Raw genomic sequence first — 110,597 nt, forward strand, 5'->3', positions numbered from 1 at the left:
CCTCCGTCGGGAAGGGGCCGATGCCCAGCATGCCGTTCTCGCTCTGCAGCCAGACTTCCTTGGTCGAAGGCACATGGTTGGCCACCAGCGTCGGGATGCCGATGCCGAGGTTGACGTAGAAGCCGTCTTCCAGCTCCTGGGCCGCGCGGGCGGCCATCTGATCTTGGGTCCAGGCCATCTCAAGCCTCCTTCTTGGGGGACAGGGTCATCTTCTCAATCCGCTTTTCCGGATTGGCGTTGACAACGATGCGGTGCACATAGATGCCCGGCAGATGCACGTCATCCGGATCGATGTCGCCCGTCTCGACGAGATGCTCGACCTCGACGACCGTCAGCTTGCCCGCCATGGCCGCGGCCGGGTTGAAGTTGCGCGCGGTGCGGCGGAAGACGAGGTTGCCGCTCTTGTCGGCCTTGTAGGCCTTGACCAGGGACACGTCGGGCACCAGGGCCTTCTCGAGGATATAGGTCTGGCCATCGAACTCGCGCGCTTCCTTGCCCTCGGCGATCAGCGTGCCGACGCCGGTGCGCACGAAGAAGGCCGGGATGCCGGCGCCGCCCGCACGCAGCTTCTCGGCCAACGTGCCCTGGGGCGTGAATTCCAGCTCCAGCTCGCCCGCCAGGTACTGGCGCTCGAACTCCTTGTTCTCGCCCACGTAGCTGGAGATCATCTTCCTGATCTGCCGCGTGAGGAGCAGCTGGCCGAGGCCGAAGCCGTCCACGCCGGCGTTGTTGGAGATGACGGTCAGGTCCTTGACGCCGCTGTCGCGCAGGGCCGCGATCAGGGCCTCGGGGATGCCGCACAGGCCGAAGCCGCCAACCGCGAGCATCTGCCCGTCCTTCACCACGCCGCGCAACGCCTCTTCGGCGCTCGGGTACACCTTGTTCATGCCGTCTCCTGCTGGGATGAGGGGCGAAGCGTAGCGCCCCCCTCCCGCCGAGTCGATTACGCAAGATTGCCTAAGGACTTCCGCCGCCTCGACAGCGGCCAGGCCGCCACCAGGGCCGCCGACAGCAGGGCAAGACTGCCGGGTTCGGGCAGGGCTTGCGGTGCCTGGGCATCGCCGCGGACCAGCCAGTTGCCCATCTGGTCGTCGTAGATGCCATCCGGCCAGGGGTTGTTGTCGATCAGATAGCCGGTGCTGCCGTACTGCAGCATGCCGACCGCCATGTGCTTGCCCGCGCCGCCGGCATCGCCGGTCAGGCCCTGGGTGCGCGGGCAAGGGATGAAGACCTTGCCGACCTGGCAGCGCACGGCCGCGGTGATGCCGAAGACGGCAAAGAAGTCCTCGGCGATGGCATAGCCCGCCGCGTCGCCAGGTCGGACCGTGGTCGCCAGGCCGAAATTGGCGTCGATCATGTCGATCACCTCGTTGCGGGTCGCGTAGTGGAAGCCTTCACCGAGCAGGGCCTGCACCGTCGCGTCGTTGAAGACGTGGCCGCGCGTGGCCACCGGGCTCAGCCATTCGAGGTCGGTGCTGCTGTCCTGGACGAGGTAGCGGTCGCCAGCCGTCCAGAAATCGGTGGCGACCAGGTTGGCATGGGCGGCGCCAGTCAGCGCGAGGGCGGCCGCCAAGGCCAGGGCCAGGCGGGAAACGAATTTGAAACGCATGAAATTCTCCGGGTTGAAAGATGCGGATCGCACTTTGTTCAAACACCGGCCTGCCCGCATCGCCCGATGGAGCCATTGCCGTGGAGCCATGGGCCATGCCGGGTAGGATCGCGGCCGCCCTGCCCTACCCGCCCTACCGCGTGAGCCCTGAAGCCATCGACTACCGCAGCGCCTTCCTGCTCGCCCCGATCGGCCTGGTGCTGTCGGCCCAGCGCCAGATCGTCGACTGCAACGAACGCCTGCTGCAGATGTTCTCGGCCACGCGCGAGCAGCTCATCGGCCAAAGCTTTGCCGTCATGTACCCGAGCGCCATCGAGTTCGAGCGCACGGGTGCCCGCATCGTCGCCAGCCTGGACGCGCAAGGTCATTACGCCGACGACCGCGTCATGCGCCGCCTGGGCGGTGGCGAGCTGTTCTGGTGCCATGTGACGGGCAGTGCCCTCGACCCGACCGACCCGCATGCCCGCGGCATCTGGGGCTTCGAGGACCTGTCGGCCCGGCGCCAGATCACGGCCGAGCTGACGCCACGCGAGCGCGAGATCGCCGCCCTTCTCGTCGAGGGCCAGACCAGCAAGCTCATCGGCCGCCGCCTGGGCGTGAGCCCGCGCACCGTGGACGTCTACCGCGGCCGGCTGATGAAGAAATACCAGGTGAGCAGCACGCCCGAGCTGATCAACAAACTGCTTTCAGCATGAGCCACCCACACGGCAAGCCCGCACTGCCCTACTGCCGCAACTGCCACTTCACGCTGGCCACGCCGCGCCCGGTCTTCTGCGGCCACTGCGGCCAGGAGACCGACCTGCACCCGCCCTCGGTGCGCGAGATGTTCACCGAGTACCTGGGCCATTACGTCGCCTTCGACGGCCCGCTGTGGCGCACGCTGTGGGCGCTGATCTGCCTGCCAGGCTATTTGACGAATGCCTATTTCCACGGCCAGCGGCGCCGCTATGTGCTGCCGCTGCGCGTCTATCTGAGCGCGAGCTTCGTGTTTTTCGTCGGCTCACACCTGTTGCCGCACACCACCGCCGCCGACAGCAACGCCGAGGCGACCGAGGCAGCGCCTATCGTCGAGCCCGGCAAGCCGGTGCGGCTGCGCGTCAAGCCGGGTGCGACGCCCAACGAGACGGCCGCCGAGGCTGAGGCGCTGGCCAAGGCGCAGGCGGCGTCCGCCGCGGCATCGAGGCCGCCGCGCGGCAAGCAGACGGTCATCACCAAGCTCGGCGACTGCGACGAAGCACAACCGCAGAACTGCACGCGGCTGGAGCGTTGGGGAACCCGGTTGATCAAGAACGCCGGGTCGATGAACAACGAGCAGTGGACGGCCCGCATCGTTGCCCTGGCGCCCTACGGCATGCTGGCCATGCAGCCCGTGTTTGCGGCGCTGCTGCTGGCCATGTTCGCCGGCACGGGGCGACGCTATGCCGAGCACTTCGTGTTCTCCCTGCACAGCCACAGCCTGTGGTTCCTGGCCCTGCTGATGGCGTTCGCCACGGACTTGACGCCGCTGCTGATCCTTGCCGTCTTCGGCCATGGCGTGATGGCGTTGCGGCGCGTCTATGGCGTCAGCCGGGCCGGTGCGTTGTGGCGCGGCCTGCTGCTCAGCCTGGGCTACTTCCTGTTGTTGATGCTGGGCCTGATCGTGCTGGTGGCCGCCATCGCTGCGACCATTCAGGTGAAGACGCCCTGACGCAGCCATTTCGTCGCCACCCATTTCTCGCCGTCCAGCACCGGTGAGCCGCCGTGCAGGGTCTGCGTGGCCGGGTGGGGCCGGTCATAGCTGAAGAAGACGGCATTGCCCTTGACGGGCGCGACGTCCAGGCCGATGTCCGGGAAGATGGTCGAGCCGCCGGCGGTGGGCGTGTTCAGGTAGATGACCAGTGTGGCCACGCGCTGGCCGCCACGCTTCAGGATGCCCGGCGTGCTGACATGGCCGGGGTCGAAGTAGTCGTAATGCGGCTGGTACTCGGCGCCCGGGCGGTAGTGCAGCACCTGCAGGCCTTCGCCATGGTCCAGCGGCCAGCGCAGCAGGGTCGCGATGCGCGCCTCGAGGGTGCGGATCAGCTCGGTTTCGCAGCGCTCGAAGAACATGCCGTCGCTGGTGCGCGCCGAGTTCACCTCGCTGCCCTCGCTGCCGGTGGCGACGGTCTCGGAGCGCGCCAGGCGCTTCTTGGCCAGGGCCATGATGCCGTCGCACTCCTCCTCGGACAGCAGATCACCGAAGACGATGACGCGCGGCTGGCGCAGCGCCATCAGCACCTTGACCTGGCGGTCGCCGGCATTGAGGACGGGCGCGAAGCGGCTCAGGTCGGGCTCGGGCAGGCCCGCCGTCGCGCCGGGCGGCGGCGTCAGCGTGGCCACCTGGCCCAGCGTGCGGGCCAGCGCCTGGCGGGCGACGGTTTCGTCCCAGCCGCTGCCCAGCATCGCGGCCAGGATGCTTTCGGACGCATGGCCGGCACGGCTCTGCTCGGTGATCCATTCACACAGCTCGGGAGTGATGACTTGTTGGCTCATGACTTGCGGCGGAAGACGAGTCGGTCGGGGGAAGAGACATCAGGGGCGAGACGATAACCGTCCAGATCGAAGCCTTTGAGCCCTTCAGGCGTTTCAAGACGTTGCTGGATGGCGAAGCGTGCCATCAGCCCGCGGGCGCGCTTGGCGAAGAAGCTGATGATCTTGTACTCGCCGTTCTTCCAGTCCTCGAACTGGCAGTCGACAACCCGGGGCTTGAGAGCCTTGCGGTCGGCAGCGCGGAAGTATTCCTGCGAGGCCAGGTTGACGATGACCGGCGCCTTTTCGCCTCGCGCCAGCTTGTTCAGGTGCAAGGCCAGGCGGTCACCCCAGTAGTCGTAGAGGCTGGCGCCCGACGCCGTGGCCAGGCGCGTGCCCATCTCCAGGCGGTAGGGCTGCATGCGGTCCAGCGGCCGCAGGATGCCGTACAGGCCCGACAGCATGCGCACATGCGCCTGCGCCCAGGCGAGGTCGTCGACGCTCAGCGTGCCGGCGTCCAGGCCGTCGTAGACATCGCCGTTGAAGGCCAGCACGGCCGGCTTGCTGTTGTGTTCGGTGAAGCGCGGCCGCCAGGCTTTGTACCGGTCGACATTGAGCTGGGCCAGCGGCTCGGACAGGTCCATCAGGTCGCGAACGTCGTTCACGCTCTTGGTGCGCAGCACGTCGATGAGGGCGGCGGTGTCATCGAGGAACTGCGGGCGGGTCAAGGCCGGCGCCAGTTCGGCCGGCGTCGGCTTGTCGTAATCGAGGGACTTGGCGGGCGAGAGCAGAAACAGCATGGGCGCGGATTTTGTCTCAGGCCGTCCTTCGCTCCAGCAGCTCGAAGATCGCCATGCCGGCCAGCATCGCCGCGACGAAGCCGAGCGCCTTCCAGTCGCCCAGGCCAGCCACCACGAGCGCCGGCCCCGGGCACAGGCCCGCCAGGCCCCAGCCGATGCCGAACAACAGGCTGCCGCCGACGAGGCGGCGGTCGATGCGGGTCGAGTCCGGCAGCTTGACCTTGGCCCGACGCGCCCAGGCAAAGGCCGGCAGTCCGACCGCGATCGCACCCGCTATCACCAGGGCCAGCGAGGGGTCCCAGGCGCCGGCCAGGTCCAGGAAGCCCAGCACCTTGGCCGGCAACACCATGCCGGACACGATCAGTCCCAGCCCGAACACCAGGCCCACCAGTGCTGCGGTCAGTACGGTCCTCACAGCAGATGCCTCAGCACCCAGACCGTTGCGAAGCCGGCGGCCATGAACACGGCTGTCGCAACCGCCGAGCGCGGCGACAGCCGCGACAGCCCGCAGACGCCATGGCCGCTGGTGCAGCCAGCGCCATAACGCGTGCCGATGCCCACCAGCAAGCCGGCCAGCAGCAGCGTCGCCCAATCGGCGTCGATATGCGGCCGCAGCGGCCCGGCGAACAGCGCATACACCCAGGACGACGCCAGCAAGCCGGCCACGAAGGCCAGCCGCCAGGCGCGGTCGCCAGCCACCGGCCGCAGCAAGCCGCCGACGATGCCGCTGATGCCGGCAATGCGGCCGGAGAACACCACGAACACGGCCGCGGCGAGTCCGATCAACAGACCGCCGGCCAGCGCCGGCCCGGGTGTGAAAGCGTTCCAGTCCAGGTTCATGTAGAAATAATGACATCCCGGCAACGCCCGAACTCCAAATGTCCGTCGTCATCCAAGGCTTCCACGATCCCGTCACCGGCACGGTCAGCTATGTCGTGCACGACCCGGCAACACGCCAGGCGGCCGTCATCGACCCCGTGCTGGACCACGACCTCGCCAGCGGTCGGTCCAGCACCGCCAGCGCCGACTTGCTGCTGGCGTATCTGCGCGCGCAGGGCCTCGATCTGCAGTGGATCCTCGAAACCCATGTCCATGCCGACCATGTGTCCGCCGCGCGCTATCTGCGGCGCGAGGCTGGCGGGCTGATCGCCATCGGTGAGCACACCCGCGAGGTGCAGGCCACGCTCGGCCGACTGCGAGGCTGGCCTTCGCAGGACGACGGTTTCGACCGACTGCTGCGTGATGGCGAGTCATTCCACATCGGCAGCATCGAGGCGACCGCCCTGCTCACCCCCGGCCACACGCCGGCCGACCTGGCCTACCAGATCGAAGATGCCGTCTTCATCGGCGACACCCTCTTCATGCCCGACGGCGGCAGCGCCCGCGCCGACTTTCCCGGCGGTGATGCCGCCCTGCTCTACCGTTCGATCCGGCGCCTGCTGGAGCTGCCGCCCGAGACCCGTCTCTTCGTCTGCCACGACTACCCAGCGGGCCGCGAGGCGCGCTGGCAGACCACGGTGGCCGAGCAGTGCGCGGCCAACATCCATGCGCACGACGGCGTCAGCGAGGCCGAGTTCGTCGCCATGCGCCAGGCGCGCGACGCGACGCTGGCCGCGCCGCGGCTGATGAAGCCGGCCCTGCAGGCCAATATCCGCGGCGGTGGCTAACGCGCCTTCGCCCGCCCGACCAGCAGCAGCACGACGCCCAGCAGCACGATGCCCGCGGCCAGCCATTCATTGCCGCTGATCTGCTCGCCGGCCAGCGTGACCCCCAGCAGCATCGCGATGACCGGGTTGACGAAGGAATAACTCGACGCCAGCCCGGCCGAGGCCTCGGCCAGCAGCACCATGTAGGCGTTGAAGGCGATCAGCGAGCCGAACACGACCAGATAGGCCCAGGCCCACAGCGCCTGCGGCTCGATGTGCTCGGGCAGCGTCTCGCCGCTGACGAGGCTCAAGCCCATCAGCACCGCGCCGCCGGCCAGCATCTCGCTCGCAAAGCCCATCGCACCCGGTGCCAGCGGCCACACGCGCTGCGACAGCACGCTGCCCACGGCCCAACTGGCGCAGGCCACGCTGATCGCAACCAGACCGAGGGTCGAAGCACCAAAGCCCTGCCCTTGCGTCAACAGCAGCACGCCGACCAGGCCGAAGGCAATGCCCAGCGACTCCAGCCGCCCCGGCTTCTCGCCCCACAGCAGATTGAGGCCGGCGATCATCAAGGGCATCACGGCGATGAAGGCGACGACCAGGCCGGAACCCACGGTCTGCTCGGCCGTGGCCGTGCCGCCCATGCCGCCACCCAGCATCAGACCGCCGATGACGAGGGCGTGCAGCCACTGACGGCGACTCGGCCAGGGCGCGCCGCGCCAGCGCATCCACACCGCCAGCAAGGCGCCTGCGACGAGGAAGCGGCTGCCCATCTGGAAGAAAGGCGGCAGGCTGACCAAGGCGAGCTTGATCGCCAGATAGGTCGAACCCCAGACCAGCCAGGTGGCGGCCAGGCAGAGCATCAGCTTGGGCGAGAGGCCGGGGGTGGACTTCAGCGGCAGGGTCGTCGTGTTCATGGCCGGCATCGTAGAAATTTCAGTCGCCTTGCAACATGGACTCTTGAAGGTAAAGGACGAGTTGCGCCTTAATATTCAAGAACATTCTGCTGCTTTGAAGAGAAATTCATGGCCATCGAACTCGATCAGCATGACCACCGCATCCTGGCCGAATTGCAGGCCGACGCCCGCCTGACGATGGCGGAGCTGGGCCGGCGCGTGCACCTGAGCCAGCCCGCGGTGACCGAGCGCGTGCGCAAGCTGGAGGACGGCGGCGTCATCCGCGGCTACCGCGCCGTCGTCGACGCCAGCAAGCTGGGCTATGGCATCCGCTCCATCATCCGCATCGGCAACCTCGACGAAGGTGAACTGATGCGCGCGCTGGAGCGCAGCCCCGAGGTGGTGACGGCCTATGGCGTGACGGGAGAGGACAGCTGGATCCTGGAGATCGCCGTGCGCGATGTGGCGCACCTGCGGGCGACGCTGTCGCGCTTCTGCCAGCAGGTGCCCACGTCGACGGCCATCATCCTGAATGCGGTGCGCGAGCATGCGCCGATCCGGCCACTGCCAACGACCGCCGAGCCCGAGCCCACGCCCGTGCCGGCCGCAGTCGCCAAGAAAAAGCCCCGCCAGAGCGGGGCTTGATCGCAGCCGTGCAGCGACTTATTTCGCCAGCAGCGTGTTCGCGGCGTTGATGTCCTCGGCACGCAGCTGGCCGGAGGCCTGGCGCAGCTTGAGGCTGTTGACGACGACGTCGTAGCGCGCCTTGGCCAGGTCGCGCTGGGTCGTGTAGAGCTGGGTCTGGGCGTTCAGCACGTCCAGGTTGACGCGCACGCCGACCTTGTAGCCCAGCTGCGTGGCTTCCAGGGCCAGCTTGGTGGACGACTCGGCGGCCTCGTAGGCGGCGACCTGGGCCTTCAACGACTGCACGCCGAAGAAGGCGCGACGCGTGCCCTCGGCCACGCTGCGGCGGGCGAAGTCGAGATCGTTGCGGGCCTTGTCTTCCAGCACCAGGGTTTCCTTGATGCGGTTCTGCGTGGCGCCGCCCGTGTAGAGCGGGTAGCTCAAGGTCAGGGCGACGCTGGCGTTCTTGCCCGTGCCGGCAGCGCCCTGCTGCGCGGCAATGATGGCGGGGCTGGTGTGGGTGTTCTGGCCGCCCAGCGTGGCGCTGGCGTCCAGCGTCGGCTTCTCGCCGGCGCGGGCGATCTGCGTGTCGAGCTGGGCCATTTCCAGGGCCAGTCGGGCGCGGCGGACATTGGGATGCTGGTCGTCGGCCGTGGCCACCCAGGTGTCGATGTTGTCGCTCGGCAGGGCCGGCAGCGCGACCGGCACGGCCAGGCCCTTGGGCTCGACGCCGACGCGGCCGACAAACTGGTCCAGCGTCACGCGCTTGACGCGCAGGTCGTTGTCGGCGGCCAGTTCCTGGGCCACGGCGAGGTCATAGCGGGCCTGGGCTTCGCGCGTGTCGGTGATGGTGGCGGTGCCGACCTCGAAATTGCGCTTGGCCGAGGCCAGCTGCTCCGCGATGCCGGTCTTGTTGGCGCGCGAGGTCGTCAGCGCGTCCTTGGCGGCCAGCACATCGAAATAAGCCGTGGCAAGCCGCACCATCAGGTCCTGCTCGGACAGGTCCAGGTCGGACTGGGCCAGGGCGTAGGCGCGACGGGCCTTGTCGATGGTGGGGATGTTGCTGGCGTTGTAGACCGAGTACTTGCCCGACAGGCCGGCCTGCAGCGTGCGCGTGTTGTAGGCGCCCGTCGACGGCGGATCGGTGCGCGTCAGCGTGCCGGAACTGGACAGATACAGCGACGGACGGATCAGCGACTCGGCTGCAGCGGCGCGCGCGGCAGCGGCGTCGGCGCTGTTGCGGCTGGCCAGATAGGTCGCGTCATAGCCCCTGGCCGCGTCATAGAGCTCCTGCAGGCTTTGGGCCTGGGCCACGCCGGCGAGCAGGAGGCTGGCGGCAATGGCCAGCGGTTGCAGGGTCAGGCGATAGGCTGTGACGAAGGGCATGGGATTCCTTGACTGGAGCAATGTAGTGAGCGCGGCCGGGTTTATAGAGGCAAAGCCCGCCGATGACTGAAGCCATGTGACGACCTGCGCCCAAACGGGGGCAAGCGGCGTTTTATGGCGACGAACTGCATCCAAGTGGCGCACGGCCGCCCGAAGCCACTGACGCCCTCTCGGGGGGCAGCGGCCAATGGGCGCGTGGGGGCCGACATCACTTAGAAGCTGAACGCCGGCGCTTCGGAAAAACCGGGCAGGCGGCCGGCCACCGTGTCGAACATCTCCACGGTGCGGAAGTCGCTGGCACCGGTGCGAGTGATCAGCACGGCGCGCATGACCGGCTCGCCGCCGACGATGGCCGCCAGCCGGCCACCGACCTTGAGCTGGTTCAGCAGGACTTGCGGCACGGCGGCGACCGAGCCGGACAGCAGGATGACGTCGAAGGGTTCCTCGGCGGCCAGGCCGTTGGCGCCGTCCTGGTTCAGCACGGTGGCGTTGAGCACGCCGGCGCGCTTCAGGTTGGCGGTGGCGGCCGCGGCGAGGTCGGCATCTGCCTCCAGTGCGACGACGCGTTGCGCCTTGTGGCCCAGCAGCGCGGCCAGGTGACCCGTCGCGGCGCCGATCTCCAGCACCTTTTCGTGGCGCTGCACCTTGAGCTCCTGCAGCAGGCGGGCCTCGACCTTGGGCGCCAGCATGCGGCGCGTGGCCGTCAACGGCAGCTCGGTGTCGACGAAGGCCTGCAGGCGATGGGCCTCGGGCACGAAGTCCTCACGGTGCACGACGCGCAGCAGCTCCAGCACGCTGGTGTCGAGCACATCCCAGGGGCGGATCTGCTGCTCGATCATGTTGAAGCGGACTTGTTCGAGGTTCATCTTGTTCTCCGGGCGCGGTCGACTGCAAAAGCCAAAATTCTAGAGGTCAGCCGGGGGTGGCCAGCAAGCCGTGCAGAAGCAGCGACATCTGGGCGTCCAGCAACTCCTCGGCGCCCATGGTCTGGTGGCAGATGTCGTGCTCGCCGAAGGAGTGCTCGTGCAGCAGCATGTGCAGCATGGGTGCGATCAGCATGTGCACGGTGGCCTCGACCGGCACGGCGCGGAATTCGCCGGTGCGGATGCCCCGCTCGATGAGGCCGCCGATCAGCGCCTGGGACGGCCGGATGACCTCTTCCACGTAGAAGCGCGCCAGCTCGGGGAAGTTGCGAGCCTCCACCATCATGATCTTGCAGACGACGCCGGCATTGCCACGGCCGACCTTGGCCCACCAGGCCTGCATCATCTGGCTCAGCAGCTCGGCGATGGAGCCTTCGTATTGCGCCGCCTGGGCGGCCGATTCGGCGATGTGCACGGACAGGTTGTCGCGCACCATGGCCTTGAAGAGCTCGTCCTTGCTCGGGTAGTAGCGGTAGAGCGTGCCCTTGGCGACGCCGGCGCGCGCGGCGATCTCCTCGCTGCGGGTGGCGGCAAAGCCCTTTTCGACGAAAAGCGCCAGGGCGGCATCCAGCAGCTCCTGGGGGCGGGCGTCCTTGCGGCGTTGGCGGGGGGTGGCAGTGGCCAAGACGGCTGAGTTAATGACCGGAGAGTCAGTAATGTAGCCGCGGCGGCCAGCCGCCCGCAAGGACGTGACCTGGCTGCTCGCTACACTGCGCCGCCTTTTGAAATTCCCTGCCTTTCGGAGCCGTTTACGTGGATGTCATCCTGCTGATCAAAGCCGCCATCATGGGCATCGTCGAGGGGCTGACCGAGTTCCTGCCGGTGTCGTCCACGGGCCACCTGATCCTGACCGGCAGCCTGCTGGGCATGACGGACGCCAAGTCCAAGGTCTTCGACATCGCCATCCAGAGCGGCGCCATCCTGGCCGTGCTCATCGTCTATTGGGCGCGCATCCGGGAAGCCCTGGGCGGCATCACCAACAGTGCCAAGCAGCAACGCTTCATCGCCAACATTGCCATCGGCTTCCTGCCGGCCGGCATCGTCGGCCTCACCGTCTACAAGGCCATCAAGGCGCATCTCTTCAACGCGCCCGTCGTGGCCGGCGCCTTCATCGTCGGCGCGCTGATCATCCTGTGGGTGGAAAAGCGCGCTCAGCCGGTGGCGCGCGTGCAAAGTGTGGACGACATGACGCCGCTGGACGCCCTCAAGGTTGGCCTGGTGCAGTGCCTGGGCATGATCCCCGGCACCAGCCGCTCGGGCGCCACCATCATCGGCGGCATGCTGCTGGGCCTGTCGCGCAAGGCCGCGACCGACTTCTCCTTCTTCCTGGCCATCCCGACGCTGATCTCGGCCGGCGGTTACAGCCTGTGGAAGGAGCGCCATGCGCTGTCGATGGCCGACTTCCCGATGTTCGCCGTCGGCTTCATCGTCAGCTTCCTGGCCGCCTGGGCCTGCGTGCGCTGGCTGCTGCGCTATGTGTCCAGCCACACCTTCGTGCCGTTCGCCTGGTATCGCATTGCCTTCGGCATCGTCGTACTGGCAACCTGGTTGACCGGTACGGTCATCTGGGCGGACTGAGATAATTCAGGCATGGCCATCACGATCAAGACCGCTGCCGATGTCGAAGGCATGCGCATCGCCGGACGCCTGGCGTCCGAAGTCCTGGACATGCTCACGGCTCACGTCAAGCCCGGCATCACGACCAACGAGCTGGACAAGCTCGCGCACGACCACATCGTCAATGTGCAGCAGGGCATCCCCGCCCCGCTGAACTACTGCCCGCCCGGCTACATCCCCTACCCCAAGTCGATCTGCACCTCGGTCAACAGCCAGGTCTGCCACGGCATCCCGAACGACAAGGCGCTGAAGAACGGCGACATCGTCAACATCGATGTCACCGTCATCAAGGACGGCTGGCATGGCGACACCAGCCGCATGTTCGTCGTCGGCGAGGGCTCCATCGCGGCCAAGCGGCTGTGCGCCTTCACCTACGAGGCCATGTGGAAGGGCATCGCCAAGGTCAAGCCCGGCGCGCGCCTGGGCGACATCGGCCACGCCATCCAGACCTTTGCCGAGAACGCCGGCTTCTCCATCGTGCGCGAGTTCTGCGGCCATGGCATCGGCCAGGTCTTCCACGAGGAGCCGCAGGTGCTGCACTACGGCCGCCCCGGCACGCTGGACGAACTGGTGCCCGGCATGATGTTCACCATCGAGCCCATGATCAACGCCGGCCGCCGCGAGATCCGCGAGATGGGCGATGGCTGGACCATCGTCACCAAGGACCGGTCGCTGTCGGCCCAGTGGGAACACACCATCCTCGTCACCGACACCGGCTACGAGGTCATGACGCTCTCGGCCGGCAGCCCGCCTCCGCCCGCCTTCATCACGCAGGCCGCTGCGGCGACCGCGTAAGCCGTGGCCACGCTTGCCGAGCTCCGCCAGCAGTTCAAGGCGGGCAAGCAGACGCTGATCGACGGCTTTCTGGCCGCGCGGCCCACGCAGGCCGGCGCCCAGAGTCTGCTGCGCAGCCTGGCCCGGCATGTCGACGACACGCTGCGCACCCTTTGGGAAGGTGCGGGCATGCCCGAGGGCGCCTGCCTTGCGGCCGTCGGCGGCTATGGCCGTGGCGAGCTCTACCCGCATTCCGACGTCGACGTGCTCGTGCTGCTGCCCGATGGGGTCGAGGCCCATGTGCCGGGACCGGTCAAGTCGGCCATCGAGGGCTTCATCACGGCCTGCTGGGACCTGGGCCTGGAGATCGGCTCCTCGGTGCGCACGCTGGGTGAATGCCTGTCCGAGTCCCAGGGCGACGTGACCATCCAGACGGCCCTGCTCGAAGCCCGGGCGCTGGCCGGGGACGCCAAGCTGTTCAAGCTGATGGCCAAGCGCTTCACGCAGGCCATGGACGCCAAGGCCTTCTTTCGCGCCAAGACGCTGGAGAGCCTGCAGCGCCACACCAAGTTCGACGACACGCCCTACGCGCTGGAGCCCAACTGCAAGGAAAGCCCCGGCGGCCTGCGCGACCTGCAGATGCTGATCTGGATCGCCCGTGCGGCCGGCCTGGGCAAGACCTGGAAGGCCCTGGCCCAGCGCGGCCTCATCACGGCCTTCGAGAGCAAGCAGCTGCAGCGCAACGAGGGTCAGTTGAGGCTGATCCGCGCGCGGCTGCATGCCGTCGCCGGCCGGCGCGAGGACCGTCTCGTCTTCGACCTGCAGACCGCCGTCGCCCAGAGCTTCGGCTTCGAGGGCACGGGCGCCCAGCGCGCCTCCGAGGTGCTGATGCGGCGCTATTACTGGGCCGCCAAGGCGGTCACGCAACTGCACCAGATCCTGCTGCTGAACCTCGAAGAGCAGATCAACGGTTCCCAGCAGGACCTGCTGCGCGCCCTCGACGGCCAAACCGATTTCCTGGATCGCGGCCGCATGCTGGAGGTCGCCAGCGACGACCTCTACCAACGCGACCCGCACGCCATCCTGCGCACCTTCCTCGTCTACCAGCAGACGCCGGGCATCAAGGGCTTGTCGGCACGCACACTGCGGGCGCTGTACAACGCGCGCGGCCTGATGGACGCGGCGTGGCGGCGCGACCCGGTCAACCGTGCGACCTTCATGACCATGCTGCGCGAGCCCGAGGGCCAGACGCATGCCTTCCGGCTCATGAACCAGACCTCGGTGCTGGGCCGCTACCTGTGGGTCTTCCGCGCCATCGTCGGGCAGATGCAGCACGACCTCTTCCACGTCTACACCGTGGACCAGCACATCCTGATGGTGCTGCGCAATGTGCGGCGCTTCTTCGTGCCCGAGCATGCCCACGAGTACCCCTTCTGCTCGCAGCTCGCCGCCCAGTTCGACACCCCCGAGCTGCTCTACATCGCCGCCCTCTTCCACGACGTGGCCAAGGGCCGCGGCGGTGACCATTCCGAGCTGGGCGCGACCGAGGTGAAGCGCTTCTGCCGCCAGCATGGGCTGAACGCGGAGGACACGGCCATGTGCGTCTTCCTCGTCGAGCACCACCTGACGATGTCGCGCGTGGCGCAGAAGGAAGACCTGTCCAATCCCGAGGTGATCGCCGCCTTCGCCGCCAAGGTGGGCGACGCGCGCCGCCTGATGGCTCTGTACCTGCTGACCGTGGCCGACATCCGCGGCACCAGCCCCAAGGTCTGGAATGCCTGGAAGGGCAAGCTGCTCGAGGACCTCTACCGCATCACGCTGCGGGCCCTGGGCGGCGCCAAGATCAATCTCGACGCCGAGATCGAGGCGCGCAAGGCCGAGGCCCGGCAGGACCTGGCCCTGCACTCCCAGCTGCCCGGCACCGAGGAGCCGCTGTGGAAGACGCTGGCCATCAGCTATTTCGCGCGCCATGAAGGTGCCGAGCTGGCYTGGCATGCACGCTCGTTGTGGCGCCATGTCGAGACCCAGGTGCCCGTCGTGCGCGCCCGCCCCTCACCCATAGGCGAAGGCCTGCAGGTGCTGGTGTATTCGCCCGACCAGACCGATTTGTTCGCCCGCATCTGCGGCTATTTCGACACCGCCGGCTTCAGCATCCTCGACGCCAAGGTGCACACCACGCGCAAGGGCTATGCGCTGGATACCTTCCAGGTCATCCGACCCGAGGCCGACGTGCACCACCGCGACCTCGTGCCGCTGGTGGAGCAGAAGCTCAGCACGGCGCTGCAGGCCGACGGCCCCCTGCCCGAGCCCAGGCGCGGCCGGCTGTCGCGCCGCGTCAAGAGCTTCCCCTACACGCCGCGCATCTCGCTGCGCCCCGACGAGCGCGCCACGGCCTGGCTGCTGACGATCTCCACCAGTGACCGCGCCGGCCTGCTCTACGCCATTGCCCGCGTGCTGGCGCGGCATGGCATCAACCTGCAGTTGGCCAAGATCTCGACGCTCGGCGAGCGCGTGGAAGACACCTTCCTCGTCGACGGCCCGGCGCTGCAGCACAACAAGGCGCAGCTGCAGATCGAGAGCGAGCTGCTGGACGCGGTGTCGCTGCCGGCCTAGTTACTTCAGGTCGCCAGCAAGGCTGGCCAGCGTCTCCAGCGCGATCTGCACATGCGCCGGATAGTGGGTGTGGTCGCAGCCCAGCTTGACGGCCGCGCCCGCCTTCACCGCCTGGCGCATTGCCGCGCTCAGCTCGAAACGCACGAAATGCACCGCCGAGGTCTTCTCGTCGTTCTCGCGGTCGAGGTCCTCGTCGGCGATGGCGTAGACGCGAGCCTGGCCCTCGACCTCGATGAAGAGGCGGTCCTCGACGCCAATCAGCCTGGCCAGCTCGCGCTTGCGCTCATTGGGGTCGGGGTACTCGATGAGCAGCGTCCCCTTCCAGTTGCCGCCATCAGGCACCAGGGGCGCATAGGCATCGATCTCGCTCTGGATGCCCTCCTCCTCGAAGATCTTCTCGATGCGCAGCATCTCCTGGATCTGATAGCGGATGGTGCGCTCGTCCTCGAACTGCAGGTTCAGGTGCTCACCCAGCTGCACGCTGCGCAGGCGGCGGTGGGCGACGATGGCAGGCTTCTCGGTCTTGCGAAACCTGGCGTAGGCCTCCAGCGTCATCAGGCTGTCTTTGGTGATGGTCATGGCAAGCCGTAGGCGGTACGCATCAAGGTGAGTGGATGGGCCAGCGCCTTGGCCGGCGTGCCCGCCTGCGCCATGCCCTGGGCGATGTGATGGCCGGCCAGCGCGCAGTCGCTGGCGATGAAGTCGGGCTCGTCCTTGGCCATGGCCTTGAAGACGGGCTTGCCGATCTTTATCGCCACCGGGTGGGTCAGCGTCTTCACGCCATAGGTGCCCGCATGGCCCGAACAGCGCTCGACGGTATTGAGCTTGACCTCCACGCGCTGGCCGATGAGCTTGAACATCTCCTCGGTCTTGCGACCGATCTTTTGCACCCGGCCATGGCAGGGCACGTGATAGCTCACCTTGCCCAGGGCCTGCTTGAAGTCGGTCTTCAGTAGGCCGTCCTTGTGGCGGGCGACGAGGTACTCGAAGGGGTCCCACATCGCGTCCTGCACGAGCTTGACGTCGTCCTCGTCAGGGAACATCAGCGGCAGCTCCTGCTTGAACATCAGCGTGCAGCTCGGGATGGCCGACAGGATGGCGAAGCCGTCCTTGGCATAGGGCGCCAGCGTGGCGATGTTGGCCGTCTTGTGCTTCTCCACCGACGCCAGGTCACCCAGCTCCAGCTTGGGCATACCGCAGCAGGCCTCCTTCTCGACGATGACGTAGGGGATGGCGTTGTGCTCCAGCACCTTGAGCAGGTCGAAGCCGATGCCGGGCTCGTTGTAGTTGACGTAGCAGGTCGAGAAGATCGCGACCTTGCCCGGCGTGCGCTCGCCCTGGGTGACGACCTGCGCCAGCGCCTTGGGCGCGCTCCAGCGGAAGCGCTTGGACGCCAGCTCGGGCAGCCAGGCGTCCGGGTGCACGCCCAGCTGTTTGTCCATCAGCTTGCGCGCGATCTTCGTGCGGTTCACGGCATTGACGGCCTGCACGACGATGGGAATGCCGGCGAACTGGCCGTGCACATCGGTGGACGCCAGGAACTTCTCACCGCCGCCGACCTCGCCCTTGCGGAACTTGATCGCCTTGGCCCGCAGCATGGTGTGGGGGAAGTCCAGGTTCCATGGGTGCGGCGGCACATAGGGACACTTGGTCATGTAGCAGAGGTCGCAGAGATAGCACTGGTCGACGACCTTCCAGAAATCCTGCTTGTCCACGCCATCCACCTCGCCGGTCTTGCCCTCGTCGACAAGATCGAACAGCGTCGGGAAGCTCTGGCACAGGCCGACGCAGCGGCGGCAGCCGTGGCAGATGTCGAAGATGCGCTCCATCTCGTGGAGGCATGCGGCTTCGTCGTTGAACTCGGGGCTCTTCCAATCGAGCGCGTGTCGGGTGGGCGCTTCGAGGTTGCCTTCTCTGGTGCTCATCGCGTCTCCTGCGCAGTCGTCTGCACGCGGCGCGCGGGCAGACGACTGCGGCCGCTCGTGCAGCCGCTTCGAGCTATGCCCCTGGCCTGCTAGTCCACCAGCGCGTCCAGCGCCTTCTGGTAGCGGTTGGCATGCGAGCGCTCGGCCTTGGCCAGCGTCTCGAACCAGTCGGCGATCTCGTCGAAGCCCTCGTCGCGCGCCGTCCTGGCCATGCCGGGGTACATGTCGGTGTACTCGTGCGTTTCACCGGCGACGGCAGCCGCGAGGTTCTGGCGGCTGCTGCCAATGGGCAGCCCGGTGGCGGGGTCGCCCACGGCCTCCAGGAATTCGAGATGCCCGTGGGCGTGGCCCGTCTCACCCTCGGCGGTGGAACGGAACAACGCGGCCACGTCGTTCTGGCCCTCGATGTCGGCCTTGTTCGCGAAGTAGAGGTAGCGGCGGTTGGCCTGGGATTCGCCCGCGAAGGCGTCCTTCAGGTGCTGCTCGGTCTTGGAACCTTTCAAGCTCATCGCAGTCTCCGTTGGGGGTGGGGAGACGAGGACGCTACTCCTGTGCGGCCAGGCTCAGCCAATCGATAGCTTCAATGCACCTCATAGCAGGCCGCTATACCAACGCAGGCCCAGCAGTTGGCGCGCCAGTTGGTGGGAGCGGCCCTGGGGGTCCGCCAGGTCGTGCAGCACGGTGAAATGGTTGCAGCCCGGCAGCGCCTCGCAGACGGGCACGGCGCGCGCCCCCCAGGCGGACCGGATCAATTGGTTCTGGCGCTGGTATTCCTCGCTCTCCTGCTCGCCCACGAGGGCGATCAGCGTCTGCGGGGCGCGCGGTGGCGGGAAGTGCACGGGGCTCAGCCGCCGCACGCTGGCCGCATCCAGCTGGAGATCGGCCTGCAGGAAGGGCACGCGCAACAGCGGCGCGAGGTCATGCAGGCCCGAGACGGACATGGCGCCCTGCACCAGGCGTCGCGGCAGGTCGGTGCCCACGCGCTTCCAGTCGCAGCAGCTCAGCATCGCCGCCAGATGGCCACCCGCCGAATGCCCGACCAGGACGATGCGACTGGGGTCCCCGCCCAGCCGGGCCCCGTGCCGCCAGGCCCAGGCGACGGCCTCGGTGAGCTGCATGGCGATGCGCTCGATGCCGACGTCGGGGCAGAGGTCGTAGTTCGGCACGACGACCAGGGCGCCCTCGTCCGTGAAGCTCGCGGCCAGGAAGGAATAGTCCGACTTGTCCAGCGACCGCCAGTAGCCGCCGTGGATGACGATGAGGATGGGTGCGAAGCCGCCGCCAAAGGCCGGGTCGGGCGTGAAGACGTCCAGCGTCTGCTTGGGATCGGCCCCGTAGCGCAGGTCGAGGTGGCAGCTGGAGCGTTCCCGCGTCAGCGCGGAGGCCTGGGCCCAGCGCCCCAGGATGTCGGCGCTGTCGGTCACGCGTTGGCGATTGTTGTACTGGGCCTCGAACCAGGTCGTCGGCTTGCGGGGCGTCATGGGCCAAGACGATAGCAGCCACTTCCCGTGGCTATACTTTCCCGGTCGCGTGGGGGGGTAGCTCAGCTGGGAGAGCGCCGCGTTCGCAATGCGGAGGTCGGGAGTTCGATCCTCCTCCTCTCCACCAACCGATCATCCTGAGCGATCCCGCATCGCCATAGGAACCAAAAGGCCCTTGAGCATCAATGCTCCAGGGCTTTTTCTTTTTCTCGCGATCAAGTCATCCTGCGGCGCCGGAGATGCCCGCGTCCTTCCACGCAGCACATGACTTTTGATCGGGGCATGCCGTCCTGGCGGTGCTTCCTGTCGCCATCAATGTCATCAGATGTAAACCCAAATGACATCGATAACATTAGGCCGCACAGTGCGGACATCAGCAGCCGGCGAGGGTCGCGCCGACTCGAAAACCCACAACGACCACTGGAGACAACCCATGAACCGCTACCCAGCTGCGGCACGTACCGCAACGAAGCCGACCTGCCTCGCCCCGTCCAAGCCCTCTTTCATCCGAACGCTCGGGAGCCCGCTGCGGGCCTGACGCCGACAGCTTCGGTTGGAAACCAGCCGCACAAGCGATGGACGAGTTAGCAAAGACCTTCGTCGCCGATGGCGGATACGCCAAAGCTTAGCCTTCAGTCCAGCAGCGAGAAATGCCCAGGGACGAGCAAGAGACGGCGCGCTCATCGACGACACGCCGCTTGCATGTAAGCGATTTCAATGTCCCTGAAACGAGGCTGCTGCCAAAAAACGGCGCGTCGATCGCCGTTTGCAGACGTAGGCTGCGCACCCCGAGCAGTTTGAGCGAGGAGCAAGTTGCATCATGACGAGCGGACCCGTTGATGAGATGGCCTATGGCCCGGTGACGCAATTGCTTCGGAAATGGGCCGAGGGCGACGGCCAGGCATTCGAGCGCTTGATTCCGCTTGTCTATGACGATCTGCGTCATCTCGCGCGCCGCCATCTGCGCGGCGAGCGCTCAGGTCACACGCTCCAGGGCACCGGCCTGGTCCACGAAGCCTTCCTGCGGTTGTCGCAGGAACGCGCGGTGCAGTGGAAGTCGCGCTCCCAACTCTTTGCGCTGATCTCCAAGCTGATGCGCCACATCCTGGTCGACCATGCGCGCGCCCGCCAGACAGGCAAGCGCGGTGGCGGCCAGATCGCGGTGAGCCTCGAAGAGATCCATGAGGTGCCGACGGATTGGGACCAGTCCGTCCAGGCGGGCGAGTTGGCGCTCAACATCCTGGCGCTGGACCAGTGCTTGCAAAGGCTGGAACGCCTCGACCCGCAGCAGAACCAAGTCGTTGAACTGCGCTACTTCGGCGGGCTCAGCATCGACGAGACCGCCGAGACGCTGGGGATTTCTGCGGCGACGGTGAAGCGGGAATGGGTGACGGCGCGCGCCTGGCTGCTGCGCGAAATGGCGCGGCCCGCTGCAGCAGCGCCCCGCCACGACCAGTACTCCGCCGCGGCGCCGGCATGAGCGGGTATCGCTGTCCCGGGAGACCCCACCCTTGAGCGCATCGCTGGAAGCCGAGCTGTGGCAGCGTGCCAAGGCCGTCGTGGCCGACGCCATTGAGCGTCCTGCGCACGAGCGCAGGGCTTTCGCGCGGCAAGCCAGCGGCGGCGACGCCGTGCTGATGCGCGAGGTCGAAGAACTGCTAGTCGCCGCTGACATCGCGGCCAGCCCCCTGGACGAGTCCCCCGCCGAATTCATGCTCGAGGCGCTCGAGCAACGCGCGTCCGGGGCATGGCTGGGGCGGACACTGGGTACCTACCGGCTCGTGTCCCTGATTGCCCGCGGCGGCATGGGCGAGGTCTACCTCGGCGAACGCGCCGACGGCCAGTACGAGCAGCAGGTGGCCGTCAAGGTGATGAGGGCGGATGCCGACCAGGCCGTTGCGCTGGAACCGTTCTGGGCCGAGCGGCGCATCCTCGCCTCGCTCGACCATCCCAACCTCGCCAAGCTGATCGATGCCGGCGTCACGGATGACGGCGCACCGTGGTTTGTCATGGAGCTCGTTCAAGGCGACGCCATTGACGCCTACTGCGACGACCGAGCGCTCGGGGTGGACGAACGGCTGCGACTTTTCGTCACCGTCTGCCAGGTCGTGGGCTACGCACACCGACGCGGCGTGGTGCACCGCGACCTGAAGCCGAGCAACATCCATGTGCGCGACGACGGCACGGTGAAGCTGCTGGATTTCGGCATCGCCGAGCAACTGCGTCCGGCGCCGGCCGACCCCAGGCCCACGGGCGGGTCCTATCGCATCCTGACGCCCGAATACGCCAGTCCCGAGCAGATCCGCGGCGAGCCGGTCTCGCCGGCGAGCGATGTCTACTCGCTGGGCGTGCTGCTGTACCGGCTGCTCGCCCGAACCAGCCCCTACGGTCGCGACGTCGGCGACGGCTCGCTGAACCAGGCGATTTGCGAACGCGACCCTCCCTGGCCAAGCCAGGCAATCGACGCCGCCTTGACCGGCGCCCGCGCCTTGAGGCGGCAGCTGCGCGGCGGCCTGGATGCAGTGGTGATGAAGGCCCTCCACAAGTCGCCGGCGCAGCGCTATGCCAGCGCCGCGGAACTGGCGGACGACCTCTCCCGGCACCTGCAAGGCCTCGCAGTGGAGGCCCGGCCCCATGCGTGGCGCTACCGCATGGGCCGCTTCCTGCGACGCCACCGCGTGGTGCTCTCGGCGTCACTGCTGGTTCTGGTGGTCGCCTCCACGGTGGCAGCCTATGAGGCGTATGAGGCACGTCGGCAGAAAGCCCGTGCGGAGCAGCACTTCGCCGATGTCCGCAAGCTTGCAACCCTCATGCTGCGTGACCTTCAAAAGGCGCTCGCTCCGTTGCCGGGAGGCACGGCGGCGCGACGCATGGTCGTTCAGAACGCGCTCGACTCGCTGCGGCACTTGAGCGCCGAAGCCGCAGGGGACGCCGAGCTGCAGATCGAACTGGCCAGCGGCTACCGCAGCATCGGCGACATCCAGGGGCGCCCGTATTCGGCCAACCTCGGCGACCCGAAGAGCGCGCGCGAGAGCTATGACCGGGGCATCGCGCTGGTGAAGGATCTGGTCGGCAACCCGCGCGTCACCGAGCCGACCCAGTCCCATGCCATGGCCGCGCTCGCCCAGCTCTATCAACGCAAGGGCACGCTGCTGGCCTCCCAGGATGACGATGCCGCCGCGGAGCCACTGGTGGCCCAGGGTGTCGGGCTGATGGACAAGCTGGCCGCACGTGGCCCGCTGGATCCCGAACTGCAGACCATCCATGCCGCCATGCATTCCCAGCTGGCGCAGGTCCAGCGCTTCGTCGACAAGGTGGAGCCCTTCTTCAAGAGCCTGGAAGCCGCCCGGCGCCTGTACCTGGCCATCCTGGCCAGCCGCCCTGGTGATGAGACGGCCACGTCCGGGCTCGCCACCACCTACCTGGAAGAAGGCACCTACTATTTCGAGCGCGATGCGGAAGCCGCGACGGTCCAGCTGGCCATCGCCTCATTCCGACGCGCCCTCGAGCTGCAGGAACCGATCGTGAAAAAGCATGGCGACGACGCGCGCCTGAAACGCAATTTCGCCGCCCATCACGCCAACCTGGCCGCGGCCCTGATGCGCGCCAAGCAGCCACGCGACGCGGCCAACGCCTACCGGCAGGCGGTCCAGATGCTCTCCCAGCTGAGCGGCCGGGACCCCAGCAACGCGCAACTGCGCGCCGAGGTGGCCATCGTCACCGGTTCGATGAGCAAGGCGCTGCTGGCCAACGGGGACGCGGTGGCCGCCGTTGCAGCGGCGCAGCAGGCGGTGGAGGGCTACAACAGCCTTCCCGAGGGTTCGCTGCGCGACCTGAACACCCGCTACAAGCAGGGCGTCGCCCACTATCTGCTGGGCCAGGCCCTTGCCGCCGGCCACCAGCATCAACGGGCGTGCGCCGCGTGGCGACGCAGCCTGGTCATCCTGCAGGAAGTGCAGAGCCGCAACGGTGTCGGGCCGACCGGCACCACGCCGGACGTCGTGTCGCAGTCACTGCGTCGCTGCGACCCATCGACACCCAACTAAAGCGTATCCAGCTGAAACGCCATGAGCTGGTCGCTCCGCGTTTCTCGCCTTAAGCGGTATCTGGAACTGGTGCGCAGCCGAGGTGGATGGCATGGGAATGTTGACGTCTTTGGGATCGGCGTTCCGCCGTGATGACTACCTTCAGCAGCCGGGAGCAAACGGCGTGGCGCCGGTCTTGCTGCACGACGAGCCGCCAGGAGTGGAACGAGACCTGACCCAGCAACGCCTGCTGCCGGCACTGCTGGTCGCGCTGATGGCTGCCGAGACGCCCGAGCTGCGCCAGCGCTCGGTGAAGGCGATGCTGCAGTCGCTCGGCTTTGAATGGCTGGGCTACGGCTGCTTCAGCCAGGCAGGGGACCGGCCCGTGCCCCGGTCGTTCTGCACGACCTATGCCGATCCAGCCTGGACCCAGCGCTATTTCACCGAGTCCTACCACCTGGTCGATCCGCGGCTGCAGCGCGTTCCCGAGTCTGGCCTGCCGGTCATGTGGACGCTGGACGAGTTGGAGGTCGAGGCCGACACGCCTTCCTACCTGCGGGGCCTGCGCCAGCGCTTCTTTGATGACCTGCGCGCCACCGGCGCCGGCAGCGGCGTGATGATGGGCCTGCCGGGCATGCCGGGGCGTGACCGCCACATCATCAGCCTGGTCTCGAAGCGACCGAGCCGCGACTGGATGACCGATGCGGTATTGGGCCAGGTCCTGACCCTGGCCCTGTGCCTGCATGAGTTCTACAGCCGCTACACGCTGGCGCCGCAAGCAAACGATCCGCGCAGCGCGGCCGGCACGCTGACGCCGCTGCAGAGCGAGATCCTGGCGCGGCTGGCGCGCGGCCTGCCCGACAAGCTCATTGCCGCCCAACTCGACCTCTCGCTGCACAACGTCGACTACCACATGCGCCAGTTGCGCAAGCGCTTCGGCGTGCGCAACCGCCTGCAGTTGATGCAGGCCGCGCTGGGGCCCACTCCGCACGTCGCCTGAGCGCCGCCCGCTGTTGCGCGGGCGGCCTCGTCGGATGGACCCGCCGACTGGCCGGCGGCCCGGGTGGCGTTCATGACTTCGGCGCGTGGTAGCCATCGGGCAACACCAGCACATCGCCCACTTCGATGTAGTTGGGGTTCTGGCCGCCGCGCGCGTTGATGGGGCGCTTGTCGCTTTCCATGCGGTCGTTGAGCCACAGGTTGTGGCCATAGATCCACTCCACGACCTTGGGATCATTGCCGGCGATGCTCCAGACGCTCTCGTCCGCCTTCACGGTGTAGGTGTTGCCGCGTGCGGTCTTCGACGTGTCCACCGGCGCGGGCGGCGTGTCGTCGGGCTTGGGCAGGGGCGGCGGCGCCATGCCATGCGCCTGCAGCCAGTTCTTCAAGCCCTCACCCCCACGGGCGGACAGCCTGATGTTGACGTCGGCCATGCAATGGATCTCGCGCGACTTCGGGTTGTAGTCGATGAAGTAGTGCGCCTTGCTGGGGTCGTTGACCTTGGCGGCGCCGGGTGCGGCCGCGATGTCCTTGTCGTAGACCCAGCTGCCACCGCGGTAGTAGGTCTGCGTCATCGGATCCTCGAAGCGCTTCTTGCTGCCGTTGTAGGCCACGCTCGAATAGGACAGGTCCACCTTGGTCGGGTCCTCGGGCAGGGCCAGGAAGGCCTCGTAGTGCTCCGGCGCCTGCTTGTCGGTGTCGTATTCGGACGCCTGGCGTACCTGCTCCAGCCGACCCGTGCGCTGCAGCTCGTTGACCCAGTCCACGAACTTGTCGGGGTCGCCCTTGGCATCGCTGTAGGCATCCAGCAGCCCCTCGGCCAGCGACTCGCCGCTGAGCCAACGGTTGAAGTTGGCCTTCAGCAGGTCGCGGTCGGCAAGATTGTCCGCAGCGCCGGGCAACATGCCGGCGGCGGAAAGGAAGTCTCGATCCACCGATTCCAGCTGCTTGTGGATCTTCTGCTCATTGCCATACCAGTTGACCAGGTCGGTCGCCGTCCAGGCCATGGTGGCCAGCCAGCCGGCAGGGCCGGCCTCCATGAAGGGGAGCTTCTTGGCCATGAACTTGCCGACGGCCTCGTAGATATTCGCCGGCGTCATCACCGCTTTCAAGCCGAAGCGGCCGAGCGCGTACTTGTCGACGGCGCCCTCGATGGCCAGCTGCGCCGCCTTGATCGGTCCATCGCGCGTCACAGCCGCGCCACCTCGTGCGGCGATCCGCTTGGCCTCCTCGGTGGTGACCAGCGGATCCTTCAGCAGGTTCCAGGCCCCCTTGAACTCGAGCGTCGAGATCGCGACGTCGTTGGACAGGTTGACGGTGGCGGTCCAGAAGTTGCGCTGGTCCACCGGTTTTCCGTCGATGAAGTTGTTGACTTCACCCTTCGCGCGGCTCAAGTCCCACACCGCGGCATCGGCATGCAGCAGGCCGAAGAAGCCGATGGACTTCCATTCGGCGGTGCGGGTGAACTCGCTGCCGCGCTCGATCGTGCTGAGGCTCGGCAGGCCCCTGGCGTCGTTGAGAACCCTCTGCATGCTCGGCGGCAGTGCCTGCGCGCCCTTGTGCGCCAGCGCGGCGCCGGCCTCGAGCACCTTGATGCCCGCGAAGCCCCCCACCAGCCCCAGCAGCACCGGCTTGCGCCAGGACTCGCTCGAGTCGAACTTGAGGTTGTGATAGAGGTAGTCCGTGAACCACAGCTGCGTGACGCCCACTGCGCCCCAGCTCGCCGCCGCCGCCGGGCCATGGTTGCCCAGCCGCCCATAGCCAGCACCGTAGACCCCCTTGAGCTTGTTGTTCTCGATGGCGTTCTCGGCGAAGTCGCCGGTCCACTGCAGGTACAGGTTCACCGGCACCACCCCTGCAGCCGCAGGCGGTGTGATGCCGGCGTCGCGCATCCAGTTCAGCGACGAATGCACCGCCTGCTCCTTGATGCGGGTCGAGGCGGCATCGCTGCCCATCAGCATGGTCTTGGTGTAGTCGTCGTCCAGCAACGCCGTGCGCTTGTCGTCCACCTGGCTGTAGCCGTCCTGCTTGCCCAGCCTGTCGTCCTGGCCATAGAAGGTGACCATCTCGGTGTCGCGCAGCAGCTGGTAGCCGCGCGCGTCCAGGGTGCGCTTGCCGTCCTCGAAGGCCTTGGCGAAGTCGGGATGCTGCTTGATCACGGCCTGCAGCGCTTTCTGCTGCTGCTCCTCGGTCATCAGTTTGCCGAAGCGCAGCTGCGGCACTTCAAGCGCCGCCATGTCCTTGTGCTTGTCTTCGAACAGCTGGCGCGAGTTTTTCTTCAGGTCGTCCAAGCCCTTGGCGGTGCTTTGCAGGGTTTCCTTTGCGAGGTCGACCTCATGCCCGCCGGCCGGGCCCCAATCCATCTTGAACTGGAAGTCCTTTTCCTGCTTGGCCGTCTCCAGAGCCAGCGTCGCCCCTGAACCGTTGGCGATGGCGCGCTGGAAGCCGCCATTGAGACGCCCCTGCTGCGGCCCCCAGTTCTCGACGATGTTCATCGTGAAGGACTGCCCGGCAGACTCGACAGCCTTCTGCACTTCGTCGGATTCCCAGGCCATCACCGGCTTGCCGTCCGCGCTGTTGCCAGTCGGATGCGAGCCGGCAGCGGCGCGGTCGATGACCGTGCTGACACCGCCAATGATCTCGTCGAAGTCCTTCAGGCCGTAGCCCATCAGCATGTCGTTGTCCATGCCGCGGAAGGACTTGAAATCCTCAGGCGTGCCGTCGATCGTCATCAGCTCCGCGGAGTGGTCGCCATGCAGCGAGACGTCGTCGATCACCTTGTCCAGGGTGCAGTTGCCGTCCGGACCGAACAGCTTGTTGACGATGCGCGCCGTGATCTCGGGCGTGAGTTCGGGATGCTGGGCCGGGTCGGTCAGCTCCATCAACTTGCGCGTGGCCGCCGTGGCGGGTGCCGCATAGTTCTTGTCCCGTCGGTAGGTGTCCCCGTACTCGTCCTTGTAGTCCTTGACGCCCTTGTCGTAGGCGTCGGTGACGGCCTGGGCCGATTCGTTCACATAGCTGTCGACAAGCTTCTTCACGCCCGGGTCCGACATCACCAGCTCGCGGATCTGCAGGCTGGTGTCGGCCGGCATCGCCTTGCCGAGGGCGAGCATCTGGTTGGTCGTGCCGCTGGCGCTCTCGGTGTGACTGATGATGCGCGCCGCTGCGGCCATGCGGGTCAGGTCTTCGTCACCCAGGTAGCGGTCGACCAGGCCCATCGCGGCGTCGTCGATCGCCTTGTCGCGCGCGGCGCCGTCCGGTTGCCCGGCGGCGGCCAACGAGATCTCGTGCCCCAGGGTCTCCATCACGGCATTGCGCTTGGTCTCGTAGTCAGCCAGGGCCGTCTTGTAGGCGCCCTCGTCGGTGTGGCCGGTCGCGTTGAGCTGCGCCTGCAGCGTCGTGACCTGGTCGGTCGCGCGGTGGAATTCGTAGAGCTTGTTGCCGGTGTCGCGCTGCTGGGCGTTCTCGGTCTTGACCGTCTTCAATGCAGCGTCGACCACCATCTGCGCCTCGGGGTCGTCGCGGAAGCGCTTGGCGATCTCGTGCGCCGCATCCTCGGTGGCCACCGCGTTCTTCGCATCGGCCTTGTAGGTCTGGCGCAGCTCCGCCGCGATGGCCTGCTCGCTCTTGGCGCGTTCCCGGATCGTCAGGTTGGCGGCGCTGCGGTAGGCCTGGGCCGCCTTCTCGTAGTCATCGCTGCCGGGCTTGTACTTGGCGAGCTCCGCTTCCTTCTTGCGCGCGTCCAGCAGCAGCTCGTGGGACAGGTCGATCTCGTCGTCCGTGTAGGTCTTCATCGCCGCCAGGTCGGTGGGCGACGCACCTGCCACACCCGCCGGCTCCGGCACGCCAGCGATCAGCCGCACCGTGGACGCGAGCGTGTCGGGCGATGCCGCCAGCACCGAGCCCGCCGGCGCGTTCTGCGGCGATTGCAAGGCAAACAGCACCGCGTCGTGCAGCGCCCCCTTGCCGACGTTGTGCGCGCGCAGCGCATCGCCGAACAGGTCGAGCCCGTCGGCGCCACCGCCTGGCTTGGCTGGCGCGGCGAGGTGATTCAGCAGCGTCTGCGCGAGTTGCCGCGCCTGCGCCGGGTCGCCGGCGGCATCGGCCGCCGTGGCCAGGTCGTCGACCAATGCGTGGTACTCCGCCTTGTCGTCGATGCCCGTGGTCTTGCCGGTCTGGCCGTCGGCCGGCAGGTCGGTGTGGCGCGCCTCCTGGCCCGCCGTCTCGGCAAGCTTGCTGACCACCGGCTGGGCCTTGGCCATCAGCTGCTTGCGCTGCTCGGGGCTCAGGCTCGTGTCTCCCATCGCCTGCGCGAGCTGTTGGGCAGCGGTGGCGGCGCCCGACTGGGCGTAGACGTCCTGGATCTGCTGGGCATAACCGTCGACGTCATGCTTGGCGACCGGCACGCCCTGCATGGGCTGCAGGAACGGTGGCGGGTTGCTGCCCAGAGGTGGCTTTGACTGCAAGGGCCCCAGCCCGGGCGACAGCGGGTTGTTGCCGCCGAGCGGAGGCGTGGCGCGCAGCGGCCCCAATCCGTTGATGAAGGGCGAACCGCTGTTGAAGAGGGGCGCGGCTGCCAATGGATCGTAGAAGGCGTAGGTCGCCCTGGCCTTGTCGACCTGCTTCTGCGCTTCCTGGGTGGCGGCCGACGGCGCGGCCGGCGCGCGGTTGTCCTGCGCGTCCTTCAGCCTGGCCTTGGCGAGGCCGTGCTCCTTCTCCTTGAACACGGCCTGGGCTTCGGCCTTGAGCGCATCTGCTTGCTTGGCCTTGTGTTCGTCCTTCAGCTTCGCGGCCTTCTCCTGGTCCTGTTGGGCCCGGGTCTGCTCCGCCTTGGCTTGCGCTTCCTCCGCGGCCTTGCGTGCGGCTTCGGCCTGGCGCTTGGCTTCCTCGGCGCGGCGGCGGGCCTCCTCGGCACGCCGCCGCGCTTCTTCCGCAGCGCGGCGTGCGGCCTCTTCGGCGCGGCGGCGCGCTTCGTCTGCCTGTGCGGCGTCGTCCCGGCCGACGAAAGAACTGGAACCTACGGCGTCAAGCATTCACTCTCTCCTTGTCTGTGACGGATGGGCCCGATGTGCATTGCGGCCCGGCGATCAACAGTAGTTGCAGGGGTGTCGCCCTCGCAACTACGAGTCCACGTAGAAACTCAGCTATCCCCCTGGGCCCACTGCAGCAGCCGGGCCACTGGCGCATACAGAGAACGTGGGATGGGGCGGTCCTGCGGCACCTCGTCGTACAGCAGCTCGGCCAGCTGTGGGTCGAAGGCCATGGGCACCAGGCCCTCGCTCGCCACGCGGCGGATCTGCGCGGCCAGCTCGGCCTCACCGCGCACCAGCACGCGCGGCAGGTCGTGCTCGCCGAGGTACTGCAGGGCCACCGCCACGCGCTGCGAATGGATGACGGCCGAGGCCATGCGCACGCGGTCCGCCAGACTCGCGTACACGGCCTCGAAGTGGGCGCTGCGGCGGCGCGAGCGGTTCAGCGGATCGCCCTCGGCGTCCTTGTGCTCGCGCCTCACCTCGTCGATGGACATGCGCAGGCCCTTGATGAACTCGTAGCGTGTGTGCGCATAGTCCACGCCCGCCATCAGCGCATAGACGAGCCCCGCCCAGGCGAAGCTCTGCAGCACGAGGCTGGCGCCGACGCTCATCGCGGCCGACGGCGTCGCATAGCCGAGCTTCAGCGCGGTATCGAGGCAACCGCGGATCACCAGCCACATCACCGATGCGAGCAGCGCCGTCTTGACCATCATCTTCAGCAGGTTGATGAGGTTGCGCGTCGAGAAGATCTTCTGGAAGCCCTGTGCCGGGTTGAGCCGGTTGACGTCGGGCTTGATGCGCTCCCAGGCCAGCAGCCCGCCCACCTGCGCGAACGAACCGACGAAGCCGCCCGCCGCCGCCATCGCGCCCAGGCCCAGCATCGTGGCAACCAACACTCGCCCGGCGTGCAGCAGCAATGCCGGCACGCCGTCGTCCGGCGCGATGAACAGGCGCTCGCTGGTGGCATGCAGCCACAGCTCCCGCCACAGGCCGAAGATCGTGGCGCCGGCCAGCCACAAGGTCAGCACGGCGAACAGGAAGACGGCGCTGGACGCCACGTCGTGGCTGAACACCACCTCGCCGCGCTTGCGTGCGTCGCGCAGCTTCTTGGCCGTCGGAGCCTGATCCTTCTCAGCCACTGCGGGGCCTCATGGAAGAGCGCAGGAACTCGAGCACGCCGTTGTCGGGCCGCAGGAACTGCTGCAGGGAATCCCACAGCACATACATGAACAGCATCATCATCAGTGCGGCCAGCAGGCCCTTGAGCGACTGCGTGCTCTGGAACACGTTGAGCTGCGGTGCCACGCGCTGCAGCAGGCCGGCGCCCAGCTCCACCAGCATCAGCACCAGGATGACCGGCGCGGCCAGCTTGACGATCCAGGTGAACAGGGTGTCGCCCTGGCGGATGGCGAAGGCCTCGATGACGTGGCTCAGGTCCGGAAAGAAGTCGGCCACCGGCCACAGCCGGTAGGAGTCCACCACCGCACCCACCAGCGCCAGCATGCCGCCCGCCGACACGAAGAGGTTGATGACGACCCAGCCGAGGAACTCGCCGGTGGGGCCGTTGTCATGCCCTGCCACGGGGTCGAAGAAAGCGGCGTTGCTGGTGCCGGTCTGGAAGTCGATCAGGTCGCCCACGCTCTGGATGGCCCAGAAGAAGATGCCGAAGCCCAGGCCCAGCATCACGCCGATCAGCGCCTCCTTGGCGGCGATGGCGACCCACATCGTCACCGACAGCGCCGGCATCACGCCCGCCAGCGGCGACATGAACAGCGCCAGCATCAGCATCAGCGAATTGCGCGACATGCCGGTGATGACGTTGGGCGACAGGAAAGGCGTCACGGCGAACACGGCGAACAGCCGCGGCATCGTCAGCGCGATGGAAGCGAGCAACTGCTCGGGATGGAGGAAGGCGGACTCGTCCATCAGGCCCGCCGCGCCGCCGACCACATCTGCACCGAGGCTTCCTCGGTCGCCTCGTCCTGCCGGCGCTCCTGCTGCGCACGTTGCTCTGCCAAGGCGCGCTGCTGCATCTGCCTGGCTTTCTCCAGCTCCGCGCTGGCGCGGCGCAGCTGCGCGCGGCTCGCGTCGAGCAGCCCTGCAGCCTGCGCCACCACGACCTGAGCCTGTACGGCGGCCGCACCGGCCGTCACGATGCGCCCGTCGAGCGCGCGGCTCCAGGCTCCCGCCAGGCGCATCTGCGCCACGCTGCAGCCGCCCTTGCCCACGGCCGCCACAGTGGACTGCCAGTGCTGCGCCTTGGCCTGGTGCTGCTGCAGCCATTGCTGCTCGGCCTCTTGCGCCCTCGCCTCGCAGGCCTGCAGCGCCCGCTGGTCACGCCCGACGGCCTGCAACGCGCTGCGCTGATGGCGCTCGCGCACGTCGGCCAGCAGCTTCCAGGCGATGGCCATGTCACACGCCCTCGGCGAGCCGCCGCAGCGCCGCCAGTGTCTGCTCGAAGGCTTGGCGATCGCCAGGCTTCTGCGCCAGGAACTGCTGCGTCGCTGCCCGGCGCTGCACCGACAGGTCGGCCAGCGCGTCGGCGCCGCGGCGGTATTCGCCGATCTGGATCAGCAGCTCCAGCTCCTGGTACTTGGCCATCAGGGAGCGCAGGCGACCGGCCGCCTGCGCATGCTCGGGCGACACCACGGCCGACATCACGCGGCTGATGCTGGCGAGCACGTCGATGGCAGGGTAATGGTTGGCGGCGGCGAGCTTGCGCGACAGCACGATGTGGCCGTCCAGGATGGAGCGAACCTCCTCGGCGATGGGGTCACTGTCGTCCTCGCCCTCGGTCAGTACCGAATACACGGCGGTGATGGAGCCTCGCTCTCCCTGCCCCGCGCGCTCCAGCAGTTGCGGCAGCATCGAGAAGATCGACGGCGGGTAGCTGCGCCGCGTGGGCGGCTCGCCGCTGGCCAGGCCGATCTCGCGCTGGGCACGCGCAAAGCGCGTCAGCGAGTCCACCAGCAGCAGCACCTTCTGCCCCTGGTCGCGGAAATGCTCGGCGATGGTGGTGGCCACATAGGCCGACTTGATGCGCTCCATCGGCGGCCGGTCGGAGGTGGAGACCACCATCACCGTGCGGGCCATGCCTTCGGCGCCAAGGCTGCGCTCGATGAACTCCTTCACCTCCCGGCCACGCTCGCCGATCAGCGCCACCACGTTGACGTCGGCCGTGGAGCCGCGCGCCAGCATGCCCAGCAGCGTGCTCTTGCCCAGGCCGGGCGGCGAAAACACGCCCACGCGCTGGCCCTCGCCGAGCGTCAGCAGGCCGTCGATGGCACGGATGCCGGTAACCAGCGGCTCGGCCACCATGCGGCGCGCCAGCGGGTGCACCGGCTGACGCTGGACCGGCATGCGCGCCATTGCCTTCAGCGGGCCCTTGCCGTCCATCGGCTCACCCATGGCGTCGAGCACCCGCCCGAGCAGGCCCGGCCCGACGGGGCAGACATGGCCACGGCCTGAAGGCACCACCTCGGTCAACGCGGAGATGCCGGTGGTCGGCCCCAGCGGCGTCAGGATGGCCACCTGCTTCTGGAAGCCCACCACCTCCGCCAGCAGCGGCGGCTCGCCCGGCGTGCGCAGTTCGCAGAGTTCGCCCACATGAGCCTGGATGCCGGTCGCGTCGATCAGCATGCCCACCGCCTTGCTGACGCGGCCGCGCACGCCCACGGTGGGCAGGTGGCCGAAGGCGCGCGACAGGTCGTCGACGATGCTTTGCGTGGCCAGCTCGTCCATCAGCCCTGCTCCGTGGGCTGCAGCAACCCGCTGCGCTCCACCGCGGCTCGAAAGGCGTCGAGCTGCGCGTCGACGCCGATCTGCAGCGTTCCCGAGGGCGTCTGCAGCACGCAGGCCTGGGCCGGCAGGGCCGGGTCGGCCACGACGGCCAGCGCCTGGGCCCAGGCCAGCTCGCCGCCGATCTGCCGCAGAGCCGTGCGCACATGCTCCTCCTGCGCAGGCGCCACGCGCAGCATGACGAAGGGCTCGTGGCGTACCAGGGTGTCGACGCGGCGCAGCGCGGTCTCCAGCAGCGCCGCCGGATCGGCCTCGCCCAGGAACTGCCGCACGGCCTGGGCGACGATCTGCGCCATCGCCGCGCGCAGTGCCTGCAGCTGACGCTGTGCGGCCAGGGCCTCGCCCACCAGCTGCTGGGCGTACTCGGCGCGCGCCGCCTCCAGCCCCTGCTCGTGACCCTGGCGGCGGCTGTCCTCGGCCTGCTGCCGGGCCTGCTGCTCGATGCGGCGCGCCTCCTGCCGCGCGGCCTCCACGACGGCCGAGGCGTCCAGCAGCGCGGCGTACTCGGCCTCCTTCAGCACCTTGCGCTCGCTGAGCAGCTGCAGGTTGTCGGTCGTGATCAGAAAAGCCAGTCCCATTGCGGCAGTCTTTCCGGGACGATGCACAGCAGCATCAGCTCCCTGAGTTGTTCGAGCTGGCGCGGCTGCAGCGGTGGCACGCGCAAGCGGCTCACGCGCTGCGGCAACTTGAGCCGGGTGCGCTGCAGCACCGCAGCCCCCTCGGGCAGCAGCGCGCCCGTCAGCAGCCGGTAGCCGCGCTGCACCATCACATGGCCGGCCGCATGAGGGTGCTCTTGCAGCCGCTGCATGTCGACGCGGATGTGGGTGAGCTGGGGCACGCGGTCGAGCACGAAGTCGACCGCGTCATCGGCCACGCGCAGCGCCTGCCGCCGCACCTGGCTCCCCAGGCCACCCCGCAGACCGAACAGCGGCTTGTGCGCCGCGAAGCCACAGTAGATGGCCAGCAGCCGCAGCGAGGTGGCGTCCATCAGGTCCACGCGCTTGAGCTGGGAATCGAACTGCAGGTCCACGGTCTCGTCGGCCAGGCCGCGGGCGCGCAGCAGTTGGCCAAGCACCGCACGGCCGGCGGGCCCGAGTTGCGCGGTCGTGCGATGGCGCACCGGCCAGTCGAGCGGCAGCCAGCTGGGGTGCAACCCGTCCTCGGGGTGCAGTCCCTGGCGCAGCGCCAGTCGCAGCATGTCGAGCGGGCCATGCTCGGCTGCCGGCGGCGCTGGGTCGGTGACTGGCTGCAAGGTTCGCACTTCAGTTGCTCCACCGCGCTTTGCGCGACCCGCGGCACACAGAACTTGCGGGCCGAGCGCCGGGCCGCTCCCTAGCCGGCCCGCGCTGGCGATGTGCTTGCGGCTCGATGCCGCAAGCATCGCCGTCCCCTCGGGGGACCGACCGGACTCGCTCGCGTTCAGCGATGCGAGGTTGGGCGAGGGGCAGCTTCATTTCAGCGCTTCAACAGCTGGCGCCGCGCCCAGGTGCGCCAATCGAGGCCCTGCCGGCGCAGCAGGCCAGGCAGCGCGATCAGGCAGGCCACTGCGGCCAGCAGCAGCACAGCGAGCGTGATCATGGTGCGGTCAAACGACAGGCCGGCCACCTCATAGCGCGGTGGCGTGTCGACGGCGGCCAGCGCCGCACCGCCGGGCCGCTTGGCCTCCACCAGCGACAGCGAGACCTGGTCGTGGGACAGACCCTCGATGCTGTGCGCCACCATGTCCTTGACGGTGGGCGCCAGCAGCCGCAGGTCCACGTCGGCACGGTATTTGATGAAGACCGCGGCCGACGAAGGCTTGAGCTTGTCGCTCAGCGGGTCGTTGGCCGGGATCACCACATGCACGCGGGCAGCCACCACGCCGTCGATGGTGCGCAGGGTCTGCGACAGCTCCTGCGACACCGCATAGATGTAGCGCATGCGCTCTTCCGACGGCGTGGACACCAGGCCCTGCTTCTGGAAGACGTCGCCAATGCTGGCGTAGCGGTCGTGCGGCAGGCCCTGCGAGCGCAGCACGTCCAGGGCCGCGGGCAGGCGGCTTTCCTCGACCTTGAGCTGCCAGAGGCCGCCCTCGGCAGCCTCCTTCTCGGCGGGGATGCTCTCCGAGGTCAGGGCGGCCAGCATCTCGTTGGCCTCACGCTCGTTGAGGTTGGAATAGAGGTCGACCTTGCAGGCAGCCAGTGCGAGGCACACGACCAGGGCCGCGGCGGTGCAAAGTTGCCTAGCCATTGTTCTTCAGCAACGAGTTGAACTGGTTGCTGCAGGCGCTGGCCAGGGCGGTGCACATATGCATCTTGCTGAAGTAGGTCATGGAGTCGTTGCTGAACCTGACGATCTCCATCTGCGCGCGGCCGAATTCGACGGCGGCGGTCTGCGGATCGCCCAGGTCGGCCGCTGGCACCATGCGGTGGGCCATCAGCTCGCTGGCCCCGGGGCGCTGGCCGAAGAACTGGTCGGCGGCGCTGGACAGCGATTGCAGCGAGCCGGTGCCGCCGCTTGAAGGGCGAACCATGTAGCCGGCGAATTGCTTCGCCTCTGCCGGATCGATCGCGGCCGGCGCCGTGGCGCTGGACTGGACCGCAACGGCCATGGCATCAACGGGTTGGACCATGATGACCTCGCTGGGGTGAAAGGGATGAAGAAGAAATGCCGCCCCGGCGCCGGGGCAGAGATGAAATGCCGCCCCGGGCCCGGGGCGGCGACAAGCGGAAGGTCAGACCTTCTGCGACTGCTGGCGAACGTCGCTGGCCGCCTGCAGGACCGTGTTGGTCTGCTGGGCGTTGGCCGACGTGATGGCCGCGGTGCGCTGCGCGCTCTGCGACGTCACGGTGCTGAAGATGGTCAGCTGCTTGTTCTGTTCCAGGATTGCCTTGCTGTCCAGTCCGGACTCGGGTGCGGCTACGGCCATGGTTTGACTCCTAACGTCAAAGGTTGATGACATGACAAAAATCGCCCCCGTCCTCGTGGACGGAGGCATTCCGCACGAAGGCCAGGCCTCCGGTGCGAAATCCCTTGGTGCTCATCGCGCGCCCTCCCTGCCTGGTGACACCACCAGGCCATCGGCCTCGATGCGCTTGAGTTCGGCGCCCGACTTGAGCACCGCCCCCTCGTAGTAGCGGTTGCCATTGGCGAGCTGGATGTAGCTCATGCCGCTGGCGTCCTGCGTGATGCTGACCATGCGCGACGGCAGCACGCTCTGCCACGCGTCCCACTGCGCGCGCTGCTGTTCGCCCGCGCGGTCGACCTGGGGCCGCGGCCGCAGCTTCACCTGGTCGGACACCAGCACCGCGGGATGCAGGTCGTCGGCCAGGCGACGGATCTTCTGGCGCACCGATTCGTCCTCGGTCGCGCCGGCCACCACCAGCCGGCCCTGGCCCGCGTAGCTCATCGAGATGCCGGGGTCGCTCACGTAGCGGCGCGCCTGCTCGACGATGTCCTCGGCCGCGTGCACGCTGGTGCTGACCTGCCGGCCAAAAGGCGCCATGGTCTCGGCCAGTGCCTGCTTGCGCTGGCGCGATTCGACGTAGCCGCGCACGTTGAAACGGCCGCCGGCGACCGCGACCACTTCGACCTCGGGGAAGGGCTTCAGCGCCTTCTCCACCTCGGCCAGGTCGACCGTGGCGGCGCGGGTCGAGCTGCCCGCACCGCCGGCCCAGGCCAGCACGCCGGCCGCCCCGCCGACCGCCAGTACCACCACCGCCACGCTCAGCCAGGGCGAGCCCCGGCGCGCGGGCGCCTGCAGCAGGGCGGCGGGCGGCGCGTCGCCGGGCATGATGCTTTCGGCCCACTCGGACGCCGGGTCGTCGTGCTCGGGCGCGGGATAGCTGCGRTCGACCTGGAAGTCGATGCTGCCGACCGACACCACGTCGCCCGCCACCACGCCCTTGCGCTGGGCCTGCACGTCCTGGCCGTTGAGCCTCACGGCGGCCGCGCCGACCTTCTGCAGCGACATCGCCAGTTCACCCACCGTGAACACCAGGTGGCGCGGCAGCACGTCGCTGCCGGGCAGCATGACCTCGCACTCGCCCGAAGCGCCCAGCGTGTTGACGCCAGGCTTGAGCGCAATGGTGCGGCCCTTGACCGCGCCACTGAGAAAGCGCAGGCACCAGCCCGGCACGGCGGCCGTGGTGGTGGTGTGGGCCCGCGCGTTCATTGCGTGGGCTCCTGCTGCACTGGCAGCGGCGGCTTGTTGCCGGGCGTGACGAGACGCGGCGTCAGCAGGTAGAAGCGCTCCATGTTGTTCTGCTTCTTCTCGCTGTACTGGAACAGCTTGCCCAGCACCGGGATGCTGGACAGCAGCGGCACGCCCGAGGTCGCGTTGGCCTTCTCCTCCGAGGTGTAGCCGGCGATCAGCAGGCTGGTGCCTTCGTCCACCAGCGCCTGGGTGTTGACGGTGCGCCGCCGCACGACGGGGATGCGGTCGACGGTGCTGCTGCTGACGTCGCCGTCCTCGATGTCGATGGACATCAGCACGCCGCGGCCCTCCTTGTCGTCGACGATCAAGGGCGTCACGCGCACCGCGGTGCCGGCCGTGACGCTGTACAGGCTCGAATCCTGGAAACCGTCGACCCGCACATAGAACTCGCTGAGGTTCTCCAGCACCGCCTCGTTGTTGTCCAGCGTCAGCACCTTGGGCCGCGCGATGAAGTTGGCATTGCCCTTCTGGGCCAGCGCGCTGACGCGAGTCAGCAGGTAGTTGCGCAGGTCGTTGCCGATGGAGGCGGTGAACAGCGCGCCCAGCGGCGTGCTGGGGTTGCCCTGCGGGTTGACGGTGACGACCTGACCGGCCTCGGAGTTGGCGTTGCCGAAGGTCAGCGGCGGCAGGTTGCCGCGGCCGATCTGCAGGTCGCCGTGGCGGGCATGCAGCCGCCAGTCCACGCCCAGGCTGTCCAGCGTGTTGGTGCTGATGTCCATGATCGTGACCTCGATCTCGATCAGGCGCGGCCGCACGTCCATGGTCTGGATGAGCTTCTCGTAGCGCGCCATGCGCTCGGGCGTGTCGCGCACCAGCACCGCATTGAGCCGCGTGTCGGGCTGGAACTGCGGCAGTTCGCCGCTGGAGAACTCGGGGCCGCCGCCGTCACCCTCGTCCTCGGTCGCGCTGCTGCCCTCGCTGGACAGCTTGGCCACGCCGGCGTCGGCGCTGACGCCGAGCTTGGTGCGCCGCACCGGCCCGGTCACGGCCGAGGGTGCCGCTCCGCGCGCCGCCCCGGTGCGGCCATACAGATTGCGCAGCACGGTCGCCACGCCAGGAATGGACACCTGCTTGCCGGCGCGATTCATCTTGAAGTCGGCGGCCCAGGCATAGCGCAGCGGGAACACCTGCACCTCGGCACGGTCGTCGCGTGCCGCGCGCTGGTCGATCAGCCGCACCGTCTGGCGCACCAGTTCCACATAGCGCTTGGGACCCGAGACGTAGACGTTGCCATCCGCCTCGTTGATCTGCAGCGGATAGCGGGCGTCGGCAATCTTGAGCCGGGCCAGCGTGTCGGCGATGCGCTGCGCGTTCTTGCCGGCGATGGTGAACACCTCGCTGCGCGTGTCGGCGGCGGGGTCGACAAACAGGAAGGCACCGTCGTAATACCAGGTCAACCCGTTGGCCGCGCAGATATTGCTCAGCACCATCTGCACCGCGCCGGGCTGGCTGCCGGTGATGGCGAAGCGGCCGCTGAAGGTGCCGCCGACCTTGCCGTCGATGACCGCCGTGACGCCCTGCGACGCCGCCAGCTCGCGCAGGAAGTCGCCTACCGGCTTCTCGTTGGCTTCCATGCGGAAGGGCCGGCCGTTGCGCGGCAGGTCGGCCGCCCTGGCGGGGCTGGCCAGCAATGCCGCGACCAGGCCGGCGCAAAACAGGAGGTAGACGAAGCGCAGCATCAGCTCAGCGAAGTCAGGGTTTGGAAAGCGCGCTCGGCGAAGCGCAGCACATCGCGGCCGAGCCAGCCGGCCGTCACCACGAGGGCGATCAGCACTGCAATCAGGCGGACCGATTGGCCGATGCTCTGGTCCTGGATCTGCGTGACCGCCTGCAGCACGGCCACGACCAGCGAGGTCAGCGTGGACACCAGCACCATGGGCAGCGAGACCATCAGCACGATCAGCAGTCCTTCGCGCGTGATGTCGAGGATGCTCTGAGGGGTCATTGATGCACCCTTCGGCCTGCGGCCTGTCCCGCCGAGCGGGAGCGAACTTGCTTGGGGCGGCCCAGCGCGGCGTTCATGCCGCCTCCGCGATCGGGGTGAAGGCCTGGGGCTGCGGGTTGCTGACCCAGCCCACCGGCTGCAATGCGACGTCCTCGTCGACCTCCTGGTAGGACAGCACCGCCAGCTGGGGCGCCACCGGCTCGATCAGCGTCTTGATGTAGCGCCGCGTGTCGGACGACACGATGGCCACCACGCGCTGCTGGGCGCCACCGAGGATGCGACGCACCTGTTCGCGCACGTCCTGCGCCACCGCGGGATCGAGCAGCAGCAGGTTGCCGCGCGGCGAGCGCTCGATGGCGGCCTGCACGCGGTCGATCAGGCTGGACTCGAACAGGATGGCGTGCAACTCGCGCCGCGCGCCGACGTGGCGGCTGGTGATGAAGCGGCCGAGATCGATGCGCACCAGCTCCGTCAGCGCGACGACGTCGGGCTCGGTCGGCGCCCAGATCGCCAGGCTCTCGAAGATGGCATGCAGGTTGCGGATGGGGACGTTCTCCTGCAGCAGCCGGCGCAGCACCTCGGCCAGGCGCTGCAGCGGGACGGCGCGAGCCACTTCCGCCGCGAGTTCGGGCACCTCGCGCTGCGCCGCGTGCAGCAGACGCTGCACCTCCTGCAGGCCGATCAGCTGGGCGATGTGGCGGCGCACCGCATGGTCCACATGCAGGCCCAGCACGTCTTCGCAAGTCCAGCTGCGGATCGCCGCCGGGGCGGTATCGACCCATACGACGCGGGGAAACGGCCCAAAGGGCTCCGCCACCTCAGCGCCCGCCGGCGGCGTGACGGCTTCGGCCGCGTCGAGCAGCCAGTGTCCCGGCCGCAGCGCTCCCTGGGAGACCACGACGTCCTGCACCAGCACCTGGTACTGGTTCTCGCCCAGGCCGCTGCCCCAGCCGACCTGCACGCGCGGGAACACCGGCCCCAGGTCGCTCTCGACGCGGGCCTTGGCCGCAGCCATGCGCTGGTCCAGCGCGGGGCGGTCCAGGCGCCCACGCAGGCCGGTGGACAGGCGCAGCTCCAGCGGTGCGGCGATGGCGCCCTGCACCACTTCGCCACCGTCGTCGTCCGCGTCGCTATAGGACATCCAGGCCGGCGTGCGGCGGCTGTCGAGCAGCCGGCGCGTCATCAGGCCGGCCCCCAGCACCACCAACGCCAGCGTGCCGAAGACCCACTTGGGAAAACCGGGCACCAGCAGGAAGCTGGCGGTGGCCAGGCCCGCGATCACCAGCGCGCGGGGATGGGCCATCAACTGGCGAGTGATCTGGTTGGCCAACTGGCCCCCGTGCGGCTCGCCGTCGGCCGACACGCGGGTGATGACCACGCCTGAGGCGATGGACACCAGCAGCGACGGGATCTGCGACACCATGCCGTCGCCCACCGTGAGGATGGCGTAGCGCTGCAGCGCGCCGCCGATGCTCATGTCGTGCATCAGCGTGCCGATGGCCAGGCCGGCGAGGATGTTGACCAGCGCGATGACGATGCCGGCGATGGCGTCGCCCTTGACGAACTTCATCGCGCCGTCCATTGCGCCGTGCAACGAGCATTCCTGCTCCAGTTGCTGGCGGCGCTTTTGCGCCTGCACCGACGACAGCACGCCGGCGCGCACGTCGGCGTCGATGCTCATCTGCTTGCCGGGCATGGCGTCCAGTGCGAAGCGTGCCGCCACCTCGGCCACCCGCTCCGAGCCCTTGGCGACGACGATGAACTGCACGATGGCGATGATCAGGAACACCACGCCGCCGACCACGACGTTGTTGCCGACGATCAGCTTGCCGAAGGTGTCGATGATGTGACCCGCATTGGCGTGCAGCAGGATGAGCTTGGTCGATGCGATGTTCAGCGCCAGCCGGAACAGCGTCGTGAACAGCAGCAGCGACGGGAAGGTGGACAGCGACAGCGCCGACGGCACATACATCGCCACGATGAGCAGGGTCAGGCTCATCGACAGGTTGGCGGCGATCAGGAAGTCCAGCAACGGCGTGGGCAGCGGCAGCACGAACAGCGCGACGATGGCCACCAGCATGCCGGCCAGCAGCAAGTCGTTGTGGCGGCCCGCGCTGGCGATCAGGTCCTTCATGCCGCTGCGTCGCGGCAGGTGTCTTTGCAGTGCGTTCGGTGCGGGGTCGGCCATGCGAAGCACTCTATGGCGTGACTTTTTTACGCACCACTACGAGTCCCCGTAGCGCCCCACCGTTATGCGCGGTGCTACGAATTCACGTAGTTCCTCCCAGCCCCGCGGATGGCTACGCTCGCCGCGTGCTGATGCCTACCGCCGTGATCGACCTGAGCGAGGTGAGCGCGTTGACGCGCTTGCCGACGCCTGCCTGCCTGGCTCTCAACCGTCTCTACGACCGCCGCGCACCGCCCATCGAGCTGACGCTGCGGGACGCGAGGCATCGCCTGCAGTGGCATTTCGGCAGCGTCCAGGATTTCACTGGATTTGGCCGTTATCGATTCCGCCTCGGCCCTCACACGGGCTGGCTGATGCTGGATTCCCCCGCGCAGGCCGCACTGCTGCAGGAGCGCAGCCATGCCCTGCTGCCAGCCGAGTTGCGCTATGTGCTGCTGGCCGATGCACTGCAGTCGGTGGCCACCGCACTGGAGGCCACGCTGCGCCTGCATTTCGAATGGTCGCCCGGCGAGCCCGATGAGGACGCCGAGTCACTGTTGCCGCCGGAGTCCGCCGCCTGCTTCACGGTAGCCGCCGACGACCAGCCTAGGCGCTGGCAGGGCTTGCTGCTGTTCCAGGACCCATCGGCACTCGACAAGCTGGTGCCGCCTTTGCCGGCTGCCTCGGCCGGCCCTTTGGGCAGCGGCTTCGACGGCCTGCGCGTGCCGCTGGCATTCCGCATCGGCGCCAGCGTGCTGAGCCTGGCCGAAGTGCGCGGCATCCGGCCGGGCGACATCGTCAGCGTCGAACACTGGACCGCCGCCGGCGCGGGCCTGGTCGTGCAGGCCGAACTGGGTGGTCCTGCAGGCCGGCAACTCATCGCGCGGGCCGAGGGCTCGCGCATCACCGTCACGCAATGGAGAGACCTTTCGATGAAACGAGATGAGCTTGCCCCCGGCACTGAGGGCGACGACGCGACGGGCCTGCCGCTGGACCGACTCGATGCGCTGGAAGTGGCGCTGCGCTTCGAGGTGGGTCATCTGAGCCTGTCGCTCGGCGAGCTGAGGAATATCGGCTCCGGCCATGTGTTCGATCTGACGCAGCCGCTGAACCGCAGCCCGGTGCGCATCCTGGCTCATGGCAACGTGCTGGGCAAAGGCTTCCTGGTGGCGGTGGGCGAGCGCCTGGGCGTGCGAGTCTCGGAGTTCGCGCCGACCGAGCTGAAGACCTGACGATGAACACCACCGGCATGCCCGAGCCCATGACGCTCGTGGCGCTGATCCTCGCCTTCGGGGTGGCGCCCTTCGTCGCGATGATGGTGACCAGCTATACCAAGCTGGTCATCGTCTTTGGCCTGCTGCGCACCGCGCTCGGCCTGCAGCAGACGCCGCCGAACATGGTGCTCAACGGCATCGCCATCATCCTGTCGGTCTACATCATGGCGCCGGTGGGCATGGAGGTGGCCGACGCGCTGCGTCACCGCCAGGCCGGTGCCAGGAGCGAGGGCTGGACTGACGTCGTGATGGTGCTGGACGCCGGCAAGGCGCCGCTCAAGGCCTTCCTGCAAAAGCACACGCATGAGCGTGAGCGCCAGTTTTTCCTGAAGTCGGCCGCCGCCATCTGGCCCAAGGAACAGGCCGACAGGCTGCAGGCCGACGACTTTCTGGTGATGGTTCCCAGCTTCACGCTCAGCGAGCTGACCCGGGCCTTCCAGATCGGCTTTGTGCTCTACCTGGTGTTCGTCGTGGTCGATCTGATCGTGGCGACGGTGCTGCTGGCGCTGGGCATGTCAATGATCTCGCCGACCACCATTTCGCTGCCGTTCAAATTGCTGTTGTTCGTCATGCTCGACGGGTGGGCCCGCTTGATTCACGGGCTGGTGCTTTCGTATCGATAGCCGTGCGGTAGCACCATGACGCAGATGAGCAATCCGCCAACGACGGTCGTCATCACCATCCCGGAGACGTTCAGCATGCCGAGTGCGAAGGTGAAGCCGCCCAGCAGCACTGTCGCGAGCAGCACGCCGACGATGCCGCCGCGGCCACCTTGGATCGCCACGCCGCCAAGGATGACGATGGTGATGGCGTCCAGCTCCCAACCCAGCGCGAGGTTGGGCCGCGTGCTGCCAATGCGGCCGGTCAGCTGCACGGCCGCCAACGCCGCCATCAGGCCGGCAAGCGTGAAGAGCAACAGCCGGTAGCGCTGCACCGCGATGCCCGAGAAGCGCGCGGCCACGGGGTTGGCGCCAATGGCGTAGATGCGCCGGCCATGGACCGTGCGGTGTTGCAGCAGCATGAACACCACCGCCACGGCCAGCATGACGCCGAACTCGATCGGCACGATCAGCCACGGCCAACCCGCCAGATCCCCCAGCGTACCGTTGCCCCACTGACTCAACCATTCCGGGTAGCCCGTGATGGCCTGGTCGCCCAGCAGCACCAGGGCCAGGCCGCGGTAGAGCGACAGCGTGCCGATGGTGACGACGATTGAGGGCAGCTGCCAGCGCGTGACCAGCCAGCCGTTGAATGCGCCGCACGCGATGCCGCAACCCAGAGCGGCGGCGATCATGCCGGCTGGGCCTGCGCCGGCCTGCATCGCATAGCCCATGGCCAGGGAGCACAGCGCCATCGTCGCGGCGATGGAGAGATCGATCTCGCCCGCGATGATCAGCAGCGCCATGGCCATCGCGATCAAGGCCTTTTCCGACATATTGGTCGTGCTGTCGGCGATGGCGTACGGTGAGGCAAAGCCGTCGATGCCGAGCCCGAAGCCGACGTAGACGGCCACGATCAGTGCCGCCAGCACCCACTCCCAGGAACCCCAGGCTTTCATGCGGCTGGCCTTTCCAGGATCTGCTGCCCCGACCGGCGCTGCGCTCGCGAGTTCAGCATCACCGAAACCAGGATGACGGCGCCGGCAATCGCCTGCTGCCAGAACGGCGAGACGTGGATCACGGGCAGGGCCGCATTGATGACGCCGATGAACAGCACGCCCAGCAGCGCGCCGCCGACCGTGCCGACGCCACCTGCGATGCTGACACCGCCGATGACGCAGGCCGCGATCACCGTGAGCTCGAAACCAGCGGCGAGTTCGGTGAAAGCAATGGCATAGCGGCCGACCCAGAGCAAGCCGGCGAGCCCGGCCAGCGCGCCAGACAGCGTGTAGGCCATGCGGACGCGCTGCGGCACCGGGATGCCCACGACCCGCGCAGCAGCCGGGTTGCCGCCGCAGGCGTAGAGGTCACGCCCTTCCCGGCGCCAGCGCAGCAGCCACCACCCCAATACAGCGACGGCGGCGGCGATCCACACCAGCAGCGGCAAGCCCAGCAGCTCCGCGCGAGGCAGGGCCTTGATGGACGCGTGGATGTCTTGATCGTTGACCCATGCGCCCCCACTGACCAGGAAGATGGCGCCGCGATACACCGACATGGTGCCCAGCGTGACGACGATGGGCGGCAGCTCGAAACGCGTGATCAGCCAGCCGTTGAGGGCGCCCTGAGCCGCGCCCAGGGCCAGCGCGAGCACGATCAGCACCGGCGCGCCGGCACCCGGAAAGAGCTTGCCGAACAGCGCCACCAGCATGCCCGTCAGGGCCAGGTTGGCCGCCACGGAGAGGTCGATGCCGCGCGTGAGCAGAACGGGCATCTGGCCGATGACGAGGATGGCGAGCAGCGCCGAATCGTTGGCAATGTCCAGCGCATTGCGCGGGGTGAGAAACACGGGGGATCGCAAGCCCACGGCCAAGGTGATCGCCATGATGACGGCGGCCAAAGCCCATTCGCGGCGCGTCATGCGGCCGCCCTGCCCTGCAACGCCAGGCCGGATGCAGCAGCCACGATGGTTTCAGCATCCGCCTCGCCGCGCCGGAACTCCGCCACCTGCCGGCCGCGCTTCATGACGATCACTCGGTGGGCCAGGTGCATCACTTCGGGCAGCTCGGAAGACACCAGAATCACGGCCAGGCCCTGGTCCACCATCTCCACCACCAGTTGATAGACCGCCTGCTTGGCGCCAACGTCTATGCCCTTGGTGGGCTCGTCCAGGATGACCACGCGCGGATTCAGCCCCAGCCATTTGCCTATGACGACCTTCTGCTGGTTGCCGCCCGAGAGACCGGACAGCGGCGTGTCCTGGCTGGCGGTCTTGATGCTCAGCCGTTCGATCAGGCGCTGCGCCAACGCGCTCTCGCGCAGGGCAGACAACCAGGGCCCGCGCGAGACCTGGCCCTTCACCGCATGCGCGGGCCCGGCCAGCGCGGCCAGACTGAGGTTGTGCCGCACCGAGAAATCGAGAATGCCGCCCTGGCGCTGGCGCTCCTCGGGCACATAGGCCAGGCCCAGCGAGATGGCGTCGGCCGGGTCACGGATGCGCCGCTCCTGGCCGTCGATGGCGATGCTGCCGCGAGCCAGCGGCTTCAGCCCCATCAGCGCCAGCATGACCTCGCTGCGGCCCGCGCCGACCAGGCCGTAGAAGCCCAGGATCTCGCCACGCCTCAGCTCAAAGCTGATGCCGTAGAACTCGGTCGAATGGCTGAGATCGCGGGCCTCCAGCACAGTCGGACCAGGCTGTGTGTCCACGCGCGGGTAGACCTGCTCGATGCTGCGGCCGGCCATCAGGCGCAGCAGCTCCGGCTCACTGGCCTCCTTCATGCAGCCGGTGCCCACCGAGGCGCCATCCCGCAGCACCACGTAGTTGTCGCAGACCGCAAACAGCTCGTCGAACTTGTGCGAGATGAACAGCACCGCCACGCCGCGATCCAGCAGCCCCCTCACGATGCCGTAGAAGTCGCGGATCTCGGACTGCGACAGCGCGGCGGTCGGTTCATCCAGGATGACGACGCGGGCTCGGTGCGACAGCGCCCGCGCGATCTCGATCAAGTGCCTTTGCGCCAGGCTGAGCTGGCTGACCGGCACCGTGGCGTCAAAGCCCGCGCCCACCTCGTCAAGCACCTCCTGCGCCAGCCGGTTCATCGTCGCCCAGTCCACGACACGCAGCCCCCTCGGCCCCCGCATGGGCTGGCGGCCGATGAAGGTGTTCTCGGCCGCCGTCAGCTCCTCGAACATCACCGTTTCCTGGTGCACGGCGACGATGCCGGCGGCCTGGGCGGCGTGCGTGTCGTGCAGGCACAGCGGCTGACCGTCCAGCCACAGCTCGCCTTCGTCGGGCTGATGGACGCCGGTGAGGATCTTGACCAGCGTCGACTTGCCCGCGCCGTTCTCACCGATCACGGCAAGCGCCTGGCCCGGCCTCAGGTCAAGATCCACCCCGCGCAGCGCATGCGTCGGCCCGAAACGTTTGTGGATGCCCCGCAGCCGGAGCACCGCGCCAGGGTCAGAAGAACTTGGCGAACTTGTCGACATTGCCCGCGTCGTAGGTGAACGGTTCGGCCATCACTGCTTCGGTGTTCGCGTCCAGCGTGACCGTGCCGACGCGGCCCACGCCGATCTTCGCGCCCGCGCTCGCCGTCGCCTTGCCGGTGACGAGGCCGTGGGCGATATAGACCGCCGAGTAGCCCAGGTCGATGGGGTTCCAGATCGCAAAACTCTTCACCGCGCCGCTGCGAACGTGGCCGGCCATTTCCGATGGCAGGCCGAGGCCGGTGACGAAGACCTGGCCCACCCTCTTCTCGTCCTGCACGGCCTTGGCGGCCGCCGCGACGCCGACCGTCGTCGGCGCGACGATGGCCTTGAGGTTGGGGTAGCTCTTCAGCAAACCCTGGGCCTCGCGATAGCTCTTGTCGGTCTGGTCGTCGCCGTAAACCACGCTGACCAGCTTCAAGCCCTTGGCTGCGGGCTCGGCCAGCGCCTTCTTCATCTCTGCGATCCAGAGGTTCTGGTTGGTGGCCTGGGCGGTGGCCGACAGCACCGCGATCTCGCCGCTGCTGCCGATGGCGTCGGTCGTCAGGGCCACGAGCTTCTGGCCGATCAGCGCATTGGACGAAGGCGCGAGATGCACGAGGCGCCCATCCTTGCGCACCGCCGAATCGAAGGACACGACCTTGATGCCACGTGCCATGGCCTTCTTGAGCACCGGCACCAGCGCGTCGGGATCGTTGGCGGACACGACGATGGCCTTGACGTTCTGCGCAATCAGCGTGTTGATGACCTCGATCTGGCCCTCGGCCGTGGCCTTGGCCGGGCTGGCGAGCACGATCTCCACGCCGCCCAGCGCCTTGGCGGCTTCCTGCGCGCCCTGGTGGGCGGCAATGAAGAAGCCGTTGCCCGAGCTTTTGGCGACAAGGGCGATCTTGTCGGCGGCCAATGCGCCTTGGGCGGCCAGGCTGAAGGCTGCGGCGGAGACGGCGAGCGCCAGCGTGCGACGGCGAAGGGTCATGGTGCGTTCCTGGAAAGAGAGGCCAAGGCTGCGGCAGGCTACCCGGTCTCTTGGCCCACAACGAGCAAGCGGTTGAGCGAAGTCGCCAGCACCCGGGCCGCCCTACTGCGGCATCGTCGCCTGTGCGGGCATGGCTTTCTCCGGCGTGCTGCCCTCGCCGTCGAAAGGCCGCAGGCGGAAGGCGACGCGAACGGGTTCCAGCTTGGTGCGGTACTGCATGTGCGGCTGGCCGACATGGCTCCAGGAGTTGTCGCCCCCCACACCCCATTGCGCGCCGTCGATCAGCAGCGTGCCGTGGTCGTGGGGCACGATGTCGCTGCTCTTCCAGGTGCCGGGTGGGCGGCGGTAGAGGTCGGTGTAGGGGAAGGCCAGCGCGTTGGCCATCAGCAGCGCCCTGCCCTCCACGCGCAAGCCGCGGCCGCCGCCGGAGACTTCGAGCCAGCGCACATCGACCTTGTTGCCCGTGTCCTGCGGGCGCATGTAGTCGTGGTTCTGCTCGGCGATGGCGCCGCGCCACAGGCCGACGGCCGCACCGGTCTTGCGGTCGACATAGCTCTCGTGCGGGCCGCGTCCATACCAGCCGACCGTGGCCAGCGTTTGCGGAATGTCGAACCACAGGCCGACGCGGACGGGCGGCGGCAGGTCGCTCTTGAGCGGGGTGAACACGCCTGCCACGTCGACGCTGCCGTCTGCGCCCATGGTGTAGGTGGTGCTGAAGCGCGCCGCGCCGGCGCCGAGGTGGTGATCGACCGTGACCTCCACCGCACCGCCGGGCAGACGACGGCTCAGCACCGAGCGCACCTGACGCTCGTGGGTCATCAGCTTCCAGGGCGCTTGCTGGCGGACCGTGCCGGTCAGCGTGTCGTTGTCGGTCTCGGCGCGAAAGAAGTTCGGCCGGCCGCCGCTCAGCAGCGGCGCGCCGCTCTTGCCATAGCTGGTCAGCAGACCGGTCCTGCGGTCGATTGCCAGGGTCGTGCCTGCCGCCGACAGGGTGACGGCGTCTGCGCTCTCCGTCAGCTGGACCGCGCCCTTGGCCGGTGGGCTGGATGCAAGCGCGTGCGGTGCCAGGGCGAACTGCTCCCAGCCGATGACGTAGCCCTCGGGCGTCAGCGGCACAGCGCCCGCCCTGGCCTTGGCGCGCACGGTGACGAAGTACTCAGCGCCCGGCTTGCGCGGCTGGCCGGCCAGCGGCAGCTTCACCTTCTGGGTTTGCCGCGCCTGCGTCGACAGCGCCGCCAGCGACCCGGAGGCAACCGTCACGCCGTTCTCCTGCAGCGCCCACTCAAACGCAAAGCCCGACAGGTCGCGGAAGTCGTGGCGGTTGCGCACGGTCACCGTGGATGAGCGCGCATCGAAGGCCTCGAACTGGATCGGCGAGTAGACCTTCTGCACTTCGTAGACGTGTGGGTTGGGCGTGCGGTCAGGCTGGATCAACCCGTCGCCAAACTCGATGTCGCCGCCGGGGTTGGGCCCGTACTCGCCGCCGTCGCCCCAGTAGCGCCGGCCGTCCTTCGTGGTGCGGAACATCGACTGGTCGACCCAGTCCCAGATGAAGGCGCCCTGCAGCTTCTCGTGCTGGTAGATCGTGTCCCAGTAGTCCTTGAAGTTGCCGCCCGAGTTGCCCTGCATGTGGGCGTACTCGCACTGGATCATGGGCTGGGTGCGGGTCGGGTCGGTGGCCCAGTCCACCATCTTCTCGATGTCGTCATACATCGGCGCGTAGATGTCGACATAGGCGTTGGGCGCGTGCTCCCAGTCGAGCGTGCCCCAGCCCAGGTAGGAGATCAGCCGCGAGGGGTCGCGCTGGCGCGCCTGCGCGGCGGCACCCGCGAAGGTGGGGCCGATGCCCGCCTCGTTGCCGAGCGACCAGAAGATCACCGAGGGGTGGTTCTTGTCGCGCTCGACCATGTTCATGACGCGGCTGACATGGGCGGCCTCCCATGCCGGATCGAAGCCGAGTTGCAACTTCTGCCGGAGTTCCGGGAACTTGTTGCCGTAGTCCATGTAGGCATGGCTCTCGATGTTGGCCTCGTCCATGACGTAGAGGCCGTACTCGTCGGCCAGCGCGTACCAGAGCTCAGCGTTCGGATAGTGAGACGTCCGCACCGCGTTGATGTTGTTGCGCTTCATCAGCTCGATGTCGCGGCGCATGGACGCTTCCGAGATCACATGGAAGGTCTCGGGGTCGTGCTCGTGGCGATTGACGCCGCGGATGACGATGGGCCGGCCGTTGACCATTACCAGGCCGCGCTTGATCTCGACGGTGCGGAAGCCGATGCGCTGTGGCGTTGCCTGGATGAGCTTGCCGTCGGCGTCGAGCAGCTCGACCAGCAGCGTGTAGAGGTTGGGCGTCTCTGCCGTCCACTGGCGCACGTTAGGCACGGGCGCTGCCAGCGTCTCGGTGCGGGCCGCGCCGGCCGCGACCGTGGCGGCCTGGGTCGCGACCACCTTGTCGCCGTCCAGCAGCGTCATGCGCACTTGCAGCGGCTGGGCGCGCTCGGTCAGCGCCACGTCGGTCGACAGAAGTCCGTGGCGATAATCCTTGTCCAGGCCCGCATGCACGAAGAGGTCGGTCAGGCGAGTCTTCGGCACTGCCTTCAGGTAGACGGAGCGCTCGATGCCCGAGACGCGCCAGAAGTCCTGGTCTTCCAGATACGAGCCGTCGGACCAGCGGTGGATCTGGATGGCGACGACATTCTTCTGCGCCGGTTTCAACAGCGCCGTGACGTCGAACTCGCTGGGCAGCTTGGAATCCTCCGAGTAGCCGACCTCCGCACCGTTCACCCACACACGGTAGGCCGAGCCGGCCGCGCCGATGTGCAGGATGACGTCCTGCCCGGACCAGTTGGCCGGCACCTCGACCGTGCGGCGGTAGGAGCCCACCGGGTTGGTGGCGTGCGGGATCAGCGGCCGGTTGGCCGGGTGCGGATAGGTGATGTTGTTGTAGCGCGCCTGGTCATAGCCCTCGGCCTGCCACATGGCCGGGACCTTGATGGTCTTCCAGCCGGAGACGTCGTAGCCGGGCTTCTCGAAACCGGCCGGCACATCGTCCGAGGACGGCGAGAAGCTGAACGACCAGGGGCCGTCCAGCGTCTGGTAGCGGGCCGAGCGGGTCTTGTCGCCCGCCAGCGCCGCCGCGCGGCTCTCGAACGGGAAGTGGGTGGCTGAGGCCGGCAGCTTGCCGCGTGCAAAGACGGCCGGGTTCTCCCAGTCGGGCCGCGAGGCGTCCACCTGCACGGCCTGCACCTGGGGCGCCTGCGCCACCGCAGCTGCGGCACTCAACAAAAGCACCACGCTCAGGTGGGCGGCCATCAGTCTTGCATGCACAGGCATCTCCTGGGTTCTCAAAGCACGGTGATGTCTTTGTGCTGCGGCACGAGCGCCTTCATGGCGGCCCAGGCGACGAGGTAGGCCAGCGCGCAGATGGAGAACATGAACATGTAGCCCGTCGCCAGTTCACCGCGGGCACCGTAGGCGTCGAAGATCCAGCCGCCGAGCTTGGACACCGCCACGCCGCCCAGCCCGCCGGCCATGCCGCCGATGCCGACGACCGAGCCGATGGCCCGCTTGGGGAACATGTCCGACACGGTGGTGAAGAGGTTGGCCGACCAGGCCTGATGCGCCGACGCGCCGATGCCGATCAGCAGCACGGGCATCCAGTAGCTGATTGAGCCGAGCGGTTGCGCCAGCAGCACCACCAGGGGGAAGAAGGCGATGACGAGCATGGCGCGCATGCGGCCGTCATAGGGCTTGTAGCCGCGTTGCATGAAGTAGGTCGGGAACCAGCCGCCGCCGATGCTGCCGATCATGGTCATGCTGTAGAGGACGGTCAGCGGCAGCGCGATGTCCGTCGTGCTCATGCCGTACTGGCCGGTGAGGTATTTGGGCAGCCAGAACAGGTAGAACCACCAGACGCCGTCGGTCAGGAACTTGCCGACGACGAAGGCCCACGTCTGGCGATGCGCGAGCAGGCGGAACCACGGCACCTTGGTGCCTTCAACGGCAGGCTCGGTGGCCTCACGGTCGCTGTTGATGTAGGCCAGCTCGGCGGCGCCCAGCCGGCGCTGTTGGGGCGGCGCGTCGTAGAAAGTGAGCCACAGCGCGACCCACAGGAAGCCGATGGCGCCGATGGCGATGAAGGCCATCTGCCAGCCCCAGGTGACGGCGATCCATGGGACGGTGAGCGGCGCCAGGATGGCGCCGACGTTCGCGCCCGAATTGAAGATGCCGGTCGCGAAGGAGCGCTCCTTCTTGGGGAAGTATTCGGCGGTCGCCTTGATGGCGGCGGGGAAGTTGCCGGCCTCGCCGAGCGCCAACACGGCGCGCGACACCATGAAGCCAATCACGGACACCGGCAGCCCGACGCCGAGCGCCACCAGGATGCCGCCGATGGGCACGGAGAAGGCATGCATCATGGCGCCCAGCGACCAGACGATGACAGCGATGGCGAAGGCTCGCTTGGTGCCGATGGCGTCGATGAAGCGGCCGGCGAACAGCATGGAGATCGCGTAGCCGAACTGGAAGACCGCGGTGATGTTGGCGTAGTCCGTGTTGGTCCAGCCGAACTCCTTGGACAACGACGGCGCCAGCAGGCTCAGCACCTGCCGGTCCAGGTAGTTGACGGTGGTGGCGAAGAACAGCAGCGCGCAGATGGCCCATCTGTACTTGCCTATGACTTGCGGGTTCATGGTCGTCCTCTTCAATCGTTGTCGACCAGCTTGTCGCCGACGAACACGCGGTAGCGGCGGATTCGACCGGTGACGCCGTCCGGCCCCTGGCGCGGCGTGTAGCGCAGGCCGGCGATGTCGACCGGCGCGCCGAGGTCGATGATGAGGCGCGGGGGACCCGAGGGACGGACGGTACCGCTGTAGGCCGTGTGCCAATAGTCAGTCGCCTGACCGTTGATGGCATTCAACGCGCCGCCGTCCTCCTTGCGCGCCTCCTCGCTGCTGGCGTAGGCGATGGTCCAGGCCGTCTCGCTCAGCGGCTTGCCCTGCGCATCGAGCAGCGCGAGTTCGGCTATTGCCGCATGGGGCTTGCCATCGAAGGTGTCGAGCACCTCGATGCAGAGCTGGCGGCCGCGGGCGGGCTCGGCAAAGCGCACGTCCTGGGTGGCCGGGCCGCTGGCGAACTGGCCGGCATGCACCGGCGCCAACCCCGCCAGACGCGGGCGCGCCTTGCTGGGCGGCCGCGCCAGGTCGAGCTCCGGCCGCAGCTGGTCGAGCACGGGCGCGGTCTTGCCTTCGATGCGATTGGCGCGCGGCCCRGTCAGGTCGAGCACCACGACCTCGTTGCGGCCGGCCTTGATCCACGGGCCCGGCAGATACATCGTCTGGGTGGGACCGATGCTCCAGTAGCGGCCCAGGCAGCGGCCGTTGATCCAGACAATGCCCTGACCCCAGGACGACATGTCGAGGAAGGTGTCGGCAGGCGCCGCCGCGTCGAAGCCGCCGCGCCAGAAGGCGGGGCCGGCGGCTTTCTTGGATTGCCAACGCAGCGGCGGCAACTCGCCATCGGCGCCGAAGTCGATGGCGCGAACTTCCCAGTCCTTGAGTTCCTGAGCCGCGTTCTTCGAGGTGCGGAACAGCACCGGGCCATGCAGGCCCTTGCGGTCATGGACTTCCATGCCGAAGTTCACGCGGGCAATCGTGTACAGCAGGATCTCGATCGTGGTGTCACGGCTGCGCGCCGGGATATCGACGCTGAAGCGGCGGTGTCGCGTGTCCATGGTGCCGGCCAGGCGGCCGCCAACGAAGACCCAGGCCAGGTCGCGCGCATTCGCCGCCTCCAGCTTGCCCGCGGGGCCGGCGGGCAGCGTGACGCGATAGGCGACCAGCCCCCGGCTGATGTCGTACTGCTCGATGTTCTTCGGCGATTCGGCAGGAATAGCCTGGGCCGGCAGGTTGGCGAGCACCGGCGCCGTCTCGGTGAGCGCGAACGAAGGGATCGTCATCACCGGCAACCTGGCTGGCGGATCGGGCAGGATCTCGCCAGGCTTCAGGTGCTTCGCGAGGCATTCACGGTAGGTGCGGAACTTCTCGCCGAGCCAGCCAGCCTCGCCGATGGGCGCGTCGTAGTCGTAGCTGGTCGTGTCGGGTCGGAAAGGCCGGTCACAGCCGCCCCAGAGGCCGAAGGTCGTGCCGCCATGGGCCATGTAGAGGCTGAACGAGCCGTTGGCCTTCAGCATCGCGTCGATGTCCTGAACGGCGCGCGCGTTGTCGCCGCGGCGGTGGGGTGCGCCCCAGGTGTCGAACCAGCCGGAGTAGTACTCGCCGCACATCAGCGGCCCCTTCTGCAGATCGGCCAGCGCCTTGAAGCCGGTCGCCGGGTCGCTGCCGAAGTTGGCCACCGTGAACAGTTCCGGGATGTGCGTCCTGGCCACCGCGTTGGTCGGGTTGCACTGGAACAGCGGCACGTTGAAGCCGCCGTCGACGACCGCCTGACGCATCACGCGCATGTACTCGCGGTCGTCGCTGAGGAAGCCGTATTCGTTCTCCACCTGCACCATCAGGATGGGGCCGCCCTGCGTGACCTGCATGGGCGCCAGCACCCGCCCGACTTCCTTCATCCAGCGCCGCGCCGGCTGCACGAAGGCGTCATCGCGGCTGCGCAGGAAAGCATCGCCCGGGTGCTTCAGCAGCCACCACGGCAGGCCGCCCATTTCCCATTCGGCGCAGGCGTACGGCCCGGGGCGCAGGATGACCCACAGACCTTCGGCCTGGGCCAGCCGGCAAAACTCGACTGCATCGCGTTGGCCTTCCCATTGGTACTGGCCTTCGCGCCATTCGTGATAGTTCCAGAACAGATAGGCGCACACCGTGTTCATGCCCATGGCCTTGATGGCCTGCAGGCGATGCCGCCAATACTCGCGCGGCACCCGCGCGAAGTGCATTTCGCCGCAGCGGATCTGCAAGGGCTTCCCATCGAGCAGGAAGTCGGCCTCGCCGATCGTGAAGCGCTGTGCGGCCGCGCTGGCAGACGGTGGATTCAGCAGAAGCGTGGCGCCAGATGCTGCCGCCCCGAGCAGCCGACGACGAGGTAGTAGAACGGTCATGGTGGGTTCCGGATTCGGCAGTCTTGATCAAAAAACACCCCGCCTCGCGGGGCGAGACAGGGTGAACAGCAAGCGCCTGAGCGCCGCACGGAGAAACAGGAAAAAGGCGACAACGAGCCTCAGAACGCCACCCGCACACCCACGTTGAAGCGGCGGCCGACGTCTTCCAGCGTCAGGAACTGCGACTCGTTGTTCGCGTACTCATGCATGCGTTCGTTGTTCAGGTTGATCGCGTCCGCGTACAGCGAAACCAGCGGTGTCACGTTGTAGCGCACGCTCGCATCGGCTTGGCCATAGGCGGCACGGGTGCGCGGCAAGGTGCTGCCGCCGCCGCAGTCGACGGAGAAGTGGTTGCGCCAGTTGTAGCTCAGGCGCGCCTGGAAGCGGCTGTTCTCGTAGAACACCGAGCCGTTGTAGGACTGCTTGGACAGGCCCGGATATCCGCAGGTCGCCACACCGCCTTCACGCTCGGCGTTGGCATCCACATAGGTGAAGTTCGCCGCGACGCCGAAGCCCTGCAGCAGGCTGATGCCCGAGTCGAAGGCGTATTGCCCGGCCAGCTCCAGCCCCTTGATCTTGCCGTGCTGGCCGTTGCGGATCCGGGTGTCGTGCGCGATCTCGGCGTACTGCGGCAGCTGGACGTCGACCAGCTGGGTTTCCAGGAAGTCGGTGACCTTCTTGTGGAAGACGGCCGCGCTGAGGTAGTTGGTCTTGGACAGGTACCACTCCAGCGACGCGTCCAGGTTGGTCGAGCGCATCGGCCTGAGGTAGGGGTTGCCGCCGCCGGTCTGCACGTCGCCATAGCGACCGCCATACCAGTTGTCCACACCCATCTGGTTCAGCGTCGGGCGCGTCAAGGTCTTGGACGCGGCCAGGCGCAGCACCAGGTCCCGGGTCAGGTCGAGTTTGAGGTTGGCCGACGGCAGCAGGTTGTTGTAGCTGTTGTCGACCGAGTTCACGGTGCTCGGGCCGTAGTTCAGGATGTAGGTCGTGTCGTTGGGGCTCTTGACGGCCGACAGCAGCACCCGGCTGATGCCCATCGACGTGGAGTTCACGTGCACATACCGCACCCCGGCACTGCCCGACCAGCCGTCGCCCTCCCACTTGCTGTCCACGAACAGGCTGGACACCTTCTCCTTGACGGCCCACATCGACGGCTTGGTGTAGTCGATGGCCATCGGACCGTTGGGGTACTTGGTCTTGTCGCCGTAGAGCGCCGGATCGTTCGACTGCGCGATCAGCGACGGCTGGTTCAGGTAGGCCATGTAGGCGTAGGGGTCGAACCTGAGGAAGGTCGATGGCATCGCGCCTTCCGCGCCCAGGATGTTGTCGAGCTTGCTCACCGTGAACAGCGATGCCGGCAGCGACACGTGATAGCCGCTGAAGGCGTTCCAGGAGTCACTGTTCCACTGGGTGCGGTCGACCTTGCGGCGCGAGGCCGACAGCCCGAACTGCAGGCCCTTGAAGGCACCGATCTCGTGGTCCCACCCCAGGTTGACGCGACCTTCCTTCAGGTCGTCGCCGTTGCGGATCTGCCCGTAGGCGACCGCGTGGGCGCGCACGGCGGTGGGATCGGAGAGGCTGTCGCCGAAGTGGATGGTGGGCGTGCCGTCGAAGGTCAGCACATCGCCGTTCTTGGGCACCATGCCGGCGACGATCCACATGTCGGGCGAGCCCGAGGTCGTGCGCGACGTGGACAGGTCGGCTTCGAGGTTCCACTCGGGCGCCAGCGCCCACTTGGCATTGCCGCCGAAGGCCTTGGTCGTCGACAGGCGGTCGCCGGCCTTGACGATCATGTCGTTCGAGTTCGCCTCGCCGAGCAGCTTGCCCGGGCCGGCGATTTCGGGGTTGTTGGCGAAGAAGGTCGAGCCGGGTCGCAGGAAGCTGGTGATCTGGTTGTCGGCGTTGAACTTGACGCCGAGCTGGGTGGGGTTGTTCCAATCGCTGACCGCGATGACGTCGTTCTTCTGGTCCAGGCGCGAGTACAGCGCATCGGCCGAGAGCTTGAGCGCCGAGGTCGGATTGAACTGGACCGTGCCCGCGGCCACCAGGCGCTTGCGGCGCTCGTTCTCTTCCTGGAAGCCGAAGCTCTGCGGGATGTAGAGCTTCTTGACCGTCACGTCGGCCATGGTCAGGTTCTTGGAATTGAGATCGCCGTTGATCAGCGACACGTCCTTGTAGTTCCACGCGTCGTTGACGACCTTGGTCTGCTTCGAGGCGCGGTCGGTATACGACAGGGAACCGCTGACGCCGAAGCTGCGGTCGTCATTCGCGAACGAATACATCGCGCTCGCATTGGGCGTCTTTTTCTTGGAGTTCGAATCGTAGGAGCCGGACAGATTCACTACCGCGCTGTGACCTTTTCGGCCCAACAGCGGGCGCGCCGTTTGAATATCGACCGTGGAGCCGATACCGCCTTCCGGAAGGAAGGCCTGGGCCGTCTTGTAAACCAGCGCCTTGGAAATTAGATCGGGCGACAGCAGGTCGAACGAGAACTCACGGCCGCCGGTATCGCTGGTCAGCGTTCGCCCGTTGACGAGCACATTGTTGAATTCAGGACCTAAACCCCGGACGGAAATATACCGACCCTCGCCGTTGTTGCGCTGGATCTGCACGCCGGTGACACGTTGCAGCGACTCGGCAATATTGGTGTCGGGGAATTTTCCGGCGTCTTCGGCAGACACCGCATCCACCACGCCCTCCTGCATGCGCTTCGTCGCGACCGACGATTCCAGCGAGGCACGGATGCCGGTGACGACGACACGCTCCAAGTCCGTCTTTTCCTTGGTTGCGTCCTGGGCATGCACTGGGGATGCCAGCCACAATTGACCAATCAAACCGGCGAGGACGGTTTTTATGAAATTCTCTGACCGCATGCTTGTCTCCGTGAGGTGAATACGCGGCGCGCGAGGAAAAAACCGCGCCGGCCGCGCTATTGATAGCGAGGATTACGCTGCCCGGCGAAATAGTTCGCTGAACATGTAATATCCACAGGCTAGCATCGGCAGTTTTTTAATTCTTATGCCGTTTCGCCCGCGTCGCATTCAAAGTTCATATAGCTGCAAACATGTAGTTACGAGTATTCGCAGGCCCTTGGGAGATAGGGATATCTCGGCGCCCGAATTTATGGCCGCCACTGCAGCACGCGCACCTTGCTGGCCGGAACATCGGCGGCACCCTCCCCGTCCACCTGCCTCACGGTTTGCAGGAACAGATTCAATTCGCCTTGCTTGCGCCACAACGCCGTGTCGAAGCTGGGCTCCCACGCCCCCACGGAATCCGTCGTCAGGTCGCGCACGGTCCAGCGCTTGGCGCTGAAGTCGGTGATGCGGGCGACCGACACCTTGCTGCCGCGCTCTTCGTCACGGAACACCAGCAGCGCCGTGGGCTGGCTGCCTTGCAGGCTGACCATGATCTGCGGCCGCGACACGGGAATCGCCTTGGTGCCCACGCCGCTGAGCGAAAACGGCGTGCGTCGGAAGCCCAGCTCCAGTTCCCGCCAGGCGCCGCCGCGGCGGTAGACGACCTGATATTGCGGCACCGTGCTGCCCGCCCGCCGCCAGTAGCTGGCGATGTAGGGCTGGCCGTCCTGGTCGGCCGACATCGACGTCTGGTTGATCAACTCGCTGTGCTGCGGGATGCGCGCGGCGTACTCGGCGCTGACGGCCGTGATGGGCAGCGTGTAGGGCCGGCCCTCCGACGTTTCCCAGGTCCGGCCGCCGTCGCGCGAGCGGGCATAGGCCATGTCGTGGTTGCTGGCGACGTCGGGCGACTCGCGCCAGACCCAGGACACGTGCAGCGTGCCGCGGTGGTCGACGAAGGCCTGCCAGTAGGCGTTGCGCTTGCCTTCCCCGCTGATCAAGTTGCCGTGCAACCGCGTCCACGTTTGAGTCGCCACGTCGTAGCGGTTGATGACCAGGTTGCCGCGGCCCGAGCCGCCGTCGCGGTAGAAGAACAGCAGGTGGCCGTCCGGCTGGCGGTGGAACTCCGGGTAGGACACGGAACCCTCGTCCTGCCCCGTCATCGGCATCTCGCTCGTCATCTCCAGCGCGCCGGGCTGCAGGCCGCGCGCGTAGCGCAGCGCGCTGTTGTGGTGGTCCCAGGCGAGATGCAGGTAGCCCGCACCGTCGACCATGATGCTGATGCTGTTGTGGGCATCCAGCGCATTGCCTTTGTAGGGCGTGGTCTTCAGCTCCCAGGCGTCGCTGCCCAGCTTGCGCTTGCCCAGCACCACCTGCGCGTGCTGGTCGTAGAAGGCGATGTACTGCACGTCGCCCTGGGTGGCGAGGGAGTTCTTGCGGAACACGACGGCATTGACGGAGTTCCGCGCCCAGCCATCGGCCACGTCCACCAGGCGCACGTCACTTGCGGGCACAGCCTCGCGTTGCGGCGCGATTGCGCAACCGGCAACCAACGCCGCGATGACCAGAGCTAACGATGCTGTTTTCATGCGAGTGCAAAGGAGCGAGCCTCGCATGGAGCCCGCTCTGCATTCAATCAACGTCGTGCTCAGAACTTGCCGCGCAGCCCGATCTTGAAGGTGCGGCCGTCGTACTTCGCGTAGTCCATGCGGGTCTTGTTGCCCAGGCCGTACTGGCCGGTGGCGTCTTCGAAGTAGTCGTAGGCCAGCGTGTTGGACAGGTTCAGCGCGTCCAGGCGGATCTCCAGCGAATCGTTGATCTTGTAGCTGACGTTGGCGTCCAGATAGCCACGGCCGGCGCGCCAGCGGATCAGGTCGTCACCGTTGTTCTTCGGGTTGTCGCCATGCAGCGAGCGGCCCTTGTAGTTGTAGGACGTGCGGAACGCGAACGGACCTTTCTCGTAGTAGAGCGTGGTGCTGTAGGCGTACTTGGGCACCGAGTTCACGTCGATGGTGTTGCCCGCGTTGGTGATCCACTGCGCGCTGTTGAACGGATTGATGTGCGTGTAGCTGGCCAGCGCACCGAAGCCCTTGAAGGGATCGGGCAGGAAGTTGAAGTCCTGCTGGTAGGCCAGCTCGAAGCCCTTCAGGGTCTGCTTGCCGGCGTTGCTGAAGGTGCGCAGGTTCATCGGCAGCGCAGGGTCGACCTTGCCCTGCGCGTTCTGGAAGATGGCACCCAACGCGGTATCGGGCAGGCCAAGCGCACCGAAGGTGGTCTGCGTGGTGGCGGCCACGGTGGCGTCGGTCAACTCCTTCTTGAAGAGCGCGGCCGACAGCATGCTGCCCTTCTGGAAGTACCACTCCAGGCTGGTGTCGAGGTTCTTGGACTGCTGCGGGCGCAGGCTCGGGTTGCCGGCGGTGGCCGTGTTGTCGAAGGGGTTGGGGATGACAGTCTGAGCCGCAATGATGGACAGCGATGCGCGGCTGAGGGTCTTGCCCCAGGAGGCGCGCCAGGTCAGGGTGTCCGTCAGGTCCAGTGCCGAGCTGACGGCCGGCAGCACGTTGCTGTAAGAGCCCTTCTCCTGGTTGGGCAGGTAGGTCAGGCTGGTGCCTTGCTGCTTGAAGTTGTCGATCAGCGTCTTGGTGCGCGAGTAGCGCACGCCGGCGTTCAGGCGCAGTTCCCTGCCAAACACCTCGCCCCTGAAGTCGGATTGGATGAAGCCGGTCGACACGTTCTCCTGTGCCTTGAAGCTCTGCGCCGGCGTGAAGGTCGCCTCCGAGTTGAAGGCCAGCGGGTCGAAGGTGGCGTAGGTGTAGTCGCGGGTGAAGGTGCCCCAGGCGTGCGGCCAGCCGGCGCCCATGTCCAGGTTGCCGATCGGCAGCGTGGAGGTCATGCCCGAACGCAGGCCTGCCGTGCCCAGGGTATTGAGCTTGGCGGTGGCGCCGGAGGTGCCGTTGCGCTTGTTGATGTCCTTGGAGGTCTCGGCGTACACCAGGCCGGCCTTCAGGTGGCCGGTCCAGTCGCCGGCCAGGGCGTAGTCCCAGTCGGCCACGACGCGGCCCTGCTTGCCCTTGTCGGTCTCGCGGGTCCAGCCGGTGCCGATGCCGAAGCCCTGGAAGTTGGCCGGATCGGTGTAGCTGACCGGCGAGGACATCGACGGATAGACGTGGTCGCTGCCGTAGTCGATGGTGGAGTCGACGCCGAAGATCTGGCCGGACAGCGTGTCCTGGTAGCTCAGCGCCTTGCTGTTGTTGGTGCTCAACTGGCCGGTGAGAACCAGCTTGTCGCTCACCTTCCAGCGGGCATTGGCGGCCACATAGCCGAACTTGGTCTCGTCTTCGCTGTAGGTCACGCCGCTGCTGTAGGACGTGTTGCCGAAGGTGCCCGTCAGCAGGTTCGACGCCGGATCGATCTTCACGTCGAGCGGGATGAAGCCGTTGTTGCCGGACTGGCCTGCGGGCGCGCTGCGGTTGGTGGTGCGGCTGTTGCGGATCAACAGGCCAAAGTACATCTCGTCGCGCGTGTTCTTCAGCTTGGAATAAAGCGTGTCCAGGCTGAAGTCCAGGGTCGGCGTCTTGTACTGCAGCGAGGCCACCATGCCGTCGCGGCTGCGGTCGTTGGACGAACCATAGAAGCGGTAAATGCGCGGCAGCAGTGCGTTGTCGACCTGGGCACGGGTCAGGCTACCCAGATTGGCGCGTGGGCTGTCGTAGTCCAGCGCAAAGGCGAAGTTGCCCTTCACGGGGCTCTGACTGGCGCGTGCGGAGCTGTTGTAGCCGCCGGTCGCCTCGAAGCCGGAGCGATTGTTCACGCTCGACGCGTGCGACACGCCCGCCAGGAAGCCCCACTCGCCCCAGGTGTTGGAGAACAGCGCGAAGCCCATCGGGTCCGTCTTGCCGGACGTGGTGTTGTACGACGCGGTGACACCGTAGCGGATGGTGCGCTTGGGATTGTCGAAGGGGCGCGGGGTCTGCAGGTCCACCACACCGCCCATGCCGCCTTCGCTCAGTTCCGCCAGCGGGGTCTTGTAGAAGTCCACGCGGCCGAACAGTTCGGACGCGAACACGTCGTAGTTGAAGCCGCGAGCCGCGCTGCCGATGGTGGCGGTGGACGTGGCGTTCACGAGCGCGCCGTTCAGCGTGGTGACGGAGTACTCGGTCGGCAGGCCGCGGATGGAAATGCGCTGGCCTTCGCCCGAACTCTCATCGCGGTTCAGGATGACGCCCGGCACGCGCTGAAGGGACTCCGCCACGTTCGCCTCGGGGAACTTGCCGATGTCCTCGGCCACGATGGAGTCGCGCACGCCGATGGCCTGCTGCTTGAGCACCATCGATTTTTCCAGGCTGGAACGGAAGCCCGTCACCACCACGGCTTCGAGCTGGCTTTTTTCTGCCTTGGCCGCGCCGTCCGACGCGTCTGGCGCCTTTTCGGCCACCGGGGCGGCAGCAGTTGCCTGGGCACCTGCCTGCCCGTAGGCAGCGRCAAGCGCGATGGAGATCGCCGAATAGATCAGTCGTTGTTTCATTGTCTCTGCTCCATATGCCACTGCGGGCTTATTTGCAATTCCGGCCTTATTGAAACGCCGGAGCTTGTCAGTTTATTTAAGCAACCACTGAAGTGGTATTTATTATTATGTCAACGTTACCATGTCAGGTTAAAAAAATAGCACCATCCCGGCCAATCACGCGCAGCACAAATTCCGGTCATCTGCTGGATGGCGGCTGCCAAGCGGGCGCCATCGATGCGGTCACGTGCCGGTGCCGCCTTCTTTGATATGGTAACGTTGTCTCATTCGGCTGCAAGTTGCTTTGCAACGACAGCCGCCAGCGGGCTGGCGCGACCATCGAGGGTGCGAGCCATTGTTGCCTCAGCTTACTGCCACGGGCCGAAGAGAAGGTATCAATAAACGGGCCCGAGATATACGAAATTGCGTGGAACGCGGCTCGCATATCGGGGAAGCGCGGCGGTCGCACATCAATCCTTGTATTTGGGGTCGATGTTGAGGAAGGGCCCACCCTGGTACACCAGCGCCGGGTCGTGCGGGTCCGACCAGTCCACCGCATCGGCGATTCGATCCGCAAACTGGCGCGAGCTCTGAGTCGGTTGGTAGCGCAGAAAGCGCGAGTGCCGGTCATCCCACCACTTGCCCGGGTTGTCGGAGACGCCGAAGGTGATGGTGTGGCCCACCCGCGGCGTCAGCAGCGAACGACGCAACAGCTGGACCAGGTCGTCCAGCCCCAGCCAGGTTGCCAGTTGCCGGTGCGTGGTGGCCTCGGGGAAGCAATAGCCGATGCGGATGCACACCGTCTCGATGCCGAAGCGGTCCCAATAAAGCCGGGATAGCGATTCCCCGAACACCTTGGAGACGCCGTAGTAGCCATCGGCCCTCGTCGGCATCGAGGCGTCGACCGTCTCGGTCGTTCGGTACATGCCCATCGTGTGATTGGAGCTCGCGAACACGACGCGCCGGATGCCCAGCTTGTGGACGGCCTCGTACAGGTTGACCACGCCGAGGATGTTCGCGGCCATGATCGGCTGGAACTCGGTCTCGGTGGACACGCCGCCGAAGTGCAGGACAGCGTCGACCCCCTGGCACATCTCGAGCACCTGGTCCCGATCAGCGAGGTCGCAGTGCACCACTTCCTCGCCCGGTTGCGCCGGTCCCAGATCCGCCACGTCACTCAGGCGCACGATCTCGGCGAACTCTTGCAGGCGGCCGCGCAGGCGGCCTCCGAGCCCGCCGGCAGCGCCGGTCATCAGGATGCGTTTGAAAGGCTTGGACATGGTGAGCGTGGCTACTCCGCACCGACTTCAACGCGGATCGGCGAAGCCACGCGCTGRCGATAGGCCTCCACATAGGCCTGCCAGGCCGGCGCCGCGGGGAATTCGCCGGACCAGCTGGCCGCTGCGCCCAGGAAGTAGCGCAGCGGCTGCCCGGTCCTGGCCTTGACGAGGATCAGCTCGTTGTCGGCATCCGCTGCATAACCCTGCGCACCCGGCAGGACGATGGCGGTGCCGAAGTCACCCGCGCTGCGCTGGCGCACCCACTGCATCAACGTGTCCGGCGCGCGGTAGGCGGCGACCTCCGGCGCCTGCTCAGCGTAGGCCGGCTTCTTGTTCAAGCCCAGGGCGACAGTGAGCGTCTGCGGGCTGGGGGTGCTGAAGCTGCTTTCGACCACGTCGAAAAAGTGGCCCGCGTCGACCGTGAAGCGCTTGGTTTCGCTGACGGACACACCCTCCGCGTCCCAGGCCGCGTAATCCAGCTCGAAGACAGCCCGCACGGGCCCGTTCGCCAGCACACGCCAGGCCGAGTAGTTGCGACTGGTGAAGAGGCGGCTGCCATTCCAGATGCCGGTGCCGCCCGCGCCACGCGTACGGCCGACGGCGTACATGTCCAGGCCCTCGCCCTCTTCCCGGTGATAGTGATCGTGCCCCTTGTTGTACCAACGGTCGATGATGAGATAGGACGGGCGCTTGAACCAGATGTCCAGGCCGCTCGTCACCAGCACTTCCTTGTCACTGCCCGGCGGCGCCGGTTCGGCCAGCGCCGGCCCGTAGGTGCGATGGCCGATCTTGTCGTTTTCCCATGCGAAGTCGTCCAGGCGCTCGGGAACATAGCGGGCAAACGCCTTGACCGGGAACGGCGGCGCCACCGTGGCGCTCCTCTCGACGGTGAAGCGGGCGCTCTGCTCATCCGCCGCGAAGTCGTGCTGGAAGATCAGCTCACCGTAGGCGATGCCCGCGCCCTTGGGGTCCCGCGCCAATGGCGCCACATTGGTGACCTGGTAGGGCAACAGGCGGCCACTGGCATCACGCACGGCCAGCTGCAGCATCAGCGCCCCCGGCAGGCGCCGGGCAACCTCCGCCCACGGGATCGTGATCGTCTCGGCCGGACGCGCCGCCTTCAGCTCATGCCGGACGGTGATGACCATGCGCTCGGCCGCCTCGGCACCGAGCGCCGCCAAGGCCAGCCCTGCGGCGAAGATGGCACGCCACATCAATAGTTCACCGCGTAGTCTTTGGGAAACCTGCTGCCGCTGAACGCCTTCTTCTGCGTCCAGTCCTGCGCAGGCGCGGTCCAGTAGGAATCGCTGGCCGGCAGGCCCAAGGCCAGCAGGCCGGCCGCAGCGATGTACATGCTGCCGTTGTTCGAGTACCAGTCCCCCAGCTCGGGCTGGTGGCCGCGAAAGCCGATGGTGAGGAAGCCATCTTTGCTGAAGTTGCCCGGGCCGCCCCAGATGGCGACATGGGCCGCGTGCAGGGCCGAACGGACCTGGCCCTCGGGCAGCGAGGCGGGAAGCTGCTTGCGCCAGGCCAGCAAGGCCAGTGGCTGGAATACCGCGGTGCGGTAGGTCAGCGAGCGGCCGATGGGCGGGTAGCTGCCTTCCGGCCCCACGAAACGCTCCAGGTGTTCGCAGTAGCGCTGCGCGCGCTTGGTGGCTTGCGCCAGCAGGTCTTCCGGCTTGGCGTTCCAGAACGGCGCCTTCCTGGCCGCCAGCACCTCGAGGATCTCGAGGAGCATGGGGTACATGACGTAGGAGCAGTAGTAGTCGAAATGGAAGTCCTGGCCGTCCTTGATCCATCCGTCGCCGACATACCACTCGTTGATCTTGCGGATCGCGCCATTCATGCGCATCGGGTCGGATTCCTCGCCGATGGACAACAGCCAGGCCTCGTTCATCGCCGCGAACAGCAGCCAGTTGATGTAGGGCACCTCGATGCGGCGCAGGCCCTTGATCTCGGCAATGATGCGGCCCTTGGTGGTGGCATCGAGCGGCTCCCACAACACCTTGGGGGCGCGCATCAAGGCATTGGTGAAGTAGGCCGAATCGACCAACGCCTGACCGTGGCCCTTCCAGGTCAGGTAGTCGGGGTTTTTGGGGTCGACCGCGTTGGCATAGCTTTGCAGGGCCTGCTGCTGCAGGCGCTGGCGCAACCTGCCTTCGGGCGTGGCATCGGCCGGCAGCGCGAGCCAAGGCGCGATGCCCGACATCAGGCGGCCAAAACATTCGAGATAGGCAACCGACGGGTCCCGACCATCCCAGGTGGGGCTGAGCTCCAGCACGAACTTCTTCTTCAGCTCGCCCCTGGACATGGGGTCCAGTACCGGCTCGGCCATCTGCCGGAGCAGGTCCAGCAGGTAGGCACGCTCCTGGCCGGGCGCCCCCGTGGACACCGCAGAGCCCGCAGAGCCCGCGCCCAGCAGCGCCGGCAGGGCTGACCCACAGGCCGCTGCGCGCATGAAATTGCGGCGTTCCATAGGACCTCCTGGCGGCAGCGTCATTTATCGAGCAGGCGGGCCATTTCCGCCCCGGCAAGGAGGAAAGCGCCGACGCCAAAGTGCGACGTGGAATTCTGGTCGACCACCTGACCCGGAATCGCGCGGTCACCGATGGGTTGCACATAGCCCAGCTTGCCGTCCGGCTGCATGGCGACCGTCGTCAGGTAATGCCAGCCGCGCTGCGCGGCCGGCAGATATCGGTCGCGCGGCAGCAAGCCGTTGTTGATACCCCAGAGCAGGCCGTAGGTGAAAAACGCGGTGCCACTGGTCTCGGGCCCGGGAGCGTGGGCCGGGTCCATGAGGCTGCGCGTCCAGTAGCCCTCGGGCTGCTGCAGCGGCACCAGCGCCGCCGCCATGGCCTGCAGCCGTTCGATGTATTCGCCGCGATGCGGGTCGTCCTGGGGCAAGTCCGACAGCACTCTCGCGAGCCCGGCAAACACCCAGCCGTCGCCGCGCGCCCAGAAGTCCTTCTTCCCGTTGACGCTCTTGTGCTTCGGATAAACGTATCTGGCATCGCGGTAGTAGAGCTGCTCGGCCGGGTCGTACATGATGCTGCCGGCGTGGCTGTAATACTCGTACAGCTTGTCGAGATATTGACGATTGCCGGTGATCTTGTGGAGTTTCGTCATGACGGGCATGACCATATAAAGCCCATCCACCCACCACCAATAATCCTTATTGGTGGTGCTCATCTGATATTCCATCACCTCGCGGGCGCGGGCGATCTTGCGTGGATCCTTGTCGAGCTGGTAGAGATCGGCATAGACCTGAAAACAGATCTGCCAATCACCGAACAACACGTGGTCGTCGGTTTCACCATAGCTGTACTTCCAGCTGGCCTTGTCCTGCGACTTCGCGCCCGCCCATTGGTTGTGCTCCGCCCAGGCCTCTGAATAGCGCCGGTAGCTGTCCTTGCCCGTCACCCGATAGGCCTCGATGTTGCCGGTGTGATAGGCCGCCACGTTCCAGAACGGACTTTCCTGCGCTGGCGTGCGGGCCTGCCAATAGGCATTGACCTTGTCGATCGCGGCAAGCACGTCACTGCGACTGCCGGCCCCACTTTTGGCGGGCGCATTCGCGCAACCGCCAAGCGCCAGGCTCAGCGCAAACAACAGGCCAGTCACGTGATTCTTCAGTCTGATCATTGCGGAGTGCACCTGATGAGCAATGCCAGCCCATCATTGGAAGCGAATATGGTCACGTTAGCATATTGGTGATCACGGACAAGGATTTTTCTTCCGTCGCGCCGCGAGACCGCAGCGGCTGGGGGTTTATACGGAGTAACAGATCCTTGCCATCACAGAATGTGGTATCGTGACCACATTAGGTATCCAATTTCTACGTCGATCTATGCCCAAACCGAGCAGGCTCAGTGAAGTAGCAAAGCTGGCTGGCGTCGCCCCCATCACGGCATCGCGCGCAATTCGCGGCAAGGGCTACGTCTCCGAGGACGCGCGGGCGCGGATCATGGAAGCCGCGGCACAGCTGAACTACGCGCCGGACATGGTGGCGCGACGCATGCGCGGCGCGGAGAGCCGGCTGATCGGCATCTTCGTCAACAACTTCGGCTCACTCGCGCTTCACGAGATCACCAGGGAAATCAGCAACGAGGCCCGCGCCCGTGGCTACGACATCGTGCTTTTCAATGCCGAGCGCTTCGACGGCCCGGAACGCGCGGGCACGCGCGACATGCTGGCCAACCTGTGCGCGGGCCTGGTATTGCCCATGCCGAACGTCGAGGACGGCTACCTTGCCGAGCTGGAGCAGCGCCAACTGCCCTGCGTTTTCGTCAACTTCGAGGCACGCAGCACCAAGCTGCCGGTCGTCGTCGTAGAGAACCGCAAGGGCGCCTGCTTGGCCGTCGAGCATCTGCTTTCACTGGGCCACCGTCGCATCGCCTTCATCGCCGGCTCGCATCACACCGGCCAGAGCGGCGAGCGCCAGGCCGCCTATGTCGAAACATTGAACGCTGCCGGGATTGCCGTCGATCCGGCATTGATCGTCACCGGCCGCTTCGTTCAAAGCGGCGGGTACGCGGCAACCCAGCAACTGCTGTCCTTGTCCGAGCCGCCAACGGCCATCTTTGCCGCCAACGATGAGATGGCGTTCGGCGCCATCGATGCCATCCACAGCAAGGGCTTGCGTGTGCCGGGCGACATCTCGGTCGTCGGCTTCGATGACATCGCCATCTCCGGCCATATCCACCCCCCGCTGACCACGATGCGCCAGCCGCTGGTAGAGCTCAGTGCGTGCGCCGTGCGGGAACTGATGGCGCTCATCGAGGGCCAGAGCCAGGAGGCGAAGAAGATCGCCCTGCCCCTCGAGCTCATCGTGCGCAAATCGACCGGTCCAGTCCCGCAGCGCGGCTGACGATGAACTACGTGCGCTCTGCCAGCGCCCGAAGCGTCCTGTCGACCGGCCTTGCCGGCCTGGCCGTCCTGCTGCTCTGGCTGCTGTGCGGCGATTTCGGCGTCTCGATGCGCGAGCGCGCGGCCGTGCCGAGCGCGCTCGAACTGCTGCGCCGGCATGCGGCGTCCGACACCACGATCTCGCTGCTGCTGTCCACCGTGCCCGCCGCCTTGAGCTTGCTGCTGGTGCCGCTGGCCGGCTATCACTCGGACCGCTGCCGCAGCCGCCTCGGCAGGCGCAAGCCCTTCCTGATGATTGCCGCGCCCACCGGTCTTCTGGCCATGGTGGGCCTGGCCGCGTCGCCCACACTGGCGGGCTCGCTCGACGCAGCACTGGGCGGCTGGTCACCCGGCCTGCACAACTGCCGCCTCGTCCTGTTCAGCCTGTTCTGGGCCGCATTCGACTGCGCCGCCATCAGCGCTTTCTCGCTGTTCAACGGCCTCGTCAACGACCTCGTGCCCGCGGGCCTGCTCGGTCGCTTCTTTGCGGTGTTCCGGATCGTCAGCCTGACGATCGGCATCGCGTACCACAACTGGATCTTCGCGCTCACGGACCACTATCTGCGCGAGGTCCTGATCGGCGTCGGCCTCTTCTTCTGCCTGCCCATCCTCGCGATGGCGTTGATGCTGAAAGAAACGCCCTTGCCGCCCGAGACTCCCTCCGCGGTCAGAACCGGGAGCCGGCTGAGATTTCCACTCGATCATGTGCTGGCCTGCTTCCGCTATCGCCCCTATGGGTGGGCCGTCGCCGCCTTCGTGCTGGCGAGCGTCACCTTCAGTCCCTTCAACACCTTCTACCTTCACTATGCGCACGCGGCGGGCATCCAGAAGACCACGCTGGGCGCGTTGACGGCGGCAGGCTATGCGGTGTCCATCGTGTCGGCTTTTGCCATCGGGTCCATGGCTGATCGCTTTGGCGCACTGCGGGTCTCGGTGGTCATCATGACGGTGTACTGCGCCATCTCCGCGGCCGGTTTCGCCATGGTGTCGGACGCCGCCAGCTTCCGCGCCTTCTACTTCGCCCACGTGGTGATCTCAGGCGCCTGGTTCACGGCCGCCGCCTCAATGCCAATGGCGCTGTTTCCTCGCGCCAGCTTCGTGCAATTCAACTCGACCAAAGACCTGATGGTCATCTTCGGCACCATCCTTGTCAGCAGCATCCAGGGGCCAATGCTCGACCTGTCCGAGCATGACTATCGCTACACGCTGCTTGCAGGAACGGTGTTCTCGCTGCTGTGCGTGCTGTGTCTCTTGCGGCTGCAGGCAGGCCGTCTTGCCATGCAGATCGCCATCCGATAGGCACAGCACCCGACGCCGGCAGGACCTACCAGGCGCTGCAAGCCTTCCAGGGACGATTTCGATCCTCCTCCTCTCCACCAACCGATCATCCTGAGCGATCCCGCGTCGTCCCAGGAACTCCGAAAAGCCCTTGAGCATCACTGCCCCAGGGCTTCTTTTTTCCCCGGTTGAGGTTGGCAGCTTGGTCAACGGGAACGTCATTTGCCCAAAACGGCGTCGCAGCTGCAGCGCAGTTTTTTCCATGAAGGAGCTTCCATGCGTCGTGTTCAACATCTACTGTCAATCGCTCTCCTCACGCTCACCGCACTGGTGGCGTTGCCAGCCCACGCCAAGTCCGACGAGTCATTCATGAAGGATGCCGCGCACGCTGGTGCCGCGGAGATCGAGGCGAGCAAGCTGGCCCAATCCAAGGCAAAAAGTGCCGACGTGAAGGCGTTTGCCGACGCCATGATTACCGACCACACGAAGGTCGCCGACGAACTCAAGGCCCTGGCCGCGAAGAAGAGCGTCAAGCTCCCGGAAGGCCCGTCGATCAAGCAGAAGGCCGAGCTCAAGCTGATTGACGCTGGCGACAACGACAAATTCGACGAGCGCTACGCCAAGCACTTCGGCGTGAATGCGCACAAGGGCACGATCAAGCTGTTCGAGGACGCCGCCAAGAACGCCAAGGACCCCGAGGTGAAGGCCTGGGCGGAAAAGACGCTGCCGGGCCTTCGTCATCATCTTGAAATGGCCCAGGCCTTGAGCGTCGCTCCCAAAAAGTAAGGCTGTCGAGCAGCTCATTGCCCAATCGTCAGTACCTTGTCACTGGCGCTGCTTCAGGGCATGAAATTTGCCGATGGAGAAGCTTGAAAAGGCACGAAAGCGCCGTTTGAACCCCGCGCCGCTCGGCTTGCATTGGGCGGCGCGCTTTGCCACCAGCCAGTAGGAAATCACATGCCAACCGCAACGAAAACCTCAGCCAAGGCGTCCAAGGGCGCATCCACCAAACCTGCCACGGGTTCAAAGGCCCGTGGCAGCGAAGCTCCCGACGCGATCGACCTCCTGATCACCGACCACCGCGAGGTGAAGGCGCTCTTCAAGGCCTACGACAAGCTCGTCAAAGCTGAAGCTGATCCCGGAGAGAAGCAGGTCGTCGCCGCGCAGATCTGCGTGATGCTGACCGCCCATGCAACCGCGGAAGAGGAACTCTTCTACCCGCGCGCTCGCGAAGTGCTGGGCGAAGACGAGGATCTGGTCGACGAGGCCGACGTGGAGCACGCCAGCGCCAAGGAGCTGATTGCTCAGATCGAGGCCGGCTCGCCTGACGATCCGCTGTATGACGCCAAGGTCAAGGTGCTGGGTGAGTACATCGACCATCACGTCAAGGAAGAGGAAGGCGAGATGTTCCCCAAGATTCGCAAGTCCGACCTCGACCTGGATGTGATCGGCGAGGAGATCGCCGCGCGGAAGGCAGAACTGATGGGCCAGGCCGGCGACCCGCACTGACCGGCTTGCGGCAAGGCCTGGTCATCCGGGCCTTGCCCTCCTCCACCGACATCAACATGCCGGAGCAACAACATGGCAGACGACAAGGCAAAGACCGGCGGCCAGGACCGTCAACGCATCAATGTCAACGAGGACTATGAGCTGCGCGATTGGGCCGCCAAGTTCGGCGTCACGACCGAACAGCTGAAGCAGGCGGTTGCCGCGGTAGGCGACCGCGCCGCCGAGGTGGAGCAGCACCTGAAAGGCAAGCGCAGCTGACCCACTGCCGGCACACGACTGAAGGCGGCGTGGGTGACACATGGACTTTGCGCAAGGTCCGGAAACCGTGGCAAGACGGCTGGTCGGCTGGACGCTGCTGGTGAAGGGCGTCGGCGGCGTGATCGTCGAAACCGAGGCCTACGACGTCGACGATGCGGCTTCGCACAGCTTCAAGGGACCGACACCACGCAACGCCACGATGTTTGGCCCACCCGGCAGAGCCTATGTCTACCTGAGCTACGGCCTTCACTGGTGCCTGAACGTTGTCTGTCGGGAGGCCGGCCACGGTGCGGCCGTCCTCATTCGCGCGATCGAACCGACGCGCGGACTGGACTTGATGCGCGAACGCCGTGGCGTTCTGCAAATGGAACTGCTGGCCGCCGGGCCAGGTCGGGTCGGCCAGGCCCTGGCGATTGATCGGTCTTTCGACGGCTTGCCGTTGGACCAGCCACCGTTCGAACTGCTTGAGCCTCCCACGCAGGTCCGTTTGGCCGTCGGTGCCCGCATCGGCATCACCAAAGCCACCCATCGGCCCTGGCGGTTCGGCGTCGCCGACTCTCCCTATCTCAGCAAGCGATTCGGCCAGGTCGGCAGCCTCTCCCAGTAGGTCTCGTCTGACCCTGCAAGTGCGCCTCGACGCACGATGCGTATTGCCATGTCGCGGCACATTGCTGCAATGCAACATGGAGATCGCAATGACACGATTGGATTCCGCTTCTGCAGCGTCGGCACCCTCGTTGGCCCTGTTGGGCCTGGAGCCACTTCGAGCGGCCTGGGAATATGCGCGCATGCGCGTGATGGATTCTTCGGGGATCGCGCGCGGGGACGGCCATGCCGTCGTGGTGTTTCCCGGCCTGGCATCAGACAGACACGCCACGGGACCGCTCATCTCGTTCTGCCGTGACCTCGGCTACGAGACGCATGACTGGGGCCGAGGATTCAACACCGGCCCTCAGGGCGAGCCCAACGCATGGCTGGATGAACTGGCTGAACACGTGGCTGCGCTGCCGACGGACGGCTTGCTGGATGTCAGCCTGATCGGCTGGAGTCTCGGCGGGATCTATGCGCGGGAAATCGCCAAGCGGCTTGGCACGAATGTGCGCCAGGTCATCACGATTGGCACGCCGTTCGCTGGCGGCAACGACGACACACACGCGGCCCTCGTGTACCGGTTGCTGAATGGGCGCAAGCCCGTTCTCGACAGTGCCATGCGCCAGCAATTGCGGACGGCCCCCGCGGTGCCCACAACCTCCATCTACAGCCGCACCGACGGCGTGGTGGCCTGGCAGGCCTGCATACAGCCCGGGCGCCGCCGCGACACAGAGAACGTCGAGGTGGAAGGCAGCCATTGCGGCATGGGCTGGAACGCCAAGGTGCTTGAAGTGGTTGCCGACCGGCTCAGACAGCCACGCGGCCAGTGGAGACCCTTCACCGATTCAAGTCGCCAGGTCGGCGCGAATGCGGCCCCTTGCACCGGTTGATGAAAGCGCGCCCTTGCCCGTTGTTCGGCGCAGCGAATCGATTCGCAAGACTTCAGTCCAGCTCGATCCACACCGGCGCATGGTCGCTGGACTTTTCCCAGCCGCGGACTTCGAGGTCCACGGCCGCTGCGCGCAACCGGGGCACAAGCGATGGGGTCAGCAGCAGATGATCAATGCGCAATCCGGCGTGGCGTTGGAAGGCATTCCTGAAGTAATCGAAGTAGGTGTAGATCGTGGTATCGGGATGGAGCGCCCGGATCGCGTCCGTCCAGCCCTGCGAAATCAGCCGCTCGAACGCTTCGCGCGTCTCGGTGCGAAACAGAGCGTCATCGACCCAGCGTTCGGGTTTGTACACGTCGCGCGGGGTGGGGATCACGTTGTAGTCCCCGGCCAGCACCACCGGCATGTCGCCTTGAATCAGCCCCGCGGCATGAAGGATGAATTGCTCCATCCAGCGCAGCTTGTAGTCGAACTTGGGACCCGGGGCCGGGTTGCCGTTCGGCAGGTACAGACACACCACCTTCAGGCCGCCCACATCGACCTCGAGGTAGCGGCTCTGGGTGTCGTCCGGGTCATCCGGCAGCCCTCTTTGGACCTCCACGGGCGCCCGGCCGCGCACGAGGACGGCGACACCATTCCAGCTTTTCTGGCCGTGCCAGACAGCCTCATACCCGAGCGCCTGCAACTCCTCTCTTGGAAAACGGTCCTGGGGCGACTTCAACTCCTGCAGGCAAGCGACGTCGGGCTGCGTCTTCTCGAGCCAGCGCAGCAAGACGGGAAGGCGGGCGTTCAGGCCGTTGATGTTGTAGGTGGCGATGCGCATGGAGGACACCGGGAAGTGCGGGCGACGTGCCCGGCAGTTGAGTTGCAAACCGGATCAGCAATCTACCGCGGACCGCAAGGAGACGACATGCCGGGGCAGCGCGCCGAGCTATGCCCCGGGCGGCCCTTCGTTCTTGTCTTGGCGCTGGGATCCCTCTTCATCGAACTTCAGGACGGACAGCTTCCCGTCGCCTTCGAGGAAGGCTGCTCGCACCTTGCAGACGTCGTCGACACCGGCTTGGCGCAGTTGCGCCTGCACGTCCTCGCGGGTCAGAAACTCCTTGCGCAGGTTGCGCATCAGCATCTGCCCATCCTTGACGAGTTGCAGCGGGTCGGGCTCAGTGAGCTTGCGGACGGCCTTCCACCGGAAACTGGCCCAGTCGAGCGCGTAGTTCCAGAACACCAGGGTGCCGACGAGGATGAAACCTTCCGCCACGGTCTGGTAGCTGCCAGACATGCCGTTCTGAGAGGCGTCGGCAATGACGACCACCAGGAGGATGTCCGCCACGCCGAACGACCCGGGATCGCGGCGCAGCACGAAACGGAAGATCAACAGCAAGAACCAGTACATCAGCGTGCCCCGCGCGAACAATTCGAGCGGCGACACGTGAATCGAGAACAGTTCTGCCAAGTTCATGGCTACCTTTTAGATCGGACTGCTTCGGAGGGCCTGATGTCAGCCTTGAGCACGCGCGCCATCTGTTGCAGCGCGCTGTCCCGCGCGTCAGCAGACTCGGCGGCGACGCAGTCGACTGGAACCCAAACCGAGTAGCCCCGCAGGTAGGCATCCATGGCGCTGAACAGTACGCAGCTGTCTGCGGCGATGCCGGTGACGATGAGCCGCTTGCAGTGCAATTGATTCAGAAGCAAGTCCAGCGGCGTGGCATAGAAGGCCGAATGGCGCGGCTTCAACAGCGCGAAGTCGTCGCGTTTGGGGGCCATGAGCTTGGCGATCTTTCCGGGGGTGCCCGCAGTGGCGTGGCAGTGCCGCCAGAGCGCCTTGAAGTCGGATGTCCACTGGCCGTAGTTGTCATTCGCGTAGATGGTGCGGAAGCCATCGGCGGCCAGGTGCTGGCGCAGCTTGGCCGTCTGCTTCGCAGCTTCCAGCGCCGACGGGGCCAGCTCTGCCGCACCATCGAAATTCAAAGGGTTCACGAAGTCCACCAGCAGCAAGACGGTCTTGCTGGGCTGCAGGTCGTCAGTCCTGATCTTGCTCATGTCGTCTCCAGCGGCGGTACTGGCAACACGCGTTCCCGCCCTGGAGCGCGCACCCGCGCCCGTCGGCAGTTACGCATCGCCCGCCGTAACTGCGGCCTTGTCTGACATGCAGCCCGCGAGCGCTGCTTAATCTTGTGTCGCGGCGCCATGAGGGCACCCGCGTTTTTCCACCATCCGCCCTGACTGCCGTGACGTCCAAACGCCAGCCGCCCCGCCTTACCGGTTTCGTGCGCGTGCGCGGAGCGCGCGAGCACAACCTGAAGAACGTCGACGTGGACATCCCGCGCGACGCCCTGGTGGTTTTCAGCGGCGTGTCGGGCTCAGGCAAGTCCTCGCTGGCCTTCGCGACCATCTATGCCGAGGCGCAGCGGCGCTACTTCGAGTCCGTCGCACCGTATGCGCGCCGCCTGATCGACCAGGTCGGCGTGCCCGCGGTGGACGCCATCGACGGCCTGCCGCCGGCCGTGGCCCTGCAGCAGCAGCGCGGCACGCCCAGCGCGCGCTCTTCCGTGGGCAGTGCCACGTCGCTGTCCAGCCTGCTGCGCATGCTGTACTCGCGCGCCGGCCACTACCCGCCCAGGCAGCCCATGCTGTACGCGGAGGACTTCTCGCCCAACACGCCACAGGGGGCCTGCCCCAGCTGCCACGGGCTGGGCCGCGTCTACGAGGTCACCGAAGCGTCCATGGTGCCCGACCCCTCGCTCACCATCCGGGAGCGCGCCGTCGCCGCCTGGCCGCCGGCCTGGCACGGTCAGAACCTGCGCGACATCCTCGTCACGCTGGGCCACGACGTGGACAAACCCTGGCAAGACCTGCCGAAGAAGGTGCGCGACTGGATCCTCTTCACCGAGGAGCAGCCCACCGTGCCGGTCTACGCAGGCTTCACGCCCGCCGAGACCCGCGCCGCGCTCAAGAGCCGCATGGAGCCCAGCTACCAGGGCACCTTCATGGGTGCGCGCAAATACGTGCTGCACACCTTCGCCACGACGCAGAGCGCGCTTATGAAGCGCCGCGTCGCCCGGTACATGATCGCCAGCGACTGCCCCACCTGCGAGGGCAAGCGGCTCAAGCGCGAGGCGCTGTCGGTGACCTTCGCCGGGCTGGACATCGGCGAGATGGCGCGCATGCCATTGCGCGAACTGGCTTCGGTGCTCGGCCCGGCCGCTCGCGGTGAAGCCCACGCGAGCCAGGGCCGCGGCATCAGTCGCCACACTTCTCGCCAGCACGCCGCCCAGCGCGTCGCCGCCGGTGGCAAGGCCCATGCGGCGGCGCCGGACGTGAGGCGCACACCCGAGCAGTCCGAAGAGAAGCGCATCGCGGCGCAGCGGCTCGCGCACGACATGCTGGAGCGCATCACCACCTTGAACGAGTTGGGCCTGGGCTATCTGTCGCTGGACCGCGGCACGCCGACGCTCTCCTCGGGCGAGCTGCAGCGCCTGCGGCTGGCCACGCAGATCCGCTCCAACCTGTTCGGCGTCATCTACGTGCTGGACGAGCCCTCGGCCGGCCTGCATCCTGCCGACGGCGAGGCGCTGTTGCGCGCGCTGAAGGCGCTGAAGGACAGCGGCAACTCGCTCTTCATCGTCGAGCACGACGTGGAACTGATGCGCGAGGCCGACTGGCTGGTGGATGTGGGCCCCGAAGCCGGCGAGCGTGGAGGCGAGGTCTTGTACAGCGGGCCGCCGGCTGGGCTCGAGGCCGTGGCCGCGTCGCGCACCGCTGCCTACCTGTTTCCAAAGGCCCGGCCCGAACGGCCGGCGCGGCGCGAGGCACGCGGCTGGCTGGAGCTCGCCGGCGTCACGCGCAACAACCTGCGCGGGCTGGGCGTGAAGTTCCCGCTCGGCTGCTTCGTGGCCGTCACCGGCATCTCGGGCTCGGGCAAGTCCAGCCTCATCAGCCAGGCGCTGGTGGACCTCGTCGGCCAGTCCTTGGGCCACGAACCGCCGCTGCCCGAGACCGATGAGGAGGACGACTCCGACGTTGCGGCGCGGGAGGTCACGCACGGCCACATCGTCGCCGGCGCGGAACACGTCCGCCGGCTCGTGCGCGTCGACCAGAAGCCCATAGGCCGCACACCGCGCTCCAATCTGGCGACCTACACCGGCCTGTTCGATCACGTGCGCAAGCTCTTCGCCGCCACGCCGGCGGCGAAGGCCAAACGCTATGACGCGGGCCGCTTCTCGTTCAACGTCGCCAAGGGCCGCTGCGAGACCTGCGAGGGCGAAGGCTTTGTCAGCGTGGAGCTGCTCTTCATGCCCAGCGTCTACGCGCCCTGCCCCACCTGCCACGGCGCCCGCTACAACGAGGCGACGCTGAAAGTGCGCCTGCGCGAGCAAAGCATCGCCGACGTGCTGCGCATGACGGTGGATGAAGCCTCCGCCTTCTTCGCTCAGGACGCGGCGCTGGCACGGCCACTGACGCTGCTGCAGCAGATCGGCCTGGGCTACCTGCGGCTGGGCCAGCCCGCTACTGAGCTGTCCGGCGGCGAGGCCCAGCGCATCAAGCTCGCGACCGAGCTGCAGCGCGCCCAGCGCGGCCAGACGCTGTACGTGCTGGACGAGCCCACCACCGGATTGCACCCGGCGGACGTGGACAAGCTGCTCGCCCAGCTCAACAGTCTCGTGCAAGCCGGCAACACGGTGGTCGTCGTCGAGCACGAGATGCGCGTCGTGGCCGCCAGCGACTGGGTCATCGATGTCGGCCCGGGGGCCGGAGCCGAGGGCGGACGCATCGTTTGCGCCGGCCCCCCGGAAGCGATCGCCGCGGAGGCGCAGAGCCGCACTGGACGCTATATCGCCATGGCGCTGCGCTGAGTAGTGCGGCAGCGTGCATGTCGAAGCGCTTGCCGGGCGCCTGACGAGTGCCGCCGCCCGAAAGCCTACACTCTGATTCGCCCTGCAGGCCACGCGTGCGTGGCCGCGATCTTTGGAGCGCATGGACTTGTCTTCCGCCCCGCTGGCGCTGGATCACATCCGCGGCGACATGGCCGCGCGGGTCAGGGCTTTTCGGTGGGAAACCACGGCCCTGGGCGCGTTCGACCGCTGGCCCTTGGCGCTGCGCATCACCGTGGCGACGATGCTCGAGTGCCAGTTGCCGATGTACCTGGCGTGGGGCGACGAGTTCATCCAGATCTTCAACGACGCCTATCGCCCGATTCTGGGTGCCAAGGCTGGGGCCGCACTGGGCGGGCGGGCGCCGGATACGTGGGCGGAAATCTGGCCAAGGATCGGGCCGATGTGGCTGCGGGTGCTGCAGGGCGAGCCCGTGGGCTTCGATGACTTCAAGCTGACGATAGACCGTTTCGGCTATCCCGAGGACGTCTACTTCAATTTCTCGTACAGCGCCGTGCGCGACGAGCTCGGCCAAGCCCGCGGCGTGCTGGTGACCTTTGCAGAAACCACGGAGAAGGTGCTGACTTCGCGGCGCCTGGCCTTCCTTGATGCGCTGGCGCAGGCCACCCGCGAACTCGTCGATCCGGCGGACGTGATGCACATCACCGCCGAGCTGCTGGGGCGCCATCTCGGCGTCAATCGCTGCGCGTATGCCACGGTGCGCGAAGACCAGGACACCTTCGACCTCCTCGGTGATTTCAACGACGGCGTGCCCAGCATCGTGGGCACCTACCGCTTCGCCGACTTCGGCGAAGCGGTGTTGAGGCTGATGCGCGCTGACCAGGCCTATGTCAATCACGACGTGGATCGAGACCCCGCCACGGCCGGCACCGATCGCACCGCCTATGTGCGCACCAGCATCCAGTCCGTCATCTGCGTGCCGCTGCACAAGAACGGTCGTTTCGTGGCCGCCATGGCGGTCCATCAGCGCGTGCCGCGCCACTGGAGCGACGAGGAGATTTCACTCGTCAAGGTCGTCGTCTCCCGGTGCTGGGAGGCGCTGGAGCGCACTCGAGCCGAGGCCGCCCTGCGCGAAGAGGCGCGCACGCTGGAGACTCTGAACCGCACCGGCGCCGCGCTGGCGGCGGAGCTGGACATCGGCGTCCTGCTGCAGCGCGTGACCGACGCAGCGACATCGCTGACGGGCGCGCAGTTCGGCGCATTTTTCTACAACGGCGTCCACGACGATGGCGAGGCCTATCTGCTGTACACGCCGTCCGGCGCCGACCGCAAGCAGTTCGAGAACTTCGGGCATCCTCGCCCGACGCCCATGTTCGGCCCAACCTTCCGCGGCGAACCGACGATCAGGCTTGACGATGTGATGGCCGATCCGCGCTACGGGCAATGGGGGCCCCACCGTGGCATGCCGGCAGGCCATCTGCCGGTGCGCAGCTACCTCGCGGTAGCCGTGATCAGCCGCTCGGGCGAAGTGCTGGGCGGCTTGTTCTTCGGCCATGCCAATGTCGGCGTCTTCACCGAGCGCAGTGAGCGGATCGCCGAAGGCATCGCCAGCCAGGCTGCCATCGCCATCGACAACGCGCGCCTCTACGCCGCCTCTCGCGACGCGATGCGTGAGCGGACCCAGTTGCTGGAGAGCGAACGCACCGCCCGCCTGGCGGCGGAACAAGCGGGCCTGGTGAAGGACGAGTTCCTGGCAACACTTTCCATGAGCTGCGCACCCCGCTGAGCGCCATCACCGGCTGGGTGCACATCCTGCGCCGCAAGGCCGCCGAGCAAGACGCCGAATTGAAGAAAGGTATCGACGTCATCGAGCGCAGCGCGAAGGCACAGGTGCAGCTCATCGAGGACCTCCTCGACATGAGCCGCATCACCACCGGCAAGCTGATCCTGAATGTCGCGCCGGTCTCCGCGGCGAGCTTCACGCTTGCGGCAGTCGAGCTATTGCTGCCTGCAGCGGACCGTGCAGGCGTGCGGCTCACGACAGACGTCACGATGCACGAGGGCGCGGCCGTGATGGGCGACGCTGTGAGACTGCAGCAGGTGGTGACGAACCTGGTCTCCAACGCGGTCAAGTTCACTCCCCGTGGCAGCGAGGTGCACGTGGCGCTGCGTTGCACGGCCGAGGTCGCGGAGATCGTGGTCGAAGATACCGGCATCGGCATTTCGTCCGAGTTCCTGCCGTTCGTCTTCGAGCGGTTCCGCCAGGCGGACGGTTCAATGGCGCGCCGTCATGGCGGGCTGGGCCTTGGCTTGTCGATCGTGCGAAACCTGGTTGAACTGCATGGCGGCCAAGTAGGCGTGCACAGCGACGGGCCGGACCGCGGTGCACGCTTTTCAGTGCGGTTGCCGCTGATCAATGCGCGAAGTCTCGCCAGCGCCTCACCCGACCCTGGCGCGGTTGATCGAACCTCGCTCGCCGGCGCGCGAATTCTGGTTGTGGATGACGACGACACGGTGCGCGAGATGGTCGCCCGTGCGTTGGAACTGCAGGGGGCGCAGGTGGTGACGGCGGCCACTGGCGCCGAGGCGCTTGCCGTGCTGCCCAGTTCCGGGGTGAACTTGCTCGTTTCCGACCTCGGCATGCCTGAGATGACAGGCTTCGAGCTGCTGGAGCGCGTCAGGGCCTTGCCGGCGGATCAGGGCGGGAATATCCGCGCCATCGCGTTGACGGCGTTTGCTCGCGAGGCCGACCAGCGCAAGTCGATTGACGCAGGCTTTCTCATGCATTTCCGCAAACCTGTGGAGTTTTCTGCGCTGGTGCGGGCGATACAGGAAATGGGACTCGCGTAAGAGCCCTTGCTGGCGCCTGGAGGTCGCCAGTCGAGACGCAAGATTTCACGGCGCATCGAAGCCGCCATGCACCGGGCGCCCGCCCTGCTCAGGGCATGGAACTCAAGGCCTCGCTGCGAGACAGATAGGCGCTGAAGATCCTGTAGAGGCTGCCGTCAGCCCGCATGGCGGCGATGGCGTCCTCGATCCTGCGGGCGTCTTCCTCGCGAACCCTGGACCTGGACAGCGCAAATCCCGCAGCGTAGTTGTCCGCCGGAAAGCCATCGATGACCGTGACCCTGCCCTGCAGCTTGCTGTCCGCAAGGATTCGCCCCCACACGACGGGTTCGGACAGGAAGGCCGCATCGCGACCCAGGCCCACGAGCCGGGCCGCCATGTTGGCGTCGGCGTATTCGTCCACTCGCCCCTGCTGGCGCAGCCTGGCGATCCAGGGGTCCCACTGCGGGCCATGCCTGAAGCCCTTGACCACCGCCAGCCGCAATTGACTGTCTTCCGCGAATGCGTCCAATGTCAGGACCGGGCTGGGCAGGCCCTTTCGAACCAGCAGCCGGTTGCGCCCGCTCATGTAGATCACGAAGCGCGCGAAGCTGTTGCGCTCCTCGGTCTCGATGGCAGACACCGTCATGTCGAGGCTGCCATGGGCCAGGTCGGTCCAGGTGCGGACTCGGGAATCGACAAAGGTTTCGAACTTGCAGCCCGTGCGGCGGGCGACTTCGTTGACGATGTCGACATCGATGCCCACCGTACCGCCCCCTGCGCGTCGAAACGCCAGCGAACCGTACTCGTACAGGGCCACGCGGTAGGGCCCGCACACGGCCGGCTGCGCCAGTGCCTGCGCGCCCGCTGCGGCCAGGCATCCCGCCACCACCCACTTGCTGACCTTGCCCATGCGCCTTCGGTGCCCATCAAACCCCGACCGAGTATCTGCGGCTTCTGCGCGCGCTGCGGTCCAGGCGCGAAAAGGCTCAAGTCTGGGCCGGACCTGCCGATAGCAGGCGAATGGAACTCACCAACGTCAGCAATGTGAGCATCGCGTCAAGCCCCGCCCAGGGCGACACCGCCACCACCGTCGGCCTGCTGGTGCTCAGGAAGGCGCTCGACGTGCAGGCGGCCGGCGCCATGGCCCTGCTCAGCGCGCTGCCGCAGCAGCCGGCACTGGCGACCGAAGGTTCCTTGGGCCGCAACCTGAACACCTTCGCCTGACGGCGCCGCGCAGCGACTCCTCAAAGTCCGGCGCGCCGCAGCCACGCCTCTGACTCGACGGGCTGAATCCCGCCCGCCGACCGCAGCTCGCGCAGCACGCGGTAGCGGCTTTCGATACCCACCAGCATCAGCACCCTTTGGCCAGGGTGGGCGCGCACGGCGTCGCGCAGGCGCTCCGCATGGTGCCGATCCCACTGCGCCTGCACGTTCGCGGCGCCCTCGCCCACCAGCCCCTCCTCGATCTCGCGCAGCGCGGCCACCAGCCGGTCCGTCTTCTCGCTGTTCACGTCGGCGGCGGAGCGCCATCCACTGGCCATGGCCCGGTAGGTGGCCTGCTTCAGATCGTCGAGTGCCTTGGCGCCGGCCGGGTTCTGTTCGCCGAAGGCCTTGTATGCGCGGCCCGCCACACCAGTGAGCTGGCTGAACAGGGCTTCGTCCGGTTCCGAGCCCAAGCCCTTGGCGCCCGTGGCATCGAGGTAGGGGAAGACGACATCCGTGTACTCGACCTTGCCTGGCCAGACCTTGCGGCCGCGCAGTTCGCTGGGTGTCACATCCAGCACCAGCACATCCGGCTTCACAGCCACGATGACCTGCCGCAGCACGGCAAGATCGTAGGCGGCGATGGCCTTGTGCCGCGAATACAGCGTGGACAGCACGAGCAGCTCGCCTTGGGCATCCGCCAGCGCCCGCGTGGCCGCCAGAGGCGCCGCCGCCAACATGCCGAGCGCGCCCCGTCTCGACCAGTCATGCTTCACGGTGTTCATGCAGCGCCCTCGCGGTTGAAAGGCGTGCAATCTAGGCGGCACCAGCGTTCCGGTCAGGCGGATGCGACGAAACCGGCCCTGGTGCGATGAGGCGGGTTTGATGGCGCCCGGGCTGGACAAGCGCGGCCCCATGAATTACTGTATACAAACACAGTATTCACAAGGACCGCCATGCCGACACCCCGACTGCTCCTCATCTCCCAGCCCACCGTCGAAGTGGAACGGCATATGTCGGCCGCCGTCGAGAGGCATGGCCTGGACCTGCGCCTCGGCGACGCGATGTTTCCGGCCTCGAATTGGCATCAGACCTGGTCGGACCGCTACCCGGACACGCCCTCCATGCGCAGCACGCCGAAACGCGTTGGCGCGCAGATTGCGGCCGAGGCTTTCACGATGGTCCTGAACCGCATCGGCGGCCGCGAGCACTGGGCCTTCTTCGGCCAAGGCCACCCGGTTTCGATGATGTGCTGGAGTCGGTACTGGCCGCCTTGCTGCGCGAGGGATGCGGCGAGGGCCCGGGGCACACGCCTCACCTGACCATCAGCTACCGGGCACCGGAGTCCCTGGAGCCCATCTACATCGATCCCATCCCCTGGCAAATCCGCGAAGTGCTGCTCGTCGTCGGCGGCAGCAACGCCGAGTACGGCTACGAGATCATCGACCGTTGGACCTTGCAATCGGTGCCGGCAGACCTGCAGGGCTGCCTTTTCTGAGGTTCGCCGCCTTCGTCCACGCGGCCTTGTCCGACTTTTGCGAGGCCCAAGCGCCGACGTGGCCGACGGGCCCGGATTCCTAAGCTGAGCGGCGTGGCACCTGCCCTGTTGAGGGCATGACGCTGCCACCCATCAAGCCAAAGGAGATCCTCATGACGAAGCAAATCCGCACCTCCCGCCTTTTGTGTGCCCTCGCGCTGATCGGCCTGGCCGGCACGGCTTCGGCCAATCTGACCAAGCCCGTCTATTCGCAGGCCAAGGATGAAGTCAAGGCCATGTTCAAGGCCGAGCGAGACAAGTGCAGTTCGCTGGCAGGCAATGCCAAGGACGTGTGCGCCGAGCGCGCCAAGGCCCACGAGAAGGTGGCCCTCGCCAACCTCGAGTACCAGTACACCGGCACGGTCAAGGATCACAACGACTACCTGGAGTCACGCTACGAGGCGCGCTTCAAGCTGGCCAAGGAAATGTGCGATGACAAGTCCGGCAACGCCAAGGACGTCTGCGTCGCCGAAGCCAAGGCCGAGCACGACAAGGCCAAGGCCGATCTGAAGGCCAACAAGAAGATCGCCTCGGCAGAAGCCGATGCGATGGAGACCAAGCTGAAGGCCGACTACAAGGTCGCCAACGAACGCTGCGACTCCCTGTCCGGTGACACCAAGGACAGCTGCCAGGCCAGCGCCAAGGCCCGCTACTTCCAGTGATGGAAAAGGCCCCGCCCGCGCAAGCGCGGCGGGGCTGATGGCAAAACCGCCGGCTCCAGGGCCGGCGGTTTTTTTGTCGGGGCGGCGTGTGCTCAGCGCACGGCACTGGCCGCAGCGTCGGCCGGCAGGCGCGGCACACCTTCGGCCACGGCCACGACGCGGCCGGCCTGCGGCAGCGTCAGCCGGTTGTCCACGCCGCGCACGCCCTGCGGCGCACCCGCCAGCACGGTGGCGCGATCCCTGGCGGCCGCATCCGGCGCCGGGCCGTCCAGGCGCACGACACCATCCGTCGTTGTCACCTCGATGCGCGGGGCGCTCAGCGCCGGGTCGGCGGCCAACGCCGTCTTGACCTTGAGACTGATGCCCGTGTCGTCGATTGCAGTGCCCACGCCATCCACGGCATTGCGCGAGGCCTCGACGGCGGCATGCTGCGAATCCGTCACTGTCTGGCCCATGCGATGGCCGAAGTCGCGCACGTTCGCGATCGCATCGTCGAGCTGGGTGCCAGGGCTGCGCGAGTCCTGCAGCGTGGCCACGGCGACCGCCGTGATGGCGGCACCCAGCCCGAGCGCAAGCAGCCAGGCACCGGCGCTGGAGCGCCGCCGCGGCCGCTCATCTGCACGCCAGCGGCGCGGCTTGATGTTGGGATCGGTGGGCTGACCGTAGGGCGGCAGACGCTCGCGCAAGTCGTCGGCAGGGGCGCTTGTGACGGGTCTCATGGCGATCTCCTGATAGGCCCGGCGGGCCTCTCGCAGCAAGTCTGGCCGGTGGCCTTTGCGCGGCCCATCAGCGGGCGCAAGCGCCCGCTGTAGGACCGCGCGCCGCGGCGTCATCGCGCTCATGACGGCTTCCCTTTGTCCGATACCTGCTGCCGCTGCAGGCCGACACGGCGCAAAACGGTCGCCGYCCATCATCGACTTCACCACCCCTGAAGCCGCTGCCGCCATGAACTTCCGCCTGCTCTTCTCGCTGCTTGGCCTGTCACTGGCTCAGAGTGGTCATGCGCAGGGCGCACCCACCGGTGGCATCAGCCTGGCAGGTGCGGCGGTGTCGTCCGCAGCGCCCGACCCCGAGCTGAACTGGCGCGACCCGCAATGGCTGAGCCGCCAGAACGAACGCTCGCGCTGGCGCTATCAACTGGGGTTGGAGCAGCAACTGCGCTCACCCGTCCAGCTCGGGCCTCAAGCCTCCGTGCGTGAAGCGCTGTGGGCCGGCGTGAGCTATGACTTCTCGCGTCGCTTCAGCGGCGGCGTCGAGACACCGGTCTGGCAACGCAACAGCGGCTGGGCCGCGCGCATGGCCTTCGAGCGCCCCAAGGGCGATGGCCTGGCTGGCCTGCGTGGCGCCTTCTCCTACCAGCTGAGCGCTCAAAGCCGGCTGACGCTGCGCCCGCAGGCTCGCCGCGTCATGCTGAGCTATTCGGCAAGCTGGTGATGAACGATGCTGGGCATCCAATGCGGCGCGCCGCCACATCGAGGCGATGGGCGGCGCGCAAAACGAGCACTGCGCTTCTGGCTCAGGCTCGCGCCATCCAGTCCTTCAGCTCGTCGGCATGCTCTTCCTCATCCGCCAGGATGTCCTCCAGGAGACGCCGGGTCGTGGAGTCCTTGTCGCCCACCAGACCGATCATCTGCCGGTAGGTCTCGACTGCCACACGCTCGGCAACGAGGTTGGACCTGATCATGGCCTTGAGGTCGTTCACCTCGTCGTAGCCCGCGTGGCTGCGCTCGGGAAGGCCCACCGGATTGAAGTCCGGTTCGCCGCCGAGTTGCACGATGCGCTGGGCCAGCCGGTCGGCATGGCCCAGTTCCGCATTGGCGTGGACAAGGAATTCCGCGGCAATGCTGGGCGACTCCAGTCCCGAGGCCATGAAGTGGTGGCGACGGTAGCGCAGCACACAGATGATCTCGGTCGCCAACGCCCCATTGAGCAGATTGACGATGTCCTCACGCCAGGGCCCGTAGGCCGGCGTCACGGCGCCATCGCCGAGGTCCATGCGGGCCGCGCGCAGACCGGACTCATCCAGTTGCAGGGGCCGGTGGCCTTCAGCCATTGCGCGCCACCACCAGCTGGTTGTCCACCGAGCGCACGCCGTTGACCGCGGAGGCCAGCGTCGTGGCGCGCGCCTGCGAGCCGGCATCGGGCGCCGTGCCCGTCAACGTGACGCGGCCTTCCTCGGCGCGGACGTCGATCTTGGTCGCCTTCAGCCTGTCATCGGCCATCAACGCGGCGTTGATCTTGGTGACGATGGCCGCGTCGGTAGCGGCCTCGGAGGCGGCGGCCGTCGCGTCCTTCAACTTGGTCTCGGCCTTGTCCATCGCCTGGCGGGCGTCGGTCTTGGCTTCGGCGCCGGCCTGCTTGGCGTCGGCAATCGCGCCGTCGAGCTTCTGGCCGGCCGTGCGCTCGTCGTCATGCTTGCTGCAGGCGGCCAGGGCGGCAACCAGAGCCAGAGCGCCGATCAGCGGCGCGCGGAGGGTGGTGATGCGGTTCATCTTGCGTCCTTTCTTCATCGCTGAAGCTGTTGGGAAAACGATGTGGCCAACTGTGGAGGCTTGGCTTGCTGCGCCGCGGCAGCCACGGTGCCTATCGGCTGTCGGACAAGGCCGACTCGTTGCCACTGGCGCCTCTCCTCCTCGCCATGGCGAACATGCTCCCGGAGGATGTCGATGAAGGCCATCAACAACGCAGCGCTGAGCACGACCGTCGTCGCCAGCATCAGCCACAGCGGCGGTGGAGGCATGAGGCGCGCCAGGTTGTCGGTCAGGGTCTTCATCGCTCGCTCCGTGGGGCCTGAACGGCCATGAGCTGACTATGCAAAAACCCTGGTTCTGCGACTGCCGGCCGCCCCCGCGAAGGCCCGTAGGACAAGCGGCCGGCCTATACCCTTTGTAGGACAGCGCTGATCGCGCACGCCATTTGCCGTCGCTACGCTTTACCCATCCTCACAACTGATTCGGAGCGCAACATGATTCGCATTGGCATCGTTGACGACCACGCCATCGTCCGGTCCGGTCTGCGTCAGTTCCTCGGCGAGAACGTCGACCTGCGCGTGACGGGTGAAGCTGGCAACGGACGCGACGCGCTGGAACTGGCCCGCACCGGCGAGGTGGATGTGCTGCTGATGGACATCTCCATGCCGGGCCAGAGCGGCGTGGACGCGCTGTCGGCCATCAAGACGCGCTTCCCCGAACTGCCCATCCTCATCCTCAGCGGCTTCCCCGAGACGCACTACGCCACGGCGCTGCTGCGCCAGGGTGCCAGCGGCTATCTGAACAAGGAATGCGATCCCGAGGAGATCGCCAACGCCATCCGCACGGTGGCGCGCGGCCGCCGTTACATCAGCCCGGCCGTGGCCGAGCTGCTGGCCGACGGCGTCGCCGGTGGCGGCTCCGATCGGCCGCTGCACGAGTCGCTGTCGGAGCGTGAACTGCAGGTCTTCCTGCGCCTGGCCAAGGGCGAGACGGTGGGCGACATGGCCAAAGCCATGTTCCTCAGCGTGAAGACCGTCAGCACCTACCGCACCCGCGTGCTGGAAAAGATCAAGCTCGAGACCAACAGCGACCTGACCTACTACGCGCTGAAGAACGGGCTGATCCAGTAAGAAGGGCGGCCTGCAAATGACAACGGCCCCTGACGGGGCCGTTTGTTCTTGTCAGCCGGTTCGGCTCAGCGGCCGATGTTCAGCGGGCTCGTCGACGAAGCGCGCGACTGGCTCGCAATGCGGCGCTCAAGGTCGGCGTGGTCGATGGCGTCCGACAGATAGCTCTCGTCGACGTCGGACTGGGTTTCCAGCGTCAGGGCGCTGCGCAGGGAGGAGAAGAGGTTGTGGATCAGTTCCATGGGGGCTTGGGTGGCTTGTGGCCGCATTCACTAGGGTTAACCCCATTATAGGGTTAACACTAGATTCAACACAACCCAGGCTTCGTGAAATGCGTCACCCCGGCTCCAGTGCCAACCCGGCCTGGGTCCAGGCATCGATGCCGCCGCGCAGCACCTGGGCCTGGTGGCCCCGCTGCTTCAACCAGATGGCCGCTCGCACGGCCGAAGCATCGGCAGGACAGGCGCAATAGGTGATGAAGACGGCCGCCGCCGGCCAATCGGCCAGGGCTGCGTCGCCCAAGGCGCCCATGTCGAGATGCCGGGCGCCGGGGATGCGGCTGGCCAGCGGCATGGTCGGCGAGCAGGCGCGCACGTCGACAAACACGATGTCGCTGCGCTGCTGGGCCAGGGCCAGGGCTTCGGCCGGGCCGAGGCGCTCGAAACGCTCGAGCTCCCGGCGCACGCGGGCGCGCCGCCACAGCCGCCAGACCAGGTACAGCGCCAGCGCCACGCCCGCCAGGGCCAGGGCGACGCCGCCGAGATGGCTGAGGGCGTGCAGCAACTCGTCAATCTGCTCATGGAACAGCCGCCCCACGCCGATGGCCACACCGGCCCACAGTGCCGAACCGAGCAGATTCCAGGCGATGAAACGCGAGACCGGCATGCCCAGCGCGCCCGCCAGCGGCGGCGCCAGGATGGACAGCCCCGGCACGAATTTGGCGATGACCAGGGTCAGCACACCGCGGCGGGCAAAGCTGGCCTCGTTCTGGCGCACGCAGCTGTCCGGCGAGATGGAAATGCGGCACAGCGTCGCCAGCACCCGCCGCCCGAGCCGTTGCCCGGCCCAGAACCACAAGCCGTTGGCCACGAGCGCCGCCAGCGTCGCAATGGCAAAGCTTTGCAGCGCGAAACCGTCGCGCGTGGCCGATTCCACGCCCGCCAGCAGCAGCACCGGCGTGGAGGGCACGGGCGCGCCCAGTTGCTCCAGCAGCACGGCAAGGGCCACGGCGAGAAGCCCGTATTGGGAGAAGAGGTCGTTCAGCATGTCGAGGCTGGTGAGGATAGTCGGAACGACAACTCCCTGATGTCAGCAGCCCAGGCAACCATCGTGATGTAGTTGATTACATTACGCATCCATGCCTACCGAGCTCTGGAGCCAGTTCGACGCCGCGCCGCTGGCGCTGACGCTGCGCGTCGCCGTTTTCGCCACGCTGCTGGCCCTGCTGCTCGGCGTGGCCCTGGGCTGGGTGTTCGCGCGCACGCGGCTGCCGGGCCGCGGCCTGCTGGAAGCCATCTGCATGCTGCCGCTGGTGCTGCCACCCACGGTGCTGGGCTACGGYATCCTGGTGCTGATGGGCCGGCGCAGCGCCCTGGGCGGCTGGCTGCGCGATCACTTCGACTACACGGTCATCTTCAACTGGCACGGCGCCGTCATCGCCTCCACGCTGGTGGCCCTGCCACTGGTGCTCAAGGGGGCGAGCAGCGCCTTCGCCCAGGTCGACCGCAACCTGGAGGCTGCGGCCCGCACGCTGCGCCAGTCGCGCTGGAGCACCTTTGTGCGCGTGACGCTGCCGCTGGCCTGGCCCGGCATCCTGGCCGGCACGCTGCTGGCCTTTGCCCGCGCCATGGGGGAGTTCGGCGCCTCGCTGATGGTGGCCGGCTCCATCCCCGGCCAGACGCAGACCGCCTCCATGGCCATCTACGACGCCGTGCAGGCCGGTCGTGACGATCTGGCGCTGATGCTCGCTCTCATCGTGTCGGCCGTCTCCGTCGCCATCCTCGTGCTGTCCAACCGCTATCTGCAACGCCCGTCGCCATGAAACGCCTCCTGCTCGCCCTCTGCGCCGCACTGCCCCTGTTCGCTTCGGCCCAGCAACTGACCGTCTCGGCCGCGGCCAGCCTGACCGATGCTTTCAAGGAGATTGGCCTGCGCTTCGAGGCCGCCAAACCCGGCGCGACGCTGCGCTTCAATTTCGCCGCCTCGAGCGTGCTGCTGCAGCAGATCGCCCAGGGCGCGCCGGTGGATGTCTTCGTCAGCGCCGACCAGGACACCATGAACCGCGGGGCCGACCAGAAGCTCATCACCACCGACACGCGGCGCGACTTCGCGGCCAACACGCTGGTGCTGATCACGCCGGCCCAAGGCGCACCCGCCATCGCCGCATTGGCCGACCTGAACAAACCCGAAGTGCGCCGCATTGCCATCGGCAAGGTGGCCTCCGTGCCCGTGGGCCGCTACACGCAGCAGGCCCTGGGTACGGCGCAGCTCTGGTCGGCAGTGAGCCCCAAACTCGTCTTCGCCGACAACGTGCGCCAGGTGCTGGACTATGTGGCCCGTGGCGAGGTCGAGGCCGGCTTCGTCTACCGCACGGATGCCGAGAGCGCCAAGGGCAAGGTGCGCGTGGCTGCGACGGTGGGCGGCCACACGCCCATCACCTATCCGGCCGCCGTCGTGGCCGACAGCAAGCAGGCCGCGTTGGCGCGAGACCTCGTCAACTTCCTCGGCGGGGCCGAGGCCCAGGCCATCCTGGCCAAGTACGGTTTCGGCAAACCTTGATCGACGTCAGCCTCCAGCTATCAGTCAGTGACGCCCGGCGCCGCTTCGACCTCGACATCGCGTTCGCGACCGATGCGCCCTTCATCGCCCTCTACGGCCCGTCGGGCGCGGGCAAGTCGCTGACGCTGCAGGCCATGGCCGGACTGCTGCCGGTGCAGCAAGGCCATGTGAAGCTGATCGGTCGCGCATTGCTGGACACGACCAGCGGCGTCAACCTGCCACCCGAGGCGCGCGGCGTCGGCTATCTCTTCCAGCATTACGCCCTCTTTCCCCACCTCAGCGTGCGCGACAACATCGCCTTCGGCCTGACGAACTGGCGCAAACGCCTCAAGGCCGCCGACGCGGCGCGGGTGGACGAGCTGATCGAATCCTTCGGCCTCACCGCCATGGCGCACAGCAAGCCGGCCACGCTATCCGGCGGCCAGCAGCAGCGCGTGGCCCTCGCGCGGGCCCTGGCCTGCAACCCGCAGGTACTGCTGCTGGACGAACCCTTCGCGGCCCTGCACAGCGCGCTGCGCCGCGAACTGCGCACGGAGCTGCGGCGCGTGCTGGCGCAATGGGGCATCCCGGCCATCATGGTCAGCCACGACGCCGACGACGTGCTGGCGTTGGCCGACGAGATCGTGTTGATCGAAGGCGGCCAGGTCAGCCAGCGGCTGCAGGCCGACGACCCCGACCTGCGCGCCCGGCTGCCATGAGCACCCCCGACCACCCGCTGCTGCAAGGCGAGCTGCGCCTGGCCGGCCGGCTCGACGGCCGCTTCTTCGACCTGCTGGCCGCGCTGTCGCTGACCGGCTCGCTGCAGAAGGCCGCCCGCGCCGCCGGCTACAGCTACAAGGGCGCCTGGTTGGTGCTGGACGCGGCGAACGCGCTGACGCATGCGCCCCTGCTCGAGACCGCCACTGGCGGCGCGGGCGGCGGCGGCACGCGGCTGACGGCCGAGGGCCAGGCCTTGCTGAGCGCCTGGCGCGAGCTGCAGGCCCGCCATGCCGCTTTTTTGCACGAACAGGCCGCTTGGCTGGCCACCCAACCGGCGCTCGACGCGCTGCTGAAAAGGATGTCCATGAAGACCACCGCCCGCAACCAGTTCCATGGCCGCGTGGCCGGCGTCAACCCCGGCCCGGCCACGACGACGGTGCGTGTCGCCCTGGAGGGTGGCCAGGAGATCACCGCCTCGCTGACGACCCAGGCCGCACAGGAACTGCAGGTACAGACGGGCAAGGAAGCCCTGGCGCTGGTGAAGTCCAGCGAGGTCGTGCTGGTGACGGACTTCGGCGGCTACAGGCTGTCGGCGCGCAACCAGTTGGCCGGTACCGTCTCGCGCGTGCAGCGCGGCGCGGTGTCCAGCCTGGTCGGCCTGACCCTGCCCGGCGGCGCCGTCGTCACGGCCAGCGTCACCAACGATGCCGTCGATGCGCTGAGCCTGGCCGTGGGTCAGCAGGCCACCGCCGTGTTCAAGGCCTATGCCGTCATGCTGGCTGTTCGCGACTAGAGCCCCAGCTCGCTCAGACCTGGGTGTTCATCCGGGCGCCGGCCCAAGGGCCAGAAGAACAGCCGCGACGATGCCGCGATGGGCAGGTCGTTGATGCTGGCGAAGCGCCGGCGCATCAGGCCTTCATCGGTGAACTCCCAGTTCTCGTTGCCGTAGCTGCGGTACCAGTGGCCCGAATCGTCGTGCCACTCGTAGGCGAAGCGCACCGCGATGCGGTTGCCTGCACAAGCCCACAGCTCCTTGATGAGGCGGTAGTCCAGCTCGCGCGCCCACTTGCGCACGAGGAATCCATGCACCTGCTCGCGGCCGACCGGGAACTCCGCGCGGTTGCGCCAGACCGTGTCGTCCGTGTAGACACCGACGACGCGGTCGGGGTCGCGGCTGTTCCAGGCGTCTTCGGCCAGGCGCACTTTCTGGACGGCCGACTCGGCCGTGAAGGGCGGCAGCGGCGGCTTCATCTTCAATACGTCTTGTAGGGCAGGAACTTGCCGCTCATGACGATGCTGACGCGGTCACCCGCCGTGTTGGGCTCGCGCTGCAGGTCCATCTTGAAGTCGATGGCGCTCATGATGCCGTCGCCGAATTCCTCGTGGATCAGCTCCTTGAAGGTCGTGCCGTAGACGCTGATGAGCTCGTAGAAGCGGTAGATCAGCGGGTCGGTCGGCACCGACGTCGGCAGGCTGCCCTTGTAGGGCACGACCTTGAGCCACTGCGTCTCACACTCGGTCAGGTCGAAGAACCTGGCCAGCTTGGCGGCCTGCTCGTCGTTGAAGGTCATCTGGCCCAGGCAGCCGGCGGTGACCCACTCCTTGCTGAGGCCGATGTCGGCGGCCACGTCGGCCCATTTGATGCCCTTGGCAACCTTGGTGGCGATGATCTTTTCGGTGACTTCGAGGCGGCTCATGCGGTGCTCCTGTGGATGGCGGGGTTGGTATCGAGGGGAATGACTTCGGCGGTCTGCAGGCCTGGCCGCACCTCGGGCGGCTGCTCGGGCGCGCGGCCATGCGACAGCGTGGCGCTGCGCTCGACGAGGAAGTCGACGAGGTGGTTGCGGATGCGGTAGTACTGCGGGTCGTGGTGCAGCGTGGCGCGCTGCCGCTCGCGGGGCATGGTGTTGACGACGATCTCCGCCACGCGGGCCTGCGGGCCGTTGGCCATCAGCAGGATGCGGTCGGCCAGCAGGATGGCCTCGTCCACGTCATGCGTGATCATGAAGACGGTCTGGCGCGTGGCAGCGCAGATCTTCAGCAGCTCGTCCTGGATGGTGCCGCGCGTCAGCGCGTCCAGCGCGCCGAAGGGCTCGTCCAGCAGCAGCATGCGCGGCTCGATGGCGAAGGCACGCGCTATGCCCACGCGCTGCTTCATGCCGCCAGAGAGTTGGCTGGGTTTCCTGTCCAGCGCCGGTGTGAGGCCGACGAGGGCGACGTGCTTCTGGACCTGCGCGTCGACCTCGGCGCGCTTCCAGTCGGGCCATTTGCTGCGCACCGCGAAGGCGATGTTCTGGCGCACGGTCAGCCACGGCATCAGCGCATGGCCCTGGAAGACGACGCCGCGCTCCAGCCCCGGTCCGGCCACCTCGCGCTGGGCCATGAAGACGTGGCCGCTGCTCGCCTGCTCCAGGCCGGCCAGCACGTTGAGGATGGTGGTCTTGCCACAGCCGCTGTGGCCGATGATGCAGACGAACTCGCCCTCGCTCAGCGTGAAGTTGACGCCGTCGAAGACGGTCGCGTCGCCATAGCGCTTGGTCAGGCCCTGGACCTGCACAAGTTCAGTCGACATAGGTCACCGCCTTCTGCGCGCGGGCGAAGAGCAGGTCCAGCGCCATGCCCACGAGGCCGATGACGAGGATGGCGAAGATGACGTTGGGCAGGCTGAGGTTGTTCCACTCGTTCCAGACGAAGTAGCCGATGCCGGTGCCGCCCACCAGCATCTCGGCCGCCACGATGACCAGCCACGCGATGCCCATGCTGATGCGCATGCCCGTCAGGATGGTGGGCGCCGCCGCCGGCAGGATGACCTCGAAGGCCCGGCGCAGCGGGCTCACCTCCAGCGTGCGGGCCACGTTCAGCCACTCGCGTCGCACGCCGGCCACGCCGAAGGCCGTGTTGATCAACATGGGCCACAGGCTGCAGATGAAGATGACGAAGATGCCGCTCGCCGCCGAATCCTTGATCGTGTAGAGGGCCAGCGGCATCCAGGCCAGCGGCGAGATGGGCTTGAGAACCTGGATGAACGGGTCCAGCGCGCGGTAGGCCAACGGACTCATGCCGATGACGAAACCCAGTGGAATGGCGACCAGCGCAGCCAGCAGATAGCCCAGGCCGACCCGCCCCAGCGAGTAGGCCAGCTGCAGGCCAATGCCCTTGTCGTTGGGGCCGCGGTCGTAGAAGGGCTCGGCCAGGTGATGGGCCATGGTGCGGCCCATTTGCGCCAGCGTCGGAAAGCCGCTCTTGGCCGCCACCGGCGTGGCGTCCACCGGCTTGCCCATCAGCTTGGCGTACTCGATCTGCTCGGGCGTCATGGCTGCAGCCGGTGCCGCAGCAGGCGTGCCCTGCGTGGCGAGGTACCACACACCCAGCAGACAGCCGAGCAGCAGCAGCGACAGCACACCAGCGCGGAAGGCGAGCGAGCGCTTCATGTGCGTTTGATCGCGAAGCTGGCCACGTAAGCATCCGGCTTGGCCGGGTCGAACTCCTTGCCCATGAGGCTGAACTTCGGATAGCCGCCCGTCTTGTCCTCGGGCGCCGCCATGTCCAGCGCCTTCATCTGCTTCTTCGCATCCGTCAGCAGGAAGACCTTCTCGGCGATCTGCCGGTAGTTCACGTCACCCTTCAGATAGCCCCAGCGCTTCATCTGCGTCAGGATCCACACGGCCATGCTCTGCCAGGGCATGGGGTCGAAGTCGGCGCGGTCGGGCACGACCTTGACATTGCCCAGGCCGTCGGCGAACTTGCCCGTCAACACCTGGGCGATGACGGTCTCGGGCTGGTTCAGATAGGCCTGCGGCGCGATGACCTTGGCAATCAGCTCGCGGTTGCGCGCCTCGCGGGCCATGGCGGCGGCCGTCAGCACCGCGCGGTAGAGCGCGATGAAGGTGTTGGGGTTCCTGGCGATGAACTCGCTGCTGGTGCCGAAGGCGCAGCAGGGGTGGCCGTTCCACAGCTCCTTGGTGAGCAGGTGGACGAAGCCCACCTCCTCGTAGACCGCGCGCTGGTTGAACGGATCCGGGCCGAGGAAGCCGTCGATGTTGCCGGCGCGCAGGTTCGCCACCATCTCGGGCGGCGGCACCACGCGGATCTGGATGTCGCGGTCCGGGTCCAGCCCCGCCTCCGCCACGTAATAGCGCAGCAGGAAGTTGTGCATCGAGTACTCGAAGGGCACGGCGAACTTGAAGCCCTTCCAGTCCTTGGGATCGCGCTTGTCCTTGTGTTTGACGCTGAGCGTGATGGCTTGGCCGTTGGTGTTCTGGATGGTGGCCACGTTCATCGGCGTGGCCGGCGCGCCCAGGCCCAGGCTGATCGCAATCGGCATCGGCGACAGGAAGTGCGTCGCGTCGTACTCCTTGTTCAGCATCTTGTCGCGTATCAGCGCCCAGCCCGCCGTCTTCACGACCTCCACATTCAACCCCTGCTTGGCATAGAAGCCCAACGGGTGGGCCATGATCAGCGGCGTGGCGCAGGTGATGGGGATGAAGCCGATCTTGAGGTCCTTCTTCTCCAGCGCGCCCTTGTCTTGCGCCATCGCTTGCAGCGAGGCGATGGGCAGCACGCTGCCGATGGCGGCCATCGCCGTGCGGCGGCCCACGGCCTTCAGGAAGCGGCGGCGCAGCGCGTCCTGCGGAAACAGCGCCTTCACCAACGCGGCCTCGACGAAGCTGGCCGATTCGGCCTCGAAGTCCGTCGTCTGAGCGCGGGCGCGCAGTTCAGCGGCGGCGTGCTCGGCCGGGCTGCCGTGCTGGCCGCAGGCGCAGTGCATCAGCAGGGGCCGGTCGGCGTCGTAGGGATCGTGGGTCATCGAGTGCTCCTCAAGTGGAAGCAACTCTAGGGAGCGTGCCGGCCCGACGGCATCGTGGTGGCCGGCGACTTCTTGTAGGGCTGGAACTACGCCACATCGCCCGAAGCCCCCCTAACTGGGCAAGCCGGGGACCACAGGACTGTTGCTCAATCCCTCAGGCAGGGGGTCTCATACCGCTGCCCCACGCCGGTGCCAGCGTGATTTGCGCACTAGCATCCCGCCTCATTCGCGCTCACTCGGACAGACAGGGAAGTTCAATGACCATCGCCACAATCAAGTCATTCATCCTCGGGACGGCTTCGGCAGTCGCCCTGGCCGCTCCCGCCGGTGCGGCCACCATCATCCTGCACGATATCGGCGGCGCCGCCCAGGTGACCGGCACGCAGGCCGAGGCAGGCTTCAGGATCGCAGCGAAGTACTGGGAATCGGTCCTCACCAACAACGCCACGATCGAGCTGAACGTCGGCTACGGCGGGCTGCCGCCGGGCGTGCTGGGCTCGACCGGCTCCAGCCTGATCGACTACGTGCCGATCGGTGCCTACTACAACCTGCTCAACGCCAACAAGACCAGCGCGCTGGACAACCTGGCCGTGGCCAACCTGTCACCCCTGAATGCCAATGGCGGCGTGTCGGTCCTGGTGCCGGCCTATCTTTCGCCGGCCACCCAGGACGGCATCGACGTCGCCGGCGGCACACGGTTGGCGCCCGACAACACCATCAACCAAGCGATGGCGCTGACCTCGGCCAACGTCAAGGCCCTGGGCATCGACCTCGGCCCCAGCTTCATCGACGGCACCATCCAGTTCTCCAACCAGTTCGCCTTCGACTTCAACCCCACGGACGGCATCACGCCGGGCAGCTACGACTTCATCGGCGTGGCCATCCACGAGATCGGGCATGCGCTGGGCTTCGTCAGCGGTGCCGACGATTTCGACTACACCGACGGCCAAACCGGCCCGGTCGATGATTTCTGGTGGGGCTATGGCCTGGACATGTTCCGCTACAGCGCCGCGGGTCAATTGAACTGGGCGCCGAACCAGCCGGCCTACTTCTCGGTGGACGGCGGCGCCACGGCCCTCGGCGATTTCTCGACGGGTGAAAACACCGGCGACGGCAACCAGGCCTCGCACTGGAAGCAGCCCGACCAGAACACGCCGTGCGACGGCTTCCTGGGCGTCATGAACCCCTACATCTGCGGCGGCAAGATGGATTCGGTCACCGCGCTGGACCTGGCGGCCTTCGACGCCATCGGCTGGAACGTCAACGTCGACGTGCTGGCCAATTCGGCCTATGAGCTGACGACGTCGCAGATCTACTCGCAGTTCGCCATTCCCGAGCCGTCGACCTGGTCGGTGGCCTTCCTGGGCCTGTTGGCTGCCGGGCTGGTCACGCGCCGCCGCAAGCAGCAAGCCTAAACCTCGGTTACCGCCTCGGCGGCTCGCCCCGGTTGCAGACCTGCACCGGGGCGGTTTTCATTGGGCAGCAGCGCCTCAGGCCGCAGCGGCCACGGCGCGGGTGATCTGCACCAGCACTTCGCCCGCGCCCGCAAACACATGCCGCGACTGCTGGCCGATGCGGATGTCGTGCACGCCGGTGATCATGCCGGTCGAGATGACGTCGCCGGCACGCAAAATTTCACCCTGCTGGGCGCGCTTGTTCAGCGTGAAGGCGAGCGCGCCGAGAGGCCCGGGTTTGATGGCGACCTTGCCAGTACCGACGGACTGGCCGTCGATGAAGGTCTCGACGTCAATGGTTTCCAGTTCGCGCCAGTTGGCGATCTCGGCGCCGACGACAACGCCCCAGTTGTTGCCGAAGTCGGAGATGACGGCGCCGGGGCCGATGTCGTTCAGCGTGGCCAGCGGGCTGCTCGCCACTTCGACGCCGATGTGCATGGACGCCACCAGCGGGAGGACGGACTCCGCCGTCCAGTCGCTCTTGCCGGCCGGCGAATCCGCCGCGACGACGATGACGACCTCGGCCTCGACGGCCGCGAAGCCGCCTTCGAACACGGGGCAGCTCGCCGTGCCGCCCTGCGCCACGTGGTGGACGTTGGGGGCGAAGGCGGGGCCGATGAGGCGCTCCTCAGGGAATTGCGCCRCGAACGCGGGGTTCACGCGGGCGACCTTCCAGCCCTTGACCGCATCGGGCCAGCGGGCGATCGCCGCGGCCTGGATCGCATAGGCCTCGGCCAGCGTCGCGGGCGGCGTGCCGGGGTAGGCCTCGATGGCGCGGCCGGCGGCGCGGGCGGTGGTGAAGGCTTCGGCGATTGGCTGGGTGGCGCTCATGGAGTTCTTTCTGTGCGCCGGCCGGCGCGGTCATGCATGCGGCCGGCAATGTACCGCGCCGAAACGAAACAGGGTTTTACTTTTTCGGAAGCAACCCTATCCCGCCTGCTCCATGCGCACCGCGAACAGCGCCAGCTCCACGTCGTTGCGCACGCCGATCTTCTCCAGCACGCGGGCGCGGTAGGTGGACACCGTGTTGGGTGACAGCACCAGTTGCTCGGCGATCTCGCCCACGCTGCGGCCGGCGGCCAGCAGCTGGAAGACCTGGTATTCGCGGTGCGACAGCTTCTCGTGCAGCGGCTGCTCATCGTCCGCCGGCCGGCCGCCCGCGCCGATGGCGCCGGCCAATTGCTCGGCCACGCTGGGCGTGATGAAGAGCTTGCCGCGGGCGACGCTGCGCACCGCGTCGATCATCTGCTCGCTGTGGGCGCTCTTGTTCAGGTAGCCGGCCGCGCCGAGCTTGAGGCTGCGCACGGCGTACTGGCGGTCGGGGTAGGTCGACAGCATCAGCACGGGCAGGCGCGGGAACTCGGATTTCAACGCCTTCAGGATGTCCAGCCCGTCACGCTGCGGCATGGCGATGTCCAGCAGCACCACGTCGACCTGGCACGCCCTCACCTGCTGGATGGCATCCGGCCCGTTGGCCGCCTCGCCGACGACGCGCAGATCCTCCGCCTCAGCGAGCACCTGCTTGATGCCCTGGCGGACGATGAGGTGGTCGTCGCAGATCAGCACGCGAATCATGTCAGCCCCTCGTCCGACGGGTACATCGGCCGGTCCCCCGAGCGGACGGCGGTCCGGCTTGGGGCGGCCCGGCGCTCGGCCCGCTTCATTGCGCCTCCAGCGGCATCACCAATCGAACTGTCGTGCCCCGCCCCGGCGCACTCTCGATGCCCAGCCGCCCCCCGAAGTGGCCGGCACGCTCGCGCATACCCAGCACGCCATAGCTGCGCGCGTCGTTCAGCGCCTCGGGTGCCGCGCCCACGCCGTCGTCGCGCACCTGCAGATAGAGCACCGGTGCCGGTGGCGCGTCCACGTCGATGCGGATGGCCACATGCCGGGCCCTGGCGTGACGGGCGACGTTGGACAGCACCTCCTGGAAGATGCGGAACACCGCAATCGCCAGCCCCCCTTCCGGCGGCGCGACATCGGCCGCGACGTGCATCTTGACGTCCACCTGCCGCTCGTCGCTGCCGGCGAGCTGGAACTCCTGCGCCTGCCACTCCAGCGCCGCCCACAGGCCCTGGTGGTCCAGGATGCTGGGGCGCAGGTCCGTGATGATGCGGCCGACCGAGTCCACCGCCGTGTCCACCAGGCCACCCATGCGCTGGCATTTGTCCAGCATGGGCTCGCGCAGGCCAGGGTCGCCGACACGGCGGGCCAGCCAGTCCAGGTCCATCTTCAACGCCACGAGCAGGGAGCCCAGCTCGTCATGGATCTCGCGGGCAATGCGCTTGCGCTCGGTCTCGCGCATGGCCTCCAGGTGGTGGGCCAGCTCGCGCAGCTCGGCCGTTCGGTCGGCCACGCGCTGCTCCAGCTCGTCATGGCTGGCGCGCAGCAGCGCCTCGGCGCGGCGGCGGGCGGAAATGTCGACGAAGGTGACGACGGCGCCCTGCACCTCGCCATGTTCGATGACCGGGTAGCTCGAATACTCGGCCGGGAAGGGACTGCCGTCAGCCCGCCACAGCACTTCATCATCGATGCGGCAGGGCTCGCCGCGGCGGAAGGCATTGAAGATGGGGCAGTCGCACTCCGGATAGTGGGCGCCGTCGTCGCGCGAGTGATGGATCAGCTCGTGCATATTGCGGCCCAGCACTTCTTCGGTGCGCCAGCCCAGGGCCTCACAGGCAGCGCGGTTCACAAAGGTGCAATGGCCACCCATATCGATGCCGAATATGCCCTCGCCGGTGCTTTCCAGCAGCAGGGTCAGGCGGCGCGTCGCCTCCAGCGAGGCAACCGGCGGGGTGGCGAGCGTGTCCTGGGCAAACGGCATGCTCATGAGGCGAGCAAAGCCCATGCCACGCTTTGGTGCATATCGAATAAGGAAATAAGCAAACTGTCGTTTGGTGAATAAGCGACTTCGGGCACTCTCGCGGCTTCGTTCATTCGACGGCCATGCCATGCCCTTCTTCCTGCCTTCCCGCCGCACCGTTCTCGCGCTGATCGCCTCCAGCGCCGCCCTGCCGGTGCTGGCCAATGACGCCACGCTGCTGAACGTCTCCTACGACGTGGCGCGCGAGCTCTACAAGCAGATCAACCCGGCCTTTGTCGCCGCACAGAAGGCCAAGGGCCAGACCGTCGTCATCAACCAGAGCCATGGCGGCTCCAGCAAGCAGATCGGCGCCGTCATCGGCGGCCTGGAAGCCGACGTCGTGACGATGAACCAGGCCACCGACGTGGACCAGCTCGCCAGCGCCGGCCTGACCCCCGCCGACTGGCGCAGCCGCTTCCCCAACGGCGCGGCGCCCTATTCGTCCACCATGACCTTCCTCGTGCGCAAGGGCAACCCCAAGGGCATCAAGGACTGGAGCGACCTGGCCCGCCCGGGCGTGCAGGTCATCATCCCCAACCCCAAGGTCACCGGCAACGGCCGCTACAGCTACCTGGCCATCTGGGGCAGCGTCATCGCCACTGGCGGCAGCGAAGCCCAGGCCAAGGAACTGGTCACCAAGGTGCTGACCAATGTGCCGGTGCTGGACGGCGGCGGCCGCGGCGCCACCACCACCTTCACGCAGCGGGGCATCGGCGACGTGCTCGTCACCTTCGAGGCCGAGGTGGAGCTGATCGAGAACGAGTTCGGCAAGGGCCAGTTCGAGCAGGTCAACCCCAGCATCTCCATCGAGACCGATGCCCCGGTGGCCCTGGTCGACAAGGTCAATGCCAAGAAGGGTACGGCCGCGCTGGCCAAGGCCTACCTCGACTTCCACTGGACACCGGAAGGCCAGGAAATCATCGCCAGGAACAACTTCCGCCCGCGCGACCCAGCCATCTTCAAGAAGCACGCCCAGCGCTTCGCCAACATCAAGCTCTTCACTGTCGACCAGACGCTGGGCGGCTGGGCCAAGGTCAGCAAGCAGCACTTTGCCGACGGCGGCTCGTTTGACCAAGTCATGGCCAGCATCAAACGCTGATGGCTTCCTTCCTCTCGGCACGCCGCCGCGTGCTGCCCGGATTCGCACCGACGCTGGGCTTCACGCTGTTCTATCTGTCGCTGATCGTGCTGGTGCCGCTGGCCGCCGTCTTCCTGAAGTCCTCGGGCCATGGCTTAGACGCCTTCTGGGCTGCCGCCACGGCACCGCGCGTGATGGCCTCGTACAAGCTCAGCTTCGGGGCCTCGCTGATCGCCGCCTTCATCAATCTCTTCTTCGGCCTCATCCTGGCCTGGTGCATCGTGCGCTATGAGTTCCCGGGCAAGAAGCTCGTCGATGCGCTGATCGACCTGCCCTTCGCCCTGCCCACGGCCGTGGCCGGCATCGCGCTGACGGCGCTGTACGCGCCCAACGGCTGGGTCGGTTCCCTCTTCGCCAAGTACGACATCAAGATCGCCTTCACGCCGCTGGGCATCCTGCTGGCGCTGATCTTCATCGGCCTGCCCTTCATCGTGCGCACCGTGCAACCGGTGCTGGAGGACATGGAGACCGAGCTGGAGGAGGCCGCCGCGTCGCTGGGCGCCCAGCGCTGGACCACCTTCCGCTATGTCGTGCTGCCGACGCTGCTGCCGGCCCTGCTGACCGGCTTCGCGCTGGCCTTTGCGCGCGCCGTTGGCGAATACGGCTCGGTCATCTTCATCGCCGGCAACATCCCCATGGTCAGCGAGATCACGCCGCTGATGATCATCGCCAAGCTGGAGCAATACGACTACGTGGGCGCCACGGCCATCGCCGCCGTCATGCTGATCGCCAGCTTCGTGCTGCTGCTCATCATCAACGGCCTGCAGGCCTGGAGTTCGCAGCGGGGTGGGCGCAAATGAGTACCGCACTGCATCTCGCCCCGGCTCGCGCCAGAGCCAAGTACCAGGACAACCCCGCCACGCGCGAATCCCCCGCCGTGCGGTTCGCGCTGCTGGCACTGGGCTTGAGCTTCTTCGCCATCTTCCTGCTGCTGCCCCTCGTGGCCGTCTTCACCGAGGCGTTGCGCAAGGGCTGGGAGGTGTACTTCACGTCCATCGCCGAAGAGGAAACCTTCTCCGCCATCAAGCTCACCCTGATCGCTACGGCCATCGCGGTGCCGTTCAACCTGGTGTTCGGCCTGAGTGCGTCATGGTTGATCGCCAAGCACGAGTTCCGCGGCAAGCAGCTGCTGATCACGCTGATCGACCTGCCCTTCTCGGTCTCGCCCGTCGTGGCCGGCCTGATGTATGTGCTGATCTTCGGCGCCCAGGGCTGGTTCGGCCCCTGGCTGCAGGCGCATGACGTGAAGATCATCTTCGCCGTGCCCGGCATCGTGCTGGCGACCGTCTTCGTCACCTTCCCCTTCGTCGCCCGCGAGCTGATCCCGCTGATGCAGGCGCAAGGCAAGGACGAGGAAGAGGCCGCCACCGTGCTCGGCGCCAGCGGCTGGCAGACCTTCCGCCGCGTCACGCTGCCCAACATCAAGTGGGGCCTGCTGTACGGCGTCATCCTTTGCAATGCGCGCGCCATGGGCGAGTTCGGCGCGGTGTCGGTCGTGTCCGGCCACATACGCGGCCTGACCAACACGCTGCCGCTGCACGTCGAGATCCTCTACAACGAATACCAGTTCGCGGCCGCCTTCGCCGTGGCCTCACTGCTGGCGCTGCTCGCGCTGGTGACGCTGGTGATCAAGCAATTCATCGAGTGGCGTGCCAGCCAGTCGGCCAAGGAAGCGTGATGGGAATTCAAGTCCAAAACATCCACAAGAGCTTCGGCAGCTTCACCGCCCTCGGTGACGTGTCGCTGGACTTCCCGACCGGCGAACTCGTCGCCCTGCTCGGCCCCTCGGGCTGCGGCAAGACGACGCTGCTGCGCATCATTGCCGGCCTCGAGCAGGCCGACCGCGGCCGTGTGCTGCTGGACGGCCAGGACGCTTCCGACACCCATGTGCGCGAGCGCCAGGTCGGCTTCGTCTTCCAGCATTACGCGCTGTTCCGCCACATGACGGTGTTCGACAACGTCGCCTTCGGCCTGCGCGTGAAACCCAGGAAGCAGCGCCTGCCCGAAGCCGAGATCAAGAAGCGCGTCACCGAGCTGCTCAAGCTGGTGCAGCTCGACTGGCTGGGTGACCGCTTCCCGCCGCAGCTGTCCGGTGGCCAGCGCCAGCGCATCGCGCTGGCCCGTGCGCTCGCCGTCGAGCCGCGCGTGCTGCTGCTGGACGAGCCCTTCGGCGCACTCGACGCCAAGGTGCGCAAGGAGCTGCGCCGCTGGCTGCGTCGCCTGCACGACGAGCTGCACATCACCAGCATCTTCGTCACCCACGACCAGGACGAGGCCCTGGAAGTGGCCGACCGCATCGTGCTGATGGACCATGGCCGTGTCGAGCAGGTCGGCACGCCGCAGGAGGTCTACGAGCGCCCGGCGACGCCCTTCGTCTACGGCTTCCTCGGCGCGGTCAACCGCTTCGTCGGCCAGGCCCGCGGTGGCGTGCTGCACATGGGCGAGCATCAGTTGCCGCACCAGGGCGCCCACGGCGACGGCGAGGTGCAGGCCTATGCGCGGCCGCACGAGCTGCAGATCCTGACCGACGAGTCGGCCCAGGGCCTGTCGGCCACCGTGGAGCGCGTGCTGTCCTTTGGCGCGAGCGCGCGTGTCGAGCTGATCGGCCCGGACGGCCAACCGCTGGAAGCCGAATTGACTCGCGAAGAGGCTGAGTCCTTGCGCCTGCAAGGCGGCCAGCGCGTGAAGTTGAGCGCGGCGCGGCTGAGCCTGTTCGAGGCCGGCGCCGGCATCTGAGCACCGGCTCCTCAGTCATGAGGAGGCCCGCGTCCCCAAGATTGGGGACCTAGGGGATGTCCGCTTCCCGCCACCGACTACGTTTGGACAAACAGGTGTCTGTCGCCGGTACGGGCACCGCTGTCGCAAACGCCGGCGGGAGTTCGACATGTCATCCTTCTCCGACAAGGCCGCCCATCGTCAGCGCATGCTCTGGGTCTGCGCCATCATCGCCATCGCTGGCGTCGGCGCCTATGAGCTGGTGCCCACCCAGCCTGGCCGCGACGTGGTCGCGGTCGACGCGCCGCTGCGCTTCGACGCGCCCGCCGCCGGGCCCGACGCATGGCGCGCTGCCTACCGCAACTGCATCGCCCATCCTGCGCCGGACGGCTCCACCGCCGATTGCCTGGTGCTGCTGAAGGACGACTCGCCGCAAGGTTGATATACGCAGCCCGCATGGGCTGCTGCGTTTCGATTCCTTCCGCTCGGCGGACCCCTTGGCCACACTGCCCTCATCCCGCAGCCACCAAGGAATTCCGCATGACCATCACCGCCATCAACGTCCGCAACCAGTTCCGCGGCACGATCAAGGAAATCATCGAAGGCCCGGTCGTCTCGGAAGTCGATGTCGTCACGCGCAGTGGCGATGTCGTCACCTCGGTCATCACGACGCGCTCGGTCAAGGACCTTGGCCTCGAAGTCGGCCGCGAGGTCGTCGCGCTGGTCAAGTCCACCGAGGTGTCGATCGCGACGCTCTGACGAGGAGCCCGACATGGCCTACAGCGCGCCCCGCGTCCTCATCATCCCGGGCCTGAACGACAGCGGCCCGGCGCATTGGCAGACCTGGCTGCAAGGCCAGTACCGCGACGCCCGCCGCGTCACGCAGCGCGACCCCAGCAAACCCGAACTGGAGCGCTGGGCCGAGCGCATCCAGCGCACGCTGGAGGTCGCGGCAACATCAATGGACAGGGCGAATGGCTGGCCGTGGCCCACAGCTTCGGCTGCCTGGCCCTGGCTCGCCACCTGGCCGACCACCCGGACTCGCCCATCCGCGAGGCCCTCTTCGTCGCCCCGGCCGAGCCCGACAAATTCGGCGTCGCCGAGTCATTGCCCCACCAGCGCCTGCCACGCCGCTCGCGCCTGATCGCCAGCAGCACCGACCCCTGGATGAGCGCTGCCAGCGCCGCGCGCTGGGCGCATCGTTGGGGTGCCAGCTACAGCAATCTCGGACCGGTCGGCCACATCAATGCCGAGGCCGGCTTCGGCCCCTTTCCGATCGCCAAGAGCTGGATCGAAGCTGCGCGAGCGCGCGCCGCCGCCGAGCAAAGGCCACGCCACGCCGAGTTCCGCGAGTGGGCCTTCGCCGTCTGAGATGAAGCTGAGGGTTCAACAACCGTGGACGAGGAACTCGACCCGCCGGTCGAGCGCGTCGGACAGGTCGTCGCGGCCGTTGCCGATCAGCGCCTGCCTGGAGCCGACGCCGCTGCTGGCCAGTCGCGGCGTCAGCTTGGGTGCCACCCGCTTCAACTCGCCCGCGACCATCTCCGCGCGCAGCAGCGAAATCCTTTCGTTCACCGGCTCGGCGCCGCTTGCGCTCGTGTGGCCGACCACGTCCAGGCAACTCGGCCGCGCCGCAGCGCGCCTGCCGATCTCGCCCATCCACATCGCGTAAGGCAGCGCCGTGGTGCCCGGCGGCGACCAGATCGCCGCAGTGCCGGGCTTGAACAGCACCTTCACGCCCAGCCGCTTCTGGTCGAGCCCTTGCTCGACGATGTCGCCGAAGGCCTTGGCCGCCGCCGACCGCTGGCCGAGCCGCATCCGGGTGAGGTACAGCCCCGTGTGCACGCGCAACTGGTTGCCGCCGGGGCTGGCCAGCGCCGTCTCGAACAGCGTGGCAGCTTGCGCATAGCGCTTGGCGGCGTAGGCCTCGCTGGCTTCAGCGATGGTCGCAGCCGTCACGATGCGGTCGATATACAAAGGGTGGATGGCGTCGCCGGGCTTGGTGCCTTGACAGGTGCGCACATAGCCGGTGGTGGCATCGTCCGGCGCCCAGGCCGGTGAATCGGCGAACAGCGGCAACGGCGTCGTGTCCACGCCCTCGGGCAACGCGAAGGCCAGGCCTTTGCTGACCAGCTTGCCGGTCTTCAGGTCCGCCAGGGCAAGGCAGATCCGGAAGGCTTCGCGCTTGCCCTCGCTCTTGCGCTCGGCATTCACGCCGGTGAAGGTCCCGGTCAGGATCAGCGGCCCGCGCACGACGTTGACCGGGTTGAACGGCTTGACGCTGTAGCGCGGGTACTGCTGGGCTATCAGCTTGACCAGTTGCGCGCCCATCGTCTGCGTGGCATTCGACTGCAGCCCGGTGACGCCGTCCACCAGCGGATCGATCACCAGCTCGCGGGCCTCTGCCGGCTGCGCATCGCCGAGCAAAGCCGTGGCGGCGCGCAGCACGGCGGCATCGAACGGCAGCGTGGGGGGTGGCACCGGGGCCGGCGGCGGTGCAGGCACTGTGGCCGGGACCGGCGCCGCCGCGGGGGCCGTGGCAGAGCCGGGGGCACCGCAAGCACCCAAAAGACTCATGAGGCTCACGCCAGCCAGCACCGCCAGCCACCGTGCGGCGCTGGCCCGTCGGACCCGGGATGCCATCCTGTCGCGTCTGATTCGATGCTGTGTCATGGCGCGCTCGCGTCGGGCCTCGGGAGCCGCAAGCGTATCGCGCCTGCGACGTTGCGGCATCCTGTGACCGCGCGCGAGCCCTAGCTGAGCGTTGACTTGAATACCGCCAGCGTCCTCTCCCAGGCCAGCTGTGCCGCAGCGGCGTCATAGCGCGGCGTCGTGTCGTTGTTGAAGCCGTGCTGGGTGCCGGCGTAGACGAACTGCTCGTAGCGCACACCGGCCGCCTTCAGCGCGGCCTCATAGGCTGGCCAGCTGGCGTTGACGCGCTCGTCGTTGCCCGCGTAATTCAGCAGCAGCCGCGCCTTGATGCGCGGCACGTCCTCCAGCGCCGGCGCGCCGCCGTAAAAGGGCACAGCCACGGCCAGCTCCGGCACTTGCGTGGCGACGTAGTTGGACAGCGAGCCGCCCCAGCAGAAGCCGACGACACCGAGCTTGCCATTGCCGTCGGGCACGGCCAGCAGGCCACGGGCCGCAGCGACGATATCGGCGCGCGTCTTGGGCGCGTCGAGCTTGCCGAACAGCTCACGCGCCTTGTCCTCGTCGCCCGGGTAGCCGCCCAGCGGCGCCAGCGCGTCGGGCGCATAGGCCACGTAGCCGGCCAGCGCCACGCGGCGGGCGATGTCCTCGATGTGCGGGTTCAAGCCGCGGTTCTCGTGCACGACCAGCACGGCCGGCAGCTTGCCCGCCGCACTCGCGGGCTTGGCGAGATAGCCCTGCACCTGGCCGTTGCCGTCGGGCGACGGGAAGGACTGGCGGCGGATCAGCAAGCGCGGGTCATCTGGCTTGACCTGCTGGGCGGCGGCGAAATTGGGGCTGAGCGTGGCCAGCAGCGCTGCGGCCCCGGCCGGGCCGCCGGTGAAGGCCGCGGCCTGCTCCAGAAAACCACGGCGGCTCAGATCGCCATGCACATAGCGGTCGAACAGGGGCCAGGCCTGCGCGGGGATATCGGTCGGTTGCGTCATCGCTAGCGTCCTTATGCGTGGGAATGCCAACTTTAGTGGGACAACCCGGCAAGAAGCGAATATCGATATGGCGAATAGTTCGACGACAGATGCAGGTGCAATTCGCAGAATCGCCTCGCATGAACTTCCAGCAGCTCCGTTCCGTCCGTGAGGCCCAGCGCCGCGGCTTCAACCTGACCGAAGTCGCTCAGGCCCTGCATACCTCGCAGCCCGGCGTCAGCCGCCAGATCCGCGAGCTGGAGGATGAACTCGGCATCGAGCTTTTCGTGCGCGTCGGCAAGCGCCTGACGGGGCTGACCGAGCCGGGCGAGCAGGTGCTGCCCGTCATCGAGCGCCTGCTGCAGGAGGCCGAGAACCTCAAGCGCGCGGCCGACGACTTCGCCCAGGCCGGCAGCGGGCGCCTGCGCATCGCCGCCACGCACAGCCAGGCCCGCTATGCGCTGCCGCCCGCCGTGCGCGACTTCCGCGCCCATCACCCGGACGTGAGCCTGCATCTGCAGCAGGGCTCGCCTCAGCAGATCGCCCGCCTGCTGCTCGACGGCGAGGCCGATGTCGGCATCGCGACCGAGGCGCTGGCGCAATACCCCGAACTCGTCGCCCTGCCCTGCTACCGCTGGACGCACTCGGTCGTCGTGCCGCCCGACCACCCGCTGCTGGACGGCCCGCTGACGCTGGCCCGCCTGGCGCAATTCCCCATCGTCACCTATGAGCCCGGCTATACCGGCCGCTCCCACATCGACGAGGCCTTCGCCGCGGCCCAACTGACGCCCCACATCGTGCTCAGCGCGATGGACGCCGACGTCATCAAGACCTATGTGGAGCTGGGCCTGGGCGTGGGCATCGTCGCGGCCATCGCCTTCGATGACGAGCGCGACCGCCACCTGCGCGCCCTCGACGCCCGCCATCTGTTCGCGGACAACATGACGCGCCTGGCCGTGCGCCGCAGCGCCTACCTGCGCGACTACGTCTACGAGTTCATCCAGACCTTCGCCTCGCCGCTGCGGCGCGAGGTCGTGGACGCCGCGCGCCACCAGAACCCCGAAACCGAGGGGCAGGTGCTGGCACTCGCGGCCTGATCCGGGCTGTCACCCCGCATTTCCGGGGGTGGCGGCCGAAGGGCGCCAAGCTTGTCACGCCCGGCGCATCCGGGCGCCTGGCCGGCTATTCCTGGCCGACCACCGGCGCACACGGCCCTCGCAGGCTGGCTTAGGCTCAAGCCACGAAGTCTGGAGGAGCTCGCCATGAAACGCCTTGTCGCCTTGCTCGCCGTCGCGCTGAGCACCCAACTGGCCGCCGCCGGGCCGCTCAGCCTGCAATGGAGCGACCCCGCGGGTGACGCCAGCCCCGTCGGCGACGTCGTGGGCGTTCAACTGCAATGGGACGCCAGCGGCGCCTGGACCGCCTCCTGGACCGCCGACGCCGCCCACCCCTTCACGGGCAATGCGCGCTTCAACCTGAACCTGTTCGACACGACGCTGGGCAATCTGGCGACGGCCGTGGCGCCACAGCTCTCGCTGGATGCCCTGCACGACTTCGGCGGCAGCACGGCGCTGGTGTTCAGCTACACCGGCCAATCGGCTTTCCTGGCCAACTGGCATGTCGGCGACACCGTCAGCACCGGCAACAACAGCAATTTCATTTCCGGCCTCGTCAACCTGGGCGCCAACGGCGGCCGGGACAATATGGTCACCCAGGCCCGCATCACCGGCAGCCTGCCGGAGCCCGGCACCTGGGCGCTGGCCGCGGCCGCGCTGGGCGGGCTGCTGCTCAGCCGCCGCCGATCCGCGCGCTGACAGCGCCAGGCCCGAGCAAGGCCTGCATGAGCTAGTACGTTCTTCTTCTTTGCCCAGGGTGCTGGCCTTGCCTAGAGTGAACGTCCTCACTCCAGCCACTGCTCATGCGCCGCCTTCTCACCGCACTTTCCCTTGCCATCGCCGCCACCGGCGCGTTGGCACAGACCTCGCTGCTGAACGTCTCCTACGACCCGACGCGCGAGCTCTACCAGGACTTCAACAAGGCCTTCGCGGCGCAGTGGAAGGCCAAGACCGGCGAGACCGTCAGCGTCAAGGCCTCGCACGGCGGCTCGGGCAAGCAGGCCCGCGCGGTCATCGACGGGCTGGAGGCCGACGTCGTCACGCTGGCCCTGGCCTATGACATCGACGCCGTGGCCGACCACAAGCTGCTGCCGCTGGACTGGCAGAAGAAGCTGCCCAACAACGCCAGCCCCTACACGTCGACCATCGTCTTCCTGGTGCGCAAGGGCAACCCGAAGAAGATCAGCAACTGGCCCGACCTGGCCCGCAGCGGTGTCGACGTCATCACGCCCAACCCCAAGACCAGCGGCGGTGCGCGCTGGAACTACCTGGCAGCCTGGGGCTATGCGCTGAAGAATGGTGGCACGCCGGATTCGGCCAAGGACTTCGTCAAGCGCATCTACGCCAACACCAAGGTGCTGGACTCGGGCGCCCGCGGCTCGACGACGACGTTCGTGGAGCGCGGCATCGGCGACGTGCTGATCGCCTGGGAAAACGAGGCCTATCTGGCCGTCAAGGAGCTCGGCCCGGACAAGTTCGAGATCGTCACGCCCAGCGTGTCCATACTGGCCGAGCCGCCGGTCGCCATCGTCGACAAGGTCGTCGACAAGCGCGGCACGCGCAAGCAGGCCGAGGCCTATCTGAACTACCTCTACAGCCCCGAGGGCCAGGAGATCGCGGCCAAGAACTACTACCGCCCGCGTGACGCCAAGGTCGCGGCCAAGTTCGCCAAGCAGTTCGGTCCGGTCAAGCTCTTCACGCTGGACGAGTACTTCGGCAACTGGCGCCAGGCCCAGAAGACCCACTTCGACGACGGCGGCGTATTCGACCAGATCTACGCACCGGGTTCCAAGTAACGCGCCGACTCACTGGACCGACAAGATGTGAAGTCTTGTTGCTCCGGTCATCCCCGTCTCGACAGCGGGCGTTGAGCGGCCTCATCATGAGGCCGCCATGAGAAAACTCGCGCTCAGCACCGCTCTGCTCATCAGCCTTGCTGGCTGCGCCACGGCGCCGCCACCGGCCACCTCCGCACACGGTCCAGCCCAAGACACGCTCTGGCTGGACCGTCTCACTTGGGGCGCCAGCAGCACCGACCTCAAGGCCGTGCAGGCCAAGGGCCGCGAGGCCTGGCTCGACGCCCAGCTCAAACCCGTCGACACAGCGGCATTACCCGAGGCCGCCAAGGCACAGATCCAGGCACTTTCCATCACCCAGCCGCTGCTGCCGCTGGTGCAGCAGATGGAAGCCCAGCGCAAGGCCGCCGACGCGCTGACCGAGGACGCGGCCAAGGCGGAGGCGCAGAAGAACTACCAGCAGGCCCTGACCAAGCTGGCCCGAGAGGCCTCGACGCGGCAGCTGCTGAATGCGCTGTACTCGCCCAACCAGGTGCAGGAGCAGCTGAG

General features: G+C 67.2%; 108 protein-coding genes, 1 tRNA gene and 1 pseudogene (2 of these 110 only partly in view). 46 read left to right on the forward strand and 64 right to left on the reverse strand.

Features of this window, described 5'->3' with window-relative positions; translation table 11 throughout:
- The 3 genes in view from AC1D2H_RS07540 to AC1D2H_RS07550 are tightly spaced (at most 56 nt apart) and all read right to left on the reverse strand, a layout consistent with a single transcriptional unit that may run on beyond the window.
- Positions 1 to 178 carry the beginning of a 3-oxoacid CoA-transferase subunit B gene (locus tag AC1D2H_RS07540; protein WP_477928076.1) on the reverse strand. It extends 461 nt beyond the left edge of the window, so the window shows 178 of its 639 coding nt (coding positions 1-178); it begins with the start codon at positions 176 to 178; the stop codon falls past the left edge of the window.
- A 1-nt stretch (position 179) separates the two neighbouring features.
- Positions 180 to 887, reverse strand: coding sequence for a CoA transferase subunit A (locus AC1D2H_RS07545; protein ID WP_477928078.1), 708 nt, complete (start codon positions 885 to 887; stop codon positions 180 to 182).
- 56 nt (positions 888 to 943) lie between these two features.
- Positions 944 to 1,609 carry a PEP-CTERM sorting domain-containing protein gene (locus tag AC1D2H_RS07550; RefSeq protein WP_478010501.1) on the reverse strand — a complete coding sequence of 222 codons (666 nt, stop codon included), beginning with the start codon at positions 1,607 to 1,609 and terminating at the stop codon, positions 944 to 946.
- Between the two features lie 95 nt (positions 1,610 to 1,704).
- On the opposite strand from AC1D2H_RS07550, the gene AC1D2H_RS07555 reads away from it, so the two are divergent.
- On the forward strand, positions 1,705 to 2,304 hold the full coding sequence (locus AC1D2H_RS07555) for a LuxR C-terminal-related transcriptional regulator (protein ID WP_478010502.1): 600 nt from the start codon (positions 1,705 to 1,707) through the stop codon (positions 2,302 to 2,304).
- Positions 2,301 to 3,296, forward strand: a complete 996-nt coding sequence (locus AC1D2H_RS07560) for a DUF3667 domain-containing protein (RefSeq protein WP_478010503.1) — start codon at positions 2,301 to 2,303, stop codon at positions 3,294 to 3,296. Before AC1D2H_RS07555 ends, AC1D2H_RS07560 begins: the two co-directional genes overlap by 4 nt.
- On the opposite strand, the gene AC1D2H_RS07565 is transcribed toward AC1D2H_RS07560, so the two are convergent.
- From AC1D2H_RS07565 to AC1D2H_RS07580, 4 genes are read right to left on the reverse strand one after another with little or no spacing between them, the layout of a single operon-like run.
- Positions 3,278 to 4,120, reverse strand: coding sequence for a 2OG-Fe(II) oxygenase (locus AC1D2H_RS07565; protein ID WP_477928085.1), 843 nt, complete (start codon positions 4,118 to 4,120; stop codon positions 3,278 to 3,280). The genes AC1D2H_RS07560 and AC1D2H_RS07565 overlap by 19 nt on opposite strands.
- On the reverse strand, positions 4,117 to 4,896 hold the full coding sequence (yaaA, locus tag AC1D2H_RS07570; RefSeq protein WP_478010504.1) for a peroxide stress protein YaaA: 780 nt from the start codon (positions 4,894 to 4,896) through the stop codon (positions 4,117 to 4,119). Before yaaA ends, AC1D2H_RS07565 begins: the two co-directional genes overlap by 4 nt.
- A 16-nt stretch (positions 4,897 to 4,912) precedes the next feature.
- Complete coding sequence (locus AC1D2H_RS07575) at positions 4,913 to 5,311, reverse strand: DUF6691 family protein (RefSeq protein ID WP_478010505.1); 399 nt, start codon at positions 5,309 to 5,311, stop codon at positions 4,913 to 4,915.
- On the reverse strand, positions 5,308 to 5,736 hold the full coding sequence (locus tag AC1D2H_RS07580; protein ID WP_478010506.1) for a YeeE/YedE family protein: 429 nt from the start codon (positions 5,734 to 5,736) through the stop codon (positions 5,308 to 5,310). The genes AC1D2H_RS07575 and AC1D2H_RS07580 overlap by 4 nt, the downstream gene beginning before the upstream one ends.
- Positions 5,737 to 5,774: 38 nt before the next feature.
- Between AC1D2H_RS07580 and AC1D2H_RS07585 the strand changes: the two genes are divergently transcribed.
- A complete protein-coding gene (locus AC1D2H_RS07585; protein WP_478010507.1) occupies positions 5,775 to 6,563 on the forward strand; it encodes an MBL fold metallo-hydrolase in 789 nt (262 codons plus the stop codon).
- Here the strand turns inward: AC1D2H_RS07585 and yedA are convergent.
- On the reverse strand, positions 6,560 to 7,462 hold the full coding sequence (gene yedA / locus AC1D2H_RS07590; RefSeq protein ID WP_478010508.1) for a drug/metabolite exporter YedA: 903 nt from the start codon (positions 7,460 to 7,462) through the stop codon (positions 6,560 to 6,562). The genes AC1D2H_RS07585 and yedA overlap by 4 nt on opposite strands.
- A gap of 108 nt (positions 7,463 to 7,570) precedes the next feature.
- Between yedA and AC1D2H_RS07595 the strand changes: the two genes are divergently transcribed.
- Positions 7,571 to 8,086 (forward strand): Lrp/AsnC family transcriptional regulator, encoded by a 516-nt coding sequence (locus AC1D2H_RS07595; protein WP_477928098.1) that lies wholly within the window; start codon positions 7,571 to 7,573, stop codon positions 8,084 to 8,086.
- 18 nt (positions 8,087 to 8,104) lie between these two features.
- Here AC1D2H_RS07595 and AC1D2H_RS07600 read toward each other — a convergent pair whose 3' ends face one another.
- From AC1D2H_RS07600 to AC1D2H_RS07610, 3 genes are all read right to left on the reverse strand, one after another.
- The gene (locus AC1D2H_RS07600; RefSeq protein WP_478010509.1) at positions 8,105 to 9,451 is read right to left on the reverse strand and encodes a TolC family outer membrane protein; all 1,347 of its coding nucleotides are present in this window, start codon (positions 9,449 to 9,451) and stop codon (positions 8,105 to 8,107) included.
- 212 nt (positions 9,452 to 9,663) lie between these two features.
- Positions 9,664 to 10,317 (reverse strand): protein-L-isoaspartate O-methyltransferase family protein, encoded by a 654-nt coding sequence (locus tag AC1D2H_RS07605; RefSeq protein ID WP_478010510.1) that lies wholly within the window; start codon positions 10,315 to 10,317, stop codon positions 9,664 to 9,666.
- A gap of 46 nt (positions 10,318 to 10,363) precedes the next feature.
- Complete coding sequence (locus tag AC1D2H_RS07610) at positions 10,364 to 10,999, reverse strand: TetR/AcrR family transcriptional regulator (RefSeq protein ID WP_478010511.1); 636 nt, start codon at positions 10,997 to 10,999, stop codon at positions 10,364 to 10,366.
- 128 nt (positions 11,000 to 11,127) lie between these two features.
- Between AC1D2H_RS07610 and AC1D2H_RS07615 the strand changes: the two genes are divergently transcribed.
- From AC1D2H_RS07615 to AC1D2H_RS07625, 3 genes are read left to right on the forward strand one after another with little or no spacing between them, the layout of a single operon-like run.
- Positions 11,128 to 11,952: an undecaprenyl-diphosphate phosphatase gene (locus tag AC1D2H_RS07615; protein WP_478010512.1), complete on the forward strand. Its 825-nt coding sequence runs from the start codon at positions 11,128 to 11,130 to the stop codon at positions 11,950 to 11,952.
- A gap of 12 nt (positions 11,953 to 11,964) precedes the next feature.
- On the forward strand, positions 11,965 to 12,786 hold the full coding sequence (gene map / locus AC1D2H_RS07620; protein ID WP_477928108.1) for a type I methionyl aminopeptidase: 822 nt from the start codon (positions 11,965 to 11,967) through the stop codon (positions 12,784 to 12,786).
- 3 nt (positions 12,787 to 12,789) lie between these two features.
- The gene (locus AC1D2H_RS07625; RefSeq protein WP_478010513.1) at positions 12,790 to 15,378 is read left to right on the forward strand and encodes a [protein-PII] uridylyltransferase; all 2,589 of its coding nucleotides are present in this window, start codon (positions 12,790 to 12,792) and stop codon (positions 15,376 to 15,378) included.
- On the opposite strand, the gene AC1D2H_RS07630 is transcribed toward AC1D2H_RS07625, so the two are convergent.
- Both AC1D2H_RS07630 and AC1D2H_RS07635 read right to left on the reverse strand, forming a co-directional pair.
- Positions 15,379 to 15,957, reverse strand: coding sequence for a DUF3501 family protein (locus AC1D2H_RS07630; protein WP_478010514.1), 579 nt, complete (start codon positions 15,955 to 15,957; stop codon positions 15,379 to 15,381).
- Positions 15,954 to 16,736 (reverse strand): heterodisulfide reductase-related iron-sulfur binding cluster, encoded by a 783-nt coding sequence (locus tag AC1D2H_RS07635; protein WP_478010581.1) that lies wholly within the window; start codon positions 16,734 to 16,736, stop codon positions 15,954 to 15,956. Before AC1D2H_RS07635 ends, AC1D2H_RS07630 begins: the two co-directional genes overlap by 4 nt.
- Between AC1D2H_RS07635 and AC1D2H_RS07640 the strand changes: the two genes are divergently transcribed.
- Positions 16,617 to 17,396 carry a DUF6207 family protein gene (locus AC1D2H_RS07640; protein ID WP_478010582.1) on the forward strand — a complete coding sequence of 260 codons (780 nt, stop codon included), beginning with the start codon at positions 16,617 to 16,619 and terminating at the stop codon, positions 17,394 to 17,396. The two genes, AC1D2H_RS07635 and AC1D2H_RS07640, sit on opposite strands and share 120 nt — an antisense overlap.
- Here the strand turns inward: AC1D2H_RS07640 and AC1D2H_RS07645 are convergent.
- On the reverse strand, positions 17,393 to 17,812 hold the full coding sequence (locus tag AC1D2H_RS07645; RefSeq protein ID WP_056193371.1) for a rubrerythrin family protein: 420 nt from the start codon (positions 17,810 to 17,812) through the stop codon (positions 17,393 to 17,395). The two genes, AC1D2H_RS07640 and AC1D2H_RS07645, sit on opposite strands and share 4 nt — an antisense overlap.
- Positions 17,813 to 17,893: 81 nt before the next feature.
- Positions 17,894 to 18,784, reverse strand: a complete 891-nt coding sequence (locus AC1D2H_RS07650; protein WP_478010515.1) for an alpha/beta hydrolase — start codon at positions 18,782 to 18,784, stop codon at positions 17,894 to 17,896.
- A gap of 51 nt (positions 18,785 to 18,835) precedes the next feature.
- On the opposite strand from AC1D2H_RS07650, the gene AC1D2H_RS07655 reads away from it, so the two are divergent.
- The 4 genes from AC1D2H_RS07655 to AC1D2H_RS07670 all read left to right on the forward strand — a co-directional run bounded on the left by AC1D2H_RS07655 (position 18,836) and on the right by AC1D2H_RS07670 (position 23,809).
- Positions 18,836 to 18,911, forward strand: a tRNA-Ala gene (locus AC1D2H_RS07655).
- Positions 18,912 to 19,604: 693 nt separating this feature from the next.
- Positions 19,605 to 20,264, forward strand: a complete 660-nt coding sequence (locus AC1D2H_RS07660) for a sigma-70 family RNA polymerase sigma factor (RefSeq protein ID WP_478010516.1) — start codon at positions 19,605 to 19,607, stop codon at positions 20,262 to 20,264.
- A gap of 31 nt (positions 20,265 to 20,295) precedes the next feature.
- A complete protein-coding gene (locus AC1D2H_RS07665) occupies positions 20,296 to 22,830 on the forward strand; it encodes a protein kinase domain-containing protein (RefSeq protein WP_478010517.1) in 2,535 nt (844 codons plus the stop codon).
- Positions 22,831 to 23,029: 199 nt separating this feature from the next.
- Positions 23,030 to 23,809 carry a helix-turn-helix transcriptional regulator gene (locus tag AC1D2H_RS07670; RefSeq protein WP_477928119.1) on the forward strand — a complete coding sequence of 260 codons (780 nt, stop codon included), beginning with the start codon at positions 23,030 to 23,032 and terminating at the stop codon, positions 23,807 to 23,809.
- Positions 23,810 to 23,879: 70 nt separating this feature from the next.
- Here AC1D2H_RS07670 and AC1D2H_RS07675 read toward each other — a convergent pair whose 3' ends face one another.
- From AC1D2H_RS07675 to sctV, 14 genes are all read right to left on the reverse strand, one after another.
- Positions 23,880 to 28,841, reverse strand: a complete 4,962-nt coding sequence (locus AC1D2H_RS07675) for a hypothetical protein (RefSeq protein ID WP_478010518.1) — start codon at positions 28,839 to 28,841, stop codon at positions 23,880 to 23,882.
- A gap of 107 nt (positions 28,842 to 28,948) precedes the next feature.
- Positions 28,949 to 29,980, reverse strand: coding sequence for an EscU/YscU/HrcU family type III secretion system export apparatus switch protein (locus AC1D2H_RS07680; protein WP_478010519.1), 1,032 nt, complete (start codon positions 29,978 to 29,980; stop codon positions 28,949 to 28,951).
- Entirely contained in the window at positions 29,973 to 30,767 is a 795-nt protein-coding gene (sctT, locus tag AC1D2H_RS07685) for a type III secretion system export apparatus subunit SctT (protein ID WP_478010520.1), read from the reverse strand. Before sctT ends, AC1D2H_RS07680 begins: the two co-directional genes overlap by 8 nt.
- The gene (locus AC1D2H_RS07690; RefSeq protein ID WP_478010521.1) at positions 30,767 to 31,252 is read right to left on the reverse strand and encodes a serine kinase; all 486 of its coding nucleotides are present in this window, start codon (positions 31,250 to 31,252) and stop codon (positions 30,767 to 30,769) included. Before AC1D2H_RS07690 ends, sctT begins: the two co-directional genes overlap by 1 nt.
- A gap of 1 nt (position 31,253) precedes the next feature.
- Positions 31,254 to 32,582 (reverse strand): type III secretion system ATPase SctN, encoded by a 1,329-nt coding sequence (sctN, locus tag AC1D2H_RS07695; protein ID WP_478010522.1) that lies wholly within the window; start codon positions 32,580 to 32,582, stop codon positions 31,254 to 31,256.
- Complete coding sequence (gene sctL / locus AC1D2H_RS07700) at positions 32,582 to 33,217, reverse strand: type III secretion system stator protein SctL (RefSeq protein WP_056193343.1); 636 nt, start codon at positions 33,215 to 33,217, stop codon at positions 32,582 to 32,584. Before sctL ends, sctN begins: the two co-directional genes overlap by 1 nt.
- A complete protein-coding gene (locus AC1D2H_RS07705; protein WP_478010523.1) occupies positions 33,199 to 33,891 on the reverse strand; it encodes a type III secretion system protein in 693 nt (230 codons plus the stop codon). Before AC1D2H_RS07705 ends, sctL begins: the two co-directional genes overlap by 19 nt.
- A gap of 203 nt (positions 33,892 to 34,094) precedes the next feature.
- Positions 34,095 to 34,868, reverse strand: a complete 774-nt coding sequence (sctJ, locus tag AC1D2H_RS07710; RefSeq protein ID WP_457446104.1) for a type III secretion system inner membrane ring lipoprotein SctJ — start codon at positions 34,866 to 34,868, stop codon at positions 34,095 to 34,097.
- Complete coding sequence (locus AC1D2H_RS07715; protein WP_478010524.1) at positions 34,861 to 35,250, reverse strand: hypothetical protein; 390 nt, start codon at positions 35,248 to 35,250, stop codon at positions 34,861 to 34,863. Before AC1D2H_RS07715 ends, sctJ begins: the two co-directional genes overlap by 8 nt.
- A 102-nt stretch (positions 35,251 to 35,352) precedes the next feature.
- A complete protein-coding gene (locus AC1D2H_RS07720) occupies positions 35,353 to 35,547 on the reverse strand; it encodes a hypothetical protein (RefSeq protein WP_056193332.1) in 195 nt (64 codons plus the stop codon).
- A 111-nt stretch (positions 35,548 to 35,658) separates the two neighbouring features.
- Entirely contained in the window at positions 35,659 to 36,792 is a 1,134-nt protein-coding gene (locus AC1D2H_RS07725) for an FHA domain-containing protein (protein WP_478010525.1), read from the reverse strand.
- Complete coding sequence (sctC, locus tag AC1D2H_RS07730; RefSeq protein WP_478010526.1) at positions 36,789 to 38,513, reverse strand: type III secretion system outer membrane ring subunit SctC; 1,725 nt, start codon at positions 38,511 to 38,513, stop codon at positions 36,789 to 36,791. The genes AC1D2H_RS07725 and sctC overlap by 4 nt, the downstream gene beginning before the upstream one ends.
- Positions 38,513 to 38,779: a type III secretion system export apparatus subunit SctS gene (sctS, locus tag AC1D2H_RS07735; RefSeq protein WP_457355492.1), complete on the reverse strand. Its 267-nt coding sequence runs from the start codon at positions 38,777 to 38,779 to the stop codon at positions 38,513 to 38,515. The genes sctC and sctS overlap by 1 nt, the downstream gene beginning before the upstream one ends.
- Before the next feature lie 73 nt (positions 38,780 to 38,852).
- Positions 38,853 to 40,967: a type III secretion system export apparatus subunit SctV gene (sctV, locus tag AC1D2H_RS07740; RefSeq protein WP_478010527.1), complete on the reverse strand. Its 2,115-nt coding sequence runs from the start codon at positions 40,965 to 40,967 to the stop codon at positions 38,853 to 38,855.
- A 131-nt stretch (positions 40,968 to 41,098) separates the two neighbouring features.
- On the opposite strand from sctV, the gene sctQ reads away from it, so the two are divergent.
- Both sctQ and sctR read left to right on the forward strand, forming a co-directional pair.
- Complete coding sequence (gene sctQ, locus AC1D2H_RS07745) at positions 41,099 to 42,178, forward strand: type III secretion system cytoplasmic ring protein SctQ (protein ID WP_478010583.1); 1,080 nt, start codon at positions 41,099 to 41,101, stop codon at positions 42,176 to 42,178.
- Positions 42,179 to 42,180: 2 nt separating this feature from the next.
- Entirely contained in the window at positions 42,181 to 42,843 is a 663-nt protein-coding gene (gene sctR / locus AC1D2H_RS07750; RefSeq protein ID WP_457355496.1) for a type III secretion system export apparatus subunit SctR, read from the forward strand.
- Here sctR and AC1D2H_RS07755 read toward each other — a convergent pair.
- From AC1D2H_RS07755 to AC1D2H_RS07820, 14 genes are all read right to left on the reverse strand, one after another.
- Positions 42,816 to 43,778 (reverse strand): ABC transporter permease, encoded by a 963-nt coding sequence (locus AC1D2H_RS07755; RefSeq protein WP_457391800.1) that lies wholly within the window; start codon positions 43,776 to 43,778, stop codon positions 42,816 to 42,818. The genes sctR and AC1D2H_RS07755 overlap by 28 nt on opposite strands.
- Complete coding sequence (locus AC1D2H_RS07760; protein ID WP_478010528.1) at positions 43,775 to 44,737, reverse strand: ABC transporter permease; 963 nt, start codon at positions 44,735 to 44,737, stop codon at positions 43,775 to 43,777. Before AC1D2H_RS07760 ends, AC1D2H_RS07755 begins: the two co-directional genes overlap by 4 nt.
- Complete coding sequence (locus AC1D2H_RS07765) at positions 44,734 to 46,305, reverse strand: sugar ABC transporter ATP-binding protein (protein ID WP_478010529.1); 1,572 nt, start codon at positions 46,303 to 46,305, stop codon at positions 44,734 to 44,736. Before AC1D2H_RS07765 ends, AC1D2H_RS07760 begins: the two co-directional genes overlap by 4 nt.
- Complete coding sequence (gene rhaS / locus AC1D2H_RS07770; protein ID WP_478010530.1) at positions 46,277 to 47,278, reverse strand: rhamnose ABC transporter substrate-binding protein; 1,002 nt, start codon at positions 47,276 to 47,278, stop codon at positions 46,277 to 46,279. Before rhaS ends, AC1D2H_RS07765 begins: the two co-directional genes overlap by 29 nt.
- Before the next feature lie 102 nt (positions 47,279 to 47,380).
- Positions 47,381 to 50,605, reverse strand: coding sequence for a glycoside hydrolase family 2 TIM barrel-domain containing protein (locus tag AC1D2H_RS07775; RefSeq protein ID WP_478010531.1), 3,225 nt, complete (start codon positions 50,603 to 50,605; stop codon positions 47,381 to 47,383).
- Between the two features lie 17 nt (positions 50,606 to 50,622).
- Positions 50,623 to 51,966: an MFS transporter gene (locus AC1D2H_RS07780; protein ID WP_478010532.1), complete on the reverse strand. Its 1,344-nt coding sequence runs from the start codon at positions 51,964 to 51,966 to the stop codon at positions 50,623 to 50,625.
- Positions 51,967 to 51,977: 11 nt separating this feature from the next.
- On the reverse strand, positions 51,978 to 54,332 hold the full coding sequence (locus AC1D2H_RS07785; RefSeq protein ID WP_478010533.1) for a beta-galactosidase: 2,355 nt from the start codon (positions 54,330 to 54,332) through the stop codon (positions 51,978 to 51,980).
- A gap of 119 nt (positions 54,333 to 54,451) precedes the next feature.
- A complete protein-coding gene (locus AC1D2H_RS07790; protein ID WP_478010534.1) occupies positions 54,452 to 57,103 on the reverse strand; it encodes a TonB-dependent receptor in 2,652 nt (883 codons plus the stop codon).
- A gap of 353 nt (positions 57,104 to 57,456) precedes the next feature.
- Positions 57,457 to 58,707, reverse strand: a complete 1,251-nt coding sequence (locus tag AC1D2H_RS07795; RefSeq protein ID WP_478010535.1) for a BNR repeat-containing protein — start codon at positions 58,705 to 58,707, stop codon at positions 57,457 to 57,459.
- Between the two features lie 134 nt (positions 58,708 to 58,841).
- Positions 58,842 to 61,718, reverse strand: a complete 2,877-nt coding sequence (locus AC1D2H_RS07800; RefSeq protein WP_478010536.1) for a TonB-dependent receptor — start codon at positions 61,716 to 61,718, stop codon at positions 58,842 to 58,844.
- 449 nt (positions 61,719 to 62,167) lie between these two features.
- Complete coding sequence (locus AC1D2H_RS07805) at positions 62,168 to 62,977, reverse strand: NAD-dependent epimerase/dehydratase family protein (protein ID WP_478010537.1); 810 nt, start codon at positions 62,975 to 62,977, stop codon at positions 62,168 to 62,170.
- Positions 62,978 to 62,988: 11 nt separating this feature from the next.
- A complete protein-coding gene (locus AC1D2H_RS07810; RefSeq protein WP_478010538.1) occupies positions 62,989 to 64,191 on the reverse strand; it encodes a DUF4861 family protein in 1,203 nt (400 codons plus the stop codon).
- Entirely contained in the window at positions 64,191 to 65,453 is a 1,263-nt protein-coding gene (locus AC1D2H_RS07815) for a DUF2264 domain-containing protein (RefSeq protein WP_478010539.1), read from the reverse strand. Before AC1D2H_RS07815 ends, AC1D2H_RS07810 begins: the two co-directional genes overlap by 1 nt.
- A gap of 20 nt (positions 65,454 to 65,473) precedes the next feature.
- Positions 65,474 to 66,619 (reverse strand): glycoside hydrolase family 88/105 protein, encoded by a 1,146-nt coding sequence (locus AC1D2H_RS07820; protein WP_478010540.1) that lies wholly within the window; start codon positions 66,617 to 66,619, stop codon positions 65,474 to 65,476.
- A gap of 205 nt (positions 66,620 to 66,824) precedes the next feature.
- Between AC1D2H_RS07820 and AC1D2H_RS07825 the strand changes: the two genes are divergently transcribed.
- From AC1D2H_RS07825 to AC1D2H_RS07855, 7 genes are all read left to right on the forward strand, one after another.
- Positions 66,825 to 67,844 (forward strand): LacI family DNA-binding transcriptional regulator, encoded by a 1,020-nt coding sequence (locus AC1D2H_RS07825; RefSeq protein ID WP_478010541.1) that lies wholly within the window; start codon positions 66,825 to 66,827, stop codon positions 67,842 to 67,844.
- Between the two features lie 2 nt (positions 67,845 to 67,846).
- Positions 67,847 to 69,181, forward strand: a complete 1,335-nt coding sequence (locus AC1D2H_RS07830; RefSeq protein ID WP_477928168.1) for an MFS transporter — start codon at positions 67,847 to 67,849, stop codon at positions 69,179 to 69,181.
- A 255-nt stretch (positions 69,182 to 69,436) separates the two neighbouring features.
- On the forward strand, positions 69,437 to 69,946 hold the full coding sequence (locus AC1D2H_RS07835; RefSeq protein WP_477928170.1) for a DUF4142 domain-containing protein: 510 nt from the start codon (positions 69,437 to 69,439) through the stop codon (positions 69,944 to 69,946).
- 171 nt (positions 69,947 to 70,117) lie between these two features.
- Positions 70,118 to 70,669: a hemerythrin domain-containing protein gene (locus AC1D2H_RS07840; protein ID WP_478010542.1), complete on the forward strand. Its 552-nt coding sequence runs from the start codon at positions 70,118 to 70,120 to the stop codon at positions 70,667 to 70,669.
- Between the two features lie 72 nt (positions 70,670 to 70,741).
- Entirely contained in the window at positions 70,742 to 70,927 is a 186-nt protein-coding gene (locus AC1D2H_RS07845; RefSeq protein WP_477928174.1) for a DUF3606 domain-containing protein, read from the forward strand.
- A 40-nt stretch (positions 70,928 to 70,967) separates the two neighbouring features.
- On the forward strand, positions 70,968 to 71,534 hold the full coding sequence (locus AC1D2H_RS07850) for a DNA-3-methyladenine glycosylase (RefSeq protein WP_478010543.1): 567 nt from the start codon (positions 70,968 to 70,970) through the stop codon (positions 71,532 to 71,534).
- A gap of 88 nt (positions 71,535 to 71,622) precedes the next feature.
- The gene (locus tag AC1D2H_RS07855) at positions 71,623 to 72,408 is read left to right on the forward strand and encodes an esterase/lipase family protein (RefSeq protein ID WP_478010544.1); all 786 of its coding nucleotides are present in this window, start codon (positions 71,623 to 71,625) and stop codon (positions 72,406 to 72,408) included.
- Positions 72,409 to 72,460: 52 nt separating this feature from the next.
- On the opposite strand, the gene xth is transcribed toward AC1D2H_RS07855, so the two are convergent.
- The 3 genes from xth to AC1D2H_RS07870 form a co-directional block, all read right to left on the reverse strand.
- On the reverse strand, positions 72,461 to 73,231 hold the full coding sequence (gene xth / locus AC1D2H_RS07860) for an exodeoxyribonuclease III (protein WP_478010545.1): 771 nt from the start codon (positions 73,229 to 73,231) through the stop codon (positions 72,461 to 72,463).
- Between the two features lie 108 nt (positions 73,232 to 73,339).
- Positions 73,340 to 73,867, reverse strand: a complete 528-nt coding sequence (locus AC1D2H_RS07865; RefSeq protein ID WP_478010546.1) for a DUF421 domain-containing protein — start codon at positions 73,865 to 73,867, stop codon at positions 73,340 to 73,342.
- A gap of 2 nt (positions 73,868 to 73,869) precedes the next feature.
- Complete coding sequence (locus tag AC1D2H_RS07870) at positions 73,870 to 74,448, reverse strand: cysteine hydrolase family protein (RefSeq protein ID WP_478010547.1); 579 nt, start codon at positions 74,446 to 74,448, stop codon at positions 73,870 to 73,872.
- Between the two features lie 188 nt (positions 74,449 to 74,636).
- Here AC1D2H_RS07870 and AC1D2H_RS07875 point away from each other — a divergent pair, with 188 nt between their 5' ends.
- The 3 genes from AC1D2H_RS07875 to AC1D2H_RS07885 all read left to right on the forward strand — a co-directional run bounded on the left by AC1D2H_RS07875 (position 74,637) and on the right by AC1D2H_RS07885 (position 80,090).
- Positions 74,637 to 77,261 (forward strand): excinuclease ABC subunit UvrA, encoded by a 2,625-nt coding sequence (locus AC1D2H_RS07875; RefSeq protein ID WP_478010548.1) that lies wholly within the window; start codon positions 74,637 to 74,639, stop codon positions 77,259 to 77,261.
- Positions 77,262 to 77,382: 121 nt separating this feature from the next.
- Complete coding sequence (locus AC1D2H_RS07880) at positions 77,383 to 79,026, forward strand: GAF domain-containing protein (protein WP_478010584.1); 1,644 nt, start codon at positions 77,383 to 77,385, stop codon at positions 79,024 to 79,026.
- A 17-nt stretch (positions 79,027 to 79,043) separates the two neighbouring features.
- Positions 79,044 to 80,090 (forward strand): hybrid sensor histidine kinase/response regulator, encoded by a 1,047-nt coding sequence (locus AC1D2H_RS07885; RefSeq protein WP_478010549.1) that lies wholly within the window; start codon positions 79,044 to 79,046, stop codon positions 80,088 to 80,090.
- A gap of 88 nt (positions 80,091 to 80,178) precedes the next feature.
- On the opposite strand, the gene AC1D2H_RS07890 is transcribed toward AC1D2H_RS07885, so the two are convergent.
- Positions 80,179 to 80,979: a substrate-binding periplasmic protein gene (locus tag AC1D2H_RS07890; protein ID WP_478010550.1), complete on the reverse strand. Its 801-nt coding sequence runs from the start codon at positions 80,977 to 80,979 to the stop codon at positions 80,179 to 80,181.
- A 110-nt stretch (positions 80,980 to 81,089) separates the two neighbouring features.
- Between AC1D2H_RS07890 and AC1D2H_RS07895 the strand changes: the two genes are divergently transcribed.
- Positions 81,090 to 81,293 carry a YjfB family protein gene (locus AC1D2H_RS07895; protein WP_477928188.1) on the forward strand — a complete coding sequence of 68 codons (204 nt, stop codon included), beginning with the start codon at positions 81,090 to 81,092 and terminating at the stop codon, positions 81,291 to 81,293.
- A gap of 20 nt (positions 81,294 to 81,313) precedes the next feature.
- Here AC1D2H_RS07895 and AC1D2H_RS07900 read toward each other — a convergent pair whose 3' ends face one another.
- Positions 81,314 to 82,057, reverse strand: coding sequence for a hypothetical protein (locus AC1D2H_RS07900; RefSeq protein WP_477928190.1), 744 nt, complete (start codon positions 82,055 to 82,057; stop codon positions 81,314 to 81,316).
- 464 nt (positions 82,058 to 82,521) lie between these two features.
- On the opposite strand from AC1D2H_RS07900, the gene AC1D2H_RS07905 reads away from it, so the two are divergent.
- The gene (locus AC1D2H_RS07905) at positions 82,522 to 82,770 is read left to right on the forward strand and encodes a hypothetical protein (protein WP_478010551.1); all 249 of its coding nucleotides are present in this window, start codon (positions 82,522 to 82,524) and stop codon (positions 82,768 to 82,770) included.
- Positions 82,771 to 82,922: 152 nt separating this feature from the next.
- Positions 82,923 to 83,471, forward strand: a complete 549-nt coding sequence (locus AC1D2H_RS07910) for a hypothetical protein (protein WP_477928194.1) — start codon at positions 82,923 to 82,925, stop codon at positions 83,469 to 83,471.
- Between the two features lie 92 nt (positions 83,472 to 83,563).
- On the opposite strand, the gene AC1D2H_RS07915 is transcribed toward AC1D2H_RS07910, so the two are convergent.
- Positions 83,564 to 84,190, reverse strand: a complete 627-nt coding sequence (locus tag AC1D2H_RS07915; RefSeq protein ID WP_477928196.1) for a BON domain-containing protein — start codon at positions 84,188 to 84,190, stop codon at positions 83,564 to 83,566.
- A 226-nt stretch (positions 84,191 to 84,416) separates the two neighbouring features.
- On the opposite strand from AC1D2H_RS07915, the gene AC1D2H_RS07920 reads away from it, so the two are divergent.
- Positions 84,417 to 84,905, forward strand: a complete 489-nt coding sequence (locus AC1D2H_RS07920) for a hypothetical protein (RefSeq protein ID WP_477928197.1) — start codon at positions 84,417 to 84,419, stop codon at positions 84,903 to 84,905.
- Between the two features lie 82 nt (positions 84,906 to 84,987).
- Here AC1D2H_RS07920 and AC1D2H_RS07925 read toward each other — a convergent pair whose 3' ends face one another.
- Genes AC1D2H_RS07925 through AC1D2H_RS07935 form a run of 3 tightly spaced genes read right to left on the reverse strand, consistent with a single transcriptional unit; the run spans position 84,988 to position 86,244 of the window.
- A complete protein-coding gene (locus AC1D2H_RS07925; protein WP_477928199.1) occupies positions 84,988 to 85,524 on the reverse strand; it encodes a ferritin-like domain-containing protein in 537 nt (178 codons plus the stop codon).
- Positions 85,517 to 85,981 carry a BON domain-containing protein gene (locus AC1D2H_RS07930; RefSeq protein WP_477928201.1) on the reverse strand — a complete coding sequence of 155 codons (465 nt, stop codon included), beginning with the start codon at positions 85,979 to 85,981 and terminating at the stop codon, positions 85,517 to 85,519. The genes AC1D2H_RS07925 and AC1D2H_RS07930 overlap by 8 nt, the downstream gene beginning before the upstream one ends.
- A complete protein-coding gene (locus tag AC1D2H_RS07935; protein ID WP_477928203.1) occupies positions 85,978 to 86,244 on the reverse strand; it encodes a hypothetical protein in 267 nt (88 codons plus the stop codon). The genes AC1D2H_RS07930 and AC1D2H_RS07935 overlap by 4 nt, the downstream gene beginning before the upstream one ends.
- A 192-nt stretch (positions 86,245 to 86,436) precedes the next feature.
- On the opposite strand from AC1D2H_RS07935, the gene AC1D2H_RS07940 reads away from it, so the two are divergent.
- Positions 86,437 to 87,072: a response regulator gene (locus tag AC1D2H_RS07940; protein WP_056197556.1), complete on the forward strand. Its 636-nt coding sequence runs from the start codon at positions 86,437 to 86,439 to the stop codon at positions 87,070 to 87,072.
- 65 nt (positions 87,073 to 87,137) lie between these two features.
- Here the strand turns inward: AC1D2H_RS07940 and AC1D2H_RS07945 are convergent, their stop codons facing one another.
- Positions 87,138 to 87,311 carry a hypothetical protein gene (locus tag AC1D2H_RS07945; RefSeq protein ID WP_477928204.1) on the reverse strand — a complete coding sequence of 58 codons (174 nt, stop codon included), beginning with the start codon at positions 87,309 to 87,311 and terminating at the stop codon, positions 87,138 to 87,140.
- Positions 87,312 to 87,405: 94 nt separating this feature from the next.
- The gene (locus AC1D2H_RS07950) at positions 87,406 to 88,335 is read right to left on the reverse strand and encodes a VTT domain-containing protein (RefSeq protein WP_478010552.1); all 930 of its coding nucleotides are present in this window, start codon (positions 88,333 to 88,335) and stop codon (positions 87,406 to 87,408) included.
- A 91-nt stretch (positions 88,336 to 88,426) separates the two neighbouring features.
- On the opposite strand from AC1D2H_RS07950, the gene modB reads away from it, so the two are divergent.
- From modB to AC1D2H_RS07970, 4 genes are read left to right on the forward strand one after another with little or no spacing between them, the layout of a single operon-like run.
- Positions 88,427 to 89,110 carry a molybdate ABC transporter permease subunit gene (modB, locus tag AC1D2H_RS07955; protein WP_478010553.1) on the forward strand — a complete coding sequence of 228 codons (684 nt, stop codon included), beginning with the start codon at positions 88,427 to 88,429 and terminating at the stop codon, positions 89,108 to 89,110.
- Entirely contained in the window at positions 89,107 to 89,847 is a 741-nt protein-coding gene (modA, locus tag AC1D2H_RS07960; RefSeq protein ID WP_478010554.1) for a molybdate ABC transporter substrate-binding protein, read from the forward strand. Before modB ends, modA begins: the two co-directional genes overlap by 4 nt.
- Positions 89,844 to 90,545: an ATP-binding cassette domain-containing protein gene (locus tag AC1D2H_RS07965; RefSeq protein ID WP_478010555.1), complete on the forward strand. Its 702-nt coding sequence runs from the start codon at positions 89,844 to 89,846 to the stop codon at positions 90,543 to 90,545. The genes modA and AC1D2H_RS07965 overlap by 4 nt, the downstream gene beginning before the upstream one ends.
- Entirely contained in the window at positions 90,542 to 91,339 is a 798-nt protein-coding gene (locus AC1D2H_RS07970) for a TOBE domain-containing protein (protein WP_478010556.1), read from the forward strand. The genes AC1D2H_RS07965 and AC1D2H_RS07970 overlap by 4 nt, the downstream gene beginning before the upstream one ends.
- Here the strand turns inward: AC1D2H_RS07970 and AC1D2H_RS07975 are convergent.
- The 5 genes from AC1D2H_RS07975 to AC1D2H_RS07995 are packed head-to-tail and all read right to left on the reverse strand — an operon-like array spanning position 91,336 to position 95,353.
- Positions 91,336 to 91,803, reverse strand: a complete 468-nt coding sequence (locus AC1D2H_RS07975; RefSeq protein ID WP_478010557.1) for a nuclear transport factor 2 family protein — start codon at positions 91,801 to 91,803, stop codon at positions 91,336 to 91,338. The genes AC1D2H_RS07970 and AC1D2H_RS07975 overlap by 4 nt on opposite strands.
- Positions 91,800 to 92,243 carry a cyanase gene (cynS, locus tag AC1D2H_RS07980; protein WP_478010558.1) on the reverse strand — a complete coding sequence of 148 codons (444 nt, stop codon included), beginning with the start codon at positions 92,241 to 92,243 and terminating at the stop codon, positions 91,800 to 91,802. Before cynS ends, AC1D2H_RS07975 begins: the two co-directional genes overlap by 4 nt.
- Complete coding sequence (locus AC1D2H_RS07985) at positions 92,240 to 93,118, reverse strand: ABC transporter ATP-binding protein (protein WP_478010559.1); 879 nt, start codon at positions 93,116 to 93,118, stop codon at positions 92,240 to 92,242. Before AC1D2H_RS07985 ends, cynS begins: the two co-directional genes overlap by 4 nt.
- Positions 93,108 to 93,977: a nitrate ABC transporter permease gene (gene ntrB / locus AC1D2H_RS07990; RefSeq protein ID WP_478010560.1), complete on the reverse strand. Its 870-nt coding sequence runs from the start codon at positions 93,975 to 93,977 to the stop codon at positions 93,108 to 93,110. Before ntrB ends, AC1D2H_RS07985 begins: the two co-directional genes overlap by 11 nt.
- Positions 93,974 to 95,353 carry a CmpA/NrtA family ABC transporter substrate-binding protein gene (locus AC1D2H_RS07995; RefSeq protein WP_478010561.1) on the reverse strand — a complete coding sequence of 460 codons (1,380 nt, stop codon included), beginning with the start codon at positions 95,351 to 95,353 and terminating at the stop codon, positions 93,974 to 93,976. Before AC1D2H_RS07995 ends, ntrB begins: the two co-directional genes overlap by 4 nt.
- 257 nt (positions 95,354 to 95,610) lie before the next feature.
- Here AC1D2H_RS07995 and AC1D2H_RS08000 point away from each other — a divergent pair, with 257 nt between their 5' ends.
- On the forward strand, positions 95,611 to 96,768 hold the full coding sequence (locus tag AC1D2H_RS08000) for an NF038122 family metalloprotease (protein ID WP_478010562.1): 1,158 nt from the start codon (positions 95,611 to 95,613) through the stop codon (positions 96,766 to 96,768).
- 75 nt (positions 96,769 to 96,843) lie between these two features.
- Here the strand turns inward: AC1D2H_RS08000 and AC1D2H_RS08005 are convergent, their stop codons facing one another.
- The 3 genes from AC1D2H_RS08005 to AC1D2H_RS08015 all read right to left on the reverse strand — a co-directional run bounded on the left by AC1D2H_RS08005 (position 96,844) and on the right by AC1D2H_RS08015 (position 99,631).
- Complete coding sequence (locus tag AC1D2H_RS08005) at positions 96,844 to 97,638, reverse strand: hypothetical protein (RefSeq protein ID WP_478010563.1); 795 nt, start codon at positions 97,636 to 97,638, stop codon at positions 96,844 to 96,846.
- 96 nt (positions 97,639 to 97,734) lie between these two features.
- Positions 97,735 to 98,382 carry a response regulator gene (locus tag AC1D2H_RS08010; RefSeq protein ID WP_478010564.1) on the reverse strand — a complete coding sequence of 216 codons (648 nt, stop codon included), beginning with the start codon at positions 98,380 to 98,382 and terminating at the stop codon, positions 97,735 to 97,737.
- Positions 98,383 to 98,467: 85 nt separating this feature from the next.
- Positions 98,468 to 99,631, reverse strand: coding sequence for a PAS domain-containing sensor histidine kinase (locus tag AC1D2H_RS08015; RefSeq protein ID WP_477928396.1), 1,164 nt, complete (start codon positions 99,629 to 99,631; stop codon positions 98,468 to 98,470).
- Between the two features lie 127 nt (positions 99,632 to 99,758).
- Between AC1D2H_RS08015 and AC1D2H_RS08020 the strand changes: the two genes are divergently transcribed.
- From AC1D2H_RS08020 to AC1D2H_RS08055, 8 genes and pseudogenes are all read left to right on the forward strand, one after another.
- Positions 99,759 to 100,769, forward strand: coding sequence for a sulfate ABC transporter substrate-binding protein (locus AC1D2H_RS08020; protein ID WP_478010565.1), 1,011 nt, complete (start codon positions 99,759 to 99,761; stop codon positions 100,767 to 100,769).
- Entirely contained in the window at positions 100,769 to 101,608 is an 840-nt protein-coding gene (gene cysT, locus AC1D2H_RS08025) for a sulfate ABC transporter permease subunit CysT (RefSeq protein WP_478010566.1), read from the forward strand. The genes AC1D2H_RS08020 and cysT overlap by 1 nt, the downstream gene beginning before the upstream one ends.
- Positions 101,605 to 102,486 carry a sulfate ABC transporter permease subunit CysW gene (gene cysW / locus AC1D2H_RS08030; RefSeq protein ID WP_478010567.1) on the forward strand — a complete coding sequence of 294 codons (882 nt, stop codon included), beginning with the start codon at positions 101,605 to 101,607 and terminating at the stop codon, positions 102,484 to 102,486. The genes cysT and cysW overlap by 4 nt, the downstream gene beginning before the upstream one ends.
- A complete protein-coding gene (locus AC1D2H_RS08035) occupies positions 102,486 to 103,544 on the forward strand; it encodes a sulfate/molybdate ABC transporter ATP-binding protein (RefSeq protein ID WP_478010568.1) in 1,059 nt (352 codons plus the stop codon). Before cysW ends, AC1D2H_RS08035 begins: the two co-directional genes overlap by 1 nt.
- Positions 103,545 to 103,692: 148 nt before the next feature.
- Positions 103,693 to 103,965 (forward strand): hypothetical protein, encoded by a 273-nt coding sequence (locus tag AC1D2H_RS08040; RefSeq protein ID WP_477928238.1) that lies wholly within the window; start codon positions 103,693 to 103,695, stop codon positions 103,963 to 103,965.
- Between the two features lie 98 nt (positions 103,966 to 104,063).
- Positions 104,064 to 104,282 (forward strand): TOBE domain-containing protein, encoded by a 219-nt coding sequence (locus AC1D2H_RS08045; protein WP_373714675.1) that lies wholly within the window; start codon positions 104,064 to 104,066, stop codon positions 104,280 to 104,282.
- Positions 104,283 to 104,295: 13 nt separating this feature from the next.
- Positions 104,296 to 104,418 (forward strand): annotated as a pseudogene (locus AC1D2H_RS08050) (alpha/beta hydrolase); the annotation flags it as partial.
- A gap of 89 nt (positions 104,419 to 104,507) precedes the next feature.
- A complete protein-coding gene (locus AC1D2H_RS08055) occupies positions 104,508 to 104,894 on the forward strand; it encodes an RBBP9/YdeN family alpha/beta hydrolase (RefSeq protein ID WP_478010569.1) in 387 nt (128 codons plus the stop codon).
- 15 nt (positions 104,895 to 104,909) lie between these two features.
- On the opposite strand, the gene AC1D2H_RS08060 is transcribed toward AC1D2H_RS08055, so the two are convergent.
- Both AC1D2H_RS08060 and AC1D2H_RS08065 read right to left on the reverse strand, forming a co-directional pair.
- A complete protein-coding gene (locus AC1D2H_RS08060; protein ID WP_478010570.1) occupies positions 104,910 to 105,971 on the reverse strand; it encodes an OmpA family protein in 1,062 nt (353 codons plus the stop codon).
- 305 nt (positions 105,972 to 106,276) lie between these two features.
- A complete protein-coding gene (locus AC1D2H_RS08065) occupies positions 106,277 to 107,158 on the reverse strand; it encodes a dienelactone hydrolase family protein (protein ID WP_478010571.1) in 882 nt (293 codons plus the stop codon).
- A gap of 119 nt (positions 107,159 to 107,277) precedes the next feature.
- On the opposite strand from AC1D2H_RS08065, the gene AC1D2H_RS08070 reads away from it, so the two are divergent.
- The 4 genes from AC1D2H_RS08070 to AC1D2H_RS08085 all read left to right on the forward strand — a co-directional run.
- Complete coding sequence (locus AC1D2H_RS08070) at positions 107,278 to 108,234, forward strand: CysB family HTH-type transcriptional regulator (protein ID WP_477928245.1); 957 nt, start codon at positions 107,278 to 107,280, stop codon at positions 108,232 to 108,234.
- 165 nt (positions 108,235 to 108,399) lie between these two features.
- A complete protein-coding gene (locus tag AC1D2H_RS08075) occupies positions 108,400 to 108,951 on the forward strand; it encodes a PEP-CTERM sorting domain-containing protein (protein WP_478010572.1) in 552 nt (183 codons plus the stop codon).
- 104 nt (positions 108,952 to 109,055) lie between these two features.
- The gene (locus tag AC1D2H_RS08080) at positions 109,056 to 110,048 is read left to right on the forward strand and encodes a sulfate ABC transporter substrate-binding protein (protein ID WP_478010573.1); all 993 of its coding nucleotides are present in this window, start codon (positions 109,056 to 109,058) and stop codon (positions 110,046 to 110,048) included.
- Positions 110,049 to 110,145: 97 nt separating this feature from the next.
- Positions 110,146 to 110,597, forward strand: partial view of a DUF1800 domain-containing protein gene (locus AC1D2H_RS08085; RefSeq protein ID WP_478010574.1) — the start only. 1,066 nt of this gene lie beyond the right edge of the window; only the first 452 of its 1,518 coding nucleotides appear in the window; its start codon is at positions 110,146 to 110,148; its stop codon lies beyond the right edge, outside the window.

Source organism: Roseateles sp. P1_C1_2, assembly GCF_056406535.1.

Bases quoted from the DNA above. Each gene is read 5' to 3' on its own strand.
- AC1D2H_RS07545 (WP_477928078.1), bottom strand. From the start codon at position 887: ATGAACAAGGTGTACCCGAGCGCCGAAGAGGCGTTGCGCGGCGTGGTG.
- AC1D2H_RS07550 (WP_478010501.1), bottom strand. From the start codon at position 1,609: ATGCGTTTCAAATTCGTTTCCCGCCTGGCCCTGGCCTTGGCGGCCGCC.
- AC1D2H_RS07555 (WP_478010502.1), top strand. From the start codon at position 1,705: ATGCCGGGTAGGATCGCGGCCGCCCTGCCCTACCCGCCCTACCGCGTG.
- AC1D2H_RS07560 (WP_478010503.1), top strand. From the start codon at position 2,301: ATGAGCCACCCACACGGCAAGCCCGCACTGCCCTACTGCCGCAACTGC.
- AC1D2H_RS07565 (WP_477928085.1), bottom strand. From the start codon at position 4,120: ATGAGCCAACAAGTCATCACTCCCGAGCTGTGTGAATGGATCACCGAG.
- yaaA (WP_478010504.1), bottom strand. From the start codon at position 4,896: ATGCTGTTTCTGCTCTCGCCCGCCAAGTCCCTCGATTACGACAAGCCG.
- AC1D2H_RS07580 (WP_478010506.1), bottom strand. From the start codon at position 5,736: ATGAACCTGGACTGGAACGCTTTCACACCCGGGCCGGCGCTGGCCGGC.
- AC1D2H_RS07585 (WP_478010507.1), top strand. From the start codon at position 5,775: ATGTCCGTCGTCATCCAAGGCTTCCACGATCCCGTCACCGGCACGGTC.
- yedA (WP_478010508.1), bottom strand. From the start codon at position 7,462: ATGAACACGACGACCCTGCCGCTGAAGTCCACCCCCGGCCTCTCGCCC.
- AC1D2H_RS07595 (WP_477928098.1), top strand. From the start codon at position 7,571: ATGGCCATCGAACTCGATCAGCATGACCACCGCATCCTGGCCGAATTG.
- AC1D2H_RS07600 (WP_478010509.1), bottom strand. From the start codon at position 9,451: ATGCCCTTCGTCACAGCCTATCGCCTGACCCTGCAACCGCTGGCCATT.
- AC1D2H_RS07605 (WP_478010510.1), bottom strand. From the start codon at position 10,317: ATGAACCTCGAACAAGTCCGCTTCAACATGATCGAGCAGCAGATCCGC.
- map (WP_477928108.1), top strand. From the start codon at position 11,965: ATGGCCATCACGATCAAGACCGCTGCCGATGTCGAAGGCATGCGCATC.
- AC1D2H_RS07630 (WP_478010514.1), bottom strand. From the start codon at position 15,957: ATGACCATCACCAAAGACAGCCTGATGACGCTGGAGGCCTACGCCAGG.
- AC1D2H_RS07645 (WP_056193371.1), bottom strand. From the start codon at position 17,812: ATGAGCTTGAAAGGTTCCAAGACCGAGCAGCACCTGAAGGACGCCTTC.
- AC1D2H_RS07650 (WP_478010515.1), bottom strand. From the start codon at position 18,784: ATGACGCCCCGCAAGCCGACGACCTGGTTCGAGGCCCAGTACAACAAT.
- AC1D2H_RS07660 (WP_478010516.1), top strand. From the start codon at position 19,605: ATGACGAGCGGACCCGTTGATGAGATGGCCTATGGCCCGGTGACGCAA.
- AC1D2H_RS07675 (WP_478010518.1), bottom strand. From the start codon at position 28,841: ATGCTTGACGCCGTAGGTTCCAGTTCTTTCGTCGGCCGGGACGACGCC.
- sctT (WP_478010520.1), bottom strand. From the start codon at position 30,767: ATGGACGAGTCCGCCTTCCTCCATCCCGAGCAGTTGCTCGCTTCCATC.
- AC1D2H_RS07690 (WP_478010521.1), bottom strand. From the start codon at position 31,252: ATGGCCATCGCCTGGAAGCTGCTGGCCGACGTGCGCGAGCGCCATCAG.
- sctN (WP_478010522.1), bottom strand. From the start codon at position 32,582: ATGGACGAGCTGGCCACGCAAAGCATCGTCGACGACCTGTCGCGCGCC.
- sctL (WP_056193343.1), bottom strand. From the start codon at position 33,217: ATGGGACTGGCTTTTCTGATCACGACCGACAACCTGCAGCTGCTCAGC.
- sctJ (WP_457446104.1), bottom strand. From the start codon at position 34,868: ATGGCTAGGCAACTTTGCACCGCCGCGGCCCTGGTCGTGTGCCTCGCA.
- AC1D2H_RS07715 (WP_478010524.1), bottom strand. From the start codon at position 35,250: ATGGTCCAACCCGTTGATGCCATGGCCGTTGCGGTCCAGTCCAGCGCC.
- AC1D2H_RS07720 (WP_056193332.1), bottom strand. From the start codon at position 35,547: ATGGCCGTAGCCGCACCCGAGTCCGGACTGGACAGCAAGGCAATCCTG.
- sctC (WP_478010526.1), bottom strand. From the start codon at position 38,513: ATGCTGCGCTTCGTCTACCTCCTGTTTTGCGCCGGCCTGGTCGCGGCA.
- sctS (WP_457355492.1), bottom strand. From the start codon at position 38,779: ATGACCCCTCAGAGCATCCTCGACATCACGCGCGAAGGACTGCTGATC.
- sctV (WP_478010527.1), bottom strand. From the start codon at position 40,967: ATGGCCGACCCCGCACCGAACGCACTGCAAAGACACCTGCCGCGACGC.
- sctQ (WP_478010583.1), top strand. From the start codon at position 41,099: ATGCCTACCGCCGTGATCGACCTGAGCGAGGTGAGCGCGTTGACGCGC.
- sctR (WP_457355496.1), top strand. From the start codon at position 42,181: ATGAACACCACCGGCATGCCCGAGCCCATGACGCTCGTGGCGCTGATC.
- AC1D2H_RS07755 (WP_457391800.1), bottom strand. From the start codon at position 43,778: ATGAAAGCCTGGGGTTCCTGGGAGTGGGTGCTGGCGGCACTGATCGTG.
- AC1D2H_RS07760 (WP_478010528.1), bottom strand. From the start codon at position 44,737: ATGACGCGCCGCGAATGGGCTTTGGCCGCCGTCATCATGGCGATCACC.
- AC1D2H_RS07765 (WP_478010529.1), bottom strand. From the start codon at position 46,305: ATGTCGACAAGTTCGCCAAGTTCTTCTGACCCTGGCGCGGTGCTCCGG.
- rhaS (WP_478010530.1), bottom strand. From the start codon at position 47,278: ATGACCCTTCGCCGTCGCACGCTGGCGCTCGCCGTCTCCGCCGCAGCC.
- AC1D2H_RS07780 (WP_478010532.1), bottom strand. From the start codon at position 51,966: ATGAACCCGCAAGTCATAGGCAAGTACAGATGGGCCATCTGCGCGCTG.
- AC1D2H_RS07805 (WP_478010537.1), bottom strand. From the start codon at position 62,977: ATGTCCAAGCCTTTCAAACGCATCCTGATGACCGGCGCTGCCGGCGGG.
- AC1D2H_RS07815 (WP_478010539.1), bottom strand. From the start codon at position 65,453: ATGGAACGCCGCAATTTCATGCGCGCAGCGGCCTGTGGGTCAGCCCTG.
- AC1D2H_RS07820 (WP_478010540.1), bottom strand. From the start codon at position 66,619: ATGATCAGACTGAAGAATCACGTGACTGGCCTGTTGTTTGCGCTGAGC.
- AC1D2H_RS07825 (WP_478010541.1), top strand. From the start codon at position 66,825: ATGCCCAAACCGAGCAGGCTCAGTGAAGTAGCAAAGCTGGCTGGCGTC.
- AC1D2H_RS07830 (WP_477928168.1), top strand. From the start codon at position 67,847: ATGAACTACGTGCGCTCTGCCAGCGCCCGAAGCGTCCTGTCGACCGGC.
- AC1D2H_RS07835 (WP_477928170.1), top strand. From the start codon at position 69,437: ATGCGTCGTGTTCAACATCTACTGTCAATCGCTCTCCTCACGCTCACC.
- AC1D2H_RS07840 (WP_478010542.1), top strand. From the start codon at position 70,118: ATGCCAACCGCAACGAAAACCTCAGCCAAGGCGTCCAAGGGCGCATCC.
- AC1D2H_RS07845 (WP_477928174.1), top strand. From the start codon at position 70,742: ATGGCAGACGACAAGGCAAAGACCGGCGGCCAGGACCGTCAACGCATC.
- AC1D2H_RS07850 (WP_478010543.1), top strand. From the start codon at position 70,968: ATGGACTTTGCGCAAGGTCCGGAAACCGTGGCAAGACGGCTGGTCGGC.
- AC1D2H_RS07855 (WP_478010544.1), top strand. From the start codon at position 71,623: ATGACACGATTGGATTCCGCTTCTGCAGCGTCGGCACCCTCGTTGGCC.
- xth (WP_478010545.1), bottom strand. From the start codon at position 73,231: ATGCGCATCGCCACCTACAACATCAACGGCCTGAACGCCCGCCTTCCC.
- AC1D2H_RS07865 (WP_478010546.1), bottom strand. From the start codon at position 73,867: ATGAACTTGGCAGAACTGTTCTCGATTCACGTGTCGCCGCTCGAATTG.
- AC1D2H_RS07870 (WP_478010547.1), bottom strand. From the start codon at position 74,448: ATGAGCAAGATCAGGACTGACGACCTGCAGCCCAGCAAGACCGTCTTG.
- AC1D2H_RS07880 (WP_478010584.1), top strand. From the start codon at position 77,383: ATGGACTTGTCTTCCGCCCCGCTGGCGCTGGATCACATCCGCGGCGAC.
- AC1D2H_RS07890 (WP_478010550.1), bottom strand. From the start codon at position 80,979: ATGGGCAAGGTCAGCAAGTGGGTGGTGGCGGGATGCCTGGCCGCAGCG.
- AC1D2H_RS07895 (WP_477928188.1), top strand. From the start codon at position 81,090: ATGGAACTCACCAACGTCAGCAATGTGAGCATCGCGTCAAGCCCCGCC.
- AC1D2H_RS07900 (WP_477928190.1), bottom strand. From the start codon at position 82,057: ATGAACACCGTGAAGCATGACTGGTCGAGACGGGGCGCGCTCGGCATG.
- AC1D2H_RS07910 (WP_477928194.1), top strand. From the start codon at position 82,923: ATGACGAAGCAAATCCGCACCTCCCGCCTTTTGTGTGCCCTCGCGCTG.
- AC1D2H_RS07915 (WP_477928196.1), bottom strand. From the start codon at position 84,190: ATGAGACCCGTCACAAGCGCCCCTGCCGACGACTTGCGCGAGCGTCTG.
- AC1D2H_RS07920 (WP_477928197.1), top strand. From the start codon at position 84,417: ATGAACTTCCGCCTGCTCTTCTCGCTGCTTGGCCTGTCACTGGCTCAG.
- AC1D2H_RS07925 (WP_477928199.1), bottom strand. From the start codon at position 85,524: ATGGCTGAAGGCCACCGGCCCCTGCAACTGGATGAGTCCGGTCTGCGC.
- AC1D2H_RS07930 (WP_477928201.1), bottom strand. From the start codon at position 85,981: ATGAAGAAAGGACGCAAGATGAACCGCATCACCACCCTCCGCGCGCCG.
- AC1D2H_RS07935 (WP_477928203.1), bottom strand. From the start codon at position 86,244: ATGAAGACCCTGACCGACAACCTGGCGCGCCTCATGCCTCCACCGCCG.
- AC1D2H_RS07940 (WP_056197556.1), top strand. From the start codon at position 86,437: ATGATTCGCATTGGCATCGTTGACGACCACGCCATCGTCCGGTCCGGT.
- AC1D2H_RS07945 (WP_477928204.1), bottom strand. From the start codon at position 87,311: ATGGAACTGATCCACAACCTCTTCTCCTCCCTGCGCAGCGCCCTGACG.
- AC1D2H_RS07950 (WP_478010552.1), bottom strand. From the start codon at position 88,335: ATGCTGAACGACCTCTTCTCCCAATACGGGCTTCTCGCCGTGGCCCTT.
- modA (WP_478010554.1), top strand. From the start codon at position 89,107: ATGAAACGCCTCCTGCTCGCCCTCTGCGCCGCACTGCCCCTGTTCGCT.
- AC1D2H_RS07970 (WP_478010556.1), top strand. From the start codon at position 90,542: ATGAGCACCCCCGACCACCCGCTGCTGCAAGGCGAGCTGCGCCTGGCC.
- cynS (WP_478010558.1), bottom strand. From the start codon at position 92,243: ATGAGCCGCCTCGAAGTCACCGAAAAGATCATCGCCACCAAGGTTGCC.
- AC1D2H_RS07985 (WP_478010559.1), bottom strand. From the start codon at position 93,118: ATGTCGACTGAACTTGTGCAGGTCCAGGGCCTGACCAAGCGCTATGGC.
- ntrB (WP_478010560.1), bottom strand. From the start codon at position 93,977: ATGAAGCGCTCGCTCGCCTTCCGCGCTGGTGTGCTGTCGCTGCTGCTG.
- AC1D2H_RS07995 (WP_478010561.1), bottom strand. From the start codon at position 95,353: ATGACCCACGATCCCTACGACGCCGACCGGCCCCTGCTGATGCACTGC.
- AC1D2H_RS08000 (WP_478010562.1), top strand. From the start codon at position 95,611: ATGACCATCGCCACAATCAAGTCATTCATCCTCGGGACGGCTTCGGCA.
- AC1D2H_RS08010 (WP_478010564.1), bottom strand. From the start codon at position 98,382: ATGATTCGCGTGCTGATCTGCGACGACCACCTCATCGTCCGCCAGGGC.
- AC1D2H_RS08015 (WP_477928396.1), bottom strand. From the start codon at position 99,631: ATGCCGTTTGCCCAGGACACGCTCGCCACCCCGCCGGTTGCCTCGCTG.
- AC1D2H_RS08020 (WP_478010565.1), top strand. From the start codon at position 99,759: ATGCCCTTCTTCCTGCCTTCCCGCCGCACCGTTCTCGCGCTGATCGCC.
- cysT (WP_478010566.1), top strand. From the start codon at position 100,769: ATGGCTTCCTTCCTCTCGGCACGCCGCCGCGTGCTGCCCGGATTCGCA.
- cysW (WP_478010567.1), top strand. From the start codon at position 101,605: ATGAGTACCGCACTGCATCTCGCCCCGGCTCGCGCCAGAGCCAAGTAC.
- AC1D2H_RS08035 (WP_478010568.1), top strand. From the start codon at position 102,486: ATGGGAATTCAAGTCCAAAACATCCACAAGAGCTTCGGCAGCTTCACC.
- AC1D2H_RS08040 (WP_477928238.1), top strand. From the start codon at position 103,693: ATGTCATCCTTCTCCGACAAGGCCGCCCATCGTCAGCGCATGCTCTGG.
- AC1D2H_RS08045 (WP_373714675.1), top strand. From the start codon at position 104,064: ATGACCATCACCGCCATCAACGTCCGCAACCAGTTCCGCGGCACGATC.
- AC1D2H_RS08065 (WP_478010571.1), bottom strand. From the start codon at position 107,158: ATGACGCAACCGACCGATATCCCCGCGCAGGCCTGGCCCCTGTTCGAC.
- AC1D2H_RS08070 (WP_477928245.1), top strand. From the start codon at position 107,278: ATGAACTTCCAGCAGCTCCGTTCCGTCCGTGAGGCCCAGCGCCGCGGC.
- AC1D2H_RS08075 (WP_478010572.1), top strand. From the start codon at position 108,400: ATGAAACGCCTTGTCGCCTTGCTCGCCGTCGCGCTGAGCACCCAACTG.
- AC1D2H_RS08080 (WP_478010573.1), top strand. From the start codon at position 109,056: ATGCGCCGCCTTCTCACCGCACTTTCCCTTGCCATCGCCGCCACCGGC.